Here is a 113561-nt window from a genome sequence, read left to right as displayed (position 1 = left end):
GGCCCTGCTGCTCGCCGACCTCGACCCGGTCGAGTCGCTCGTCTCCTTCGCGGCGATAGGCGCCGCCTCCGCCGAGCGCTTCGAGAGCCGCGGCTGGAGCGGCGCGCAGTGGTCGGCGGCGCGTGACCGCCTCGCCGCCCGGGGCCTGGTCGACGAGGACGACAGTACGGCGACGGAGGCGGGCCGCGCCCTGCGCGACCAGGTCGAGCGGGACACCGACCGACTCGCCGCCGCCCCCTGGCAGTCGCTCGGCCAGGCCGACACCGACCGCCTCGTGGAACTGCTCGGCGACTACTGGGTGGCAGTCCTCTCCTCCGGCCTGCTCCCCTCGGAGACCACGCTGGGCATCGGAAAGGTCTGAAGCCCGGGACGCGCCGGGGAGGGGAGGGGCGGATGTCCGACCTGCTGTGGGACGAGGTGAAGGAGTACTTCGACCCGTACGAGATGGGCTCGCTGCCGGACCTGCGCGTCCCGCACACCTCCGCCGACGGCTGGCAGGCGGTGCTCGACCTCGTCGTCGAACGCGGCTGGGACCACGAGTACGTGGAGGGCACAACCGTGCTCCCGCTGCCACGGGCCGCAGGCGTCCTGGCCCGACCCCGGGACGCGGAGTGCCCCCAACTGCGGGTCTGGCCGGCGGCGGGCATGCTCGCGGTCTTCCGCTTCCTCGGGGAGGAGGAGATCGACTTCGACATGGACCTGCGGGAGTTGCAGGGGCAGCAACGGCTGGACCTGCTCTGTGAGTTCCTGCGGACGATCGGCAGGCGGCTCGGCAAGCCGGTGTTCATGGATCCCGAGGGGGCCTACGGTCATCCGTTCCTGGCGTTCGACGCGGAGACGGACCGGGTCGTGTTCCTGGGGTGCGGTCCCGGCGGGAAACGCGAAGCCGTCCGCGGGAGTTGAGCCTGTGCGGACGGCCTCGGTCTCATGGTGGTTCAGGGGACCCCGGCCCGGGCGAGTTGCCCGGCAGGGATCTCGTGCGCCTCCGTGGGTCTGCTGGTCCTACGGCTGTTGGGGCCGGTCGCGGTCCATGCCCATCGCGCCTTCGATCTTCTGCTGCGCGTTGTCGACCTGGCCCTCGTGCTTGTTGCCCGTCCTGTCGTTGACCTTGCGTTCCGCCGCGTCGGACGCGCCCTTGGCCTTGTCCTGCGCCATGCGGTTGCTCTTGAACCTGTCGAGGATGCCCATCCAGAGCTCCTTCCGGAGGTGACTCAGCAAAGACGATACGCCCGACTTGAGAGGTACGCCCCTTTAGGCGCCGTAGGGGGTGGGCCCCTTGGCCAGTACGGTGAGAGCGGGCATGCGTGCCCGAGCGGGGTCCGGGCAGACGTGCCCGAGCGGGGGTGCAACCAGGAGAACAGGGGAGGGACGCACCGTGACGCGTCGGAGGGGTGGGGCGGCGGGCGCCGCGGCGATGCTCGGCATGGTCGTACTGCTCGCCGGTTGCGAGGGCGTGGAGCTGCCCGCGGACGGCGAGCCCTCCGGTGCCGGCCCGGTCGTCGGATCCGGCCGCGCGGTGAGCCCGCTGGACAACCCGGACGGCACCGGGCCGGGCCTCGCGGCCATCACCTCGGACGCCGACAGAGCGAAGGCGCGCGCCCTGATCGAGAAGGTGAAGACCAAGGGCCGCGGCCCCAAGACGGGTTACGACCGCGACGAGTTCGGCTACGCCTGGATGGACTCCGCCCCCGGCGGCATCCCCTTCTCCCGCAACGGCTGCGACACCCGCAACGACCTGCTCCAGCGCGACGGCGAAGAGGTACGCCTCCGTTCCGGCTCGGACTGTGTCGTCGTCTCCATGACGCTGGCCGACCCCTACACCGGCAAGGAGATCGACTGGGCCAAGTCCCGGGCCACGTCGGTGCAGATAGACCATGTGATGCCGCTGTCGTACGACTGGCAGATGGGCGCCTCGCGCTGGGATAAGGGCAAGCGTCAGGACATCGCCAACGACCCGCTCAACCTCATCCCGGTGGACGGCCCGACCAACGGCTCCAAGAGCGACTCGGGGCCCGCGTCCTGGCTGCCCCCGAACAAGCGGATCCGCTGCTCGTACGCGGTGCGGTTCGCCCAGGTCTCGCTGAAGTACGAGCTTCCCGTGACGACGGCCGACAAGGAGATCATGCTGCGGCAGTGCGGCGGCTGAAAACCGGTTCCCGGCCCCGGCGACGCCCGCCTACGGTGATCGCATGGAACTGAAGGTGTCGAGTCTCGCCGAACGCCCCGACGCCCATGACCGGGTGGCCGCCATGGACAACAGCTGGCCGGAGTTCGTCACCCACGACCTGGTGGGCGACCACCACTACGGCCGGATCGCCGCCGAGTTCCCCGAGTACGTGCTGTTCGCCGAGGACGAGCGGGGCGAGGTCGTCGCCACCGCGTTCAGCGTCCCCTTCGCCCTCGACACCGAGGACCGGGCCGAACTGCCCGTCCGGGGCTGGGACGAGGTGCTCCTGTGGGCCTTCGCCGACCTGCGCCGCGGGGTGCGGCCGGACACGGTCAGCGCGATCGCCGTCATCGTCCGCCCCGACCTCCAGGGCCGCGGTCTGTCCGGCCGCATGCTGTCGGCGATGCGCGACAACGCCCGCGCGCACGGCTTCAGCGAGGTCGTCGCCCCGGTCCGCCCCAACGCCAAACACCTCGAACCGCACACCCCCATCGAGGAGTACGCGCACCGCGTACGCCCCGACGGGCTCCCGCACGACCCGTGGCTGCGCGTCCACGCCCGGGCCGGCGCCACCGTCCACGCCGTGGCCCCGGCCTCCATGACCGTCGCCGCGTCGCTGGAGCAGTGGCGCCGCTGGACCGGGCTGCCCTTCGACACCCAGGGCGACGTCGAGGTCCCCGGGGCACTGGTGCCGGTGCGGTGCGAGCCGGAGCGGGGATACGCGGTGTACGTCGAGCCGAACGTGTGGATGCGGCATCCGCTGTAGCGGCACGGCACGGCACGGCACGGCACGGCACGGCGGTGCGGGGGCCCGGTGCGTGGCGTGGGGCGGGTCAGGCGCCCAGTGCGTCGAGGTCCAGGATCTCGCCGCTGGGCTTCTTCGCCGGCACGGGCTCGTCGTACGCGCCGAAGGTCAGGGTGCCCGGGTCGCTCGTGGAGGCGCTGTCCACCCGCAGGAGGTACGGCTTGCCCTCGGTGGCGACGTACAGCGTGTAGCGGTCCTTGCCGTCCCGCTCGTTCAGCGTGATCGCGGGCGTGCCGTCCACGGTGGTGGTCTTGCCGCGCGAGGCGTTCGAATCGGCGTCGTCGGCGTCGCCGAGGACCGTGTCCAGGTCGCAGAAGCCCGCGATCTCCTTCGCGTCCTCGCCCTTCGCGGACATCTTGGTCCACTTCCCCGCCAGCATGCCCACGGCCGCGTCGACGTCCGACTTCTTCTCGCCCTTGCTCTGGGCGCGCAGGAAGGCCTCGTCGTACTTCATGTAGACGGTGTCGCCGACCTTGATCAGATCGGCCTTGCCCTCGCCGCCCATGCTCATCGTGCCGGCACACTCGCCCTGCTTGTTCAGGGCCATGTCGACGGTGATGGACCCACCGGCGTCACCGTCGGGCACGTCGCCCTTCATGCGCAGCGAGGAGGCGCCGGTCGTGGCGTCGACGGCCCGGTCGGCGATCTCGCTGCCGGTCAGCCCGGCGAACGGCTCCTTGGCCTTGCTCGGCGTGCTGGACGCGCGGCCCTTGCCGTCCGTCTTGTCCTGGCCGGACTGGCAGCCGGTGAGGGCGAGGGTGGTCGCGGCGGTGAGGCAGAGAGCGGCGAGTGCGGTACGGCGCATGGGAGTTCCTCGGTGGTGTCGGGGTGTGGTGAGTGGTGAATGTGGTGCGGTGAGTTGTGGTGCGGCGGGGTGCGCCGAGGCGCCGGTGAGACGGAGACCGGGGGGCGCGGGGACGCGGGGACGCGGGGTGCGTAGGGACGCGCTGGCTGGCGCGGAAGGAGCGCGCGCGGGGTGGAAGGAGCGCGCGCGGGGTGGAAGGAGCGGTCCGGCGGGGTACTGCCGTGGGTCGGCCCCCACCGGACCGCCGTACGGGGCCGGCGTCAGCCGGTCTTCTTCCAGTCCGTGCAGCCGGACGTCTTGAAGTAGGTGTCGGAGGCGCTGATCGTGACGACGGCCGAACCGGACACGTTGTCGTTCGCGATGATCGAGTCGAGGCCGTGCTCGGCGTCCTTGGTGCGCTCCCAGTAGCACATGTCGTCCTTGTTGCCGGTGGACCCGTATGTGCCCGGCGCGATGTCGGAGTCGACTCTGAACATGCCGCCGTCGCCCGCCATTTTGGCGGCCGGGGAGCCCTTCGCCTTGGTGTCGACGGCCTCCCAGTCGTTGCAGTCGCTCGACTTGAAGAGCTTGTCGGAGGCCTTGACGGTCACGTAACTGGTGCCGGTGACATTGTCGTTGGCCAGCAGGGAGTCCATCTCGCCAGAGGCGTCCTTGGCGCGCTCCCAGTAGCACATGCCGTCGTCGTTGCCGGTGGTCCGGTAGGTGCCGGGTTTGATGTCGGAACCGACCTGGAAGTCGCCGTCCCCCTCGAAGGCGACCTTCTTCTCCTCGGCCGCCTTCGCGGCGTCCTTCTTCCCGCCACCGGAGCCGTCAGAGTTGCCGGACTTCGCCTGGGCGGACGCCGAAGAACTCTTGCCGCTGCTCGTGGTGTCGCCGCCGTTGTCGCCGGAGTTCGCCGACACGGCACCGATGACGACGATCCCCACGACGGCCCCCAGCGCGACCTTGCCCTTCATGCCCATGACTGTGTCCCCCTCCAACGCGGCGTGACAGCCGCTGTTCGGCTGCCGCTCGTTCGCTGGGTCAATAAGACCAGAGCCTGTGAACCGAGTCAACACGGTTCACGGTCTAGCTCGTGTACACGACTGTGAAGGGGTGGATCCTGTCGACGCCGCTATGCTCGGCGTCACACGCGAAGCGCACGGCAGGTGCAACAGGTGCAGCAGGTGCAGCAGGTGCAGCAGGTGCAATCAGGTGCGGGAGCGCGCGCGGGGTCACGCAGGACGACGAGGGGAGCCGGGCCCGTGCAGGACAACGCCACAGAGGTGACCGCCGCCGGAATCGCCCGGCTGGCCGGCGTCGGCCGCGCCGCCGTCAGCAACTGGCGCCGCCGCCACCCCGACTTCCCCAAGCCCGTCGGAGGCACCGAGACCAGCCCCTCCTTCGCCCTCGCCGAGGTCGAGGCCTGGCTGCGTGACCAGGGCAAACTCGCCGAGGTGCCGCTGCGCGAACGCGTCTGGCAACAGCTCTCCGGGCACCCCGACGGACCGGTCACCGCCCTCACCCACGCCGGCTGCGTCCTGCTGCTCATCCACGACCGCCCCACCGTCTGGCTGGACGCGAGCGCGGGCTCCGACGCACGGCTCGTGGCGGTGCTGACAGGAGCGCTCGCGGAGGTGCTGACACCACGGTTCGGCGCCGCGACGGCTGTGAACGCTCCGGACGCCGTGAACACCCCGGACGCCGTGAACAGCCCTGGTGCAGCGAACAGACCTGGCGCGCTGAACAACCCCGGCGCGCTGAGCAACCCCGGCGCGGCGAACCGCCCCGGTGCGGTGAACAACCCCGGCGCTGTGAACTCCGCGGCCCCTGTGAACCCCCGCCCCGCCGTTCACACCCCCACCGGCCCCCAACTCCTCCCCTCTGTCCCCCTCCTGCGCGGCGCCGCCGAACTCGCGGCCGAACTGGGCGCCCGCCAGACCTACGAGTTCCTGCTCGGCCGCCATCTCGACGCCAACCCGCGGCAGTACACGCTCACCCCCGCCGAACTCGCCGAACTCATGGCCGACCTCGCCGGCCCCGCCCGCACCGTCCTCGACCCGGCCTGCGGCACCGGCACCCTGCTGCGCGCCGTCTCCGCCCGCCCCGACCAGGAGCTGTACGCGCAGGACAGCGCCCCCGACCTCGCCGGTCTCACCGCGCTCCGGCTCGCCCTGCACGCCCGCGCCGGCGTGCACAGCGCCACCGGCGACACCCTGCGCGCCGACGCCTTCCCGGCGCTGCGCGCCGACGCCGTGCTGTGCCACCCGCCGTTCAACGAGCGCAACTGGGGGCACGACGAACTCGCCTACGACCCCCGCTGGGAGTACGGCTTCCCGGCCCGCACCGAGTCCGAGCTGGCCTGGGTCCAGCACGCGCTCGCCCGCCTCAAGGACGGCGGCACCGCCGTCCTGCTGATGCCGCCCGCCGCCGCCTCCCGCCGCTCCGGCCGCCGTATCCGCGCCGACCTGCTGCGCCGGGGCGCGCTGCGCGCGGTCGTCGCCCTGCCGGTCGGCGCGGCACCCCCGTACAACATCCCGCTCCACCTGTGGGTGCTGCGCCGCACCGAGAAGGCGCCGGCCCAGCCCGAGGTGCTGCTCGCCGACAGCGGCCGGTTCGCCGGCGAGGGGCGCGGCGGCCCCGACTGGCGTGCCGTACGCGACGCGGTGCTCGACGCCTGGCGCGCCTTCGACCGCGCGGGCACGCTTCAGGAACGCCCCGGCCTCGCGCGCTCCCTGCCCGTCATCGAACTCCTCGACGACGACGTGGACCTCGCCCCCGCCCGCCACCTCCCGCCCGCGGCGGCGGCCGAGGGCGCCGAGGCGCTCACGGCGGTACGCGAGCGCCTCGGCGAGACCCTGCGCCTGACCACCGACCTCACCCCGCCGCCCGTCGACACCGCGCAACGCGCGCGCTGGCCGCTCACCACCATCGGCGAACTCGCGCGCGGGGGAGCCCTGGTGCTGCGCACCGGCGGGAACGGCGGCCACGCGCGCGTACCCGTCCTCACCGACCACGACGTCCTCGCCGGCACCGCGCCCTCCGGCACGCTCCCCGAGAGCGACGACGAGGCCGTGCTGGTGGAGCCGGGTGACGTCGTCGTGCCCGTGCTCGGCGGCGGCTCGGTGGCGCGCGTGATCGACGACGCGAGCGGGGGCGCCGCCCTCGGGCGCAACCTCGTACTCCTGCGCCCCGATTCCGCGGCGCTCGACCCCTGGTTCCTCGCCGGGTTCCTGCGTGGCACCGCCAACAACCGCCAGGCCAGCAGCTACGCCTCCACCGCCACCCGTCTGGACGTGCGCCGCCTCCAACTGCCCCGGCTCCCGCTGGACGAACAGCGGCGCTACGGCGCGCGCTTCCGCGCACTCGACGAGTTCGAGCAGGCGCTCAGGCGCGCGAACCGGCTCGGGGACCAGCTCGTGCGCGGCATGTACGACGGCCTCACGGACGGCACGGTCGCCCCCGACTGACCCGCGCGTGACACCCCGTCGAAGCGGACGCCCGCCTTCCGTCCACCCCCGCGTGGCCACCCGTCGCCGTACGACGTGATCAGCACGACAACGGTTCGGTACAACCTTGGACCGCATGTCGTCGTCGGCCTATACGCTCGACGCGACAATCACAGGAACGGGGTTGCCGGGCGTCGGTCGCCCTCGTACGCCCACCTCAGGCACCAGGAGCAGTCATGCATGGCCACGGCTACACGCGGCCGGTGAAGCAGCCGCCCCCACCGGCGTTGCTGGTCTTCCTGCGCGTGCTGTTCGTGGTGATCTCGGTCTTCACCATCGGCCTGCTGTCCTGGGCGATGCTGCTGCGCCTGGCGCTCGTGACGCGCCGGGGGCTCGACTGGGTCCTGTTCGTGGCCTCGTTCGTCGCGATCGTCACCGGACTGGTGCTGCTCGGCACGGAGTCCGGCGAGGAGGTCCACACCGTGGGCGGCTGGACCGGCCTGTTCCTGCTCCTCGGCACGCTCGTGGCCGCGATCGCCTACTACCTCTCCGCGGACATCCGCCACTTCCACCAGCTCCGCTACGGCGACTACCCCCCGCAGCCCGCTCCGGCCCCGGCACCCGCGTACGGCTACCCGCAGGCCCAGCACCAGTCGCCGTACACCGCGGCCACCCTGCCCCAGACACCGGCGCCCGTCCCGCACAGCCCGCTGCCGCAGCCGCCCGCACCCCGCGACGCCACGCCCCACGCGCCCGTGCCCCCGGCCCGGCCGCAGCGCCCCGCGCCCGCCCGGATCGACCAGGTCCGCGCCGAACTCGACGAACTGAGCGACTACCTGCGCCGCCAGGACGGCGACCCGCGCGGCGGCCACGAGGGCGGAAGGTGAGCGTGACGACGGGACGTGTCGTCGCAGGCCGCTACGAACTGTCCACGCTCATCGGGCAGGGCGGCATGGGACAGGTCTGGACGGCGTACGACGAACGGCTCGACCGGCGCGTGGCGGTGAAGCTGCTGCGCCCCGACAAGGTGGCCGGCCAGGAGGCCGACGAACTGCGCCGGCGGTTCGTGCGCGAGTGCCGGGTGACCGCACAGGTCGACCACCCCGGGCTGGTCACCGTGCACGACGCGGGCAGCGAGGGCGAGGAGCTCTTCCTCGTCATGCAGTACGTCGACGGCGCGGACCTCTCCGACCACCTCGCCGAGCACGACCCGTACCCCTGGCAGTGGGCCGTCGCGGTCGCCGCGCAACTGTGCGCCGTGCTGAGCGCCGTGCACGCCGTGCCGATCGTCCACCGCGACCTCAAGCCCCGCAACGTCATGGTGAAGCAGGACGGCACCGTCACCGTCCTCGACCTCGGCGTCGCCTCCGTCATGGACGCCGACACCACCCGCCTCACCCACACCGGCACCCCCATCGGCTCGCCCGCCTACATGGCGCCGGAGCAGGCCATGGGCGGCGCGGTCGGCCCCTACACCGACCTGTACGCACTCGGCGTACTCCTGCACGAACTCCTCAGCGGTGACGTCCCGTTCTCCGGGTCCACGGCGCTCGGCGTCCTGCACCGGCACCTCTACGAGCCTCCGCTCCCGGTGCGGCGCCTGCGCCCCGAGGTGCCGGAGGCGCTGGAGGCACTCGTCCTGCGCCTGCTGGCCAAGGACCCGCAGCACCGCCCCGCCAGCGCGCAGGAGGTCTACGAGGATCTGGCGCTGCTCCTGCCCGCGCGCGGCACCCCCACCGGGGCGCCCCTGGACCCCACCCGCCCCTTCCTGCGCCCGCACGCCCCTTGGCCGGACCGCGCCCGCACCCCCGCGCCCCAGCCGGCGCCCGCCAGCCCGCTCGCGCCCCCCGCCGCGAAGCCCGACGTCGCGCGCGCCGTGGACGAGGTCAAGCGCCTCCTCGGCGAGGGCCGCATCACCCAGGCCGTCGACATCCTCGGCGCGATCCTGCCCGCCGCCGCCGAACAGCACGGCGAGCACTCCCCGGTCGTGCGCACCCTGCGCAAGCAGTACGCCGCCACGCTCATGGACGACGGCCAGTACCGGCGCGCGCTGCCCGAACTGCGCCGCCTCGCCGACGAACGCGCCGCCGAGGCCGGGCAGGCCGACCCCCAGTCCCTGCGCTTCCGCTACGACGTCGCCCAGTGCCTGGAACAGCTCGGCGAACCAGCGGCGGCGCTCGCCGAGTACCGCGCGCTCCTGCCGTACTACGAGAACCAGTACGTGGCCGGCGACCCCGAGCTCGCCCACGACGTCCGCCGCCGCATCGGCCACCTCCTGCTCGCCCTCGGCGACCGCGCCGCGGCCCACGACACCCTCGCGCGCCTCGTGCACGACGTCGAACGCCTGCACGGCCCCGGCCACCCGCTCGCCGTCGAGATCCGGCGCACACTGGAATGGCTGGGACAGGTGCGCGGATAGGTTTCGCCCCGTGCTTGAGCCCGTGAGCGCCACGGGTCCCGGACCGGGAGGGGGTGCCCGTCGCGTCGGGACCATGCCCCGGCCCCCCACGCGGGGCGCGGCGGTGCCCGAACTCCTGATGAATCGTTGGTCGAATGGGTTGGCCAGAGCTTGCCCACTGCCTACCATCGATCACCGCAAGACTTTGTGCACCGTCGCACAATCTCCTCGGGAGGCTTCCTTGCACCGCCGTCGTCGCACCGCGCTCCTCCTCTCCGCCGCGATCGCCGCGGCGCCCCTCCTCACCGCCTGCGGAAACGACGCGCACCCCGGCGCGGCGGCCGTCGTCGGCGGCCAGCGGATCAGCGTCGCCCAGCTGGAGACCAGGGTGGACGAGGTGCGTGACGCGCAGCGCGCGGCGGTGCCGGACGAGCAGCAGTACGCCCAGGCCATCGCCAAGACGGGCACCCTCAGCCGGGACACCCTGCACAGCATGGTCCTCGACCGCGTGCTGCACCGGGCCGCGCAGGACGCCGGGGTGACGGTCACCCGCAAGGAGATCCAGGACATGCGCGCCGGTCTGGAACAGCAGGCCGGCGGCGCCAAGGCCCTGGAGACGGCCTGGCTCCAGCGCTACGGCATCGCCCCCGAGCGCCTCGACGACAACCTCCGCCTCCAGCTGGAGGCCCAGAAACTCGCCGCCGCGCTCGGCACCGACACCAGCACGGCCGAGTTCTGGCAGGCCCTGGGCAAGGCGTCCGAGAAGCTCGACATCGACCTCAACCCCCGCTACGGCACCTGGGACGTCGCCAAGAGCAGCCGCGTCGACGCCAAGACCCCGTGGGTGCGTGAGGTCACGGCGAAGGGGACGCCGGAAACGGCGTAGCACCCTCACCGGTCATACGATCCGATCACCCCGCCCGGCCTGTGGATAACTGATCGGGTCCGTCGGCACCGTGCGTTAGCTTCGAACCGTGAACACCACCAGCCCCGAAGCCGCACCGGCCGCCGACCCCGGCCGTATCGTCCTGCTGACCACCAGCCACCGTGTCGCCCCCGGCCTGCTGTCCTGGCCCGCCTGGCAGGCCCTGCGCGCCGCGGACCGCGTGCTGTGCGCCGACGGCGGGCACCCGCAGCTGCCGTATCTGCGCGAGGCCGGGATACGGGTCGACGAGGACTCCCCGGCCGCCGAGGAACTGGTCGAGGCGTGCGCGGGCGGCCGCACCGTCGTCGTGGTCGCAACGGGCGAGGGCGAACCCCGGCTCACCGACGGCCTCGCCCGCCTCGCCGGCTCGGGCCGCGTGTCCATGCCCGAGCTGGAACTCCTTCCCGCCTCCTACGACCTGCCGGGCGCCCGCCTCCTGGACCTCGTACAGGTCATGGACCGCATCCGCGCCGAGTGCCCCTGGTCCTCGCGGCAGACCCACAAGGGCCTGGCGAAGTACGGCCTCGAGGAGGCCTACGAACTCGTGGAGGCCATCGAGGAGGGCGACCGCGACGAACTCCGCGAGGAACTCGGCGACGTCCTCCTCCAGGTCGTCTTCCACGCACGCATCGCCGAGGAGGACCCGGAGACCCCCTTCTCCATCGACGATGTCGCCGGCGGCATCGTCACCAAGCTCATCCACCGCCACCCGCACGTCTTCGGCGACGAGACCGCGACCACCCCGGAGGAGGTCAAGGAGCACTGGCTGCGCACCAAGGCGACGGAAAAACAGCGCGCGTCCCTCACCGACGGCATCCCCCTCGCCCAGCCCGCCCTCGCCCTCACCGCCAAACTGGCGTCCCGGGCACGGACGGCGGGCCTGGAGGTCCCCCTGCCGAACACCGAGGGCATCGGCTACGAACTCCTGGCCCTGGCCACCAGAGCCGAGGCGGAGGGCACCGACCCCGAGGCAGCGCTGCGCGCGGCGGCACGCGTGTACCGCGACACGATCCGGGAGCGGGAGGGCACCCCGGGCAAGCCCTGACCCCAGCGCCACCGCCCGCGGCCAGAGCCCGCGCCGAAACGCCCCCCGGCGCGACGCCGCCCCCGCCGACCCCGCACCTGGCCGCCGACCCCGGCTCCCACCGACCACGCGCGCAACGCCGCCCCCCGGACGGCCCGCCACCTGGCCGCCGACCCCGGACGTCCACGGCACCTGGCCGCTGCCCCGGCTCCCACCGAGCACGCGCGCGGCCCCGACCGCGGCCGGCCCCGCGAAGGGGCGCACCCCCGCGGACCGGCCACCGGTGCCACGGCGGGAAGGGGACGTACCGGGGGGTGCCCGCCCGCAGTGTCGGGCGTCCGACCGACAGCACAACTCGGTCCCACGGCTGCGCCCGACCGAGGACGGACACCCCCCGGTGCGGCCCCGACCCCCCACGCACCGCGGAGGCGCAACGCACACCCCCGCCGAACCCGGCCCCGGGTTCCCGAGACCGCCCGCAGGGAGGAGCCACCCCCGCCGCACAGAACGCGCCCCGCGAAGACCCCACCCCGCCGGATACCGTCAGGGAGTGACCGACCAGCCCACCCCCACGGCAGCCCCCGCCGCCCCCGCCCCCGCCCCGGCCCCGGCCCCGGAACTCTTCACCTGGGAGTTCGCGACCGACCCCTACCCCGCCTACGCCTGGCTCCGCGAGCACGCCCCCGTGCACCGGACCCGGCTCCCCAGCGGGGTGGAGGCCTGGCTGGTCACCCGGTACGGCGATGCCAAGCAGGCCCTCGCCGACCAGCGGCTCAGCAAGAACCCGGCGCACCACGACGAGCCCGCGCATGCCAAGGGCAAGACCGGCATCCCCGGTGAGCGCAAGGCGGAGTTGATGACGCATCTGCTGAACATCGACCCGCCGGACCACACCCGGCTGCGCAGACTGGTCAGCAAGGCCTTCACGCCCCGCCGGGTCGCCGAGTTCGCGCCGCGCGTGCGGGAACTCACCGACCACCTCATCGACCAGTTCACGGCGAAGGGTTCCGCCGACCTCATCCACGACTTCGCCTTCCCGCTCCCTATCTACGCCATCTGCGACCTGCTCGGCGTCCCGCGTGAGGACCAGGACGACTTCCGGGACTGGGCGGGCATGATGATCCGGCACGGGGGAGGGCCACGGGGTGGTGTCGCGCGGTCGGTCAAGAAGATGCGCGGGTACCTCCTGGAGCTCATCCACCGCAAGCGCGAAGGGCTTCCCGCCGAGCCCGCACCCGGCGAGGACCTCATCTCCGGACTGATCCGCGCCTCCGACCACGGCGAGCACCTCACCGAGAACGAGGCCGCGGCGATGGCCTTCATCCTGCTCTTCGCCGGGTTCGAGACCACGGTGAACCTGATCGGCAACGGCACGTACGCCCTCCTCACCCACCCCGAGCAGCGCACCCGGCTCCAGGACTCCCTCGCTGCCGGCCGAACCGACCTGCTGGAGACGGGGGTCGAGGAACTGCTCCGCTACGACGGCCCCGTGGAACTGGCCACCTGGCGGTTCGCCACCCAGCCGCTCACCATCGGCGGACAGGACATCGCCCCCGGGGACCCCGTCCTGGTCGTGCTCGCCGCGGCGGACCGGGATCCGCAGCGGTTCGCCGACCCCGACGTCCTCGACCTCTCCCGGCGGGACAACCAGCACCTCGGGTACGGCCACGGCATCCACTACTGCCTCGGCGCCCCGCTCGCCCGCCTCGAGGGCCAGACCGCGCTGGCCACGCTCCTCACCCGGCTCCCGGACCTCCGACTCGCGGTGGATCCGGCCGATCTGAGATGGCGTGGGGGTCTCATCATGCGTGGACTGCGCACACTGCCCGTCGAGTTCACGCCCGTTCGGTAGGCCGGCGGGCAACTCACCCCTGCCCCGCGGTCCTTGCGTCGGCCGACGCAAACATGACACACCCTCAAGTCTGTGATCTTCACGTGATCTGTGCGGCATTAACTTGTGACAAGTGATCGTCTGCCGATACGTTCTCGCATCAACGCGGCGACCCGATCCACCCGCCGCGCCCGCACTGTCGTCTCGCGAAAGGGCACCCCATGCTCACCGGGAACGGTCGTCACCGTCGCCCCCGTCAGGCTCCGGCACTTCTCGTCGCGGCCGGAGTGACCGGCTCCGCCATCGCGATCCCGCTGCTCGGTGCGGGCGCGGCGAGCGCGGCGGACGGGAACACCTGGGACCAGGTCGCCCAGTGCGAGACCGGCGGCTCCTGGAGCGCGAACGACGGCGACGGCCACTACGGCGGGCTCGACCTCTCCCAGAGGAACTGGGAGAAGTACGGAGGCCTCGACTACGCCACGAGTCCCGACCTCGCCAGCCGCAACCAGCAGATAGCCGTCGCCGAGAAGGTCCTCGCGGACCAGGGTGTCGGCGTCTGGGGCACCTGCGGTCTGCTGCACGGGCTCAGCGAGGACTCGGGCTCGGCCGATGTCGACACCGGCGTCGCCGGCGGTTCGCCGTCGGCATCGGCGAGCGACGACTCCGGCGACTCCTCCAGCGCCTCCGACGCGTCCGGTCAGCCCGAATCATCCGAATCATCCGGATCGGCGGGTCTGTCCAACTCATCCGACTCATCCGACTCGTCGGAATCGGCCGACACGGAGGACTCGTCCGGCAGCGCCTCCCCGTCGCCCGGCGCCGATGCGGACAAGTCCGCCAAGCCGGACAACTCCGGCCCCGCTTCGGGTGGTGCGCCGTCCTCCGACGGCTCGTCCGCCGCGCCGACCGAGAGTGACGAATCGGACAACTCCTGGCGAGAGGGCGGTTCTTCGAACCTGGTGGACACCGGCGCCCTCGTCGCCCCCTCCGAGGGCACCGGCCGGCACCGGGGTGCGAGCGCCGACGAGGGCTCGTACACCGTCCGGACCGGCGACACGCTCGCCTCCATCGCCGACTCCCTTGAGCTCGACGGTGGATGGCGCCGGCTCTACGCCGCGAACGAGCAGGTCATCGGTGCCGACCCGAGCGCGATCGAGCCCGGTCAGACCCTTGCTCTCGGTAGCGAATAGGGCGAAATCCCCAGCAGAAACCGCGAGTTCGCGTCCCCAATTAGCCGTAAATGTCCGGCTTGGTGAAAGTGTGGGATGAGTCTCAGAAGCCCTGATCGTCTTTGAAATCCCCCGGGTTCCGTGTCTACGGTCAACACCGCTCGTCACCGCGAGCCCCGGCTGCCGCAACGCCGAATCCTGCCAGCGGCCGTACGGGAACAGTCGTCGCGTCAAGCGCCGTAGGCAGGAGCGGGGGACCCAAGGTAAGTGCCGGGTCCGGAAGTTGAGGCCTCACGGGGTCTCATGGCCGAGAGGCCGCCGGAACCGGCTTGGGGTGGAGCCGCGCAGCGCGCCGAGAGGCGAGGTGTGCGGCCGGGCAACTCAACCGGCCCGAACCCGACAGCTCACCTCGCAGGCGTCGGTGAGGGGATCCACCATGCTGTTTTCCGCCAAGGGCAAGCACCGTCGTCCGTCCAAGGCCACCCGCGCCGCCGCGCTCGCCGGCGTCACCGGTGTCGCCATCGCCGCTCCGCTGATGGCGGCCGGCAACGCCTCCGCCGCCACCGCCTCCGAGTGGGACGCCGTCGCCCAGTGCGAGTCGGGCGGCAACTGGTCCATCAACACCGGCAACGGTTACTACGGCGGCCTGCAGTTCTCCGCCTCCACCTGGGCCGCGTACGGCGGCACGGCGTACGCCTCCACCGCCGACCAGGCCTCCAAGGCGCAGCAGATCGAGATCGCCGAGAAGGTCCTCGCGAGCCAGGGCAAGGGTGCCTGGCCGAGCTGTGGCGTGGGCCTGTCCGGCGCCGGCTACACCGGTGGCGGCTCCAGCTCGTCCTCGAACGACAGCGGCAGCAACAGCGGCAGCGACAGCACCAGCACCGGCACGCGTTCCTCCGAGCAGCAGGCCTCCCGCTCCTCCGAGCGTCCGGCCGCGAAGAAGACCGTCACCACCCCGACCGGCAAGAAGGTCAAGAAGGGCGACGGCGAGTACAAGGTCGTCACGGGTGACACCCTCAGCTCCATCGCCGCGGAGCACGACGTCAAGGGCGGCTGGCAGAAGGTGTTCAAGCTGAACAAGGACATCGTCAGCGACGCCGACTTCATCTACCCGGGCCAGCAGCTGCACCTCAAGTAAGAGGGACACAGCCGCGTCCCGGCCGAACCACAGCGCCCTCACGTGCGCGGTCCTCATGCCGAGGGCCTCGTGAGGGCCCCCCGTCCCCACGGGCTCCCCGCTCCGGTGCGTGTTCCCCCGTACGCACCGGGGCGGGGTTTCTTTCATGTGTGGCCGCCGGGACGCCGCTGTCAGTTTGTTCGGTTCAGAAACAATTTACTCTCGGTTCTGTCCACGGGGCGGTCCACGCGGTGGCCGATCGCCCGGAGGCGGTTAGGCTCGGTCTCGCAGAACCCACCGCGGTCCCGGCGGACCGTGTCACATCCCAAGAAGGAGATGCTCGTGCCGTCCATCGACGTCGTCGTAGCCCGGGAAATCCTGGACTCCCGAGGCAACCCCACGGTCGAGGTCGAGGTCGGCCTCGACGACGGCAGCACCGGTCGTGCCGCCGTCCCCTCCGGCGCCTCCACGGGCGCCTTCGAGGCCATCGAGCTGCGCGACGGTGACCCGAACCGCTACCAGGGCAAGGGTGTCGAGAAGGCCGTCCTCGCGGTCATCGAGCAGATCGGCCCGGAGCTGGTCGGCTACGACGCCACCGAGCAGCGCCTGATCGACCAGGCGATGTTCGACCTGGACGCCACCGACAACAAGGGCTCGCTCGGCGCCAACGCCATCCTCGGCGTCTCCCTCGCCGTCGCCCACGCCGCCTCCGAGGCCAGCGACCTCCCGCTCTTCCGCTACCTGGGCGGCCCGAACGCGCACCTGCTGCCCGTTCCGATGATGAACATCCTGAACGGCGGCTCGCACGCCGACTCCAACGTGGACATCCAGGAGTTCATGATCGCCCCGATCGGCGCGGAGTCCTTCTCCGAGGCGCTGCGCTGGGGCACCGAGGTCTACCACACCCTCAAGAAGGTCCTGAAGAACAAGGGCCTGTCCACCGGCCTCGGCGACGAGGGCGGCTTCGCCCCGAACCTCGGCTCCAACCGCGAGGCCCTCGACCTCATCCTCGAGGCCATCAACGAGGCCGGTTACACCCCCGGCGAGCAGATCGCCCTCGCGCTCGACGTCGCCGCCTCCGAGTTCTACAAGGACGGCGTCTACTCCTTCGAGGGCAAGGACCGCTCCGCCGCCGAGATGACGGAGTACTACGCCGAGCTCGTCGCGGCGTACCCGCTCGTCTCCATCGAGGACCCGCTGTTCGAGGACGACTGGGAGGGCTGGAAGACCATCACCGACCAGCTCGGTGACAAGGTCCAGCTCGTCGGCGACGACCTGTTCGTCACCAACCCCGAGCGCCTGGCGCGCGGTATCGAGGAGGGCGCCGCCAACGCGCTGCTCGTCAAGGTGAACCAGATCGGCTCGCTCACCGAGACCCTCGACGCCGTCGAGCTCGCCCAGCGCAGCGGCTTCAAGTGCATGATGTCGCACCGCTCCGGCGAGACCGAGGACGTCACCATCGCCGACCTCGCCGTCGCCACCAACTGCGGCCAGATCAAGACCGGCGCCCCGGCCCGCTCCGAGCGCGTCGCCAAGTACAACCAGCTCCTGCGCATCGAGGAGATCCTCGACGACGCCGCGGTGTACGCCGGCCGCTCGGCCTTCCCCCGCTTCAAGGGCTGAGGCACAGCCAAGTCGTACGTACGTCCCCGTACTCGGTCCCGTACCGTGTGCGGGGACGTACGCGCGTGTGAACGGGAGTGAGAGAGATGGCCGTCAAGGACCGTGACCGCTTCTCCACCGCCACCCGGATCCGGCTGCTCGGCGAGCAGACCGCTGCCCGCGTCTACCGCTCCCAGACCAAACGGCAGGCCCGCCGCTCCCGGCTGACCGGCCGCGCGGCGCTGCTCGCGCTGGTGCTGTGCTCGCTGGTGGTCGCGCTCGCCTATCCGATACGGCAGTACGTCTCCCAGCGCGCCGAGATCGCCGACCTGCAGCGGCAGCAGGAGCAGGCCCGGCAGCGGGTCGAGGAGCTGCGGGACGCCAAGGCGCGCTGGCAGGACGACGCGTACGCCGAGCAGCGGATCCGTGAGCGGCTGCACTATGTGATGCCGGGGGAGACGGGGTTCATCGTCGTCGACCCGGACGCGGCGCGGCAGTCGCGCGCCGATCTGGGGGCGGCCGACCGTCCCTGGTACGCGAACGTCTGGGACGGGGTCGACAAGTCCGACGCCTCCGACCAGTGAACCTGACCTAGAGAAAGACAGGCATGGAAACGCCCCCGCCGACCACTTTGCGCACCGAGCCGACCGACGCCGATGTCGAGGCCTTCAAGCAGCAGCTCGGGCGTCCGCCGCGCGGACTGCGCGCGATCGCGCACCGCTGCCCGTGCGGCCAGCCGGACGTGGTGGAGACGGCCCCGCGGCTGCCCGACGGCACGCCCTTCCCGACGACGTACTACCTGACGTGTCCGCGTGCCGCCTCGGCGATCGGCACGCTGGAGGCGAACGGCGTCATGAAGGAGATGACGGAACGGCTCCAGAGCGATCCGGAGCTGGCCGCCGCGTACCGCGCCGCGCACGAGGACTACCTCGCGCGCCGGGACGCCATCGAGGTCCTGGAGGGCTTCCCGAGCGCGGGCGGTATGCCGGACCGGGTGAAGTGCCTGCACGTACTGGTGGGGCATTCGCTGGCCGCGGGTCCGGGCGTCAACCCGCTGGGCGACGAGGCGATCGCGATGCTGCCGGAGTGGTGGCTCAAGGGCCCGTGCGTGCAGCCGCTCGCCGCGCCCGACCCGGCCGAGGAGCACCCGGGCGAGGAGGGTGCGGTGTCCGACCCCGCCGAGGCCCGTGGCGGTTCCTTCGCCGCCGTGCCGGCCGTCCCGGAGGGCTTCGGGCGGGTCGCCGCGGTCGACTGCGGTACGAACTCCATCCGGCTCCTGGTCGCGGACGTGAACCCGGCCACCGGCGAGCTGCGGGAGCTGGACCGGCGGATGACGATCGTGCGGCTCGGCCAGGACGTGGACCGGACCGGCCGGCTGGCGCCCGAGGCGCTGGAGCGGACGTTCGCGGCCTGCCGCGAGTACGCGCGGGTGATCCGTGAACTGGGCGCCGGGAAGGTGCGGTTCGTGGCCACGTCGGCCTCCCGGGACGCCTCCAACCGGGACGACTTCGTGCGCGGTGTCGTGGACATCCTCGGTGTCGAGCCCGAGGTGATCACCGGGGAGCAGGAGGCGGAGTTCTCCTTCACCGGGGCGACCAAGGAGCTGACCGGGCGGGACGATCTGGCCCGGCCCTACCTGGTGGTGGACATCGGCGGCGGTTCGACCGAGTTCGTGGTCGGCGACGACCGGGTGCGGGCGGCGCGTTCGGTGGACGTCGGCTGTGTGCGGCTGACCGAGCGGCACCTGGTGCGCGACGGCGAGGTGAGCGACCCGCCCTCCGAGGAGCGGATCGCCGCGATGCGGGCCGACATCGAGGCCGCGCTGGACCTCGCGGAGGAGAGCGTGCCGTTGCGCGAGGCGCGCACGCTGGTGGGGCTCGCGGGGTCGGTGACGACCGTGTCGGCGATCGCGCAGGAGCTGCCCGGCTACGACCCGGCGCGCATCCACCACTCCCGTGTCTCCCTGGAGCGGGTCCGTGAGATCACCGGGTGGCTGCTGGGCTCCACCCACGCCGAACGGGCGGCCGTGCCCTCGATGCACCCGGGGCGGGTGGACGTCATCGCCGCGGGGGCCCTCGTGCTGCTGTCGATCATGGAGCGGACCGGGGCCGAGGAGGTCGTGGTGAGCGAGCACGACATCCTCGACGGCATCGCGTGGTCGGTGGCCCGGCTCTCTTTTGTTACTGATCAGTAGTTCTCTGCTGAGCAGGTCGGATAGCGTATGAGCGTGTCTGAGGGGGCCCCGAGGCCCCCTCTCGCACGTGCCGCTCGGAAAGTTCGTGAAGTTCTTCACAAGGAATTCCGCCCTGTGGAACCGGGAAAGTGCCCCGGTTGGCCCTTCCGGGGGGCGAACGGCCTGTTGAACGTGTTCAGATGGGGTGCGTGACGGCCCGCCCGGACGCTCTCGCGCGAGGGTGTTTCCGGTGCCTCACACGAGCCTCCCCGGCCCAGAGAGGCAGCTCACGCGGCATTGACAACGGCCCGCACCACACGCGGGTTCCCGGTTCGCGCCATGACCTGGATCACGCGAGTCGCGGAGGATAACACACACCCTCGAAGAGCTTGTGAAGGGGCGCACGAGCGACCCCCCTGGAGCGGGTGGATACTCGATGGCATGAGCACCACGGAGCGTCCCAGGATCCTCGTAGTAGGCGGTGGGTACGTAGGCCTGTACGCAGCTCGGCGCATTCTCAAGAAGATGCGCTACGGCGAGGCGACCGTCACGGTCGTCGACCCCCGGTCGTACATGACCTACCAGCCCTTCCTCCCCGAAACCGCCGCCGGCAACATCTCGCCGCGCCATGTCGTCGTCCCGCTGCGACGCGTGCTGCCGAAGGCGGAGGTGCTGACCGGCCGGGTCACCACCATCGACCAGGACCGCAAGGTCGCCACGATCGCCCCCCTCGTGGGCGAGGCGTACGAGCTGCCCTTCGACTACCTGGTCATCGCGCTCGGCGCGGTCTCCCGCACCTTCCCGATCCCCGGCCTCGCCGAGCAGGGCATCGGCATGAAGGGCGTCGAGGAGGCCATCGGCCTGCGCAACCACGTCCTCGAGCAGCTGGACAAGGCCGACTCCACCACCGACGAGGAGATCCGCCGCAAGGCGCTCACCTTCGTCTTCGTCGGCGGCGGCTTCGCCGGTGCGGAGACCATCGGTGAGGTCGAGGACCTGGCCCGCGACGCGGCCAAGTACTACAAGACCGTCTCCCGCGAGGACATGCGCTTCATCCTCGTCGACGCCGCCGACAGGATCCTCCCCGAGGTCGGCCCGAAGCTGGGCACCTACGGCAAGGAGCACCTGGAGAGCCGCGGCGTGGAGATCTACCTCTCCACCTCGATGGACTCCTGCGTCGACGGCCACGTCGTGCTGAAGAACGGGTTGGAGGTCGACTCCAACACGATCGTGTGGACCGCCGGCGTCAAGCCCAACCCGGTCCTGTCCCGCTACGGCCTCCCGCTGGGCCCGCGCGGCCACGTCGACACCCAGGCCACCCTCCAGGTCCAGGGCACCGACTACATCTGGGCCGCCGGCGACAACGCCCAGGTCCCGGACCTGGCCGCCCGCAAGGCCGGCGTCGAGAACGCCTGGTGCCCGCCGAACGCCCAGCACGCGCTGCGCCAGGCCAAGGTCCTCGGCGACAACGTGATCTCCGGCATGCGGGGCTTCCCGCAGAAGGAGTACGCGCACGCCAACAAGGGCGCGGTGGCGGGCCTCGGCCTGCACAAGGGCGTCGCGATGATCGTCATGGGCAAGATGAAGATCAAGCTCAAGGGCCGTCTCGCCTGGTACATGCACCGTGGCTACCACGGCATGGCGATGCCGACCTGGAACCGCAAGATCCGCGTCTTCGCCGACTGGACCCTCGGCATGTTCCTCAAGCGCGAGGTCGTCGCGCTCGGCGCCCTGGAGACGCCGCGCGAGGAGTTCTACGAGGCCGCGAAGCCCGTACCGACCGCCGCGAAGCAGGAGCAGCGGACCGAGGCCAAGGCCTCCTGACCGGCTCCGGTCACCGTTCCACCCGAAGGACCTCCCGCCATCCGTGGTGCGGGAGGTCCTTCGGCGTGCGGGGGATGGCGTCCCGGCCTGTCGTTGTTTACCCGGGTGGACAAATCCGCGATCCTCGTCACGGAGGTGTGCGCCATGGCCGATGCCGCACCGCGGCTGAAGACCCTCTTGGAACGGCTGCTGGGAACCCCGCTCCCGGTCCGGATCCGTGCCTGGGACGGCTCGCAGGCGGGTCCGCCGGGCGCCCCCGCGATGATCGTGCGCAACCGCCGTGCCGTGCGCCGGCTGTTGTTCCGACCCGGTGAACTCGGCCTCGCCCGTGCCTGGGTCGCGGGCGACCTCGACGTCGACGGCGACCTCTACACCGCCCTCGGCCTCGTCGCGGGCCTGGTCTGGGAGCGCGACGAGGACAGCGGGAGCCTCGCCCGCGCGCTGCGCGACCCCGGCGTACGGTCCGCCGTCCGCGGCCTGGTGAGGCTCGGCGGGCTCCCGCTGCCGCCCGCCCCGCCACCCGAGGAGGTCCGCCGGCGCCGCGGCCACCTCCACACCCGACGCACCGACCGACGCGCCGTCAGCCACCACTACGACGTCGGCAACGACTTCTACGAGATCGTCCTCGGCCCGTCGATGGTCTACTCGTGCGCCTACTGGGAGTCCCCCGACGGCACCCTGGAGGACGCCCAGCGCGACAAGCTCGAACTCGTCTGCCGCAAGCTGGCCCTGACACCCGGTCAGCGACTGCTCGACGTGGGCTGCGGCTGGGGCTCGATGGCGATCCACGCCGCCCGCGAGCACGGCGTGCGCGTCGTCGGCGTCACCCTCTCCCAGGAACAGGCCACCTACGCCCGCAAGCGCGTCGCCGAGGAGGGGCTCACCGACCGGATCGAGATCCGCGTGCAGGACTACCGGGACGTCACCGACGGCCCCTACGACGCGATCTCCTCCATCGGGATGGCCGAACACGTCGGCGCGGACCGGTACCTGGAGTACGCCCGCGCCCTGTACGCGCTCCTCGCACCCGGCGGCCGGCTCCTCAACCACCAGATCGCCCGCCGCCCGCACCACGACGAATCCGCCTATCACCTCGACGAGTTCATCGACGCCTACGTCTTCCCCGACGGAGAGCTCGCCCCCCTCGGGACCACCGTCACCCAGCTGGAGCGCGCCGGGTTCGAGGTGCGCGACGTGGAGTCCCTCCGCGAGCACTACGCCCTCACCCTGCGCCGCTGGGTGGCGAACCTGGAGGCCGACTGGCCGCGCGCCCTGCACGGCACGAGCCCCGGCCGGGCCCGGGTCTGGCGCCTGTACATGGCGGCCAGCGCCCTGGCCTTCGAACGCAACCGCATCGGCGTCAACCAGGTCCTGGCGGTGCGCACTTCCGGTTCCGGCGCCTCCGGGACGGCGCTGCGGGCCCGCGAGTGGAGCGAACCCGGACGCCGTTGAGGCGGGCGCAGGCGAAAGGGCCGGGCCCCCTTGGCGGCGGACCCGGCCCTGCGGTGCGTGCGGACGCTACTCGGTCTTGATCGCGTTCAGCATGTTCAGCCGCGCGGCGTTGCGGGCCGGCCACATCGCGGCCAGCACGCCCACCAGACCGGCCAGCACCAGGAAGATCCCGATGCGGTCCCAGGGCAGGACCAGCGCGTAGCCCGGGATCTGGTCGGCGAAGGTCTCGCCGACCGCCCAGCCGAGGAACGAGCCGAGACCGACGCCGACCACCGCGCCGAACACCGAGATGACCACGGCCTCCAGCCGGACCATCTGCTTCACGCGGCGCCGGTCGAGACCGATCGCCCGCAGCATGCCGATCTCCTGCTGCCGCTCGAACACCGACATCGCGAGCGTGTTGACGACGCCCAGCACGGCGATGATCAGGGCCATCGCCAGCAGGCCGTACATGATGTTCAGCAGGGTGTTGATGGCGCCGCCGAACTCGTCGCGGATGTCCTGGCGGTCCATGACGGTGATCGCGGGGTTGTCGCCCAGCGCGTCGATGAGGACCTTCTCGTTCGCCGGGGACTGGCCGCCGTCGACCTTCACGAAGATCTGCCGGATGGAGGGCTTCGCCTCGTGCTCGTCGACCACCTTCGCGTCCACGAGGACGGGTGAGAGGAACTCGCTGTCCTTGTAGACGGCGCCGACCGTCAGCGTGGCCTTCTTCTCGTCGGCGAAGGTGAAGGGGATGCTGTCGCCGGGCTTCCAGCCCCTGCTCTTCGCCGTCTTCTCGGCGACCACGACCTGCCCCTTCGCGAGCGAGTCGACGTTGCCGCTGACGACGTCGACCTTCAGCACCTGCTGGATGTCGCCCGGTGTGACCGCGGAGGCGGACACGTAGTCGTCCTTGACCTGGAGGTAGGTGTCCTGCTGCGGTGAGACCGCGGAGACGCCCTTGGCCTTCGCCAGGGCCGTCAGCGCGGACCGGTCGAGGTCCCCGCCGTTCGCCATCGAGACCATGTAGTCGGCCTTGATGTTGTCGGTGGTCATCTTGTCGATGGCCGTGCCGACCGTGATGCCGAGCACCGACAGGCCGGTCACCAGCGTCAGTCCGATGGCGAGCGCCGAGGCGGTGGCTCCGGTACGGCGCGGGTTGCGGACCGCGTTCTGTCCGGCCAGCTTGCCGGCCACGCCGAAGGGGCCGACGAGCAGCGGGCGCACGAGGGCGATCACGGGCCGGGACAGCAGCGGGATCAGAATGATCACGCCGACCAGGGCGAAGAACGCGCCCGCCCCGATGTACATCCGGCCGTCGTCACCGCCCGTCGAGGCGCCCAGCACGATCCCGGCGGCGCCGAGGGCGGTGATGGCCGCGCCGATGGAGTTGCGCACCACCAGCGACTTGGTGGTGGCCACCGCGTGCAGGCTGCTCATGGCCGCCACCGGCGGGATCTTCGCGGCCCGGCGGCCGGGCAGCCAGGCGGCGAGCATGGTGATCAGCACACCGACCGCGAGGGCGGCGATCACCGGCGTGGCGGAGAGCACCAGCGGGCCGTCCGGCATCTTCATCTCGAACGCGGCCATGCCGGAGCGCAGCCCCACAGCGAGGCCGACGCCGAGGACGAAGCCGATCACCGAGGCGACCAGGCCGACCACCGCCGCCTCGGCGAGCACCGAGCGGGTGATCTGCCTGCGCGAGGCGCCGACCGCGCGCATCAGGGCGATCTCCCGGGTGCGCTGGGCGACCAGCATCGTGAAGGTGTTGGAGATCAGGAAGACCCCGACGAACAGGGCGATGCCGGCGAAGCCGAGCAGGACCTGCTTGAGGCTGCCCATGCCCTGCTCGATCTGTGCGGCCTGCTCGTCCGCGAGCGCCTTGCCGGTCTCGGCGTCCGCGGTGTCCGGCAGCAGCGGCTTGACCGCGGCCAGGATCTTCGCGTCGTCGGCGCCCGGGGCGGCGGTGACCGTGACGCTCTCGAAGTAGCCGGGTTTCAGGTACTGCTTCTGGGCGACGGCGGTGTCGAAGAGGACGAGGCTGCCGCCGGCGTTCACGGCACCGTCCTCGGTGGTGAACACGCCGCTGAGGGTGAACTCCCGCACCGGGCCGTTGGTGGCGACGCGCACCCGGTCGCCGACCCGGTACTCGCCCTTGGCGGCGGAGTCCTTGTCCAGCGCGATCTGATCGTCCTTCACCGGGCCGGAGCCGTCGGTGAAGGTGTAGGCGCTGTCCTTGCCGCCCTTGCCGGGGGCGAAGTTGGAGCCCTTGTTGGACCAGCCGACGCCGATCAGCTTCCCCTCGGGGTCGGCGACCCCGGCGAAGCCCTCGACGCGGCCGTACGCGCCATCGACGCCGTCGACGGCGGCGATCTCGTCGAGGGTCTTCCGGGAGAGGCCGGGCTCCTCCCCGGGGGCGTCCGGGTCGGCGTGCGAAGTGACGGAGACGGCGACGTCGTCGTAGCTCTTCGCCGACTGGTTGCGGAAGGCGTTGGAGAGCGTGTCGGCGAAGACCAGCGTCCCCGACACGAAGGCCACGCCGAGCATGACGGCGAGCACGGTCATGAGCAGCCGAGCCTTGTGCGCGAAGACGTTGCGCAGGGCGGTGCGGAACATCAGGAGGTACGGCCCTTCGCGTCGAACTGCTTCATGAAGTCGAGGACGGTCTCGGCCGTCGGCCGGTACATCTCGTCCACGATCCGCCCGTCCGCGAGGAAGACGACCCGGTCCGCGTAGGAGGCGGCGACCGGGTCGTGGGTCACCATGACCACGGTCTGCCCCAACTCCCGTACGGAGTTGCGCAGGAAGCCCAGCACCTCGGCGCCGGAGCGGGAGTCGAGGTTCCCGGTCGGCTCGTCGCCGAAGATGATCTCCGGCCTGGAGGCGAGCGCGCGGGCGACGGCCACCCGCTGCTGCTGGCCGCCGGAGAGCTGGGAGGGCCGGTGCGAGAGGCGGTCCTTCAGGCCCACCATCTGGATGACGTTCTCCAGCCACTGCTTGTCGGGCTTACGGCCCGCGATGTCCATCGGGAGCGTGATGTTCTCCAGCGCGGTCAGCGTCGGCAGCAGGTTGAACGCCTGGAAGATGAAACCGATCTTGTCCCGCCGCAACTTGGTGAGCTGCTTGTCCTTGAGCGACCCCAGCTCGGTCTCGCCGATCCGTGCGGAACCGGACGAGAACGTGTCCAGGCCGGCCACACAGTGCATCAAGGTGGACTTGCCGGAGCCGGACGGGCCCATGATCGCGGTGAACTCGGCCTGCCGGAACTCGACGGAGACCCGGTCGAGGGCGACCACCTGGGTCTCGCCCTGTCCGTAGATCTTCGACAGATCCGTGGCACGAGCGGCCACGGTGGTGGCCCGGCCGGCGATGGGAGTGGTGGTCACGGGTGGGTGCTCCTGACGGGACGACGACGTGTTCTCGCGGATGTGATCCATCGTCCCGGTGCCCCGCCGCGATGTAGTCACCCGCTGTTCCGGTTCCGGGGGGCGACTTCGGACTGACCGGGCCCGGCCGTGTCATACCTGGGGATGACGAGAGCCCCTGACGGATCCCCTGCCGTGGGGCCCTGGCACAAGGCCTGGTCGAGAACAGGTGGAGTGCCCTCGTTCGGGCGGTGAAATTCCGTCATTCCCCATGCGCGGGTGGGCGTCTCGCGTAAGGCTATTGGCAAGTGCGGATGGCCCGTTCCAGGGGCTGATGCACCCTCAGACGTCAATAAAATAAGACAACATCGGTCCGCCCGGCCCCTGTTCGGGGGATGCGTCCCGATAGGGTCGAAGCTCGACGCGGAGCCGATGGCCTGCCCGGATGGTGGAATGCAGACACGGCGAGCTTAAACCTCGCTGCCCCTCGCGGGCGTACCGGTTCAAGTCCGGTTCCGGGCACCTCCGACGTCTGACGATCGCTGCACCGTTCATTGACACCACGTGAACACGGGCGCAGACTCCTGTTCAGAACTTGGTGAAGAAAGTTTCACTTCACGAACAGAAGTGCAGCCAGCGTCGCACGCGAAGGAGCCTCGATGCGCACCACCGTCGGCATCATCGGAGCCGGCCCCGCCGGACTCCTCCTCGCCCGGCTGCTCCACGACGCCGGCATCGACTCGGTCGTGCTCGAGAGCCGCGACCGCGCCTACGTCGAGCAGCGGCAGCGGGCCGGGATCCTGGAGCAGGGGACCGTGGACGTGCTGCGGGCGGCCGGCGCCGGGGAGCGCATGGACCGCGAGGGCCTGCGGCACGACGGGATCGAGCTGCGCTACGAGCGCACCCGGCATCGCGTCGACTTCCCCGCCCTCACCGGCGGCCGGTCCGTGATGGTCTACGCCCAGACCGAGGTCTGCAAGGACCTCATCGCCCTCCAGCTGAAGGACGGCGGCCCGCTGCTCTTCGAGGCCGAGGCGCTGGCCGTCGAGGGCGCCGACACCGACAGCCCCCGGGTGCGCTTTCGCTACCAGGGGCGTGAGGACGTCCTGGAGTGCGACTACGTCGTGGGGTGCGACGGGTTCTGGGGCGTGGCGCGCAAGGCGATCCCCGCGGAACTCACCCAGGTCTTCGAGCGGACGTACCCCTTCGGCTGGCTCGGCATCCTCGCCGACGTCCCGCCCTCCCACGACGAGCTGGTCTACGCCCGCCACGACCGCGGCTTCGCCCTGTTGTCCATGCGCTCGCCGTCCGTCTCCCGGCTCTACCTCCAGGTGCCCGAGGGCACCGACGCGGACAGCTGGGGCGACACCAAGATCTGGGACGAGCTGGAGCGGCGCCTGGAGACCGACGACGACTGGACCCTCCAGCGGGGCCCGATCACCCAGAAGTCCGTCACGCCGATGCGCTCCTACGTCCACGAGCCCATGCGGCACGGGCGGCTCTTCCTCGCCGGGGACGCCGCCCACATCGTGCCGCCGACCGGCGCGAAGGGGCTGAACCTCGCCGTCGGGGACGTCGTCACCTTCGCCCGGGCGCTGACGCATCACCGGCGCACGGGCTCCGCCGAGCTGCTCGACGCCTACTCCGGGACCTGTCTGCGGCGCGTGTGGCAGGCCGAGCGGTTCTCGTACGACATGACGACGCTGCTGCACCGGGCCCCCGACGCCACCCCCTTCGAGGACCGGCTCCAGGTGGCGCGGCTGGAGCGGATCGCGGGGTCGGCGGCCGCCGAGGCCGATCTGGCCGAGGGGTACACCGGGTTTTCCTTCGGGTGACGGGGTTATACGTACGGCCGGCATAAGAAAGTGATCTCCGGGGGGTCGCGGCGATGTACCGGCTTGGTCATGAACCTGCCCCTCCGTGGCTGGGAATCGACGGGCCGCGTAGCGTGTTGCCCAGCACGACGAGGGAAAGATCCTCCCCAAGCACTAGGGTCAATCCTTTGCCTACCTATTACTCTTGAGCCAAGGCCCGGACAGTGGCCATGGAGGAGTGAAATGAGGAGCAGCAACCCGGTCTTCTCGCGACGGGGGTTCAGCCGCGACACCGGCTACGCGGGCTTCAACGCCCAGCCGCAGGCCGGGGGCGCCGCTGTAGGCACGCAGGGCCACCCCTACGCGCAGGGCAACCCGTATGCCCAGCCGCAGGCGGACAACCCCTACGCGCAGAACCCGTACGCCCAGACCGACCCGCAGTACGGCGCGCCGCCGCAGGCCCCGGCCGGCACCGGCCGGATGACGATGGACGACGTCGTCATGCGCACCGGCACCACCCTCGGCATCCTGGTCGTCACGGCCGCGGTCGCCTGGGCGGCCCTGCCGGTCGACGACGCCAACATCAGCCGGTCCTACGGCATCGCCATCGGCGCCGCCCTGATCGGCATGGTCCTGGCGCTGGTCCAGTCGTTCAAGCGCAAGGCCTCGCCCGCGCTGATCGTCTCGTACGCCGCGTTCGAGGGTGTCTTCCTCGGCGTGGTCTCCAGCGTCGTGGACAACCGCATCGCCAGCGGTGCGGCCATGCAGGCGGTGATCGGCACGCTCGCGGTCTTCGCCGCGGTGCTGGTCGCCTACAAGGCGGGCTGGATCCGCGTCAACCGGCGCTTCTACGGCTTCGTGATGGCGGCCGCGCTCGGCTTCGTCCTGCTGATGACGGTGAACCTGCTGTTCGCCGTCTTCGGTGGCGGTGACGGCCTCGGCTTCCGCAGCGGTGGCCTCGGCATCGCGTTCGGTGTCATCGGTGTCCTGCTCGGCGCGTGCTTCCTGGCGCTGGACTTCAAGCAGGTCGAGGACGGCATCGCCTACGGCGCCCCGAAGGAAGAGGCCTGGCTGGCGGCGTTCGGCCTGACGATGACGCTGGTCTGGATCTACCTCGAGTTCCTGAGGCTGATCTCGATCCTCAACAGCGACTGACGCACCCCGCATGCGTGCAAGGGCCCCGGGTTCTCCCGGGGCCCTTTGTCGTCGTGGGGAGGTACGGGCGCGGCTAGAGGAACTTGCGCGCGGCCCTTCTCAGGTCGTACTCGTGGATGAGGGCTTTCGCGTGGCCGTAGGCGAGGTTGTGTTCGTGGCGGAGCCAGCTGACCTTTTCCTCGAAGCGGAAGAGCGCCGGGCCATCTTCGACGGTGCGGAGCCAGTCGGACACTTCACGACCGGTGCAATGGGGGATGCGGGCGAGCAGGTTGCGGTGGGTCTCCTCGGAGAAGACTTGGGACATCGGCGCCTCCGGACGCATGGGATGTAAGCCGGTCCTTCAGGTCACCGTGCCCGAGCGTCGGCCTGTTGGCAACAGTGCCGGTGAGACGCGTTACGGTTGCGCCGTGGTGGATACGACGCGTCTGACCCAGGCTGTGGATCACTTCGCCGACCGCTTGCGGGCGGCCCCCCAAAGTCGCCTCCAGCGAGGGGCGGCCACCGAGGCCCTGGGCCTGGCCAGGGAGTTGGCGCGGCGGGCCCAGCTGATCGAGGAGCCCTCGGCGCGGCCCCGGGAGATGCCGGACGCGGGGATGTTCGCCGCGGCCGACCAGATCACCGTGGCCGTGCACGACTTGGCCCTCGTACTCACGGACGAGGGCCAGGTCGACGAAGCTGTTCGGTTGGTGGAGGAGGCTCAGAAGCGCGCGGGCGTCTGAGTCACAGCGATGCTATGACCCGGTCCGCCAGGATGTAGACGTTCTCCTCGCCGCACGCGAAGGTCAGGGTGTAGGCGCCGGAGATCCCCGAACCGCCCAGCAGTATCGGGCTCTCGCCCGCGGTGAGGGCCGCCGAGAGGCGCTCGGCCGTCTCCTTGTGGCCCGGCGTCATGCACAGGGTGGTGCCGTCGGCGAAGACGTAGACGTCGAGGGTGCCGAGCGGACCCGGGCGCACGTCGGCCAGCTCCACGCGGCCGGCGGCGAGTTCCTCCAGGGTGGCCACGGTGCGCTCATGGTCGTTCACCATCGGCGACTGCACCGGGACGAAGTCCGGGTGGGAGGGGTGCCGGCGGCGGGCCGCGGCCAGTTCCGGGGAGTCCCCGGCGAACTCGTCGACCTCGGACGTCGGCTCGGCGACCGGCTCCAGCGGCTCCAGGCCCACGAAATCGGCCTGCCGGGGCAGGAACAGCTCGCTGTCGGGCAGGCCGAGCAGGGTGGGCGCGTCGGAGGCGTCACGGGCCTCCTGGGCGGCCCAGAACGCGCGCGCCTCGGCGAGCTCCCGCTCCCTCTCCTCGGCGAGCGCCTCGGCCACCGCGGCGCGTATCTCAGCGGCGTCGGCGGAGTGGCGGGCGGCCGGGACGAGACCGCGCGCGGCGGCGGCGTTCGTCTCGGCGAGCTCGGTGTGCAGGGCCGCCACCTGCCGACGCAGCTGCATGAGGGTGCGCAGGACGGCGACGGCGACGCCGCCCGTGGCGGCCGTGGTGACCAGCAAGGCGATCGGCATGGCGCTCACTGACGTACTCCCGGTTCAAAGTCGACCCCCGACTTCCTACATCAGCTTGAAGGGCGGACTATCCCGCTGTCAGTGCGTAACGTCACGAAACGGACAGGACTTTGGGCCCGGGGTTTCGCATGAGATCGGCTCTGACCTGCGTAAATCCCTTCGCGAAGGGAGATAGGTCACATCCTGGGGGAGATTGGATCACAAAACGGCCCAGAACCCCGGTGGTTCAAGGGTTCTGGGCCGCGGCGTCACGGCGGGTGTGCGCGCGACTACGTTCGGCGTTGCGCCGAAGGGATCCCAACTGTCCTTAGCTGAGGCGCTCGATGACCATCGCCATGCCCTGGCCGCCGCCGACGCACATCGTCTCCAGGCCGAACTGCTTGTCGTGGAACTGGAGGGAGTTGATCAGCGTGCCGGTGATGCGGGCGCCGGTCATGCCGAAGGGGTGGCCGACGGCGATGGCACCGCCGTTGACGTTCAGCTTCTCCAGCGGGATGTTCAGATCGCGGTAGGAGGGGATCACCTGGGCCGCGAACGCCTCGTTGATCTCGACCAGGTCGATGTCGTCGATGGTGAGGCCGGCGCGGCGCAGCGCCTGCTGCGAGGCCTCCACCGGACCGAGGCCCATGATCTCGGGGGACAGGCCCGAGACGCCGGTGGAGACGATGCGGGCGAGCGGGGTGAGACCGAGCTCGCGGGCCTTGGTGTCGGACATGATCACGACCGCGGCGGCGCCGTCGTTCAGCGGGCAGCAGTTGCCGGCGGTGACGAGTCCGTCGGGGCGGAAGACCGGCTTCAGGCCGCCGACCGCGTCCAGGGTGACGCCGGCGCGCGGGCCGTCGTCCTTGGCGACGACCGTGCCGTCGGGCAGCGTGACCGGGGTGATCTCGCGCTCCCAGAAGCCGTTCTTGATGGCTTCCTCGGCGAGGTTCTGCGAGCGGACGCCGAACTCGTCCATGTCCTGGCGGGTGACGCCCTTCCAGCGGGCCAGGTTCTCGGCGGTCTGGCCCATCGCGATATAGGCGTCCGGCACCAGGCCGTCCTCGCGCGGGTCGTGCCAGGCCGTGCCCTCCTGCTGGGCGACCTCGGCGGTGCGCGCCTCGGCCTCGGCGAAGAACGGGTTGTGCGTGTCGGGCAGGCTGTCGGAGTTGCCCTTGGTGAAGCGGGAGACCATCTCGACGCCGGCCGAGATGAAGACGTCGCCCTCGCCGGCCTTGATGGCGTGCAGGGCCATGCGGCTCGTCTGCAGCGACGAGGAGCAGTAGCGGGTGACCGTACAGCCGGGGAGGTGGTCCATCCCCATCTGCACGGCGACGATCCGGCCGAGGTTGTTGCCCTGCTCGCCGCCGGGCAGACCACAGCCGAGCATCAGGTCGTCGATGTCGCGCGGGTCCAGCTCGGGGACCTTGGCGAGGGCCGCCTGGATGATCGTGGCGGTGAGGTCGTCCGGGCGGAGGTCCTTCAGGGAGCCCTTGAAGGCGCGGCCGATGGGAGAGCGGGCGGTCGAGACGATCACGGCTTCGGGCATCACGGCTCCATGGGCGGGGGTCTTCGGGCAGGGCTGGTTGGGAAGTTACCCGTACGTATGGGCGAGGTCACGGGTGCGGCGGTGTGACCCTGGCCGCAATTTTCTAAGCGCTTGCTTTTCTCGGTGTCCGCCGGGCACGCCCCCCGGGGGAGCGGCCTCGGCCTCAGACGCCCGTCTGGCTGCTCGGCGAAGGCACCGCCTCCGCTTCCTGCACCCTCCGCCGCCGCCTGCGCTTCAGCAGCGCCCACGGTCCCTTCGGACCGGTCGGCATCGCCGCCGCGACCTCCGTGCCGGGCTCCGCGACCGCCTCCGCGGCCGCCTGAGCCACCGGCAGGAAGCCCTCGCGACGGCTCACGTCCGGGCGCTCCTCGTCGGCCGGCCACAGACCGAGCGCCGCACAGACCGTCGGCAGCACCGCCATCGCCGCCGTGGCGTAGCCCTCCGCCGACGGGTGGTAGTTGTCGGGGCCGAACAGCTCACGGGGGTTCGCCGCGAACTCCGGGCCCAGCAGGTCGCCCAGCGACACCGTGCGGCCGCCCTGCTCGACCGTGCCGATCGTCTGGGCGGCCGCCAGCTGGCGGGAGGCCCGGCGGGCCAGCCAGCGCAACGGCTGCTGGACCTGCTCGACCGTGCCGAGGTCGGGACAGGTGCCCACCACCACCTCCGCACCCGCCGTACGCAGCCGGCGCACCGCCGCCGAGAGATGGCGCACCGACCGGGTGGGCGGCATGCGGTGGGTGACGTCGTTCGCCCCGATCATGATCACGCAGATGTCGGGCAGCCGTTCGGGGTCCGCGAGGACGAGGGCCACCTGGCGGTCCAGGTCGTCGGAGCAGGCACCCGGCAGAGCCACGTTGCGCAGGTCCACCGGGCGTTCCGCCACCGCCGCCAGCCCCGAGGCCAGCAGCGCGCCCGGGGTCTGGCCCGAGCGGCGCACACCCTGGCCCGCGGCCGTGGAGTCCCCCAGCATCGTGAACCGCAGGGGGGGCACCCCCGGGGTGGAGTAGGACAGGCCGTACAGGCCGTGCGCGTTGGGCACCCGCGGCGCGGCGCCGTGGCCGTTGCCCACCTGCCGTCTGGCCAGCCGCACCTCGGCCAGCACCAGGCCCACGGCCGCCGCGCCCACCAGACCGATCCCGCCGCCGCCGTATGCCGCGCCGGCCGCGATCCGTCGGGCCACCCTCGCCCTCGACATGCTCGTCATACGTCGCCGCCACCTCCGTGCTAGCCGTACACCCACTCCTTGCCCCGTACCGGCGGTCGTCCAATCTCGACGGGGAGTGAACGTCCGCTGCGGGCTTTAGGCTGGCGGAACCACTACGACCACATCTTTTGCGGCATCCGGAGACAACGGTGCAATTCCACGACTCGATGATCAGCCTCGTCGGCAACACCCCGCTGGTGAGGCTCAACAATGTCACCAAGGGCATCCAGGCCACCGTCCTCGCCAAGGTGGAGTACTTCAACCCCGGCGGTTCCGTGAAGGACCGCATCGCACTGCGCATGATCGAGGCGGCGGAGGAGAGCGGCGCGCTCAAGCCCGGGGGCACGATCGTGGAGCCGACCAGCGGCAACACCGGGGTCGGCCTCGCCATCGTGGCGCAGCAGAAGGGGTACAAGTGCATCTTCGTGTGCCCCGACAAGGTGAGCACCGACAAGATCAACGTGCTGCGGGCCTACGGGGCCGAGGTCGTGGTCTGCCCGACCGCCGTCGACCCGGAGCACCCGGACTCGTACTACAACGTCTCCGACCGGCTGGTGCGCGAGACGCCGGGCGCGTGGAAGCCCGACCAGTACTCCAACCCCAACAACCCGCTCTCCCACTACCACTCCACCGGCCCCGAGCTGTGGGAGCAGACGGAGGGGAAGATCACCCACTTCGTCACGGGTGTGGGCACCGGCGGCACCATCTCCGGCACCGGCCGCTACCTGAAGGACGCCAGCGACGGCAAGGTCAAGGTCATCGGCGCCGACCCCGAGGGGTCCGTGTACTCGGGCGGTTCGGGACGGCCGTACCTCGTCGAGGGCGTCGGTGAGGACTTCTGGCCGACCGCCTACGACCGGACCGTCGCCGACGAGATCGTCGCCGTCTCCGACAAGGACTCCTTCCAGATGACCCGCCGCCTGGCCAAGGAGGAGGGACTCCTGGTCGGCGGCTCCTGCGGCATGGCCGTCGTGGCGGCACTGCGCGTGGCCGAACGGCTCGGCCCCGACGACGTCGTGGTCGTGCTGCTGCCGGACAGCGGGCGCGGGTACCTGTCGAAGATCTTCAACGACGAGTGGCTGGCGTCCTACGGATTCCTGGAGGAGTCGGAGCCGACCGCGAGCGTCGCGGATGTCCTGAGGTACAAGGCGGGCGCCATTCCCAGCCTGGTCCACATGCACCCGGACGAGACGGTCGGTCAGGCCATCGAGGTGCTGCACGAGTACGGCGTCTCCCAGATGCCGGTGGTCAAGCCGGGGGCCGGGCACCCCGATGTCATGGCGGCGGAGGTGGTCGGCTCCATCGTCGAACGGGACCTCCTGGACGCCCTGTTCACCCAGCGCGCCTCCCTCACCGACCCGCTGGAGAAGCACATGTCGTCGCCTCTTCCGCAGGTGGGATCGGGTGAGCCGATCGAAGACCTGATGGCGGTCCTGGGCCGTGCGGACGCCGCGATCGTGCTGGTCGAGGGCAAGCCGACCGGAGTGGTGACGCGTCAGGACCTTCTCGCGTACATGGCGCGCCCCGCTCAGTGAGGCGGACGGGGGTGCCGTACTCGAGAACGACACCCCCGGAAGCCCTGCTGCTCAGCTCACGGGCGTGATCCGAAGGAGCCCGGGATCGAACGCGGCGCGACGCGGCCGACCGGGCGGAAGCGGCAGGACGGTGACCCACCGCAGAACGCTGCCGGCCGCCGCCCGCCGCTGTTCCAGGCTCATCACGGGCCAGTGCGACGAGTCCCAGCCGGTCAGGCTTTCCTGCCGGATGCGGTGGTGCTCCTCACGGGCCGTTTCCAACCCCGAGATCCGGGTCTGGAGATCGGCCGCCTGTTCCTGCCCGACGGAATCCCGTTTGCTGATCAGGGACTGGAGCAGGGGAGTTCCGGCCCACTCCGGTTGTTCCGGGCCGACGGCGGCGCGGTGCTCGTCGATCAGGGAGAGCACGGCTGCCTCGACGCAGCGATCCACGTCACGGACGTTGCGCGCGGTGCCCCCGCAGTCCAGGGCGGTACACACGTACACGGCGTTGTCGGGGTTGGCCGGCGTCGGCCGGGCGCAACCGCCCATCTTGGAGTTGCACGGAGTGCCGTCCTCTCGGACGGCGCCACAGCGCACGTACCCACTGAACAGGTACTTGCGGAGGCTCTGGGGCTCGCCTCCCGGCGGCGGACTGCTGTTCGTCAGGCGGGTGCCTCTTTTCGAACCGCGCTGTCGGGAGAGTTCCACCAGCGCCTCCCACTCCTCGACGGCCGCGGGGGCGTCCCACTGGCCGACAACCGGTGCGCCGGTGGCGGGGTCCCGGACGAGTGCGCCGTGGATGGCCCGGTAGCCGCACATCACAGGGTTGACCAAGGCCTGGCGCACCGTCGCTCCGCTCCATCGGTTCCCCGAAGCGGTCGGGATGCTCTGTGCATTGAGGTGCCTGGCGATGGCGTTCCAGCTCGTTCCCCGCAGCGCGGATTCGATCATTTCCCGGAGAACAGGCCATTCCTCGGGATCCTTGTACATGTTGATCTTGATCCCCGACCGGGGATCGGGCGGAAGCCAGCCAAAGCGTCTGCGTCCGCCCGGCGTCCCGCCGTCGATGGCCCGCCGCCGGATGTGGCGCTCGATGCGCTCCTTCGTCCTCCATACCTCACCATCACTGGTGACGGCGTCTTCGGGGCTGCGCTTCGAGTGAAGGTCGAAGACGGCCCGCCGCTCGATGAACAGCCCTTCCTCGGTCACGGTGACAGCCTGACGGACCCTGGCGAAGTCCGGGGCCAGCCGCCATACGCGTTCATGTTCCGTGGCGATGAGAGCCTGGACCGGGAAGCCCTCGGTCGTCCTCCGGCAGTGGAGCGCGTCGGTCATTTCCGTGAATGCCGGCCGCCCGATGGTCGGCTGCGCGGCCGTCAGCCCGTTGTCCTCGTAGAACTTGACGACGGCCACCCCGAACGCGTCGGCCGTCTCGCGGTTCTCCTCATGCTGGTGCCGAATGCCCGTTCCGGCCGCTCGGCCCTGGGCCAGAACGGCGGACCGCGTGCTCTGGTCGGCGCTGATCCGGGCGTAGTCCACTGCGGGTATCCGCCCGGCGAGCCACTCCTCGAAGGTGCGCCCGGTTTTCAGCGCCGAGACGAGCGAGGGGTTGAGGAAGCTCCTGGACCAGCCCGACATGCGAGTACCTCTTCGAGTGCGGATGACGTGTTCGGGACACCTCGGAATATGCGGGTGCGGGACGGGACTCGGGAGTGGATGGCCGACTGGTTCCGCAGATCGGGTGAAAGAAGGGGCGCTGATTGACGTCGTGGCCGGGTCGGAGCCAACCTTCCTCGCCAAGGGCGGGAAGTGACGGTGAACGTCCGGTGAACCGGCGGGGCGGCAGGCGGACTTCCGTTTGCCTACCGAAGTGGTGGACTTCGCGGAAGTGGTACGAGCGTGTCACGTCCGCGCAGCACACGCTTAACACGGGTCCGGCAGATTAGGGGATGTCGGCAGGGCGGGAGCGGCTCCCCGCCCAGGCCGGCACCGAAACGGCGTCACAGGACCTCCGGAGCGGCTCCCGGACCTCCACAGACGCCTCGGACGCGAGGCCCGGCCTGACCCGGTCAGCGTCCCTCGCGGGGACCGCCGTCGTCCCGCCCCCCGGCAACGGGGGTGCGGCGGTCCCCGCGAAAGTCTTTTCCGGGACCTTCAACGCACCTCGGCGGAAGCCCAACTCCCGAGCAGCGCCAGCCTCTCCGCCGTCTCCGACCCCGGCTCCGGCGTGTACACCAGCAGCGTCAGATCGCCTTCTCCCGGGAGCGTCAGCGTCTCGTACGGGAAGACCAGCCGGCCCGCGACCGGGTGCTGGACGCGCTTCACGCCATAGGCGCACTCCCTGACCTGGTGGTCGGCCCACAGGCGGCGGAAGTCCTCGCTCTTGAGGGAGAGTTCGCCGACGAGTGCGGTGAGTCCCGGGTCGTTCTGGTGGTGTCCCGCCTGGACCCGCAGATGGGCCACGCACTGGGCGGCCACCGCTTGCCACTCCGGGTAGAAGTCGTGGGCCGCGGGGTCGAGGAAGACCTGGCGGGGGATGCTGCGGGTCTCGGCCGTCGTATCGCTGTAGCCGAAGACGGCGTCGGCCAGGGCGTTCCAGGCCAGGACGGTCATACGGTGGTCCAGGACGAAGGCCGGGGTGCGGTCCACGCTGTCGAGCAGCAGCTGGATGCCCGCGCGGACCCGGGGCTCGGCCGGGCGTGCGCCCTGTCTGCGGGGGCGGGCCACCGCGTGCAGATAGGCGCGTTCCGTCTCGTCGAGGCGCAGTACGCGAGCGACGGCGTCCAGGACGGCATCGGAGACTCCCCCAGACTTCGTCCGGGAGGGGCCCCCAGGGCCTCTGCCCTGTTCCAGACGGATGTAGTAGTCGACGCTCACGCCCGCCAGCTGGGCGACCTCCTCCCGGCGCAGACCGGGTACGCGGCGCCGCCCGTGCGAGGGCAGTCCCACCTCCTCCGGCTGGATACGAGCACGGCGTGTGCGCAGAAAGTCTCCGAGGTCCCCGTCCATGAGTTCGATCGTAGGGGAGCGGCGGGAGGTGAACCTGGTACTGGCAGACCCAGGAAAAGCTCATCCCTGGGTACGGCGGACCGAGCGGCGCAGGGTGGTGGTCGTCGCCGGGGGTGCCCGGCGGACTTCCGACCACCGAGGAGCACCGCAATGTCGTACGAGAACCTGTCCGGCCGTACCGCCGTCGTCACCGGGGCCGCGAGCGGGATCGGTGAGGCCATCGCCGTACTCCTGGCCGCGCAGGGTGCGAAGGTCGCGCTGCTGGCGCGGCGTCAGGAGCGGCTGGACGCCGTCGTGGAGAAGATCCGGGCCGATGGCGGGCAGGCGCTCGCCGTGGTCGCCGATGTGACCGACGAGGGTGCGGTGGACGCGGCCGTCGAGCGGATCCATGCCGCCTACGGGGCTGTCGACCTGGTGGTGAACTCGGCGGGCGTCATGCTGCCGAACCCGGTCGACGACGGGCGCGCCGACGAGTGGCAGCGGATGATCGACACCAATGTCACCGGGGTGCTGCGGATGATCCGGGCCTTCACGGCGGATCTGGTGGGCACCGCCGCCGAGGGGCGGACCGCGGACCTCGTGAACATCTCGTCCATCGGCGCGCACATCACGTTCCCCAACTACGCGGTGTACGGGGCCACCAAGGCCGCGCTGACCTATCTCTCGCAGTCCCTGCGGGGTGAGTTCGGGCCGCGCGACGTGCGGGTCACCAACGTCGAGCCGGGGCTGACGCAGACCGAGCTCGCCTCGCACATCGACAGCGACGGGCTGCGGGAGCAGATCGGCGGGATGGTCGACGCGGTGGGCACGCTGTCGGCCGAGGAGGTCGCCGACGTCGTCGCGTACGTCACCAGCCGTCCCCGGCACGTCAACCTGCGGCAGATCATGGTGCTGCCGACCCGGCAGGCGTGACCCGTCCGGTCAGTCCTCCCAGGCGTCGTCGCCCTTGTGGTGACGACGGCCCCGGAACAGCTCCGGGTTGGAGCGCACCGCCTGGAAGGCGTTCACCCCCACGATGCCCGCCCAGGCGACCAGCAGACCCGGGAGGTGCGCCACCCCGCCGCCGATCGCGGACAGCGGGATCGCCAGGACCAGCGAGACGATGCCGAAGCCGAACCGCTCCCCCCAGGAGTCCGTGGGCTTCGGCGACCGGGAGCCCCGGGCCACCACCATCTGCTGCTCGGCCAGCTGCCGACGTACCCGGCGCTCCACCGCGCCGTCGATGCGCTGGTCGACCTTCTCGAGGAAGGAGTCGACCAGCGCGGACTCGTACTCCTCGCCCAGTTCCCTGCGTGCCTGCAAGGTGGCGTCGAGTTCCTTCTTCAGGTCGGCGTCCCGCGCGTCCATTCCGGTCATGGAACCCAAGGTAGGCAGCGCCCGCGCCCCCCGCACTGGGGATATCCCCCCTGTTCGTGGTCGGGGCCGCCGGGTCTGTCCCGGGGGGAGCGGGTCGCGCCGGATCATGAGATGCCCTTGCCCGGCTGTATAACGGCATGCAGAGTTCTTGGTAGCTGAATAGGTTGTCAACGGGTGGGTCCGGGTGCGGAGCGACGGATGACCGCGCGGCAGGATCGGATGCCCGCGGCGAGGGGAGTTCGGGCTTGATGTCGTCTCGGGTCGTGGAGGCGCCGGGTGCGGTGGACGCCGGCCCGGTCGTCCTCGACGGGATCGGACTCGGGGTCGAGGACGTCGTACGCCTCGCCGACGGCACGGCGCGGCCGGTGCCCGGGACGGATGCGATGAAGCGGGTGGCCGAGTCCTGGGACGCCGCCCGGCGGATCGCCGCGACCGGCCGCGTCTACGGCCGTTCCACCGGCGTCGGCGCGAAGTACGCCGCCGGTGCCGCCCTCGGTGATCTGCGGGCCTTCTCGGCGCCCGCGTCGCTCGGGCACGCTGTACTCTCCCGGGGCGTCGAGGAACAGGCCGGCTTCGCCTCCCTCGCCGCACGTCAGACGCTGCGCGCGTGCGGTGCGTACCGTCTGGTGGTGGGCTGCGCACTCGTCGCCGCCGTACGGGCGCTGCGCATGCGCGACCACGGTCCCGATCCGGACCTCCCGGTGGGCCGCGCGCTGGAGCTGGCCATGTCGGTGCTCGACGAGGACCAGGCCGACCGGCCGCTCACGCACGACGTGACGGTGGCGGCCGCACTGCTGGACCGGTTCACGGACATCTGGAGGGGGAGCGCGTCATGAGCGCGGAGGAGACGGCGGGGCAGGCAACGGTCACCGCCGACAGCCCGGCCGCACGGCTGCAGGCCCTCTTCGAGGGGCACCGGCTCACCCCGACCCAGCGCCGCATCGCGCACAGCATGGTGCGCCGGGCGGCCGACGTGCCGTTCCTGTCCAGCGTCGAGCTGGCCGAGCTGGCGGGGGTCAGCCAGCCGTCCGTGACCCGCTTCGCGGTCGCCCTCGGCTTCGACGGCTACCCCGCCCTGCGCAGGCACCTGCGCGAGGTCGCGCCCGCCGAGCAGAGCGCGGAGGCGGTGGCCCGCAACGAGTACCAGCAGGCCGTCGAGGCCGAGATCGAGAACCTCCGGCACCTCGCGGACCTGCTCGCCGACCCCCGGCCCGTGCGGAAGGCGGGACGGCTGCTGGCGGCGTCCCGGCCGCTGCCGGTGCTGGGGCTGCGGGCGGCGGCCTCGCAGGCGTACGGGTTCGCGTACTTCGCCGCCAAGGTCCACCCGGACGTCCGGCTGCTCCACGAGGGCGGCACGATGATCCACGACCGGATCGACGCCGCGGTACGGGCCGGTGCCTCGACGCTGCTGTGCTTCGCGCTGCCCCGGCACCCCCGCGAGGTCGTGGACACCCTCGGGTACGCCAAGGAGGCCGGGCTGAGCGTCGTGACCGTCGCCGACTCCGCGTTCGCGCCGGTCGCCAAGGTCTCCGACCTGCTGCTGCCGGCCGCCGTCGGCACCGGGCTCGCCTTCGACACCGCGTGCGCGCCGATGCTGCTCGGGCGGGTGCTGCTGGAGGCGATGTGCGACCACCTGCCCGAGGCGCAGGCCAGGCTGGAGGAGTTCGACGCGAAGGCGGCGGCGCGCGGGCTGTTCGTGGAGTGACGCCCGGGCGGGCTTTTCATGCTCGTCTCACGTTCGCCCGTTAGTCTGCCCGGTCATCAGGACTGTGCCAGGACGACGAGGAGGCTGGACGTGGCACGCGGAGGTCAAGGGCTCGCTCGGGTGGCCGTCGTGGTCCGCGCCGGGGCGGCGCCCCTGTGGTGGGCCGGAGTGTTCGCGGCGGGTGTCGGGCTGCTGGTGCCGGGACTGACCGGGCGCCGGATCGGGGTTCTGGCGGGGGCGGCGTTGTTCCTCGTCGCCGCCGCCCTCGTGGCGTACCGCGGGCGCGGGCGCTACACCGCTCTCTCGCGCGATGCCGCCCGGGCCGGCAAGCACGATGTGCTCCAGGACCGGGCCGTGACCGTGCGCAACTGGCGGCACGGGCACCGCTGGTGGGTGCTGCTCGCCTGGCTGGCGGCCCTCGGCGCCAACGTCGCCGTGCCGGTCGCGGGCGGCCTGCTGCTCGCCGGGACCGGTGTCGGGCTGTGGCTGAAGGCCGGGTGGATCGGGCGCCGTGAGCGGGACGGGGAGGCGCTGCTGTGGGTGCGGGTCGACTGGCTCGACGCGCGCGGCGGACGCCCGGCCGGCAAGGCGGTCCGGGCGTACCGCGGCACCGGCGTCGCGGCGGGCGACGCGGCCCCGGGCGGGGCCCGCCGTCGCACCGCGGCGCTGGTCTGAGCGTCGGGCCCTCAGACCTCCAGGTCCTCCTCGATCCGCTTCAGCTGATGGCGGGCCATCGCCAGGTTGGAGCGCTTGGCGTCGAGCACCAGGTGGAGGAACAGACCGTTGCCGCCGCGTCCGGCCATCAGCCGGATCAGGTGGTACTGGTCGGAGAGCGTGATCAGGATGTCCTCGATCTGGCCCTTGAGGCCCAGGTGCTCCATGGTGCGCAGCTTGGCGCGCACCACGTCGGTGTTGCCGGCGGCGGCGACGTTGAGGTCGAAGCTCTTGCTGCCGCCCATCGTGCCGAGCGCCATGCCGCTGGTGTAGTCCACGAGGGCGACTCCGGTCGCGCCCTCGATGGAGGCGAGTGCTTCCTTCAGGCAGGTTTCGGTGTTGGCCATGACGGTATGTCCCTCTTTCCGGGGTTGTTCGGTTTCAACTTTCCGTGGATGCGCGCGGGTTGGTCGTGCGTGGGGGGCGCGCCGTTCGGTTGCGTGCGGTGGCGGGTCTGGCGGGCTTCGCGGGTGCCTCGGCGGGCGGGCGGGCGTCGACGACCTCCCCGATCCGGGCGCCGGCGCGCCGGCCCTCCAGATGGAGGCGTCCGACGCTCACACCGTCCGGGGCGAGCAGGGTGAGGACCGCGGTACGGCCCGCGGCGTACGTCGACACATAGCCGTAGGACCCGCGCACCAGCAGCTCGCGGAAGTCGCCCTGGCCGGTGGCGTCCGCCAGCCGTACGGCGACGCCGAGCGCGGCCGCGGTCAGGGCGGCCATGCCCTCGGGCTCGACACCGGGGGTGTCCTGGGCGATCACGAGGCCGTCCACGCTCGCCGCCAGGGCGCCGGTGAGCTGCGGGACGCGGCTGCGCAGCCGGCGCAGCTCGTCGAGGATCTCGGGGTCGGTGGCCATCAGGTCTCTCCCCTCGGCGCGGGTCCGCTGCCGTTCAAAGGGACTCCAGCGCATCCCTGAGCCTCTTCAACAACGCGATGTCGGGGTCGGCGACCTCGGGTGGGGTTGCCGCGGGGTGCGGGGCGGGGCCGCGGACGGCCAGGGGGATCGGGGCGCCGCGGGCCGGGACGGCGGGGGGTCGGGGCGGGGGTGCCGGGGCCGGGGTCCGCGGGTCGCGGGTGACGACTCCGGCCGCCGCCATCCGCCGCAGGTCCACCAGGGTGTGAAAGGCCGGGCGGCCGAGCGCGCGGGCGATGTCCGGCCCGGTGCGGGAGCCGTCGATCAGGTCCAGCACCGCCCGCTGCCGGGCGCTGAGACCGGGGGCCGCGAGGGTGTCGGCGCGCAGCAGGGCCGCCTCGTCGGTCCCCGGGTCGGGCCAGATGCGGTGCAGCAGGTCCCGGCGGCGCAGCGTCTCGTGCTCCAGGGCGGTCACCGTGACCGGGTGGACGGCACCGAGGCGGCCCGCGCTGGTGTACCGGAAGTGGCCCGGGCTGCTGCTGGGCGCCAGGGCGAAGTAGGCCGCGTCGTACAGCGCCTCCAGGTGGCACAGCTCCAGCGCGCCCCGGGTGAGCTGGCCGCGCCCGGCCAGCAGCAGGCCGGCGCCGGGCGGGCCGTCGGCCTCGGCGACCGCCTGCCGCCAGGTGGCGCCGTCGAGGGTGCCGCGGGCGGTGAGGAGCACGTCGAGGCCCGGTGCCAGGGGGCTGTCGGCGTGCACCACCCGGCCCTCGGACAGATGCAGGGTGCCGCGCTCGCGGACCAGCACGCCGGTGGCCCGCTCGGCGGCGAGCCGGGTCAGCATCGGCGAGACGCCGCCCCACGCCCGGACCTGGGCCTCCGTCTTGTCGCGCACCGGCAGCCGGGGCGGCGGTGTCGTTCTCAGCGCGGTCATCCCAGCACCAGCCGTCCGGTCATCTCGCCGAGCCGGATGCGGGCCAGCGCGAGGTTGCCGTCCACGCGGGCCAGCCACAGGTGCAGAAAGACGCTGCTGTCGAAGGAGGTCCGTACGAAACGCAGGATGTGGTAGCTGTCCCGGTTGCTGATGATCACGTCCTCGACCGGGGGGTCGGCCAGGTCGTCGTCGGCGGCGAACGCCCGGTGTTCGGCGGCCAGTCGGGCCAGCTCGGCGGCTTCCGCTGCGGCCGCCTCCTGGTCACCGCCCGGTGACTCCCCGGCGGTGCCCAGGGCCAGCCCGCTCGTCCAGTCGACCAGGGCGACGCCCCGGGCACCGGGTAGTTGCATGGCTTCGAGCAGACACTCGTCGATTCCGGGCACCGCGTGTTCCCCTCCCGCATGGGGTTCGGCTGAGTGACGCCGAAGCTACGCAGTGTGTGCGCGAGAGGTGAGGGTTCTGGCATTTTCCGGTGGAACATGCGTGGGACGGCTAAGGTGGGTCAACTGAGCTCGTTTTCCGAACAGTTGATCCGTATGTCCACCGGCGTGCGTCAAGGGCGCGCGGTTGCTCAGAGGGCGGTGAGCGCGGAGGCGTGCGCCCCACCGGATTCGGCCACGATCTCGTCGAGCGTCTGCGGCGCCCGTACGGTCGCGAAGGCGACCCCGCCGCCCCCGTCGGGCGCGAAACCGTAGATCCCGGGCCGGGCGAGGGAGTTGTACGCGTAGTGGTGCGCGACGTAGTACGCCCCCGTGTCCAGCGCCGCCGCGTGGTCGCCCTGCTCCAGGAGCGGCAGCGCGCGCCCCTGGGCGAGGAGGTCGCCCGAGAAGCAGGCGGGCCCGGCGATGTCCTGCACCACCTCGGGCCCCTCCTTGGGCCGCCCCTTCGCGTCGTAGGCCGCGATCCTGAGCGGCCACGACGCCGGCGCGTAGACCGTCCGCGTCGCCACCTGCACGCCGGCGTGCGTCACCGCCACGTGACGGCCGCCCGCGCTCTTGGCGTACTCGACCCGGGCCACCACGGTCCCGTGCTTGGCCAGCAGCGACCGGCCGAACTCGGTCACCAGCCCGTACCGCCCGTCGAACAGCCCCGGCACCGCCTCGCTCAGCAGGCGCGCGTACTGCGCGTACGTCGGCGTCGTCGCGTCCGAGCCGAAGTTCACCGGCAGCCCGCCGCCGATGTCGAGCGTGTCGATCTGACGGCGCCCGAGGCGGCGGTTGATCTCCTCGGCGAGCGTGTACGCCTCGGCGACGCCCTGCGCCATCAGGGACAGCGGGATGCCCTGCGAGCCGGTGTGCGTGTGCAGCCGGGTGAGCCAGGGGCGGTCGGCGTAGGCGCGCACCAGCCACTCCCGGGCGCCCGCGTCCCGCAGGCCCACCCCGAACTTCGAGGTCGCCGTGGCCGTCGACGTCGCCCCGATGGAACCCCCGCCGACCTGCGGGTTGACCCGGATCCCGAGCGGTGAGCGGCTGGTCGCCGACCGCATGAGGGCGTCGATGCGGTCCAGCTCCTGCGGGTTGTCCGCGTTCACGGCGATCCCCAGCGCCAGCGCCTCCCGCAGCTCGGCCGGTGTCTTGGCGGGCGAGTCCAGGACGGTCGCCTCGGGACGCAGCCCGGCCGCCCGCGCCAGCGCCAGCTCGCCGGGGCTCGCCACCTCCGCCCCGATCCCGGCCTCCCGCAGCAGCCGCAGCACCGGCACCAGCGGGGTGGCCTTCACCGCGAAGGCGTGCAGCACCGGGGTGCCGGGCGCGGTGACCGCGTCGAACGCCGCCCGCAGCTCCGCCGCCGACTCCCGGATGCCCGGCACGTCCAGCAGGCCCACGATGGGGGAGTCCGGGCCCAACAGCCTCTGCTCCACCGCGGCCCGTACCGCCTCGTCCCGCCGCGCCGCGCGCGTCCTGCCCGTCCCGTTGCCGTCGTCCACGCCGTCCCCCGTGAGGTCGTTGTCCGCGCCCATGCGTCCAGCCAAACACCCGTTCCGCGTCCGCGCCGCGGGACCGCCCTATTGACTAGGTCTATTCAGAAAGTCAGGATGTGAATAACAGCCACACAATGCGCGGCCACACACTGCGCGGCTGGACCGTGCGCGGCCAGACGGTCCGCGACCGCGCGATCCCAGGCAACACATCCACGGCAGCCCGATCCGCCAGGAGGCAGACCATGTCAGGACCCCGCCCCGTCCGAGCGCCCCGCGGTACGGAACTGAGCGCCCTGGGATGGCAGCAGGAAGCCGCCCTGCGGATGCTCCAGAACAACCTCGACCCCGAGGTCGCCGAGCACCCCGACAAGCTCGTCGTCTACGGCGGCACCGGCAAGGCGGCCCGCGACTGGCGCTCCTTCGACGCCATGGTCCGCACCCTGCGGACGCTGAAGCAGGACGAGACGATGCTCGTCCAGTCCGGCCGCCCGGTCGGGGTCATGCAGACCCACGAGTGGGCCCCGCGCGTCCTCATCGCCAACTCCAACCTCGTCGGCGACTGGGCGAACTGGGAGGAGTTCCGCCGCCTGGAGGCCCTCGGCCTGACCATGTACGGCCAGATGACCGCCGGTTCCTGGATCTACATCGGCACCCAGGGCATCCTCCAGGGCACCTACGAGACGTTCTCCGCCGTCGCCGCCAAGAAGTTCGGCGGCACCCTCGCCGGGACCATCACCCTCACCGCCGGCCTCGGCGGCATGGGCGGCGCCCAGCCCCTCGCGGTCACCATGAACGACGGTGTCGCCATCTGCATCGACTGCGACCCGCGCGCCATCGACCGCCGCATCGAGCACCGCTACCTGGACGTGCGGGCCGACAGCCTGGAGCACGCCCTCCAGCTCGCCGTCGAGGCCCGTGACGCCCGCCGCCCGCTCTCCATCGGTCTGCTGGGCAACGCCGCCGAGCTGCTGCCGCGCATGCTCGCCGAAGGCGCCCCCATCGACATCGTCACCGACCAGACCTCGGCGCACGACCCGCTGGCCTACCTCCCGACCGGCATGGCCTTCGAGGACATGGCGGACGCGGCGGCCAAGGACCCGGCGGGCTTCACCACCCGCGCCCGCGAGTCGATGGCCCGGCACGTCGAGGCGATGGTCGGCTTCCTGGACGCCGGCGCGGAGGTCTTCGACTACGGCAACTCGATCCGGGGCGAGGCCCAACTCGCCGGGTACGAGCGGGCGTTCGCCTTCCCCGGCTTCGTCCCCGCCTACATCCGCCCGCTGTTCTGCGAGGGCAAGGGCCCCTTCCGCTGGGCGGCGCTCTCGGGCGAGGCGTCCGACATCGCCAAGACCGACAAGGCGATCCTGGAGCTGTTCCCCGAGAACGAGTCCCTCGCCCGCTGGATCAAGATGGCCGGCGAGCGGGTCCACTTCCAGGGGCTGCCCGCCCGGATCTGCTGGCTCGGCTACGGCGAGCGGGACAAGGCCGGCGAACGGTTCAACGACATGGTCGCGAGCGGCGAGCTGGCGGCGCCCCTGGCGATCGGGCGGGACCACCTGGACGCCGGGTCCGTCGCCTCCCCCTACCGGGAGACCGAGGCCATGCTCGACGGGTCCGACGCGATCGCCGACTGGCCGCTGCTGAACGCCATGGTCAACGTGGCCTCGGGGGCTTCCTGGGTGTCCATCCACCACGGTGGCGGCGTGGGCATGGGCCGGTCCATCCACGCCGGTCAGGTGACGGTGGCCGACGGCACGAAGCTGGGCGGCGAGAAGGTGCGCCGGGTCCTGACGAACGACCCCGGCATGGGCGTCATCCGGCACGTGGACGCCGGGTACGACATCGCGGAGTCGGTGGCGGACGAGCGCGGTGTGCGGGTGCCGATGCGTGAAGGTGACTCGGCGTGACGGAACGCGGCAAACCCCGGGTGGAGGCCGAGGTCCCGCCGGCGGGCGGGGACGCGGGCCCGCGAGCTGTGCGGCCCGGCGCCTCCTTCCACTCCATGTGGCGCGACCTCGCCCCCGTCGGCCGCCACCCCGACTCCCACGGCTACCGCCGCTACGCCTGGACCGGCGCCGACGCCGAATGCCGGGCCTGGTTCAAGGAGCAGGCCGACAGCCGCGGGCTGGCCTACGAGGTGGACCGCAACGGCAACCAGTGGGCCTGGCTCGGGGACCCCGCCGCCGGGGACGCCGTCGTCACCGGGTCGCACCTGGACTCGGTGCCGGACGGGGGCGCCTTCGACGGACCCCTCGGGGTGGTGTCCTCTTTCGCCGCGCTCGACGAACTCCGCTCCCGCGACGCCACGTTCACCAAGCCCCTCGCCCTGGTCAACTTCGGCGACGAGGAGGGCGCCCGCTTCGGGCTCGCCTGCGTCGGCTCGCGGCTCACCTCCGGGCAGCTCACCGCCGAGCAGGCGCACCGGCTGACCGACGGGGACGGGGTGACGCTCCCGAGGGCCATGGAGGCCGCCGGGTACGACCCCGACGCCCTCGGCGCCGACCCCGAGCGGCTGGCGCGCATCGGCGCCTTCGTCGAACTGCACGTCGAGCAGGGGCGGGCGCTGGACCTCTCCGGCGACCCGGTCGGGCTCGCCAGTGCCATCTGGCCGCACGGGCGGTGGCGGTTCGACTTCCGGGGCGAGGCCAACCACGCCGGCACCACCCGGCTGGCCGACCGGCGCGACCCGATGCTGTCGTACGCCGAGACCGTGCTCGCCGCCCGCCGCGAGGCCGAACTCGCCGGTGCCGTCGCCACCTTCGGCAAGATCTCCGTCGAGCCGAACGGCGTCAACGCGATCCCGTCCCTGGTGCGCGGGTGGCTCGACTCCCGCGCGCCGGAGCAGGAGACCCTCGATGGCGTGGTCGGCGGCATCGAGGAGGCGGCCCGCGCGTACGCCCGCAGGAACGGCATCGACCTCGACGTGGTCCGGGAGTCCTTCACCCCCGTCGTCGAGTTCGACCACGCGCTGCGCGACGAACTCGCCCGGATCCTCGGCACGGACACGCACCTCACCGTCCCGGTCCTCGGAACCGGCGCCGGACACGACGCCGGGATCCTCTCCGGACACATCCCGACCGCCATGCTGTTCGTACGCAACCCCACGGGCGTCTCGCACTCCCCGGCGGAGTTCGCCGCCGAGGACGACTGCGTGGCCGGGGTGCTCGCCCTCGCCGACGTACTGGAAGGACTGGCCTGCACGTGACCCAGCAGCGCACGCGGACGTACTGGCTCGAGCACGCCTGGCTCGGCACCCACGTCGAGCCGGGCGTCGCGGTCGACGTCGCGGACGGCCGCCTCACCGCCGTCCGCACCGACGCGCCCACCCCGCCCCCCGGCGCCGAGATCCTGCGCGGCCTGACCCTCCCGGGCCTGGCCAACGCCCACTCGCACGCCTTCCACCGCGCCCTGCGCTCCACCGTCCAGGTCGGCTCCGGCACCTTCTGGACCTGGCGCGAGGTCATGTACGCCACGGCCGACCGGCTGACCCCGGAGAGCTACCACGCCCTCGCCCGCGCGGTCTACGCCGAGATGGCGCTGGCCGGCGTGACGAGCGTCGGCGAGTTCCACTATGTGCACCACGCCCCCGGCGGCACCCCCTACGCCGACCCCAACGCCATGGGCGAGGCCCTCCTCGCGGCCGCGGCCGACGCCGGCGTCCGCATCACCCTCCTCGACACCGTCTACCTCTCCTCCGGCTTCGGGCAGCCCCCGAACACCCACCAGCTGCGCTTCTCCGACGGCAGCGCGGACGCCTGGGCCGAACGCTGTGCCGCGCTCAAGGACCGGGACCACGCGCGGATCGGTGCGGCCGTGCACTCCGTACGGGCCGTGCCCGCCGACCAGTTGGCGACCGTGGCCCGGTGGGCCGAGGAGCGTGGGGCCCCGCTCCATGTGCACCTGTCCGAGCAGACCGCCGAGAACGACGCCTGCCGCGAGGCCCACGGCTGCACGCCCACCCGGCTGCTCGCCGAGCACGGCGTCCTCGGCCCGCGCACCACCGGCGTCCACAACACCCACCTCACCGACGAGGACATCGCCCTGCTCGGCGGCTCGGGCACCGGCACCTGCATGTGCCCGACGACGGAACGGGACCTCGCGGACGGCATCGGACCCGCGCTCGCCCTGCAGAGGGCGGGCTCCCCGCTCTGCCTCGGCTCCGACAGCCACGCCGTCATCGACCTCCTCGAAGAGGCACGCGCGATGGAGCTGGACGAGCGGCTGCGCACCCGCACCCGGGGCCACTGGACGGCGGCCGCCCTCCTGCGCGCCGCCTCCGCCGACGGACACGCGGCCCTCGGCTGGGAGGAGGCGGGCACCATCGAGCCCGGCGCGCTCGCCGACCTGACGACGATCACGCTCGACTCGGTCAGGACCGCGGGACCGCTGCCCCGGCTCGGCGCCGAGACGGCCGTGTTCGCGGCGACGGCGGCGGACGTACGGCACACGATCGTGGGCGGACGGCACGTCGTGCGCGACGGGGCCCACACCCTCGTACCGGATGTGCCGCAAGCGCTGGCGCGGGCCGTCGAAGCCCTCCGCACCTGAAGACGACCGACAAGGACGCCATGAGCAGCACCGTCATCACCGACATCGCCACGCTGATCACCAACGACCCCTCCCTCGGTGACGGCTCCCCCCTGGGCCTGGTCCGGGACGCGGCCGTCGTCATCGAGGGCGACCGTGTCGTGTGGACCGGTGAGTCGGGCAAAGCACCCGCCACCGACAACCGGGTCGACGCGGGCGGCCGGGCGGTCCTGCCCGGGTTCGTCGACTCCCACTCCCACCTCGTCTTCGCGGGCGACCGGACCGCGGAGTTCAACGCCCGCATGTCCGGGCGCTCCTACACCGCGGGCGGCATCCGCACCACGGTCGCCGCGACCCGGGCGGCGAGCGACGAGGCCCTGGAGGCCAACCTCACCCGCTATCTCGCCGAGGCCCTGCGCCAGGGCACCACGACCTTCGAGACGAAGTCCGGCTACGGGCTGACCGTCGAGGACGAGTCCCGCGCCCTGCGCATCGCCGCCGCGCACACCGACGAGGTCACCTACCTGGGCGCGCACATCGTCCCGCCCGACCACGCCGAGGACCCCGCGGCCTACGTCGACCTCGTCACCGGGGAGATGCTGGACGCCTGTGCCCCGTACGCCCGCTGGATCGACGTGTTCTGCGAGAAGGGCGCCTTCGACGGCGACCAGGCCCGCGCCATCCTCACCGCGGGCCGGGCGAAGGGGCTGCACCCGCGCATCCACGCCAACCAGCTCTCCTACGGCCCCGGCGTCCAGCTGGCCGTGGAACTCGACGCCGCCAGCGCCGACCACTGCACCCACCTCACCGACGCGGACGTGGACGCCCTCGCGAGCGGCGACACCGTCGCCACCCTGCTCCCGGGCGCCGAGTTCTCCACCCGGGCCCAGTGGCCCGACGCCCGCCGTCTCCTGGACGCCGGCGTGACCGTGGCGCTGTCCACCGACTGCAACCCGGGCTCGTCCTTCACGTCCTCGGTGCCGTTCTGCGTCGCGCTCGCCGTACGGGACATGGGCATGACCCCGGACGAGGCGGTCTGGTCGGCCACGGCGGGCGGCGCGGCGGCCCTGCGCCGGGACGACATCGGCCGTCTCACGCCGGGCGCCCGCGCGGATCTGCTGCTGCTGGACGCCCCGAGCCATGTGCACCTGGCCTACCGGCCGGGCGTGCCGCTGGTCGCCGGGGTATGGCGACGGGGCGTGCGCGAGATCTGATCCGCACGCCCCGTTCCCGAGTTCGCTCGGGCGAGGTCACTCCTCCAGCGTCAGTCCCTTGCGCAGCCGCACCAGCGTGCGGGACAGCAGCCGGGACACGTGCATCTGGGAGATCCCGAGCTCGTCGCCGATCTCCGACTGGGTCATGCCCGCCACGAACCGCAGGGAGAGGATCTTGCGGTCCCGGGGCGGGAGGTCGGCGATCAGGGGCTTCAGGGACTCGACGTACTCGATGCCCTCGATGCCGTGGTCCTCGTAGCCGATCCGGTCGGCCAGGGCGCCCTCGGCGTCGTCGTCCTCGGGCTGGGCGTCCAGGGAGGAGGCCGTGTAGGCGTTGGAGGCGGCCATGCCCTCGACGACCTCGTCCTTGCTGAGGCCGAGGCGTGTCGCGAGCTCGCCGACGGTGGGGGCCCGGTCCAGCTGCTGGGCCAGCTCGTCACCGGCCTTGGCCAGGTCGAGCCGGAGCTCCTGGAGCCTGCGCGGCACCCGCACCGACCACGAGGTGTCGCGGAAGAAGCGCTTGATCTCCCCCACGATGGTTGGCATCGCGAAGGTGGGGAACTCCACACCACGGCTCAGTTCGAAGCGGTCGATCGCCTTGATCAGGCCGATGGTGCCGACCTGGATGATGTCCTCCATCGGCTCACTGCGGGAGCGGAAGCGGGAGGCGGCGAACTTGACCAGGGCGAGGTTCAGTTCGACGAGCGTGTTGCGGACGTACGAGTATTCGTGCGTGCCCTCCTCCAGCGACTCCAGCCGCGCGAAGAGGGTCTTGGAGAGGGCGCGCGCGTCCACGGCCCCCACCTCTTCGAAGGGCGGGATCTCCGGGAGACCGGCGAGCACATCGCCTTCGGCGTCCTGCTCGATGGGATTCAGATGTTCCGTGGGGGATGCCGACGTCGCTCGAGGGGTATGCGATGCGTCGAGCCGGGGTGACATGATGTCCTCCATCGTTCTCGGCATATGGCTGCCGAAGCCAGTTCGTGCACTGCGGTGTGCGGCGCCTCCAAAGCCGGCCGTGTCGAGTACGTGTCTCTACTAGCCCTACCCGGTTTCCTGACAGGACCGCAAGTGTGTTCTGTGCGGTTATGTCTGTTTGTGGGTGATTGTTCGGGTGTCGAAGGGTGTGGAGAAGGCGTAGTGTTCGTGGGCGTCAGTAGCAGCCACGGACGTCGGGAGAGAGAGACGGCATGGACCGCGGGACGGTCGGCAGCGCACAGTCTGGCCGGCTTCTGGTCGAGGTGCGGAAAGAGGGCGCCAGCGCCGTCGTGACTCCGGCGGGTGAGTTGGATCACCACACCGCCGATTTGTTGCGGGAGCCGCTCGAGGCTTGCCTCGAGGACGGCTTCAGTCGGCTGGTGGTGGATTGCTCGCGTCTGGAGTTCTGCGACTCCACCGGGCTCAACGTACTTCTCGGCGCACGACTGAAGGCGGAGGCAGCAGGCGGCGGGGTGCATCTCGCCGGCATGTTGCCTGTGGTGGCGCGTGTCTTCGAGATCACGGGGGCCGATGCGGTCTTCACGGTCCATGACACGCTTGAGGCGGCCTTGGCCGACGAGACCGGCTGAGCCGGTCGACGGGTCCGTGGCGCCCCGGACGCCCCAGCGCGGCCGGGGTTTCCCACGCGTCACGACCCGTGTCGGAGGACGTGTGCCGAAACAGGGGGTGTTCTGCCGGTTCGGTCGGGCAGGAGACATTCCAGGAGCAGGAGTCGGGCGCGGCCACGGATCCACCGTCGAGCCGCGCACTGCCCCCTGATCCAAATGATCTGACGATTGAATCGTGAACTGGTGAATCGGTGAGGTGAAGCGCTGATGAGCAGCACCCGGCCTTTCTCGCCGGGCGACCGCGGCCCGGAGGCCGACGGCGCTTCCGGGGTGTCCGAAGGGGGTGCGGCCGTGCCGCCCGAGTCGTCGGCGGGCCGGCAGGTCCGCAGGCTGAACTTCGACGACGCGAGCGGTGTCGTGCCACTCGCGCGCGACTTCGCCCGCCAGGCGCTGTACGCGTGGGGCTGGCTGCCCGCCGCCACCGCCGACCAGCGGGCCGCCGCCGAGGATGTGCTGCTCGTCGTCTCCGAGCTGGTCACCAACGCCTGTCTGCACGCCGAGGGCCCGGACGAGCTGTGGATCGCCCTCGACAACAAGGTGATCCGCGTCGAGGTCTCCGACAAGGGCGCCGGCCAGCCGGCCCCCCGCACCCCGCACCGCGCGGGTCGCCCCGGCGGACACGGCATGTTCATCGTCCAGCGCCTCTGCCTGGACTGGGGCGTGGTCCGCAGTCCCGGCACCGCGGGCAAGAAGGTCTGGGCGGAACTGGGCGCACCGGCCTGATCCGCACCGCCGTCGCATCCGCTCGCCCGTGAGGCCGGCGGCGCGGCGGACCCGTTCCCCGAACCTCCCCCTGAGAGTCACCCAGGGTTGCCCTCTACCCGGGCCCCCTTCCGCGCGCGCCGGATCGTCACAACTCCGGCGCGCCTCTTGTCTTCCCTCCTCGCGAGCCCGGGCGTACCTTGACGGCCGATCTGATGTGCCGTCAGGAACCAGTCAAGGGAACCCAGTAACGAGCAAGAGGGAGCGGAACCGTGTCGTACCGGAAACGAACCGCCGCGCTCGCGTCCACCGCGGCCCTGGCCGGCTCGGCGGTGCTGATGGCCGCCCCCGCCGCCCGGGCCGAGGTCGTCGACGTCACCTACCAGTGCAAGACGCCGATCGGCGACAAGAGCGCCGTCTCGCCCATCGACATCAAGGGCGTCAAGAGCGGCAGCGGTTGGACGATCACCATGTCCTGGCAGAAGGGCGTCTCCTCCAGCCCGGTCGACCTCGGCAAGGGCGCGATGAAACCGAGCGCGGTCATCCAGCTGGGCGGCGCGGAGAAGGGCACGCTGAAGGTGACCGGACCGGCGAACCAGGCCGTGCTGCCCGCCAACACCCCCATCAAGATCAATGATCTGAGCGGTACGTACACGCCGGCGAAGTCCGGCAAGGTCACCTTCACAGCGGGGGTGCTGACCATCATGGCCCTCGGTACGACGACCACGTGCACACCGACGAACAGCCCCGGGCCCTCGCTCACCCTCGACGTGACGGCGGCGGGCGGGTCCGCCGGGTCCGCCCCGAGCGGCTCCGACGCGGGGTCGGGGGCGTCGCTGCCGCAGACCGGGCCCGAGGGCTCGGCGATCGCGCTCGGGACGCTCGGGGGCACGGTGCTGCTCGCGGGGGCGGCGGGCACCTTGTGGCTCACCCGTAGGCATCGGCGTACCGCTGGTTGAGACGCGCCTCAGGGGCCGCCGCGCCGGGGCTGCTCACGGCTGCGGCCGGGGGCGCGCTGCTTGTCGTACGACGGCACAGGTGCCGCGGGGCCGGTGCGGGCGAACCGGGCTGCCGGGCGGACGAGTTGACGGGAGCGGTGTCGTGAAGGTGCGTGTGGCGGTGCTGACGGTGTTCCTGGCGCTGGTGTCGGTCATGGCCTCGCCGTCGGTCGCCCCGGCCGCCGAGCGGCCGACCGTCAGGCTCTCCACCTCGCAGGCCGGGACCGGCGGTTCGGTCACCGTCACCGGGAGCGGCTGGCGGGCGAAGACCCTGTTGACGGTGCTGATCTGCGGACAGGCCGTGCCGTCGCGGGGGGTGCCCGGGGGCACCAACTCCTGTGCCAACGCCGACGGTCGGGCCGTCACCACCGGCGCCGACGGCCGGTTCCGCAGGAGACTGCCGGTCGCCGAACCGCCCGTGCCCTGCCCGTGCGTGGTGCACGTGGCGGCGGTGACCGGGGCGAAGGCCGAGGCCGACGCCATCTTCCAGGTCGCCGGGCACGCCGTGGAACCGCTGCCCGCGGAGGCGTCCGGCGGACGTCTGTCGGTCCTCACCGACACCCGCCTGGACGGCTCCGACGGGCTGTTGACCTGGTTCGGGGCGCCGCCCGCCCGCACCCTCGTCCTCACCGTCGGCAATGTCGGCACCTCCGAGATCAAGAACCCCCTCTTCCAGATCGGCACCTCGCACGGCGTGTTCGCGCCCCAGTGGGAGGAGCAGCAGTGGCGGGGCACGATCGCCCCCGGCAAGAAGGCGCGCGTCGAACTGCCCGTCGAGCTCGCGGGCGGCGCGCACGGCGACTACACGGTGTCGCTGAAGTACGGCGGCAAGGTCCTCGCCGAACAGCCCTGGGGCGTGGGCCGGCCCTGGGGCGTGACCCTGTTCTGGGTCCTGGTCTGTCTGGTCGTGCCCGCCGCCCTGTTCCGGGTCGGGATGGCCGTGGTCGACCGGATACGGCCCCGCCGACCCCACCGGACCCGTCGACCGCACCGGCCGCACCGGCCGCACGGGACCGGCCACGGCCGGTCCCCGGCCCGGCTCCGGAGGCCCGAACTCACCCTGCGGCTCCCGGGGTTGCACACCCCGGACCAGGAGCCGCCCACCTCCTCGACCCTGCCGTGGTTCACCCCGGACTCCGATCCGGGCGCGGCCGGTCGGCTCTCCGCACCGCACGACGACACCCCGACGACCCCCACCAGAAAGGGATCCACGTGAGAGAGCGATGGAGAGCCGTACCGGTACTCGTCTGTGCCGGTGTCGTCCTGGCCGCCGCCGCGTCGCCCGCGCAGGCCGCCGAGGTGTCGTTCGCCACCAGGTGCGTGCCGCCCGCCGCCTCCGGGCTCGACCCCGTCGAGGGCACCAGCAAGGTGGAGATCACCGCCCCCGCCACCGCGAAGGTCGGTGACGAGGTCGAGGTGGTGTGGACGTTCGTCCAGGCCGCCTCCAAGAACCCCGACCTCATCGACCTGCCGGCCAACTCCGTGAAGCCGTCCGGCACGCTCGAGGCGGCCGGCGCCCAGACCGCCGCCATACCCATGGAGGGGCCGCAGGAGAACCCGCCCATTCCCAAGGGCGGCGCCATGGTGCTCTCCGCCATGAAGGGCAAGCTGAGGCTGACGACCGCCGGCGACGTGACGCTGACGCCGGACGCGTACAAGATCACCGCCTTCGGCACGGACACGAACTGCGCGCCCACGGAGACCGTGCGGCCGGCGGCGACCATCAAGGTCGAGGAGGGGGACGGGAGTTCGTCACCGACTCCGAGTCCGACCGGGAGCGGGAGCACGTCCCCCACGCCGACGGACAGTGCCACGGAGAGCCCTTCCGCCAGTCCGTCCGACACCGGCGGCGGCCAGACCGCGTTCACCGGGAAGGTCGTCGACATCCCCTACACCTGCGCCTCGCCCATCGGCACGCAGAAGGCGACCTCCACGATCCAGATCAACGCCGAGAAGGACGGCGGGAACTACGGGCTCACCGTCCAGTTCAAGAAGTCGCCGATGGACAGCCCGGCCAACCTCCCGAAGGACTCGATCAAGCCGTCGATGCAGGTGGTCCTGGGCGGCGACGACCAGGGTTCCGTGCGGGTGGAGGGCCCCACCAACGCCGAGGAGATCACGTCCGGCGACCCGATCGAGATCCCGGACATGACCGGCACCTACAAGCCGGGGGCGACGGGGGAGTCGACGCTGTCGCCGGGTGTGCTGACGATCGAGGCGCTCGGTACGACGACGACCTGCACGCCGGACAGCACGTCGGTGTCACTGACCCTGGACACGACCGAGCAGGCGGGCGGGGCGTCCGGCGGCTCGTCCGCCACCGGCGGTGGGTCCGCCATCGGCGGTTCCTCGTCCGGCGGTCTCGCCGATACCGGCGCCGAGGACCACGACGCGCTGAAGGCGCTGGGTCTGGTCGCCGGTACGGCCGTCCTGCTGGGCGCGGCGGTCTTCACCTTCCTGCCCGGACGGCGGCGGCTGCGGTAGCGCGCCCTCGGGGCCCCGGCAGGGTGGACGGCGGGATTCGCGCCGGTCGCCGGGCGCCACCCCTCGCCCCCTGCGGGCCCTCCGCGCCCAGGGGGACCGGTGAGGCGGGCCGGCCATCCGGCCCTCAGGCGTGCCCCCGCAGCCAGCGCAGGATCGTCTCTCGCGCCGCCGGCATCAGGGCGCCGCCGTGTGCCGAGCCCTGCCAGGTGCGGACGGTGATGTCACGGTGGCCCGACCGGCGTTCCGCCGCGGCGACGTCGGCGGAGTGGGCCGGGGGGACGAAGTCCCCGCGGGAGTGGATGAGGAGCATCGGCGCGTCGTCCGGGCCGGAGGCGTGGGTCCGGGCCGCGAGGTCGTTCCAGCGGGCGCGGCAGCGGGGGTCCGCGCGGTCGGGGGCGCAGCCCACCAGGCGGCGGGCCTCCTGGCGCAGCCGGCGCTGTGCCGCCGTGGCCCCGGGGCGGCCGCCGTCCACCCAGGCCCGGTACGGGGAGGCGACCGGGGACAGCGCGACCACCCCCCGGACCAGCGCCCCGCCCGCGCCGTAGGCCGCCGCGTCCAGGGCGAGCTGGCCGCCCGCGGAGGAGCCGAGGACCAGGGGGCGCCCCGGGGAGTCGGCGGCGATCCAGCGCAGCGCGGCGCGGACGTCCTCGCGCTGCGCGGGCCAACGGGCGTCGGTGTTGAGCCGGTAGTCCGTCTCGTAGACCCGGAAGCCCCGTGCCGCCAGCCACCGCGCGGTCCGGCTCCAGTCGGCGTCCTCGGCCCAGTACCCGCCGTGCAGGATCACCAGCGCGGGGGCGCCCCGCTCGCCGTACACGGTGACGGTCTGGCGGGCATGGCTGCCGTAGGGGAGCGTCTCGGGGGCCGCCTCCACGACGGCGCCGGACGACGAGAGCAGGAAGCCGAGGGCGGCCGCCACCGGGACGAGAGCACGACGCATGTCTGTGATGGTGCGCGGCCGCGCCGGAGTCCGAGCGGAAAACCCCGCAGGGCCACCGCACCGGGTGGTGCGGTGGCCCTGCGTTCGAGAGAAACGCCACGCGTTCCTACGAGGTCACGTCAGCGGACCGAGCCCATGAGCTCCTTGACGCGGTTGCGGTACATCCAGATCGCGACACCGGCGACCGCGGCGAGCGTGGCCTCCAGGGCGACGACGCCCGTCCTGTTCAGGTCGACGCCCGCGATGGAGAGCAGACCGGTCGTGGCGTCGCCGGCGGTGACGGCCAGGAACCAGACACCCATCATCTGGGAGGCGTACTTCGCCGGGGCCATCTTCGTCGTCACCGACAGGCCGACCGGGGAGAGCAGCAGCTCACCGACGGTCTGGACGAAATAGATCGCCACCAGCCACGCCGCGGCCGCCTTGTGACCGCCCTCGGCGATCGTCAGCGGGGCGAGGAACAGGAAGAACGACGCGCCGACCAGGACCAGACCGGAGGAGAACTTCACGATGGTGCTCGGCTCCTTGCCGCGCCGGTTCAGCGCGAGCCAGAACCAGGCGAAGACCGGGGCCAGGGCCATGATCAGGACCGGGTTGACCGACTGGTACCAGGAGACCGGGAACTCCCAGCCGAGGATGGTGTTGTCGGCGGAGGAGTCGGCGAAGATCGACAGGGTCGAGCCGCCCTGGTCGTAGATCATCCAGAAGACGGCCGCGGCGACGAAGAACCAGATGTACGCCGACATCGACTTCTGCTCGGTGCGGTCGAGCTGCTTGTCGCGCTTGATGCGGGCCAGCACCATCACCGGGATGATCAGGCCGAGCAGGGTCAGCGGGACCAGGATCCAGTTCAGGGTGTAGTGGCCGGAGAAGCCGACGATCGCGTAGAAGACCGCGGCGATGGCGGCCCAGACGGCGGCCTTGCGCAGCGTGGACTGCTTCTCCTCGGCCGACAGCGGCGTCGGGACGACGCTGGAGCGCTCGGCGAGGTGGCGGGAGCCGATCAGGAACTGGCCGAGGCCCAGCGCCATGCCGAGCGCGGCGAGCGCGAAGCCCAGGTGCCAGTCGACGTTCTCACCGATGGTGCCGATGATCAGCGGCGCGGCGAAGGCGCCGAGGTTGATGCCCATGTAGAAGACGGTGAAGCCACCGTCGCGACGCGGGTCGTCCGGGCCGTCGTAGAGGTGGCCGACCATCGTGGAGATGTTGGCCTTCAGCAGCCCGGAGCCGATCGCGACGAGGCCGAGACCGGCGTAGAAGGTGCCGGAGGACGGCAGGGCCAGGGTGAGGTGGCCGAGCATGATCACCGCACCGGCGACGGCGACGGTCTTGCGGGGACCCCAGACGCGGTCGCCGAACCAGCCGCCGGGCAGGGCGAGCAGGTACACGAGCGACACGTACACCGAGTAGATCGCGGTGGCGGTCGCGGCGCTGAGGTGGAGGCCGCCCGGGGCAACGAGGTACAGCGGGAGGAGAGCCCTCATGCCGTAGTAGGAGAAACGCTCCCACATCTCGGTCATGAAGAGTGTGGCCAGTCCGCGGGGGTGGCCGAAGAAGGTCTGCTCGGTGCCGGGGGTGCCCGGGCGGACCGAGTCCTTCGTCAGGCTGGACGCCATGGTCGTTCCTTGCTGGTCGGGACGCGTCGGCGCGATGAGCGGCCGGCGCGCCCGGTGGTCGCCGTCCCCTCCTGGGGGCCCGGCCACGGGTCATTCCTTCCAGGCCGGCGTGAGCCGGCCGCACACAAAGAGAGACCTTCGGCGTGAAGTAACCGCCAAAGGTCCCCGTTGGTGCTAAAGGCGTCTTTCACCATACGGCAGGACAGTGCCGGAAATGGAAGGACTTGAGAGATGGATCACAGGCGTCAGCGGAACCGTACACACCTTTTCTAAGGTCCTTACCCGATCCTCACCTCCGGTACAGAGGTTCGTGCCGGATCGCCCCATGGTAAGAATCACGCGCTCGCGATCACACCCCATGTTCTGTCAAACGCGGTCTACCATCAGCTCATGACCCGTGTACTGCTCGCCGAGGACGACGCGTCCATCTCGGAGCCGCTGGCCCGCGCACTGCGCCGGGAAGGGTACGAGGTCGAGGTGCGCGAGGACGGCCCCACCGCGCTCGACGCCGGCATCCAGGGCGGCATCGATCTGGTCGTGCTGGACCTCGGGCTCCCCGGCATGGACGGCCTCGAGGTGGCACGTCGGCTGCGTGCCGAGGGCCATGCCGTGCCCATCCTCATCCTGACCGCGCGCGCGGACGAGGTGGACACTGTCGTGGGCCTCGACGCCGGCGCCGACGACTACGTCACCAAGCCGTTCCGGCTCGCCGAGCTGCTTGCCCGGGTGCGGGCCCTGCTCCGGCGCGGCGCCGCGGAGCCGGCGCAGCCGCCGGCGACGCACGGGGTGCGCATCGACGTCGAGTCGCACCGTGCGTGGATGGGCGAGGAGGAGCTCCAGCTCACCGCCAAGGAGTTCGACCTGCTGCGGGTCCTGGTGCGCGACGCCGGCCGGGTCGTCACCCGCGACCAGCTGATGCGCGAGGTCTGGGACACCACCTGGTGGTCGTCGACCAAGACCCTCGACATGCACATCTCCTGGCTGCGCAAGAAGCTCGGCGACGACGCGGCCAACCCGCGCTACATCGCCACCGTGCGCGGAGTCGGCTTCCGGTTCGAGAAGAGCTAGCTTCCGCATGTCGTGTTGTCCCTGCGGGTGGACTGCGGCCGGCCGCGTAGTTCCCCGCGCCCCCAGGCGGGTGCCCCGCACCGGCCTGGGGAAGTGACCCGCCCGGAGGGGCCCCGTGCGTCGCCGTCTCATCCAGTCCACCCTCGCCGTGGTGCTGGTCGTCATCGCCGTCTTCGGCGTCTCCCTGGTCATCGTCGAGACCCGCACCATCAGCAACAGCGCCCAGGAGCGGGTCGACTCCGAGGCGGTCCGGCTGGCCAGCATCGTGGACAGCCGGCTGCTCGGCGAGCAGACCGTCGACGCGCGGGTGCTGAGGGAACAGGTCGCGGGGGAGCGGTACGCCGTCATCCACATCCCCGGCGAGCCGGCCATCGAGGTCGGCACCAAGCCGGTCGGCGACGTCATCAGCGCCACCGAGAAGGGCGAGGAGGGCGAGACGGTCACCGTCCTGGAGCCCCGCTCGTCCGTGACCCGCGAGGTCGGCCGCACCCTGCTGATCATCGGCGCGGTCGCGCTGCTCGCGGTGATCGCCGCCGTGCTGCTCGCCGTACGGCAGGCCAACAAGCTGGCCTCGCCCCTGACCGACCTCGCCGAGACCGCCGAACGCCTCGGCTCCGGGGACCCGCGCCCCCGGCACAAGCGGTACGGCGTCCCCGAGCTGGACCGGGTCGCCGACGTCCTGGACGGCTCCGCCGAGCGCATCGCCCGGATGCTCACCGCGGAGCGGCGCCTCGCCGCCGACGCCTCCCACCAGCTGCGGACGCCTCTGACGGCCCTGTCGATGCGCCTTGAGGAGATCACCCTCACCGACGACCCGGACACCGTGAAGGAAGAGGCCACCATCGCGCTCACGCAGGTGGAACGCCTGACGGACGTGGTGGAGCGGCTGCTCACCAACGCCCGCGACCCCCGCACCGGCTCCGCCGTCTCCTTCGACCTCGACGAGGTCATCCAGCAGCAGCTCGCCGAGTGGCGCCCCGCCTACCGCAGCGCGGGCCGCGCCATCGTGAGCTCCGGCAAGCGGCATCTGCGGGCGGTCGGCACCCCGGGCGCGGTGGCCCAGGTGCTGGCGGCGCTGATCGAGAACTCCCTCATGCACGGCGGCGGCACGGTGGCGCTGCGCACCCGCGTCACCGGCAACCAGGCCGTCATCGAGGTCACCGACGAGGGACCGGGCGTCCCCGCCGACCTGGGGGCGCGGATCTTCGAGCGGGCGATCAGCGGCCGGAACTCCACCGGCATCGGCCTCGCGGTGGCCCGGGACCTCGCGGAGGCCGACGGGGGGCGCCTGGAGATGCTCCAGGCCCAGCCCGCGGTGTTCGGCCTCTTCCTGTCGCGCACGCCGGCCCAGAAGCCGCCGGCGGACGCGGAGCCCACGGTCCGCTAGCCGGTCCGCCCGTCCGGCCCTACGGCACGCGCTGGGTGGGCCGGGGCCTCGTCACGGTCGCCTCTTCCAGGAAGGACTCGGCACTGGCCACGGCCTCCCTGACGGGCAGGGCCTTGAAGACCCAGCTGCGGTAGGACCAGAAGCGGAACAGGGTGGCGATGCCGATGCCGACGAACTTGAAGATGTTGCTCTGCAACGGGCTGTCCCAGCCGAAGCCGTAGGTCGCGGCGTAGAGCACGCCGTTCTCGATGACCAGACCGATCGCGCTGAACAGCAGGAACAGGGTCAGTTCCTTGGTGCGGCCGCTCTTGTCGCGGTCACGGTAGGTGAAGTAGCGGAAGCCCACGTAGTTGAAGGCGATCGCGACCACCGTGGCGATGACGCTGGCCCGGACCACCGGCAGCTCGGTGAGGTGCCGGACGAGGTTGAACACCAGGAGGTTGACCAGCAGGCCGGCACCGCCCACGGCGCCGAACTTGGCGACCTCTCGGAAGAACCTTCGCAGTCCTGAGGAACCTGGTCCCATGGTCTTGCAGGCCCCCAGTCGGTCGGTCAGCGGGTTTCGTCAACCCAGCCATGCTAACCATCCCCCTTCCCGGTTGCCCGTGGACCAGGCCACAGAGCGGGAAAGAGGCTCATAAGAGGAGCGGAATCCGGCCGCCGTGGCGCGGCCGATACCCTAGGTGTGTGACGTTCCCGGTAGTCGGCATGGTCGGCGGGGGGCAGCTCGCTCGTATGACACACGAGGCGGGCATCCCGCTCGGCATCAGGTTCAAGCTCCTCAGTGACACCCCTCAGGATTCCGCGGCGCAGGTCGTAGGCGATGTCGTCATCGGCGACTATCGCGATCTCGACACGCTGCGTGACTTCGCGAGGGGCTGCGACGTGATCACTTTCGATCACGAACATGTACCCACCGAGCACCTCAGGGCGCTGGAGGCGGACGGCATCCCCGTGCGCCCCGGGCCCGACGCTCTGGTGCACGCCCAGGACAAGGGCGTGATGCGGGCGAAACTCGTCGCGATCGGGGTGCCGTGCCCACGGCACCGGATCGTGAGCGACCCGCAGGACGTGGCGGCCTTCGCGGCGGAGGGCGACGGCTTCCCCGTCGTCCTCAAGACCGTCCGCGGCGGCTACGACGGCAAGGGCGTGTGGGTGGTCGACAGCGTCGAGGAGGCCGAGGACCCCTTCCGGGCCGGCGTCCCCGTGCTCGCCGAGGAGAAGGTCGACTTCGTCCGCGAGCTCGCCGCCAACGTCGTGCGCTCCCCGCACGGCCAGGCCGTCGCCTACCCGGTCGTGGAGTCCCAGCAGGTGAACGGCGTCTGCGACACCGTGATCGCCCCGGCCCCGGACCTCGCGGAGTCCCTCGCGCTCAGGGCCGAGGAGATGGCCCTGAACATCGCCAAGGAACTGGACGTCGTCGGCCACCTCGCCGTCGAGCTGTTCCAGACCCGCGACGGTCGCATCCTCGTCAACGAACTCGCGATGCGCCCGCACAACTCGGGGCACTGGACGATGGACGGCGCGATCACCTCCCAGTTCGCCAACCACGTCCGCGCGGTCCTCGACCTCCCCCTCGGCGACCCGCGCCCGCGCGCGACGTGGACGGTCATGGCCAACGTCCTCGGCGGGGACTACCCGGACATGTACTCCGCGTACCTGCACTGCATGGCCCGCGACCCCCAGCTGAAGATCCACATGTACGGCAAGGACGTGAAGCCCGGCCGCAAGGTCGGCCATGTCAACACCTACGGCGACGACCTGGACGACGTGCTGGAGCGCGCCCGTCACGCTGCCGGCTACCTGAGAGGCACGATCACCGAATGAGCCCCGTTGTTGGCATCGTCATGGGGTCGGACTCCGACTGGCCCGTCATGGAGGCCGCCGCCCAGGCGCTCGACGAGTTCGAGATCGCCTACGAGGTCGACGTCGTCTCCGCCCACCGCATGCCCCGCGAGATGATCGCGTACGGCGAGGAGGCGGCCGGCCGTGGCGTCAAGGTGATCATCGCGGGCGCGGGCGGCGCCGCCCACCTGCCCGGCATGCTCGCCTCGGTGACCCCGCTGCCGGTCATCGGCGTCCCGGTGCCGCTGAAGTACCTCGACGGCATGGACTCGCTGCTCTCCATCGTGCAGATGCCGGCCGGGGTCCCGGTCGCCACCGTCTCGGTCGCCGGCGCCCGTAACGCCGGCCTCCTCGCGGCCCGCATCCTCGCCGCCCACGACGAGGAACTCCTCGGGCGCATGAAGGAGTTCCAGCAGGAGCTGAACGACCAGGCCACCGAGAAGGGCAGGCGGCTGCGCGCCAAGGTCGAGGGCTCGGGCAACGGCGGCTTCGGCTTCGGGAAGTGACGGCCGTGAGCGCGAGGGAGACAGCCCGGGAACTCCTCGCCGAGTTCCCGGTCGTCGACGGCCACAACGACCTGCCCTGGGCGCTGCGCGAACAGGTCCGCTACGACCTCGACGCCCGGGACCTCGCCGCCGACCAGAGCGCCCACCTCCACACCGACCTCGCGCGCCTGCGGGCCGGCGGGGTCGGGGCGCAGTACTGGTCGGTGTACGTCCGCTCGGACCTGCCCGACGCGGTGCCGGCGACGCTGGAACAGATCGACTGCGTACGGCAGTTGATCGACCGGCACCCCGCGGACCTGCGGGCCGCGCTGACGGCGGCGGACATGGAGGCGGCGCGGGCGGAGGGCCGTATCGCCTCCCTGATGGGGGCCGAGGGCGGCCACTCCATCGCCAACTCCCTCGCCACGCTCCGCGCGTTGTACGCGCTCGGCGTGCGCTACATGACCCTCACCCACAACGACAACAACGACTGGGCGGACTCCGCGACGGACGAGCCCGGTGTCGGCGGGCTGTCGGCCTTCGGCCGGGCGGTGGTGCGGGAGATGAACCGCGAGGGCATGCTCGTCGACCTCTCGCACGTGGCGGCGACGACGATGCGGGACGCCCTGGACGCCACGCTCGCGCCGGTGATCTTCTCCCACTCCTCCTCGCGGGCCGTGTGCGACCACCCCCGCAACATCCCGGACGACGTCCTGGAGCGGCTGTCCGGCAACGGCGGCATGGCGATGGTGACGTTCGTGCCCAAGTTCGTTCTCCAGGCAGCGGTCGACTGGACCGCCGCCGCGGACGAGAACATGCGCGCCCACGGCTTCCACCACCTCGCCACCACCCCGGACGCGATGAAGGTGCACCGCGCCTTCGAGGAGCGCCACCCGCGCCCGATCGCCACCGTGTCCACGGTCGCCGACCACCTGGACCACATGCGTGAGGTGGCCGGCATCGACCACCTGGGCATCGGCGGCGACTACGACGGCACGGCCTTCACCCCGGACGGCCTGGACGACGTCTCCGGCTACCCGAACCTGATCGCCGAGCTGCTCGACCGCGGCTGGTCCAGGTCCGACCTCGCCAAGCTCACCTGGCAGAACGCGGTACGGGTGCTCGGCGCGGCGGAGGACGTGGCGCGCGACCTCCAGGCGACGCGCCCGCCGTCCAACGCCACCATCGAGTCGCTGGACGGCTGAACAGCCGCGTCGAGGGCGGGGCAGTCGGTGCGACCGGCGCCCCGCCCCCGTACGCCGGTCACCGCTCCCGCCGGTCTCCGGGTGCCGTCGGCGGCGGGTTCCTGCGGATTCGTCATGACCGTACGCTGGAAGCTGACATCAGTGTCAGATTCAGGACGGGGTGGCCATGCGGATCGGCGAACTGGCCCGGCGCACCGGTGTGAGCGAACGGTCGCTGCGCTACTACGAGACCCAGGGGCTGCTGCGGGCCGACCGCACCCCCGGCGGGCACCGGGACTACCCCGAGGCGGCCGTGGACCGGGTCATCCGGATCCAGGAGCTGTTCGCGGCCGGGCTGCACAGCAGCAAGATCGCGCAACTGCTGCCCTGCATGCGGGACGCGGACGGCGGACCCTCGGCCGTCGCGACGCCGAGGCTGGTCGACGACCTCGCACGCGAGCGTGACCGCATCGACCGCATGATCGCCGACCTGGTCCGCTCCCGCGACACGCTCGACGAGGTCATCCAGGTGGCCAGGGGCGGCTGAGTACCCCCGAACGCCCCACCCACCGAGAACCCCTCCCCGCCCCGTGCGACCGTGACCGTACTGCTGATCATGTCGACGATCACGACGTACGGAGCCCGCCATGGCAGACCTCCAGGACGAACTGCACACCACCAGCGAGGTCGGCGAGATCGACGCCCTGCCCGACCCGTTCGCCGCCCCGGAGCCCTACACGCCCGTCTCCGACCCGGACACCGCACCCCTGGAGCGGGCCCACGCGATCCTCGACGCACACCCCGTCGCCGACGGCTACAGCGGACTGCCCTGGGCCCTGCGCCACCTGCCCTGGTACGACCTGGAAATCGGCGAGAGCTCCGTCGACACGGACGTACCGCGCCTGCGCGAGGGCCATGTCGCCGCGCTGTTCTGGTCGCTGCACCTGCCCGAGAGCATCGGCGGCGACCGGGCCGTCGGCGCCACCCTGGAGCAGCTGGACCTGGTGAAGACCGTCGTACGGGCCCACCCCGAGGGCCTGCGGCTGGCCCGGACCGCCGGGGAGATCGCCGACGTACGGCACTGCGGCCGGGTCGCCGTGCTGCTCGGTCCGGCCGGCGCCGCCGCCGTCGGCGACTCGCTCGGCATCCTGCGCTCCCTGCACGCCCTCGGCCTGCGCGTGCTCACGCTGTCCGGGGTGAGCTGGGCGAGCGAGGCGGGACTGACCCGGTTCGGCGAGGAGATGCTGCGCGAGATGAACCGGCTCGGTGTCCTCGCCGACCTCTCCGGCGCCTCCGCCGACACCGTCCGCCGCGCCCTCGCCGTGTCCAAGGCGCCGCTCGTGTGCACCCGCTCCGCCGCCCGCGCCCTGCGGCCCCACCCCGCCAACCTCCCCGACGAGTTGCTCGTCGCGCTGGGCGCCGCCAAGGGCCTGTGCATGGTGCCGCTCACCGCCGAACAGACCGGCCCGTCCGTCCGGGACGTCGCCGACCACCTCGACCATGTGCGCACCCTCGCGGGGCCCGAGTGCGTGGGCCTGTCCGGCACCTACGACGCCGGCACCGCCCACCCCCAGGACCTCACCGACGCCTCCTGCTACCCGCACCTCATCGCCGAACTCCTGCGCCGCGACTGGTCCGAGTCCGACATCGCCCTGCTGACCTGGGGCAACGTCCAACGCGTCCTGCGCGGCGCCGACTTCACGGCCCGCGCGGTCCGGGACCGCCGCGAGCCGTCGACGGCGAAGATCTCCGACCTGGACGGCTAGAACCGACGGGCCTGCCGTCGCCCGCCGGGCCGCGAACCTACGGGTGCTCGATCCGGCAGAGACGGGAGAAGGAACGCTGCCCTACGGGTGCTCGATCCGGCAGAGCCGGAAGAGGCCGCGGCCCTACGGGTGCTCGATCCGGCACAGGCAGAACGGATGCCCCGCCGGATCGGCGTACACCCGGAAGTCCTCCTTGTCCGCCACGAGCAGGGGCAGCGCCCCGAGTTCGAGCACCCGCCGCTCGGCCGCGTCGACCTCGTCCCAGGTGGACCCGGCGTCGAGGTCGAGGTGGAACTGCTGCGAGTGCTCCGGGGACGGCCACTGCGGCGGGACGTACCCCGGTGCCGCCTGGAAGGCGAGCCGTGGCACTCCGGGCGCCTCCAGGACCACCCAGTCCTCCTCCTCCACGCGGGGCGTGCCGCCGACGATCGCCGCGTAGAACTGGGCGAGCAGCAGCGGTTCGGGACAGTCGATCACGACGGAACGGAAGCGTGCCACGGTCACTGCGGACCCTCCTCGGTCGGTGGCCCGGGGCTTCGGTGTTCCCCGGGGTTCAGCAGGCGCACAGGCAGAACGGGTGCCCAGCGGGGTCCGCGTACACACGCCAGGTGCGGGAGCGGTCGGCGGCGTCCAGGGTCGTCGCGCCGAGCGCCAGCACCTCCTTCTCGGTGGCGTCCAGGTCCTCGACCGTCAGGTCCAGGTGGAACTGCTGGGAGTGGTCGGGCGAGGGCCAACGCGGCGGGGTGTACCCGGGTGCCGCCTGGAAGGCGAGCGACTGGCCGCCGGGCACCTTCAGGTCGGCCCACTCACCGTCCCCCTCCACGGTGCCGCCCAGTACCTCGGCGTAGAAACCGGCCAGGGCGCGCGGGTCCGGACAGTCCAGGACGACCACGCCCAGCTTGGCGAGAGCCATGACTTCCTCCTCGAAGCATGCGGTCGGTTACCTGTATAGGCGGGTAACCGGTAACGGTTACTGCATGCTGCCGCATCAGGGGTAACGTCGCAAGCATGAGTGAGAGATCGGCCGCGCCGGGGGGCCTGGCTCTGGTGGAGTCCCTGGTCAACACCCTCGACATCGAGTCGGGCGCCGACGCGCTGGACACGGCCGAGGGCAGGGCCCGCCTCGGCGTCCCGGACGACGACCTCGAAGCCGCCCGTGAGCTGCGCGAATCACTCCGGGCCACCCTGCTCGCGCACGCCGGCCACCCCCCGCACCGCCGCACGGTGACCCCGCTGGGCGAGCTGCTCGCGGCGGCCCCGCTGGTCGTCACGGTCGACGAGGGCGACGGCTCCGCCGCGCTCACCGCCCCCGACGGGCGCCCGCTGCTCTCCCGGGTCGCCGCGGCCGTCGCCGAGGCGCTGGTCGCGGGCACCTGGCTGCGCCTGAAGGCCTGCGAGGCCGACGACTGCCACTGGGCCTACTACGACCGCAGCCCCGCGGGCCGGGGACGCTGGTGCTCCATGCAGGTCTGCGGGGCGCGCGCGAAGATGCGCCGCTACCGGGCCAAGTAGCCGCGCCCGGCACTCTCCCGCGACTTGCGAGGTCACACCTTCCCGCGGGGGGAAGTGGGGCAGAATGCGGAAAGACGCCGGTTCGGCCGACTGAGCCTCGGCCGAACCGACGTCACCTCCCAGCGGCGGCCACGCCGGCGCCGACCTGGACCGCGGCCGTGCCGTCGTCGCCCCGCTAGGCCCTCGGCCGGCCCATCGCGCGATACGTCCAGCCCGCCTTGCGCCACAGCTCCGGATCCAGGGCGTTGCGCCCGTCCAGGATCAGCCGGGTCGCCGCGACCGAACCCAGCGCCTCCGGGTCCAGCTCGCGGAACTCCCGCCACTCCGTGAGATGCAGGACGACGTCGGCGCCGCGCACCGCCTCCACGGCCGAGTCGGCGTAGCCGAGCGTCGGGAAGAGGCGGCGGGCGTTGTCCATGCCCTTGGGGTCGTAGACGGTGACCTGGCCGCCCTGGAGGTGGATCTGCCCGGAGACGTTCAGTGCGGGGGAGTCCCGCACGTCGTCGGAGTCCGGCTTGAAGGTGGCGCCGAGCACCGCGACCCGCTTGCCGAGGAAGGAGCCGCCGCCCAGCGCCTGGCGGGCCAGCTCCACCATCTGACCGCGCTGGCGCATGTTGATGGAGTCGATCTCGCGCAGGAACGTCAGCGCCTGGTCCGCGCCCAGCTCACCGGCGCGCGCCATGAAGGCCCGGATGTCCTTCGGCAGACAGCCGCCACCGAAGCCGATCCCGGCCCGCAGGAACTTCTTCCCGATCCGGTCGTCGTACCCGATGGCCTCCGCGAGCTTCGCGACATCGCCGTCGGCGGCCTCGCACACCTCCGCCATCGCGTTGATGAAGGAGATCTTCGTGGCCAGGAAGGAGTTCGCCGAGGTCTTCACCAGCTCGGCGGTCGGGAAGTCGGTCACCACGAACGGCGTGCCCTCGCCGGTCGGCGTCGCGTACACCTCCCGCAGCAGCTTCTCCGCCCGCTCGCTGCGGACCCCGACCACGATCCGGTCCGGGTGCAGGGTGTCGTCGACCGCGAAGCCCTCGCGCAGGAACTCCGGGTTCCAGGCCAGCTCGGCGTCCGCACCCGCGGGCGCGTGCTCGGCGAGGTAGGCCGCGAGCCGGTCCGCGGAGCCGACCGGGACGGTGGACTTGCCGACGACCAGGGCGGGCCCGGTCAGGTGCGGCGCCAGCGAGGCGAAGGCGGCGTCGACGTACGACATGTCACAGGCGTACTCGCCGTGCCGCTGCGGGGTGTTCACACAGACGAAGTGAACATCCCCGAACGCCCCCACCTCGGCGAAGTCCATCGTGAACCGCAGCCGCCCGGTCGACCCCTCGATCCCGGCGACATGCTTGCGCAGCAACTCCTCCAGGCCGGGCTCGTACATCGGGACCTCGCCCCGCTGGAGCATGGCGATCTTCTCGGGTACGACGTCCAGACCCAGCACCTCGAAACCGAGCTCGGCCATGGCCGCGGCGTGGGTCGCGCCGAGATAGCCGGTGCCGATCACGGTGATCTTGAGGGCCATGGATGCTCCAGGGGGTCTGCGTCGTTCGATGCGCTGACCGAGCATAGTCGGGGCGTGCGGGCGGGTTTTCCCGGGCAACTCTTCCCCTGTCGCCAAGCTCACGTATCACTCCCGTGAGCGGGCCCCTAAAATTTGAGTTACTTAACGGTAATTAGCGTCGGAACCGCAGCGCATTTGGAGCGTGAGACACCTTGGCCGGATCGGCTGACTTCGACCTGTACCGCCCGTCCGAGGAGCACGACATGCTCCGTGACGCCATCCGCTCGCTGGCCGAGGCGAAGATCGCGCCGCACGCCGCCGCGGTGGACGAGGAGGCCCGCTTCCCGCGCGAGGCCCTCGAGGCGCTGGTCGCGAACGACCTGCACGCCGTGCACGTACCCGAGGAGTACGGCGGCGCGGGCGCGGACGCCCTCGCCACGGTGATCGTGATCGAGGAGGTCGCGCGCGTCTGCGTCTCCTCCTCCCTGATCCCCGCGGTCAACAAGCTCGGCTCGCTGCCGGTGATCCTCTCCGGCTCCGAGGAGCTGAAGAAGCGGTACATGACCCCGCTCGCCAAGGGCGAGGGCATGTTCTCCTACTGCCTCTCCGAGCCCGACGCGGGCTCCGACGCGGCCGGCATGAAGACCAAGGCGGTCCGCGACGGCGACCACTGGATCCTCAACGGCGTGAAGCGCTGGATCACCAACGCGGGCGAGTCCGAGTACTACACGGTGATGGCCGTGACGGACCCCTCCAAGCGCTCGAAGGGCATCTCCGCCTTCGTCGTGGAGAAGTCCGACGAGGGCGTCTCCTTCGGCGCCCCCGAGAAGAAGCTCGGCATCAAGGGCTCCCCGACCCGCGAGGTCTACCTCGACAACGTCCGCATCCCCGCCGACCGCATGATCGGCGAGGAGGGCACGGGCTTCGCCACGGCGATGAAGACCCTGGACCACACCCGCATCACCATCGCCGCCCAGGCCCTCGGCGTCGCCCAGGGCGCCCTCGACTACGCCAAGGGCTATGTCCAGGAGCGCAAGCAGTTCGGCAAGGCGATCGCCGACTTCCAGGGCATCCAGTTCATGCTCGCCGACATGGCCATGAAGATCGCCGCCGCCCGCGCCCTGACCTACCAGGCCGCGGCCGCCTCCGAGCGCGGCGACTCCGACCTCACCTTCCAGGGCGCCGCCGCCAAGTGCTTCGCCTCGGACGTGGCGATGGAGGTCACCACGGACGCGGTCCAGCTGCTGGGCGGGTACGGGTACACGCGGGACTACCCGGTGGAGCGCATGATGCGCGACGCCAAGATCACGCAGATCTATGAGGGCACGAACCAGGTCCAGCGCATCGTCATGGCGCGCAACCTGCCGTAACGGCCCACGTCACAAGGGCGCCCGCGGAGCTCCGCGGGCGCCCTTGTGACGTCTGTCGGTCCTCTCAGTCCTCGAACCCCTCCGCCGCCCGCTTCTCCCGCAGCTCCATGATCGCGCGGCGCCGGGCCAGCCGGTGCGTGCGGCGGATCTGGGCCTCCTGGTAGCGGCGCTTGTCGCGCTCGGTCTCCGGCAGGACCGGCGGCACCATGCGGGGCTTGCCGTCGGCGTCGACCGCGGCGAAGACGAGGTAGGCGGAGCCGACCTGGGTGGCCGGGTCGGACTCGTTCCAGCGCTCGGCGAGCACCCGGACCCCGACCTCCATCGAGGTCCGCCCGGTCCAGTTGACCTGGGCCTTCACATGGACGAGGTCACCGACGCGGACCGGCTCCAGGAAGACCATCTCGTCCATGGACGCGGTGACGGCGGGCCCGCCGGAGTGGCGCCCGGCGACCGCGCCCGCCGCGTCGTCGACCAGCTTCATGATCACGCCGCCGTGCACCGTTCCCAACAGGTTGGTGTCGTTGTGGGTCATGATGTGGCTGAGCGTGGTGCGGGACGCCGACGTGGGCTTGCCGGGGAGGTCGGAGTCCGTGGAGGAGGCCTGGTCTGTCATGGCCTCCACCTTATGCCGAGGTCAGATCAGCGACTTTTGTGTTGGGTTCGCAACAGCAGTGCCCTGATTTTCCTACGACCCTTGTAAAGGGCACAGCCGTTCCCTGCACACTGGGCCCCATGAGTGATTGGCCCGAGGCAAGGTCCGACGAGAACCGCGGCAACCGGTACGGACGCGGCAGCGCGAGCGCACAGCCGGAAGGCGCGCGCGCGATGCGCCAGGTCCGCCGGTCCGCCTCGGGCGCGTACGGGGGCGGCCCCGGTCAGTCCGCGCCGCCGCACGCGGGCGGGGTGCCGCAGCAGCCGTCGTACGTCAACGGCGGCTACAGCGAGGAGCCCGCGGGCGGCTACGACAGCGGCTACAACACCGGCCAGGTCTACGGCGGCGGTGGACCCGGCGGTCCGGGCCGTACGCGTGAGCCGGGCTCCGCGCCGAACTGGCGTCGCCGTATCAAGTGGACGGCGATCACCGTCGTGACCGTCGTGGTGGTGACGACGATCGGCACGTACTTCTGGGCCGACTCCAAGCTCAACCGCGAGGTCGACCTCTCCAAGGTCATCGACCGGCCCGAGGGGGGCGAGGGCACGAACTACCTGATCGTCGGTTCCGACAGCCGCGCCGGCATGTCCGCCGAGGAGAAGAAGAAGCTGCACACCGGGTCCGCCGAGGGCAAGCGCACCGACTCGATGATGATCCTGCACACCGGCGGCAACGGCGACACGCTGATCTCCCTGCCGCGTGACTCGGACGTGGAGATCCCGTCGTTCGTCGGCTCCGAGTCCGGCAAGACGTACAAGGGCACGGGGCGGCACACCAAGCTCAACGCGGCGTACGCCGAGGACGGTCCCGAGCTGCTGGTCCGCACGGTCGAGTTCAACACCGGTCTGCGCATCGACCACTACGTCGAGATCGGCTTCGCGGGCTTCGCGAACATCGTGGACGCGGTCGGCGGCGTCGAGATCACCATCCCGAAGGGCGGCATGAAGGACACCAAGTCCGGCGCCGACTTCGAGGCGGGCAAGCAGACCCTGAACGGCGAGGAGGCCCTGGCCTTCGTCCGTACCCGGTACGCCCTCAAGGCCTCCGACCTGGACCGCACGAAGAACCAGCAGAAGTTCCTCGCCGCCCTCGCCAACCAGGTCGCCACCCCGGGCACGATCCTGAACCCCTTCAAGCTCTACCCGACCATGGGCGCCGGCCTCGACTCCCTCATCGTCGACAAGGACATGGGCCTGTTCGACCTCGCCGAGATGTTCTGGGCCATGAAGAGCGTCAACAGCGGCGACGGCAAGTCCATGAACATGCCGATCGCGGGCACCTCGGGCGGGAACCTGGTCTGGGACAAGACCAAGGTGAAGAAGCTGGTCGAGGAGCTCAAGAACGACGAGAAGGTCACCGTCTCGGGCAACTGAACCGGGTCCGGGAGCGAAGGCCTGGCGGTGCCGAGCGCACCACCAGGCATGGGGGCGGCCTGCCGCACCACGGCTCGGGGGCGCCCCGTGGGGTGCCCCCGAATCGGCCTGGGCCCATGGCCTGGGCCCGGTGTCACATGGTGGCGCCCGCCATCGTCCGGCACATCTCCGCGCAGCGACGACACGCCTCGGCGCAGCGCATCATCTGCTCGTCGTCCGGCATGGCCATACACGCCTCCGCGCACATCTCGCACGCCCTGGCGCACATCGCGCACATCTCGGCCGACATCGGCGAGCGGCGCATCATCATGTCCGCGCACATCCGGGTCATCTCGGAGCAGTCCATCAGCGCGCGCATGATCTGCATCTGCGCCTGGCCGCCCATCTGCAGGCAGGAGCTCATGGTCTCCTCGCACACGCTGTGGCAGGACATGCACGCCTCGACGCAGTCCTGCATCGCCTTGCTCATCGCGGTCATTCCGGGCTGGGTCATGGCTTCTCCTGGGGGTGAGGGAGCCCGGGGCGGGCCCCGTCGCCCTTCCGTCCTACGCCTGCCGGGCGCCGGGCGCCATCGGGCGGACGGCAACAATCCGCGACGTAACCGACGCACCGGCGCGGACCAGGGCATTTCGGCAGGAAGGGGTGGGAGGTTCGTGCGTGCCTACAGGCACCCCACCTCGTCCCCCGTCACCACCCCGAACTCCCCCTGGTACGGATCGTCCGCCCGTACCTTGCGCACCTTCTCGAAGTCCGCGCCGGCGATCACCTTCAGCACCGGCCCCTGCCCCTTCACCGGGCGCAGTTCGCTGCCCGGGAGGGCGGCGGCGAGGGACTTGGCGGAGCGGTCCCAGCGGGGGTCGTGGACGACGACCGTGCGCTTGAGAGTGCGGTCGGCCGCGTTCAGGGGCTGGTGGGTGGTGCGGAAGCCGGTCGCGGCCAGTTCCGCGTCCACGCGTCGGCCGAGGCCGCCGGTGGCGGTGCCGTTCTCGACCTGGACCCGGATCTGCTGCGGGGCGACCGCCACGCGTACGGCCTTGCTCTTCGGCCTGTGCGCGGCCAGCGGCCGGTCGTCGCGCAGGGCCTCGAAGAGGCGGCCGGACTTCTTCGGGTCCCATTTCAGGGTGGAGCCGACGCCCTGAACGGCGTAGCCCATCTGCCCGATGGGGACTGTCGTGAACTCCGAGGAGGAGGGGGAGAAGTTGCGCATCGCCCGGCCCAGGTCCAGCAGCTCGTCGGTGCCGAAGCCCTTGTCGGCGCGGACCGAGCCCAGTACGGCGCGGGTGATGTCCCGGAACTTCATCGGGTTGAGCAGGATCCCGGAGGAGGTGGCCCGGTCGATCAGCGCGGCCATGAACCGCTGCTGGCGCTTCATCCGGCCGAGGTCGGCGGCGCCGTCGATGTGCCGGGAGCGGACGTACTGGAGGGCCTCGCCGCCCATGAGGGTGTGGGTGCCGGCGGGGAGGTCCAGGCCGGTGTAGGAGTCCTTGAGCGGCTCCGCGGTGCAGATCTTCACGCCGCCGACGACGTCGACGGTCTTCATGAAGCTGGTGAAGTCGACCTCCAGATAGTGGTCGATCTTCACGTGGGTCATGTTCTCGACGGTGCGCACGGTGAGGTTCGGGCCGCCCTCGGCGTACGCCGCGTTGATCTTGATGGGGTGGCCGTGGTGCTCCTCGCCGGTGGTCTGGTCGGTGTGGGCGGGCGTCATGGCGTACGAGTCGCGCGGCAGGCTCACCACGCTGGCCCGCTCCCGGTCCTCCGAGATGTGCACGATCATGATCGTGTCGGTGCAGTGGCAGGGGGCGCCGCCGAGCCGGTACTTCTGCCGCTCTGCCTCGGTGATCTTGTCCCGGCCGTCGGTGCCGACGAGCAGGACGTTCATGCCGTGGCCGGCGCGGGGCCGGTTCTTCATGTCCTTGAAGGGGTCCACGCGCGTGATGTCATCGTCCAGGCTGGACAGCAGCCCGTGTCCGATCCCCGCCGAGGCGAGGATCACCACGGAGAGGGTGGTGATCGCCCGGGCGGCCCAACGCGGTTTCCGCCGTCGTACGGGCGGGCGCCTCGACCGGGTGGCGGCGGGGGAGCGGCGGGGCGGCGTGGACATGGGGGGCACCTCCGCTGGGGCCGTACGTGGGATCTTCAGCACCGTAGGCCCATACGATCTGCGACCACCGGCACCGCCCCGGGCGGGGCGCATCGGTGTCCCCCGTTCGCGGTAACGTGAGCCCCCTATGAACGCCAAGCCCGACGTGCAGCTCCCCGCCGTGTCTGTGATCATGCCGGTCCTCAACGAGGAGCGGCATCTGCGCGGAGCCGTCCAAGCGATCCTCGCGCAGGAGTACGCCGGCGAGATGGAGGTCGTGATCGCCCTCGGTCCGTCCACGGACCGTACGGACGAGATCGCCGCCGAGCTCGTCCGGGAGGACCCGCGCGTCCACACCGTCCCCAATCCGACCGGCCGCACGCCCGCCGCCCTGAACGCCGCGATCAAGGCCTCCCGCCATCCGATCGTCGTCCGGGTCGACGGCCACGGCATGCTCTCGCCGAACTACATCGCCACCGCCGTACGGCTCCTCGAGGAGACCGGTGCGCAGAACGTCGGCGGCATCATGCACGCCGAGGGCGAGAACGCCTGGGAGCAGGCGGTCGCCGCCGCGATGACCTCGAAGATCGGCGTCGGCAACGCGGCCTTCCACACAGGTGGCGCGGCCGCCCCCGCCGAGACGGTCTACCTGGGTGTCTTCCGTCGGCAGGCCCTGGAGCAACAGGGCGGCTACAACGAGGAGTTCATCCGCGCCCAGGACTGGGAGCTGAACTTCCGGATCAGGGAGGCCGGCGGGCTGATCTGGTTCTCGCCGGAGCTGAAGGTGTCCTACCGCCCGCGGCCGTCGGTGCGGGCGCTGGCCAAGCAGTACAAGGACTACGGCCGCTGGCGGCACGTCGTCGCCCGCTACCACGCCGGTTCCATCAACCTGCGCTACCTCGCCCCGCCGGTCGCGGTGTGCGCGATCGCGGCGGGCCTGGTGGTGGGCGCGACCCTGACCCCGCTCGGTTTCGTGATCCCCGGCGGTTACCTCGCGGCGATCGTCCTCGGCTCCCTCCCGGCCGGCAAGGGCCTGCCGCCGAAGGCGCGGCTCCAGATCCCCGTGGCCCTCGCCACCATGCACATGTCCTGGGGCTGGGGTTTCCTCACCAGCCCGAGGTCCCTGGCCCGCAAGGTCATCGCCTCGCGACGGCCGGCGGTGCTGACGGAGGCGTAGTGGCGGAGGACGACCGAAGGCCCCTTTCCCGGACACCGGGGAAGGGGCCTTCGCCATGGCTGGCGGCCGGTGGGGCTCAGCCGCAGTGGACGCCGTAGTCGATGCGCGTGTAGTTGGAGGCCGCGCGGCCGCCCCAGTCGATGCACTTGCCCGCGGCGGAGGCGTAGACCGGGCCCGCGTAGTACTTGAAGGTGCCGGAGTCCTCCTCGTTGTACTTCCACACGGTGTCGGTGCGGTGCAGCCGCAGGTTGGCGCCGAGGACCATGGGCGTCCCCTGCGTGTCGCTGACGGTGACGACGCAGTTCTTCCCGGTGGCGCCGCTGTAGGTGAGGAAGGCGGTGCCGTCGCCGACGTCCATGGAGTCGATCACGCTGTAGCCGGAACCGCAGGCACCGGTGTAGGAGGCCGCCGAGGCGGTGCCGGTGGCGGCGATCGTGCCGGCGGCGGTGAGACCGACGACGGCCGCTACGGCACCAAGACGCTTGCTGTTGAGCATGCTTGAGTCCCTGTCAGATCGCTGGTGGAACGGATGTGATCATTTCATATACGCCGAAGGCCCCCGCCGTCCGGTCGGGGCCCGGGGCATGCACGGGGGGCGACGCGGTTGCGGGGGCCGTCGTGGAAGAGGGAGGGCTCTACCAGGTGTAGTCGGGATTGACGTGCATGCAGGCCTTGGTGTCCGCGCCGTTGAAGGTGTCCTCCGACTCGGGCAGTGAGTCGTCCTTCTTCGCCGCCTTGTACGTCGTCCCCGAGCGCCAGTCCGCGCCGACGACCAGGGTGACCCCGGAGACGTCCGTCGACTTCTTCACCGAACTCATCGGCACACCAAGGGCCTTGGCGATGCGCTGGGCGTCGCCCTCCAGGTCGGCGCTCGGGTAGCGGACGACCGTGGTGGCCTGGCTGGGGGCCACCGAGGAGTCCGACGTGGCCGCGCCGAAACCCTTGCCGACGAGGAGCTCGGTCACGTCGCTCGCTCGTCCCGGCACCGCCGCCCGCGTGCTGGTGCGGGTGCCGTTCTGGACCTGTACGGCGATCTCCCCGTCGGCGGCGGCCGGGTCGTCGGAGGTCTCGTCCTTCTTCTTGTCCTTGCCGTCGAGCGCGATGTCCTCACGGACCAGCCGGAAGACCTTCTTGGCCTCCTCCGGCTTGGGCACCACCCGGTTGCCGTCCGAGGCGTACTGCCACGGCATCGTCGTCATGGTGATGCGCTCGGTGGGGACCTTGCGCAGCTCGTCGCTCAGGTCGTACAGCTTGGTGACACTGCCCAGCCCCTCGTCCACCGTCAGCGCCTCGGTGGCCGTCTCGGCGAGCTTGCGCAGTTTGTTCGGGCTGCTCAGGGTGGCGTTCTCGCGCAGTTGGCGGACCATCGAGTTCATGTACTGGTGCTGGGCCTTGGCCCGCGCGATGTCCGTGTTGTCCTCGAAGCCGTACCGGGTGCGCAGCCACTGGAGGGCCTGCTCGCCCTTGATGGGTGTGGTGCCCTTCTCCAGCTTCAGGCCGGAGCCGTGGCCGTTGGAGGTGTGGGAGCGGATGTTGGCGTCCACGCAGACCGGTACCCCGCCGATCGCGTCCGCCATCGACACCACGCCCGCGAAGTCGACCATGATGAAGTGGTCGATGTGGATGTCGGTGAGCTTCTCCCAGGTCGCCACCGTGCAGCCGGGACCGCCGCGGCCGAGCGAGTCGTTGGTCATCGCTGAGGTGAGCGCCGAGTAGACCTTGTCGTCGTCGGGGTCGGTGCACTCCGGGATGTCGACCAGGGTGTCGCGGGGCATGCTGACCACCGACATGTTGGTGCGGTCGGCCGAGAGGTGCAGCAGCATCTGGACGTCCGCGCGCGGCGCGGTGTTGTACGTGTCCTTGGCGCCGCCGAGCTTCTGGTTCTCGGCGTTGTTCCGGGCGTCCGAGCCGATCAGCAGGATGTTCAGCGGGGTCTGCCCGGCGGCGTTCGCCTCTGTCCTGGCCGCCCTGTCCTTCTCGTCACCGAGGTTCAGGTCGTCCTTCCTGAGGTTGTCGTTCAGGTGCCGGTAGTACAGGTACCCGGCGCCCGCGGTGCCGAGTACGACCACCGCCAGCACGATCGCCGTCCAGCGCAGCACCCGCCGTCCGCGCCGTCCTTTACCGCGCCGTCCTTTGCCGTGTGCGGCCGGCGGCTTGGGTTCCCGCGGTGTGAGGGACATCGTGTCCTCGACCGCGGGCACCTCTCCGCGCACGCTCTGCGCCAACTCCCTGCCTCCCCACCCTGCGCCTGACGGACTGCCGAGCCTCCCCAAGCCCGGCGGCCGGCTGTGTGCCTGGTCCGCCTCGTCGGAAGCGTACGCGAGAACCGTTGTCGAATGCGCTGTCGAGGCGCTGTCCGATGCCCGGGACGTGAGGAGGCCTCATCCTTCCGCGCACAGTTGGGAGTTGGCTGTGGGGAGCCCGGGCCACCCCCGGAGGATCACCAGCGGTACGGCGGGTACACGTCCATGCACTGACCGCTGTCCGCGCCGTTGATCTCGTCGGCGTCCTTCGGGAGGTCCCCGGCCTTCGGGGCGGACTCCTTCGGATAGGTCGTGCCCTCGCGCCAGTCGGCGCCCACCAGGAGGGTGACGCCGGAGACCTCGGTCGACTTCTTCACCGAACTCAGCGGAATCCCGAGGGACTTGGCGATGCGCTGGGCGTCGCCCTCCAGGTCCGCGCTCGGATAGCGCACCACGGTCCGGTCCTCGGCGAGCGTCGCCGAGGTGTCCGCCGACGCCCGGGCGAAGCCCTTCTCCAGGAGCAGCCCGCTGATCGTCCGCGCACGGCCGGAGACCGGGGCGAGGGTGCTGGACCTGGTGGCGTTCTGCACCACGACACCGATCTCGTCGTCGGCGGCCGCCGGGTCCTTGGACAGCTTCTCCTCGGTCTTCTTCTGCTTCTTGTCCTTGCCGTTGTCGTCGAAGGGCACGTCGTCGCGGAGCATCTGCCACATCTTCTCGGCGCCGCCGGGCGCCGGGAGCAGGTGGTTGCGGTCCGCCGTGTCCTCGACGCTCGGCATCGTCGTCATGGTGATCCGGTCCGTCGGCACCGACTTGAGCTGCTTGCCCAGGTTGTACAGCTTCTTCACGGAGCCGATCTCCTCGGAGACCTTCAGGGAGGTCGTGGCCGCCTCGGCGAGGTCCATCAGACGCCCGCTGTCGGTGAACACGTTCTGGCTCTTCAACGTGCGGATCATGGAGTTCATGTACATGTGCTGCGCCTTGGCGCGGCCCAGGTCGCTGTAGAAGGCGTGGCGGGTGCGCAGCCATTGCAGCGCCTGCTTGCCCTTGATCTCCTTGCGGCCGGCCTCCATCTTCAGACCGGAGCCGCCGGGCACACCGGGCAGCGGGCGGTCGTGGACGTTCTGGTTCACACAGACCTCGACGCCGCCGACCGCGTCCGCCATGCTCACCACGCCCGCGAAGTCGATGGTCATCCAGTGGTCGATGTAGACCCCGGTGAGGTTCTGCCAGGTGGCCAGGGTGCAGCCGGCACCGCCGCGCGCCAGTGACCGGTTGATGATGTCGTTGGTCGCCGGATAGGTCTCACCCGTGTCGGGGTCCGTGCACTTGGGAATCTCGACGCGGGTGTCCCGCGGGATGCTCACCACCGCGGCGCTCCTGCGGTCCGCGGCCAGGTGGATCAGCATCTGCACATCGCCCAGCGGCGGGTTGGAGCGGGTGTCCTTGCTCCCGCCGAGCTTCACGTTCTCGTCGGAGGCACGGCTGTCGGAGCCGATCAGCAGGATGTTCAGCGGGGTCTGCCCGGCGGAGTTGGGCGCGCTCTTCTCCGCCTTGGAGTCGCCGCTGCTGCGCTCGCCCTTGTCGATGTTGCCGTTCAGGTGCTGGTAGTAGAGGTACCCGGCGCCGGCGGTGCCGAGTATCAGCACCGCCAGTGTCGTCGCGGACCACCTCAGCACGCGATGCTTACGGCGCGGCCGTGCCCGGCGTCTGCCGGGTCTGTCCCCGCCGCCCTCCCCGGCCCCCGCCCGGGCCTGCGGAACGCCCCGTCGCGCTGCTTCCCCCTGCACACTGTTCTGGGTCATCTTTCCGTCCCCTCCCCACCCTCGCAGCACTGAACAGGCCTGCCGTACGCCCTGTTAGACGTACGACAGGCCTGTCAGGTCACACTTCACACGGTCAACTCGCGCTCAACTCGGCTCGCGCACGTGACCTCGTTCGCCTTCGACTCGGCTCGCGCACGTGACCTCGTCCGCGCTCAGCTCAGCTCGCGCACTTGACCTCGTTCGCCGTGGTCTTCGGAACGTCCGGAGTCTCCGCCGAGGAGGAGTTCATCTTCACCCCGGCCCCCTTGAAGTCCTCGCCCAACGTCAGCGTCATGGTCGGCAGACCCTGGGAGTTGGTGACGCTCTCGCCCGGCTTCAGCGCCGACCCCGACAGCCCCATGATCGCGGCCAGCCTGCGCGCCTGGTCCGCCTGGTCGGGGGCGTACTCCAGGGTCGTCTTCGCCTGCGCCGTGCCGGCGTTGCCCGCGTTCTCCGACTTGGTCACGCCCTCCTCGGTCTGGAGGTAGGTGAGCTCCTCCTGGGCACTGCCGCCCGCGGCACCGCCGTTGAGGATGCGCACCCGCACCTCGGAGGCGTCCGACTTGGTGCCCTTCAGACGGGCGGCGACCGCGGCCTTCTCCTTCTTCTCCTTGGCCTTGACCGCGGTGAAGGAGATGTCGTTCTTGATCATGTTGAAGACCTTCGGGCCCCGGGACTCGTCGACGATGACCGTCTTCTTGATGACACCGTCCGCGGGGTTGTCGGTCACTGGCACGGTGGTGAAGGTGAGGTTCTTCATCGGCACCTTCTTCAGCTCCAGCGCCACATCCTTGAGCGTGCTGGCCTTGCCGATGCCGGTGTCGACGGTGAGCGCCTTGGTGGCGGCGTTGGCCAGCTTGATGAGCTTGGTCGGGCTGGTGAGGGTGTCGCCGGCGGTCATCTTGCGCATGAGCGAACTCATGAACTGCTGCTGCACCTTGATGCGGTCCAGGTCACCCTGGTTGCCGAAGCTGTGCCGGGTGCGTACGAAGGCGAGCGCCTGCTCGCCCTCGATGGTGTGCTTGCCGGCGGACAGCTTGAGATGCGAGTCGGGGTCGTCGACGTCCTTGGCGAGGCAGACCTCCACGCCGCCCACGGCGGTCGTCAGCGTCTTCACCGCGTTGAAGTCGGCCATCGCGAAGTGGTTCACGTCGATGCCCGTCATCTCCTCGACCGTCTTCATGGTGCAACCGGGGTTGCGGCCGTCCTGCCCGAGGCTGGTGTTGAAGCGGACGTTCTGCGTGCCGGCGATGACCCCGTCCTCGCCCTCGCAGTCCGGCACGTCGACGATCAGGTCCCGGGGGATGCTCATCGCGGTCGCGTTCGTACGGTCCTTGGAGACGTGCAGCAGGATGTTGGTGTCGGCGTGCCCGACGCTGCCCTTGTCGCCGTAGCCCTCGTTGCCCGACCCGGTCCGCTTGTCGGTGCCGATGATCAGGATGTTGAAGGCCTCGTCCTTGCTGAAGCCGTCGTCCGCCACATTGCCGACATCCTCGGTGGTGACGTTCCCCTCAAGGTGCTTGAGGTACAGATAGGCGGCCCCGGCGGTGCCGACCAGGACGAAGGCCATGACGCCCCCGGTCCACAGCACGGCCGTCTTCGCCCTGGCCTTCTTCTTGACCGGCCGCCGGTTGCGGCGCCCCGGCGGCGGCTCCTCGGCCGGCGCGCCGCGGCGTCTGCGCGGTGGCGGCACGTCCCGGCCCGGCGCCTCGGCGGGCGCCGTACGCCCCGGTCCCGCCGACCGGCCACGGGCCGCCTTGGCGGGGGCGTCCGCGCTCCGGGAGCGGGGTGCGGATCTGCGGGGTCCCGGCACCGCTGACTGCGGTGCGGAAGGAGTCAGTCGCAGTTCGTATTCGCCAGTGCGCGGATTGAGCACCCACTGGTCTGCGGGGTCGATGTCGTCCGCCCGCCCACGGCCTTGCGCGTCCACGGTTGTCTGAGTCCTCCGTCGGGGCCACGCGGCGCCTTCCCCCTCAAAGGCGCTCGGGTCTCGGTCACACAGTGCCCGACCCGAGGAAGTCCTCGCAGTCGGATGCACAGGATCGCTCACACTATCCGCCCAGTTCAGCGTCAAGCGACGACGGTGACAAATTCCACGTGCCTACAACTGGTCAATCCGCCCCATTTCCTTGGACACCTGTACGTCGGCTTGGCCAGCGCTTTACTCGCAGGTGTCCTCGGCGGCGGTGTTCCCGCGGAATGTCGGCGCGGGCGAAACGGCCGCCACGGGCTCGTCGGGCCGCTTGGCGCCCGGCTTTCCGTCGTAGTAACGGCCGTGGTCGTCGTAGTAACTGTCGAAGTACTCCTCGTAGTCGCGGTCCTCGCCGTAGTCCTCGCCGTGGTCCTCGTCGTACGACTCGTCGGGGGCATCCGCTTCTTCTTGCGAAACATCGCTCGAATTGGGGCTTTTCGTCGCGGAATCCCGCGCAGCTTCCCCGCTGACCACCACCGGGGCGTCCCTGCGCAGCCGCTCGAACAGCGTCTCCGCCTCGGCCCGCACGAGTTGGTCGCGATTGGCGTCGTGGACGTACGGCTCCCGGGGGACGGTCAGGAACCGCACCCGGCGGGTGGGGATGTCCCGCAGCCCGCGCGCGAGGTCGTACAGACCGCGCAGGTTCGCCAGATCGGGGTCGGTGGTCAGCGACGAGGTCGCCGCGTCCAGCACCGGATAGAGCTTCACCGGATTGAGCAGGACGTGATTGCTCTGCACCTTGTTGACGAGCGCCGCGAGGAACCGCTGCTGCCGGTCCATCCGGTCGGTGTCGCTGCCGTCGCCGAGCGACTTCCGCGCCCGCACATAGCCGAGCGCCTGCTCGCCGTCGAGCGTCACCCTGCCCGCGGGCAGCCTCAGCTTGGCGGCCTGGTCGCGGATGGGCTCGGCCAGGCAGATCCGGACGCCGTCGACCGCGTCGACCATGTCCTTGAAGCCGTGGAAGTCGATGACCACGTGGTGGTCGACGCGCACTCCGGTCAGCCTCTCCACGGTCCGGATCGTGCAGGCCGAACCGCCCGCCTGGAAGGCGTGGTTGAACATCGTGAACATCGGCTCGGTCCGGCTGCCGTCCGGGCGTCGGCAGCCCGGCACGTCCACCATCAGGTCGCGCGGCAGCGAGACGGCGGTGGCACTGCGCCGGCCGGCGGAGAGGTGCAGCAGGATGGTCGTGTCCGACCGCTCGGTCCCCGAGTCCCGCCCGTAGCGCGCGTTGCCGTCCCCGGACCGCGAGTCCGACCCGATCAGCAGGATGTTCTGGGCGTCCTTGACGAGGGCGGTGGGCCGCTCCTTCTCGTACCGGGCGAGCTCCGCGGCCGCCGCGTCGTCCGCCCTGATGTTCCCGTCGAGCTTGGCGTACACCGCCCACCCGGCCCCCACGGAGGCGACCAGGACCAGACCCGCCCCGACCGCCCCGTACCGCAGCCACCGCCTGCGCCGCCGCCGGGTCAGCCCCCGCCCCGACGCGGACGCCCCCGCTCCCGGACCGAGGGTGCCTGGGGAGGGCGTACCTGCGGTGTCGGTCACGACGGAATCCACCCCTCCTGGCGTACGAGCGTGTGGTGCGGCTGCTCCTACGACCATGGCGCGGATGCCGGCTCCAAGGGGAGCGATGAGGGGCCGAACGGGGGAGGGGCGGCACCGGAGCCCTACGGAACCGCGCGAGCGACCCTCATGGCCGGACGGCACCCCGCGGCACCCGGATCCTCACCGAGCCGTGGCGGTCACCCGCTCGCTCTCGACCCGCTGCGCCAGCGACTCCTCACCCAACCGCTCCAGGTGCCGGCACAGCACCACGGACCCACCCGTGGCCAGCGGCGCGTACAACCCGGCGCGTAGCCCCTCCCAGGTGTCGTACGGCAGGCCCGACAGCAGCCGTGCCCCCGGGCCCGTCAGCCCGAGGCCCGCGGCCTCCGCGGTGGCCCGCTCGACGACCTCCGCCCCGCTGAACTCCCGCCCCGCCACGATCAGCGCGGGCTCGTCGGGGTCGACCGGCGCGAACGGGGCGAACCGGTCGCCCTGTCCCGGCACCTCGACGGCGTAGTCGGCGAAGCCGTCCGGGGCCTGCGGGAAGCGGCCCCCCAGCGGGCGCAGCGCGAGGGCGATCCGCGAACCGGAGCAGGCGCGTGCCGCGTCCAGTGTGTCGGGTCCGCTCACCACGAGGTCCGCGGCCTTCGGGTCGCCGCCCATGTCCGCGACCACGCCCACCGAGGAACAGGCCAGCAGCCACACCGCCGTCTGCCAGTGCGCGGGCAGCAGCAGCGCCACCCGGTCGCCGGGCTCCGCGGACAGCTCGCCCTGGAGCAGGTTGGCGGTCTTGGCCACCCAATTGGCGAAGGTCGCCACGGAGAGTTCGACGCGCTCGCCCGTGGCGTCGTCGTAGAAGGTCACCAGGGGGCGTCCGGCGTCCGCGGCGAGCGCGGAACGCAGCAGGTCGGCAGGGGTGCGGTCGGTGGTGGTCACCCGCGCAAGGGTACGCGGGGGCGGCGTCGCGCAGCGAGGGCCCGGGTCCCCGGTTCGGCGCAACGTCAGCCGACGACCCGTCAGTTCCCCGATGGCGGAAATGTCCCATCCTGTCCACGATCGTTGGCATGCGTGGATTTCTTGCTTCCTCGATCGGTGTCACGTGCGCGACCGCCCTCGCCCTTCCGCTGACCCCACCCGCCGCCGCGACCGTCGCGCGGCCGGTGCCGAACGCGGAGGCGCCCGTCGCCGGCGGTGCCCGCTCCCTGTCCGTCCCCGGCAGCACCCAGTCCCTGCCCCTCACCCCGCTCGCCGCCGACCGCGTCCTCGGCTCCGCCGCCGAACAGGGCCTGCCGGCCCGCGCGGTGCACCCCTTCTCGCTGCTCGGCGTCGTCTGGGACAACCCGGACACCGCCCTGCACGGCCGCGTCCAGGTACGCACGCGTGCCGTCGCGTCGGGCACCTGGTCCGGCTGGCAGGACGTCGAGACGCACTACGGCGAGGACGGCGCCGACCCCGACGCCGCCGAGCGCGCCTCGGGCCGGGTGCGGGGGGCGACGGCACCGCTGTGGGTAGGGGAATCGGACGGCGTGGAGGTACGCGTGCGTGCCGGCGCGGAACCGCACGAGGGGCACGAGGCGGTGGGGGAGGGAGCCGGTGAGGAGGCGCGCGGGGAGTCGCGCGCCGCCGGCGCCGCCGCCCTGCCGTCCGGGCTGCGCCTGGAACTCGTCGACCCCGGCCGGGCCGCGCCCGAACACCATGCGCCGGTGGGCGGCACCCGCGCCGTCGCGGTCGGTGGCCCCCTCGGCGGCGAGTCCACCGCGGCCTCCGCCGCGAACACCGCCTCCGCCGCCAACGCCGGGCTCGCCCCCCTCGGCGCCCTGGAGATCCCCGCGCTCGACCGCGCGCGGACCGAACGGGAGCTGTTGGTGCTGCGGGGCGGCGAACTGACGGAGCAGCAGCGGGCCAAGCCGTACATCGGGCCGCGTCCGAGTATCGTCACCCGGCGCGGCTGGGGCGCGGACGAGAAGCTGCGCGAGAAGACGTTCGTCTACACCAAGAAGGTCAAGGCGGCCTTCGTGCACCACACCGCCACCGGCAACGGCTACCGGTGTTCGCAGGCGCCCTCCGTCATCCGCGGTATCTACCGCTACCACGTCAGGAGCATGGGTTGGCGCGACATCGGCTACAACTTCGTCGTCGACAAGTGCGGGAAGATCTACGAGGGTCGTGCCGGTGGCGTGGCGAAGCCGGTCCTGGGCGCCCACACTCTCGGTTTCAACACCAACAGCATGGGGATCGCCGTCCTCGGCACCTTCGGCGCGAGCCGCCCGTCCGCCGCCGCCGTGAAGGCGGTCGCGCGGCTCACCGCCTGGAAGCTCGGTCTCTTCGGCGCCAACCCGCGCGGCAAGACGTACCTGAAGTCGGGCGGTGGCAATCTCTACCGAAAGGGTAAGAAAGTACGACTGAACGTCATCTCCGGCCACCGGGACGGCTTCTCCACCGCGTGCCCCGGCTGGGAGCTCTACCGCAAACTCGGCACCGCCCGCTCGACCGCGGCCCGCTACCAGGGACGTTGACGATCCGCGGGGCCACGCTCCGCCATCGCCACCGCCGTCCGGGGGCATGCGGCGGACGCACCGCACCGCCGTCGAAGGCGCCGCACCAGGGTCTGCATACACTGACCGGCCGAAAGACAGTTCGGCCGGTCACCGGCAGGAAGCGGAGACACAGGTGACAGAAGCGATCCTCCTGGTCGGCGGCAAGGGCACGAGACTGCGCCCGCTCACGGTCCACACGCCGAAACCCATGGTCCGCGCGGCCGGTGTCCCCTTCCTCACCCATCAGCTGGCCCGGGCGAGAGCGGCGGGCGTGGACCACATCGTCCTCGCCACCTCCTATCTGGCGGAGGTCTTCGAGCCGTACTTCGGCGACGGCTCCGCGCTCGGCCTGCACATCGAGTACGTCACCGAGGAGGAGCCGCTCGGCACCGGCGGCGCCATCCGCAACGTGGCCTCCCGTCTGCACTCGGCGCCCGACGACCCGATCCTGGTCTTCAACGGCGACATCCTCACCGGCCTCGACATCCGCGCCCTGGTGGCCACCCACGAGTCGACGGGCGCGGACGTCTCCCTGCACCTGACGAAGGTGACCGACCCCCGGGCGTACGGGCTGGTCCCCACGGACTCCACCGGCCGGGTCCTCGCCTTCCTGGAGAAGCCGCAGACCCCCGAGGAGATCGTCACCGACCAGATCAACGCCGGTGCCTACGTCTTCCGCCGCTCCCTGATCGACTCGATCCCGGCGGGCCGCCCGGTCTCGGTCGAGCGCGAGACGTTCCCGGACCTGCTGTCGGCCGGAGCCCACCTCCAGGGCATGGTCGACTCCACGTACTGGCTCGACCTGGGCACCCCCGCGGCCTTCGTGCGGGGCTCCGCGGACCTGGTCCTGGGCCGCGCCCCCTCCCCGGCGGTCCCCGGCCGCTGCGGCGACCGTCTCGTCCTCCCCACGGCCACGGTCGCCCCCGACGCCAAGCTGACCGGCGGCACGGTGGTCGGCGAGGGCGCCTTCGTCGCCGAGGGTGCCCGGGTCTTCGGCAGCACGATCCTGCCGGGCGCGGTCATCGAGCCGGGCGCGGTGATCACGGACTCCCTGATCGGCACCCGGGCCCGCGTCGGCGAGCGCTCGGTCCTGACCGGGACGGTCATCGGCGACGGCGCGGTCATCGGCGCCGACAACGAACTGCGCGAGGGCGCGCGGGTGTGGTGCGACGCGCGGATCCCGGCGGGGGCGGTGCGGTTCTCCTCGGACCAGTGAGGTCTCTCAGCCCGTCCGGCGTTTGAGGACGAGGCCCGTCCAGGGCCGAAGCGGGGGCCTGGGGGCGGCAGCCCCCAGGGTCGGGACGGGTAGGGGCGGCGGGGGCGAGAACAAACCGGCACAGCCGGCGCCGCCCGCCCTCACCACCGCCCGATGTCCACCCGCGGCATCTTCGGCGCCCGCCGCCCCGGCGTCCGCCCGCTCAGCAGGATCAGCCGCGCCGCCCGATGCCGCTGCCCGGCGTACGGCTCCAGCAGCGACAGCATCACGGCGTCGTCCGCGTCCCGGTCCCCGGCCAGCGCCCAGCCGACGATCCCCGGCAGATGCAGATCCCCCACGGTCACCGCGTCCGCCGCCCCGTGGCTGCGCTGCACGACCTCCGCGGACGTCCAGGGCCCGATCCCCGGCACGACCTCCAGCCGGGCCTGCGCCTCGGCCGGCGCCATCCCGACCGCCTGCTCCAGGCGCGCGGCGACCCGCACCGCCCGCAGGATCGTCGACGCGCGCTTGTTGTCGACGCCGGCGCGATGCCACTCCCAGGACGGGATCAGCGCCCAGGTCCGCGGGGCCGGCATCACCCACAGCCGCCCCCCGGCCGCGGGCCCCGGCGCCGGCTCGCCGAACTTGCGCACCAGCAGCCGCCAGGCCCGGTACGCCTCGTCGGTCGTCACCTTCTGCTCGAGGATCGACGGGATCAGCGACTCCAGGACCAGCCCCGTGCGCGTCAGCCGCAGCCCGGGCCGCCGGTGCTGCGTCGAGGCCAGCAGCCGGTGCCGCGGCGCGAACGCGGACGGGTCGTCGGCCGCGCCCAGCAGCTGGGGCAGCCCGTCGAGCAGCCACTCGGCCCCCGGCCCCCACGCCTCCCCGCGCACCTCGCCGCCGACCGCGGACACCCGCAGCGTCCCTGGACCGGCGGGCGTGAGGCTGGCCCGCCACACCGACCCGTCCGGCATCGCCTGGAAGGTGGGGTCGGCGGGTCCCCGCCGCAGCGGACCGAGCACCAGCCCGAGATCCAGGGGCCCGTCCAGCACGTACGTCCGCGTCCGGCCCGGGGCCCGCACCGGCCGCGGCACCCCGGACGGCACCCCGACATGCCCGCCGCGCACGGTCGTACGCGTGGGCCGGGGGGTGAAGCGTCCTGCCACGATGGAAGTCCCGGGTGAGGCGGAGCGGACCTACGAGGGCCCGGTGAGAGTCCTACGAGGGTAGAGGCACCAGGGGTGTGGATGTGCCGCTCTCACCGCACCTCGATGAACATCCCCGCGTCCCGGTCCGGCCGCGGCCGCGGCTCCTCGGCGGGATGGCCGACGGCCACCGCCCCCATCGGGTCCCAGTCCTGCGGCAGTTCGAGCACCTCGCGCACCACGTCCCGGCAGAACATCGTCGAGGACACCCACGCCGACCCCAGTCGCTCGGCGGCCAGCGCGACGAGGAAGTTCTGCACCCCGGCCCCGGTCGCGACGACGAACATCTCCCGCTCGGCCCCGTCGCGACGCGGATCGCCGTAGTCGTGCGAGCCGTCCATCACGAGACACGGCACCACCAGGTACGGCGCGTTGCGCAGCACGTCCCCGCGCCTGACCCGCTTGGCGATCGACTCCTCGGTCTTGCCGTCGCGCCGCAGGTCCGCGACCCAGGCGTCCCGCATCGCGTCCAGCAGCCGCGTCCGTGACTCCTCGGACTCCAGCAGCACGAAACGCCACGGTGTCGTGTGGTGCGGCGCCGGCGCGGTCACGGCGGCGGCGACCGCGCGGCGCACCGCACCGGGGTCGACCGGCTCGTTGGTGAACGCCCGCACGGTACGGCGCTGGGTCACCGCCTGCCGTATCGCCTCGGAGGTGCCGAGCCGGAACATGTCGTCGCGCGCGCCGCGCACCAGGGCGCCCGCCCCCTCGCCGTGCTCCTCGGCGACCACGTGCGCCAGACCGCGCACCACCGCCACGGGCAGCCCGGCGGCCTTGCCCTTCACCAGGTCGCCGGCCGCGGCGAGTTCGTCGGCGGTGGCGACGACGGTCGCGCTGAGCGGATTGCCGTGCGCGTCCGTGCCGCCGCGCAGGTCGTCCAGGACGTGTACACCGGCGGCACCGATGGCGACATCGGTGAGTCCCGCGCGCCAGGGGCGCCCGAAGGTGTCGGTGACGAGGACGCCGACGTCGACGCCGAGCAGTTCGCGCAGCCCCTCACGGATCGTCCGGGCGGAGGCGTCCGGGTCCTCTGGCAGCAACAGCACCGTACCGGCGGGGGTGTTGGAGGCGTCGACCCCGGCCGCGGCCATGATCAGGCCCTGCCGGTTCTCGACGATGCGCAGGGCGCCGCGCCTGGCCACCACCCGGACGGTCTCGGCGTCGATGGCCGCCTCCCGGTCGGCGGCCCGGACGATCCGGCCTTCCGCCTTGGAGACGATCTTCGAGGTGACGAGCAGGACGTCACCGTCGGCGAGCCCCGGCTCGGCCGCGGCGATCAGCTTGGCGAGATCGTCGCCCGCCGCTATCTCGGGCAGGCCGGGCACGGCCCACGCGCGGAAACCGTCCGTGCTCAAGAGACCCGCACCTCCTCGGCCAGCGCGAGTGCCGCCCGGGCCATCTCGGCGGTCGCGTCGAGGTCGCTCATCATCAGCGGTACGGCCCGGCAGCGGATCCCCGCCGACTCGACCCGCTCCACGGTGCCCGCGTCGACCGTGTCGACGAGCCAGCCGTCCAGCAGTCCCGAGCCGTAGTGCTCGGCCACCGCCGCGGCCGTGGACTCCACGCCCACCGCGGCGAGCACCTTGTCGGCCATGCCGCGCACCGGCGCGTCCCCGACGATGGGGGAGAGGCCCACCACGGGCACCCCGGCCTCGGCGATCGCCTCGCGGATGCCGGGCACGGCGAGGATGGTGCCGACCGAGACGACGGGGTTGGACGGCGGGAAGAGGATCACGTCGGCCTCGGCGATCGCCTCCAGGACGCCGGGGGCCGGCTTCGACTGCTCCGCGCCCACCGGCACGATCGCCTCCGCCGGGACCGAGGCCCGCAGCCGCACCCAGTACTCCTGGAAGTGGACCGCCTTGCGCTCGCCGTCGACCTCGACGGCCACATGGGTCTCCACGCGGTCGTCGGACATCGGGATCAGCCGGACGCCCGGCTGCCAGCGGTCGCAGAGCGCCTCGATGACCGCGCTCAGCGGATAGCCGGCGCCGAGCATCTGGGTGCGCACGATGTGCGTGGCGAAGTCCCGGTCACCGAGCCCGAACCACTCCGGGCCCACGCCGTACGCCGCGAGTTCCTCCTTGACGTGGAAGGTCTCGTCGGCCCTGCCCCAGCCCTGCTCCTCGTTGATGCCGCCGCCGAGCGTGTACATCACCGTGTCGAGGTCCGGGCAGACCTTCAGCCCGAAGAGGTGGATGTCGTCCCCGGTGTTGCCGATGACCGTGATGTCCGCGTCCGGCACGGCCCGCTTCAGGCCGCGCAGGAAACGGGCACCGCCGATGCCGCCTGCCAGAACCACGATTCGCATGGCCCAAGTCTCGCAGGCGGGTACGACAACGCGTCAGGCGGTCACCGGACGCGGCTCGGTGCGTGCCTCGCAGTGCGGGGCGGTGTGCATCGGCATCTCGGTGAGGCCCGGGTAGTAGACGTGCAGGCTTATGGCCGGCTCCAGGGTGTCGTTGACGACCTCGTGCACATAGCCGGGCGCGAAGACCCGCTGGGCGCCGGCCGACAACGCGCGCGTGCCCCGTTCGGTGCGCTCGGTCAGCTCGCCGTCCAGGACGGTCAGCACGCCGAAGGAGCGGCCGTGGTCGTGCGGCCCGCTGCCCTGACCGGGCACCCAGGTCAGCAGCCAGACCTCGTAGCCGGGGCCGGTGCGCAGCCGGTGGTACCAGCGCGTGGTGGCGTCGTAGCGGACCAGGTGCTCCCACTCGGAGCGGTCGGCGGCGATCGCGCGGGCCAGGCCGACGAACTCGGCGACGGTGGCCGGGTGCTCGCGCGGCGGCTGAAGGAGGTGCTGGACCTCGAGGAGGTCACCGGCGATCTGGAGGTCGTTGTCGCTGTTCATGGGTGCGTGGTTCCTCAGTGAAAGAAGGTCAGAGGGAACGAGGAGCCGGGTCACGCGCGGTGACGCGGCCTTCAGCCGGAGCGGGTGGGGCTCAACAGCTGGAACAGCGACAGCAACAGCTACAGCGAGCGCGGGCAGCACCGTGGGACCCGGCGGTGCGGGTCGAGGTGAGTGCCAAGTTCGCGAGCATGCCCACAAGGACAGCGGTTCACACCGGCACTGTCAACTCGACACCGGTAGGTGGGACCGGTTTCACCTCATCCGGTTCATCTGTGAGGTGAAAGGTTTGTTCAGAAGGGTTCGGGGACACAAGGCGCTTCACCGGGCGCGCGGAACGGGAACGAAGTCCTGGGCGTCCTCCTTGGTACAGGTCCTGCGGGGGCGACAGCCCTCCCGGGCCCCGTCTGCTTGTCAAGGTTTATGGCGATTTGAACACTTTCCGCTAGGCCTTGGTTCCGCAGAGTGAATAAGGGGCCCAATAGCAGATCTCGGCTTGACTCGCCCGGAGCAGCACACTTGTAATTTCACTCGTGTCGTTCAGCCGAAATCGGTGACGGCCACCGCACGGGGACGCGAAAGACAGACGAGGGGCGCACATGACCGAGACGGTGCAGCAACTGCTGGTCGACGACGCGGACGAGGAACTCGGCTGGCAGGAGCGCGCGCTGTGCGCCCAGACCGACCCCGAGTCCTTCTTTCCCGAGAAGGGCGGCTCCACCCGCGAGGCCAAGAAGGTCTGCCTGTCGTGCGAGGTCCGCTCCGAGTGCCTCGAGTACGCCCTCGCCAACGACGAGCGGTTCGGCATCTGGGGCGGCCTGTCGGAGCGGGAACGGCGCCGCCTGAAGAAGGCCGCCGTCTGAGACCGACGGCACGCGCGCGCCGACAGGACGTCGCGCGGGAAGCGCGGCGAGGCGTCGCACGTACATACGGGACTTACGGCCCGTCGCGGGTGGGTTGTCCACAGGCGGCGGGCCGTCGTCATGGGCAGCCGATAGTGTGGTCGCTCGTCCGAGACACCCCGCCACCCCCACACGGCACAGGTGTCCACCGCAGTCCACCGAACCGGGGCCCGTACCTCGATGTCCGTGCACAGCCACACGGCAGCCCACGACGCTGCCACTCCTGAGTTCCCGCGTCATGTGGTGACCGCGGTCCTCGTCTCCCACGACGGCGCCCGCTGGCTCCCCGAGGCGCTCGCCGGGCTGCTCGGCCAGGAGCGCCCCGTCCAGTTCGCCGTGGCCGCCGACACCGGCAGCGCCGACGACTCCGCGCGGCTGGTCACCGAGGCCCTCGGCGCCGACCGCGTCCTGCACCTCGCCCGCCGCACCGGCTTCGGCCAGGCCGTCGAGGAGGCCAACCGCAGCGCGCCCCTCCTGACCCCGGAGGAGCTGCCCTATCTGAAGCGGCCCAGCGGCTGGGACCCCGTCACGCGCACGTGGCGCGACGACGCCTACGACCTGCCGGAACTCCCGCACGGAGAGCCGGTGCAGTGGCTGTGGCTGCTGCACGACGACAGCGCCCCTGAACCCGACGCCCTGGCCCAGCTGCTGCGGGTCGTGGACAACGAGCTGGAGCTCGGCCGGGACGACGTCGCCGTCGTCGGCCCCAAGCTCCGCGGCTGGTACGACAAGCGGCAGCTGCTGGAGGTCGGCGTCACCATCGCCCACTCCGGCCGCCGCTGGACCGGCCTGGACCGCCGCGAACAGGACCAGGGCCAGCACGACCAGGTACGGCCCGTGCTCTCCGTCTCCACCGCCGGCATGCTCGTGCGCCGCGACGTCTTCGAGGAACTCGGCGGCTTCGACGGACGGCTGCCCCTGATGCGGGACGACGTCGACCTGTGCTGGCGCGCCCAGTCCGCCGGCCACCGCGTCCTCGTCGCCCCCGAGGCCGTCGTCCGGCACGCCGAGGCGGCCTCCCGCGAGCGCCGCGCCGTCGACTGCGTCGGCCGCACCGCCGCCTCCCCGCACAAGGTCGACAAGGCGGGCGCCGCCTACACCCTGCTCGTCAACAGCCGTGCCGCCCTGCTGCCCTGGATCCTGGTGCGGCTCGTCGTCGGCACCGTCCTCAGGACGGTCGCCTACCTCGTCGGCAAGGTCCCCGGACAGGCCCTCGACGAGATCCGCGGTCTGCTCGGCACCCTGCTGCGGCCCGAGCGGATCATCGCCGGGCGCCGCAGCCGCGGTACGCCGGTCGTCGACAAGGACGAGCTGCGGCAGCTGTTCCCGCCGCCCGGCGCGACCGTGCGGGCCACCGTCGAGCAGGTCGCGGGTGACCTCTTCGGCAGCTCCGACCCCGAGGCCACCTCGGGCGCGGGGCGGCACGGCGGCGCGGTCGAGTCGGGACCCGGCGGCGACGACGCCGACTTCCTGGAGATCGAGCAGTTCGCACGCGTCAAGCGCATCGCCCGCAAGCCGGGACCGGTGCTCTTCCTGGTGCTGCTGCTCGTCTCGCTGGCCGCCTGCCGCGCACTCCTCGGCGGCGGCGCGCTCGCGGGCGGCGCCCTGCTGCCCGCCCCGGCTGACTCCGGCGAGCTGTGGTCGCGCTACCTGGACTCCTGGCACGCGGTGGGCACCGGCGGCACCACCCCCGCGCCGCCGTACCTGGCGTTCGTCGCGATGCTCGCCTCCGTGCTGTTCGGCTCGACGGGCGTCGCGATCACCGTCCTCCTCGTCTGCTCGGTCCCCCTGGCCGGCGTCACCGCCTACTTCGCCTCCCGCCCGCTCGTCGCGTCCCGGCTCCTGCGCGCGTGGGCGGCCGTCGTCTACGCCTTCCTGCCCGCCGCCACCGGCGCGCTGGCCGGCGGCCGCCTCGGCACCGCCGTCCTCGCGATCCTGCTGCCGCTCATCGCCCGCGCGGGCGTCGCGGCCGCCGGCCTCACGAAGTCGGCCGACACGCGCGGCAGTTGGCGCGCCACCTGGGCCTACGCCCTGCTGCTGACGATCACCACCGCGTTCACGCCGATCGTGTGGCCCATCGCGCTGTTCCTCGGCCTCGGCGTCCTGGCCGTGCGCCGCGCCGGCATCACCGCCTACGGACCGCGCTTCCTGGCCCAGCTCGGCACGCCCCTGCTGATCCTCGCGCCCTGGTCGCTGACGCTGCTGCCGTTCGGCTTCTTCGACGAGGCGGGCCTGGAGTACGGCTCCTCGGCCGCCTCCGCGACCGATCTGCTCGGCGCCAGCCCCGGCGGCCCGGGCACGGTCAGCGGACTGATGCTGATCGGTGTCGTCCTGGCCGCGCTGGCCGCCCTGCTGCGCTCCGAGCGGCAGCCCGGCATCTGGGCGGCCTGGGCGGTCGCCCTGGTGGGCCTCGTCTTCGCGGTCCTGTCCAACGGCTCGACCTGGGCGGGCCCGGCGACCCTCGTCTACGGCCTCGCCCTGCTGTCCGCCGCCGTCCTGGGCGCGGACGGGGCACGCGCGCGGGTGGCCGAGCAGAGCTTCGGCTGGCGCCAGCCGGTCGCCGCGCTGATCGCCTTCGCCGCCGCCGCGGGCCCGCTGCTGATCGCCGCCGGCTGGATGCTGCGCGGCGCCGACGGCCCCCTGGAGCGGCGCGACCCGGTGCAGGTGCCCGCGTTCGTCGCCGAGGACGCGGGCAACAGCGACCGGGCCCGCACCCTCGTCCTCGACAGCGACTCCGCCGCCCACGTCGGCTACACCCTGGTCCGCGGCTCCGGCGTCCGCCTCGGCGACGCCGAACTCGCCACCTCCGACGGGAAGAACGGCCGCCTGGACAAGGTCGTCGCCAACCTGGTCGCCGGCTCCGGCGCCGACCAGTCCTACGAGCTCGGCAAGTTCGCGGTGCGCTACGTGCTGATCCACAAGGGCGCCCCGCGCGAGGTGACCCGCGTCCTGGACGCCACCCCTGGCCTGACCCGGCTCAGCCAGAGGCACGGCAGCGCGCTGTGGCGCGTCGACCAGAACGTCGCCCGCGCCACCATCGTCTCCGGCTCCGGAACCCCGACACCGGTCGCCGCGGGCCCCGTCGACATCCACACCACGATCCCGGCCGGCGCCGACGGCCGCACCCTGCGCCTCGCCGATACCGCGGACGAGGGCTGGACGGCCACACTGGACGGCAAGCCCCTCACCCCGACCACGGTCGACGGCTGGGCCCAGGGCTTCGAACTCCCCGCCTCCGGCGGCACCCTGGACGTCACCTACGACGACCCGATCACCCACACCGCCTGGCTGTGGGCCCAGGGCTTCCTCGCCCTCGTCCTCGTGGTGCTCGCCCTGCCGGGCCGCCGCCGCGACATCGACGACGACCTCCCCGAGGAGGAGCGCGCGATCCCCGCCCAGGCGACGGAGGGCGAGGGCCGCCGCGCCCGCCGCCTGCGCGCCCAGGCGGAGGCCGAAGAGACCCCCCAGGGCGACCGGCCCGACGCTCCCGACGCGCAGGAGACCCCGGTGCCGGTCCCGCAGCAGCAGTCCTACGGCGACTGGGAGCAGGCGAGTTACGCGAACGCCGAGTACACCTCCTACACCGGCGACCCGTACCAGCCCGCCCAGCAGTACCCGGCGGGCGGCTACGACCAGCAGGGCTACGCGGACCCGTACCAGGGCGGCCAGTACGACCCGTACGCCTACGGCGGCCAGGGGCAGCAGCCGTCGTACGACCAGTACGGGCAGCCGTACGAGCAGGGTTACGACGCCACGTACGACCCGGCGCAGCCGCAACAGCAGCACGGCGAGCGTCCCGACGGGAGCCAGCAGTGAACCGCACCACCGTGTCCCTGATCGCCTGCGCGACCGCTCTCGCCGCCGTCACCGGGTTCGCCACGCTCACCACGCCCGAGGCGTCCGGCCCGGACACCGCCAAGGCGGCCGCCGAGCTGCCCGTGGAGCGCACGAGCCTGCTCTGCCCGAGCCCGAGCATCTCTGACCTCGCCGAGACCTCGTACACGTCCTTCACGCCCGTCACCAAGGGCGCGGGGAGCGCCGGCAAGGCCGAACTCGCCGCCGCGGCACAGGGCTCCGGGGACAGCGGGGACGCGAAGGACAAGAGCGACGAGGAAGACAAGGGCGACAAAGACGAGAAGGGTGACAAGGGCGACAACAAGACCGCCAAGCCGGTCCTCACGCCCGAGAAGCCCGGCACCCCCGTCACCGGTGACACCTCCGGCGGTGACGCGCCCGCGCTCGTCGGCACCGCCACCGGACGTCTCGCCCCCGGCTGGACCGTGCAGGAGACCACCGAGGTCGCCGCGGGCACCGGACGCGGCCTCCAGGGCGTCGCCTGCACCCCGGCCGACACGGAGTTCTGGTTCCCCGGCGCCAGCACCGACGCGGACCGCACCGACTACGTCCACCTGACCAACCCCGACGACTCGGCGGCCGTCGTGGACATCGAGCTGTACGGCAAGGAGGGCGCCCTGGCGGCGCCGGCCGGCGAGGACATCACCGTCCCGCCGCACTCCAGCGAGCCGATCCTGCTGTCCACGCTCGTCAGCGACCGGCAGACCAACCTCACCGTGCACGTCAACGTGCGCAGCGGACGGGTCGGGGCCGCCGTCCAGGCGCTGGACGACAAGATCGGCGGCGACTGGCTGGCCGCGGCCACGGACCCGGCGCCCAGCCTGGTCCTGCCGGGCATCCCCAAGGACGCGACCGACGTACGCCTGGTCGCCTTCACGCCCGGGGACGCGGACGCGGACCTGAAGGTTCGGCTCGCCTCCCCGTCCGGGCTGATCACGCCGGCCGGGAACGAGACGCTGCACGTCAAGGCGGGCATGACGACCGCCGTCGACCTGGGTGACGTCATGCGCGGCGAGGCCGGCTCGCTGGTGCTGACGCCGACCGACCATTCCGTGCCGGTCGTCGCCGCGCTACGCGTCACCCGCGGCAAGGGCGACAAGCAGGAGACCGCGTTCATCCCCGCCACGCACGCGATCGGCCGGCGCGCCACGGCCGCCGACAACAGCGCCAAGGGCTCCACGCTCTCCCTCGTCGCCCCCGGCCGCTCCGCCCAGGTCAAGGTGACGGCGTCGGCGGGCAGCGACGGCGGTACGGCGGTCTCCAAGACGTACACGATCAAGGGCGGCACCACACAGGACGTCGAACTGCCGGTCCCGAGCGGGCTGAAGGGCACGTTCGCGCTGACCGTCGAGCCGGTGTCGGGCGGTCCGGTCCACGCGGCGCGGACGCTGGCGGCCACCGAGGACGGCGTCCCCGGCTTCACGGTGCAGACCCTGCCGGACGACCGCGGCATGGTTCGGGTGCCGGAGGCGGACCAGGACCTGTCGGTGCTGCAGAAGTAGCCGCTCAGTCCTCGCCGTAGCGCGGGTCGACCGTCTCCGGGGTCAGCCCCAGCAACTCGGCGACCTGCTCGACGACCACCTCGTGCACCAGGGCCGCGCGTTCCTCGCGGCCCTTGGTGCGGATCTCCACGGGGCGGCGGTAGACCACCACGCGCGCGGGGCGTCCCTCGCGCGCGGCGACGGCGCCGCCCAGGGGGACCGCCTCGTCGTTCCAGGTCCGGCCGTCGGGGTTGCCCAGGTGCGGGACCTCCAGGACCAGGAAATCGATGTCGGCGAGCTGCGGCCAGCGTCGTTCCAGGCGTTCCACGGAGTCCTGCACCAGGTCCGCGAACGCCTCGGCACGGCTCGCCGCGAGCGGGACCTGGGGCGGCGCGATCGGGCCGCGCATGCCCCGGCCGTGGCGATCACGTCGGCGGGGCCCGGGGCCGGCGGCACGGGGCGGTACGGGGTTGTCCATCACTGGTGAAGCGTAGTCCCCGGCGGGGCCGGGTGCCCGGGGTCCACGCGGTGTGCGGGCGGTCTTCGGCCACCGCGCACGGCATGTCGCAGGATGACCATTCCAGCCAAGGTTGAGCTCGATTCCATATCTCTCCGAGACCGTCGATCTCCAGCCAATTGACCTTGTTTGTACCGACTGGTGATCGGGCCGGAGGCCGCCCGACACCGTGGAACGCGGTGTCCACGCAGGTCAGAAGAGTGTGCCCAAGGGGGCGAGTGGGACGTTTCACGCCACGACACAGTGGAGTGACCTGAGGGAGAGTCGTCGCGGCCCGCTCAAGAGTGCGGTACCGTCCAACGTCGTGAGCCCTGTACGTCGCTGTTCGCGCACCGCTTGCGGCCGCCCCGCCGTCGCGACGCTGACGTACGTCTACGCCGACTCGACCGCGGTCCTCGGCCCGCTCGCCACCTACGCCGAACCCCACTGCTACGACCTGTGCGCCGAGCACTCCGAGCGCCTCACCGCCCCGCGCGGCTGGGAGGTCGTCCGGCTGCTCGACAGCTCGGCCCCCGCCCGTCCCAGCGGCGACGACCTCGAAGCGCTGGCCAACGCGGTCCGCGAGGCGGCCCGCCCGCAGGAGCGCGCCGCCCAGGCCGGCGGGCGCCGCTCGGCGGACCCGATGGAGGTCGCGCGCCGCGGCCATCTGCGGGTGCTGCGCTCACCGGACAACTGAGCCGGATCGACCGAGCGGGATCGACCCAGCGGGATCGACCGAGCCGGATCGACTGAGCCGGATCGACTGAGCCGGATCGACTGAGCGGGTTCGCCGGGGGTTCCTCCGACTTCCTGTGTTCTTGTGCATGCCGAGGTGCTGCCTTGACCTGCCGCCCCGCCCGGTGCCGGGGGACGGGCGCCCGGCACGGACTGTCGGTGGGGGCGGGTAGTTTGGGGCGACCGACAGGACGTTGAGAAGGGTTAGGCCGTGGCCGCTGATCTGTCACAGCTCGTGAAGGCGTACGACGTGCGCGGTGTCGTACCCGACCAGTGGGACGAGACGCTGGCTGAGCTCTTCGGGGTCGCCTTCGTCCAGGTGACCGGCGCGAGCGCGATCGTGGTCGGCCACGACATGCGGCCCTCCTCCCCGGGGCTGTCGCGGGCCTTCGCGCGCGGGGCGGCCGCCCAGGGCGTCGACGTCACCGAGATCGGCCTGTGCTCCACCGACCAGCTGTACTACGCCTCGGGCGCTCTGGACCTGCCCGGCGCGATGTTCACGGCCTCGCACAACCCGGCCCAGTACAACGGCATCAAGATGTGCCGCGCGGGCGCCGCCCCGGTCGGCCAGGACACCGGCCTCGCCCAGATCCGCGAGCTGGTGGAGGGCTGGAGCGAGTCGGGCGCCCCGGCCCCGGCGGCGACGCGGGGCACGATCACCCGCCGGGACACCCTGGACGACTACGCGGCCCACCTGCGCTCCCTGGTCGACCTCACCGCCATCCGCCCCCTGAAGGTCGTCGTCGACGCGGGCAACGGCATGGGCGGCCACACCGTCCCCACGGTCCTCGCGGGCCTGCCCCTGGACGTCGTGCCGATGTACTTCGAACTGGACGGCACCTTCCCGAACCACGAGGCCAACCCCCTCGACCCCGCCAACCTCGTGGACCTCCAGAAGCGCGTCCGCGAGGAGGGCGCCGACCTCGGCATCGCCTTCGACGGCGACGCCGACCGCTGCTTCGTCGTCGACGCGCAGGGCGAGCCGGTCTCCCCGTCCGCGATCACCGCGCTCGTCGCCGCGCGGGAGCTCGCCCGACACGGCGGCGAAGGCGTGATCATCCACAACCTGATCACCTCCTGGTCCGTGCCGGAGGTCGTCCGCGAGAAGGGCGGCACACCCGTGCGCACGCGCGTGGGCCACTCCTTCATCAAGGCCGAGATGGCCAGGACCGGCGCGATCTTCGGCGGCGAGCACTCCGCGCACTACTACTTCAAGAACTTCTGGAACGCCGACACCGGCATGCTCGCCGCCCTCCACGTCCTCGCCGCCCTCGGTGGCCAGGAGGGGCCTCTGTCCGCCCTCGTCGCCGAGTACGACCGCTACACCGGCTCCGGCGAGATCAACTCCACGGTCGCGGACCAGAGGGGCCGCCTGGCGGCGATCCGCTCCGCGTACGAGGGCCGGCAGGACATCACCCTCGACGAACTGGACGGCCTGACCGTCTCCGCCACCGACTGGTGGTTCAACGTCCGCCCGTCCAACACGGAACCCCTGCTGCGCCTGAACGCGGAGGCACGGGACGAGGCGACGATGGCGAAGGTGCGGGACGAGGTGCTGGGGATCATCAGGGCCTGACGCGACGCGACCGGCGTGCGCCTCGCCCCACCGCGCCCGCACGCCCCACCGCGCCCCGTTCTGCCCCACCGCGCCCCGACCGACCCCCCACGCCCCCCAACCCCCCGCGCCCACCCCCTCACCGGCGGTACCCTGACCAGGCACATCCGCACCCGCACGCACAAGGCATCCGCACCACCCCCGAAGGGACACCCCATGCCGCTCGAAGCCGGCCTCCTGGAGATCCTCGCCTGCCCGGCCTGTCACGCCCCCCTCAAGGAGCAGGACACCGAGCTGATCTGCACCAGCACGGACTGCGGCCTGGCCTACCCCGTCCGCGACGGCATCCCCGTCCTCCTCGTCGACGAGGCCCGCCGCCCCGCGTAAGCGGCACCGGCGACCCGGCTACGCACGACCCCGACGCCACGGCACCGCCGACCCGGCACCACCGCGCCCGGCGACCGCGCGACCCGCGTACCGACGACCCCGTCGAACCCAGGAGGCTTCCGCCCATGCTCGACGAATCGCTGCTCGACACCCCCGAGGCGCTCACGGAGGCCGACCGCCGAGGCCTGCTCCGCGGCGCCGCCGAGGCAGGCGCCCGCGTCCGCACCGCGCTCCGGCACGCCGCCGAGGCCGGCGTCAACGACCTCAAGCCCGACGGCCGCCCGCGCGCGGTCCTCATCGCGGGCCCCGGCGCCGCCGCCACCCACGTCGCCGCCCTCCTCGGCACCCTCGCCGGCGCCGGCAGCCCCGTGACCCGCCTCGCCCCCACCGGTGTCGCCCCCGCGGCCGGGGCCCTGCGCTGGGAGCTCCCGGGCTGGACCGGCTCGGTCGACCTGCTCCTGATCGCCACCCCCGACGGCACCGAACCCGGTCTGTCCCTGCTCGCCGACCAGGCCTACCGGCGCGGCTGCGCGGTCGTCGCCGTGGCCCCCGCCGGGACCCCGCTCAGCGAGGCCGTCCAAGGCGCCCACGGCCTCTTCGTACCGCTGGCGACGGCCCCGTACGAGCAGCGGGAAGCCCTCGCCGCGTCCGCCCCCGGCGTGCTGTGGGCGCTGCTCACCCCGCTGCTCGCGATCCTCGACCGCACCGGTCTGCTGGCCGCGCCGCCGGACGCCCTGGACAAGGTCGCCGACCGCCTGGACCACATCGCCGAACGCTGCGGGCCGGCCATCGCCACGTACAGCAACCCCGCGAAGACCCTGGCCGCCGAACTCGCCGACGCGCTCCCGGTGATCTGGACGGAGGGCGTCTCGGCGGGCCCCGCGGGCCGCCGTTTCGCCGCCGCCCTCGCCGAGCTCGCCGGCCGCCCCGCCCTCGTCGCCGAGCTGCCCGAGGCACTCGCCGCACACAGCGCCCTGCTCGCCGGACCGCTGGCCGCCAGCGCCGACCCGGACGACTTCTTCCGTGACCGCGTGGAGGAGACACCCGCGCTGCACGCGCGCGTGGTGCTGCTGCGCGACCGCCCCCTCGGCGGCCTCAGCGCCGCCCCCGCCGCCCGTGACCTGGCCCTGAGCCACGACACCCCCATCAGCGAGCTGGAACCGGAGGAGGGCGGCGAACTGGAGACCCTCGCGGAACTGATCGCCGTCACGGATTTCGCCGCGGTTTACCTGGCGCTCGCCTCCGGTGCCTGATCATGCTCGGGACGCTCTGACCGCCGTACAGAAAGAACCCCATGGACCGCCTCGACAACACGATCCGCCCCTATGCCTGGGGTTCCACCACGGCCATCCCCGAGCTGCTCGGCGTCGCCCCGAGTGGTGAGCCGCAGGCGGAGATGTGGATGGGCGCCCATCCCGGCGCCCCCTCGCGCACCAAGCGCGGGACGCTCGTCGAGGTCATCGAGGCCGATCCGGAAGGGGAGTTGGGCGCGCGGACCGTCGCCAGGTTCGGCCCCCGCCTGCCCTTCCTCCTCAAGGTCCTCGCCGCCGGGGCTCCCCTCTCCCTCCAGGTCCACCCCGACCTCGCCCAGGCGAAGGAGGGGTACGCGGACGAGGAGCGCCGCGGGATCCCGATCGACGCCGGGCACCGCAACTACAAGGACGCCAACCACAAGCCCGAACTCATCTGCGCGCTCACCGAGTTCGACGGCCTGTGCGGCTTCCGCGCCCCGGACCAGGCCGCCGACCTGCTCGCCGGCCTCGGCGTCGACTCCCTCAAGCCGTACGTCGATCTGCTGCACGCCCACCCCGAGGACGCGGCGCTGCGTGAGGTCCTGACGGCCGTACTCGGCGCGGACCGCGAGGAGATGGCCCGTACGGTCGGCGAGGCCGCGGCCGCCTGTGCCCGCCTCGGCGACGCGTACGCCCCGTACGCCGACATCGCCCACCACTACCCGGGCGACCCCGGCGTCATCGCCGCGATGCTCCTCAACCACGTCCGACTCCAGCCCGGCGAGGCCCTGTTCCTCGGCGCCGGCATCCCGCACGCCTACCTCAGCGGCCTCGGCGTCGAGATCATGGCCAACTCCGACAACGTCCTGCGCTGCGGTCTGACCCCCAAGCACGTCGACGTGCCCGAACTCCTGCGCGTCGTCCGCTTCGAGGCCGCCGACCCGGGTGTGCTGCGCCCCGAGGCGTCCCCGGACGGCGAGGAGGTCTACGAGACCCCCATCGACGAGTTCCGGCTGTCGCGGTACGTCCTGCCCGAGGGCGGCGCCGCCCACGACCTGACCCGCCCGACCCCGCAGATCCTGCTCTGCACGGCCGGTTCCGTCCGGGCCGGCGAGCACCGACTCGGCCCCGGTCAGTCGGTCTTCGTTCCCGCAGGTGAAAAGGCCGAAGTGACGGGTACCGGTACGGTCTTCCGCGCCGGCGTGATCGTATGACCGGAGCTGTGGACAGCTGACGCGGCGGAGGCGGCAAGGGCTGCAACAATGGCCCCCCGGCAAAGGCCGGGCAAAGCCCACGACGGGCACCGGGACAGCGTAGGGAAGGGACAACGCGAACTCATGAGCGCGTCAGGCGGAACCAAGGCGATCGTGGCGGCACTGGCCGCCAATCTCGCGATCGCGGCATCCAAGTTCGTGGCGTTCCTCTTCAGCGGCTCGTCGTCAATGCTCGCCGAGTCCGTCCACTCGCTCGCCGACTCCGGCAACCAGGGCCTGCTCCTGATCGGCGGCAAGAAGGCCCAGCGGGAGGCCACCCCGCAACACCCGTTCGGGTACGGCCGCGAGCGCTACATCTACGCCTTCCTCGTCTCCATCGTGCTCTTCTCGGTCGGCGGCATGTTCGCGATCTACGAGGGCTACGAGAAGATCAAGCACCCGCACGCGATCGAGCACTGGTACTGGCCGGTGGGCGTCCTCTTGTTCGCGATCATCGCCGAGAGCTTCTCCTTCCGGACGGCCATCAAGGAGTCCAACGGCCTGCGCGGCAAGCAGTCCTGGAAGGACTTCATCCGCCACGCCAAGGCGCCCGAGCTGCCCGTCGTGCTCCTGGAGGACTTCGGCGCGCTGGTCGGTCTGGTCCTCGCCCTCGGCGGCGTCGGCATCGCTCTCGCCACCGGTGACGGCGTCTGGGACGGCATCGGCACCCTCTGCATCGGCGTCCTGCTCATCGTCATCGCGATCGTCCTGGCCGCCGAGACCAAGTCCCTGCTGCTGGGCGAGGCCGCGGGCCTGGAGGCGGTCCAGAAGATCGAGGCCGCGATCGTCGACGGCGACACCGTCACCGGCGTCATCCACATGCGCACGCTCCACCTCGGCCCCGAGGAACTGCTGGTCGCCGCCAAGATCGCCGTCGAGCACGACGACACCGCGAGCGAGGTCGCGAACGCCATCAACGCCGCCGAGGCACGCATCCGCGAGGCCGTCCCGATCGCCCGCGTCATCTACCTCGAGCCCGACATCTACAGCCGGACCGAGGCCGCCAAGGGCCCGGACCGCGAGGCCACGCCCGGGGGACCGGCGCAGCACGACGCCGCCGGACACTGATCCGCACCCCACCGTCAGCTACGAAAGGGGCCCGCCGGAATCCCGGCGGGCCCCTTCGTCGTACGGGTCCGCGTCCCCGTCCCCTCCCGGAGCTCTGCGGCGTCGTTCAGCCCTGCAAGGCCCAGGGCGGCGGAGGCGGCACCGCGGCCCGCGCCTTCCGCCGTACGACCACGGCGGCGATCCCCAGCCCCGCGGCGACCAGCACCAGCACCACGCCGATCATCATCGCCGCCCCGAGCGCCGTCGGCACCGTGTAGTCGTCGAGCACCCGGCCCCGGACCGCGGACGCCGGAAGCGTGCCGCCGTGGTCCTCGGGGAAGGCCCGCGAGTCACGGGCGTTGGCACGGTGGTCGCCCAGCAGGAACAGCCGTCCCTCGGGGACCCGCACGTCGTAGGAGTCCGGGTAACCGCCATGGGCGTCCCCGTCCTGCACGTACGGCTCCCGCAGCGGCTTTTCGTTCACGGAGAGGCGGGTGTCCGCTCCCTGCCCCGTGCAGCACACGACGTGGTCGCCGCCGACGCCGACGACCCGTTCCATCACCAGCGCCCCGGAGCCGTACCGCTCGGGCTCCGAGAACACCACCACGTCCCCGCGCCGCACCTCGCCCGCGTCGATCCGCTCGTACACGATCCGGTCGCCCGGCCCGTACGTCGGCGTCATGCTCTCGCTCGACACGACCGTCCCGCCGAAGGCGTACCGCCCGTAACCGACCCCGCCCAGCACCGACAGCAGACCCACCAGTCCCACCACGACGGCCGCGATCCCCAGCCCCCGAGCCTTGCCCATCACCACTCCCTCGCCACGCGGACCACCCGCGGCGGAGAGAGTAACGGCCGCCCGTGAACGGACTGCGCGCGCGTCGGACCCTGCGGGCCTCGGACCCTGCGGGTATCGGATCCTGCGGGCCGCGCCCCGAAGAACACGGCCCCGCTCGATCCCGTCGGCCTACCGGATCTCGCCCAGCACCTCCAGGACCCCCCGCTCGTCCGAGGCCGCCGTCAGCCGCTCCCGGAACCCGGCGTCCATCAACTTCCGCGACAGCAGCGCCAGGATCCGCAGGTGCTCGTCACCCGCGGCCGCCTCCGGTACGGCGATCATGAACACCAGCCTGGCCCGGGTACCGTCCAGCGAGCCCCACTCGATGCCCTCGGCGGACCGCGCGAACCCCACGACCGGCGCGGTCACCGCGTCCGTCTTGGCGTGCGGGATCGCGATCTCCTCACCGAGCCCGGTCGTCCCCTGCTCCTCACGCCGCAGCGCGGTCGCCACCAACTCGTCCACATCCGCGACCTTGCCGCTGCGCGCCAGCAGCCCGGCCATCTCCCGGACGGCGGCCTCCTTGTCCCGCGCGTCGAGCCCGACCTTCACGGTCTCCTCGGTCAGATAACCGGAGAGGACCTCGGCCGGGCCGTCCTCGCCGCGGGCCGCCACGCCTTCGACGGGGGCTGCCGCAGGCTCTCGTACGCCCTGCTGCGCGACGGGGGCACCGGTACCCGACACCGGGCCCGTGCCTGCTCCGGTCGGCATCGCGCCCGTGCCTGCTCCGGTCGGCACCGGGCCCGTGCCTGCTCCGGTCGGTACCACGCCCGCCCCGGTCGGCGCCACGTCCGTGCCTGCTCCGGTCGGCACCGGGCCCGCGCCCGCCCCGGCCGGCACCACACCCGCGCCCGCCCCGGCCGGCACCGCCTCAGGTCCGGTCGACGGCAGGCCGGTGACCGCCTCCCCGCGTCGCTTGCGCTCGGCGAGGTCGACGAGGGCGACCGTCGTCAGCGCGGTGACCACCGAACCGATCACCACGGCCACGAAGAACATAGGCACGCCGCTCACCGCGCCCAGCACCGCCACGATCGGTCCGCCGTGCGGGACCGCGTCCTCGACCCCGGCGACACCGGCGATCGCACCGGCCACCGCGCCGCCCAGCATGTTGGCGGGGATGACCTGCGCGGGGCGCGCCGCCGCGAACGGGATCGCGCCCTCGGAGATGCCGAAGCAGCCCATGAAGAGCGAGGCGAGCCCGGTCTCGCGTTCCTGCTCGGTGTACAGCCGCTTCCGCACCAGCGTGGCGAGGCCCTGACCCAGTGGCATGACCGGGATCGCGGCCGCGCACATGCCCATGACCGTCTGGTTGCCGGTCGCGATGAGGCCGGCCCCGAACAGGAACGCCGTCTTGTTGACCGGCCCGCCCATGTCGAACGCGATCATCAGTCCGAGGATCGCGCCGAGCAGGATCGCGCTGGTGCCGGTCATCCCGCTCAGCCAGTCGGTCAGGTGCTCGAACACCCAGGAGATGGGCTTGCCGATGACGTAGATGAAGAACAGTCCCAGCGCCGTGGTCGCCACGATCGGGATCACGATGATCGGCATGATCGGCTGTACGAACCTCGGGACCTTGACCTTCTTGATCCACAACACCAGATACCCGGCGAGGAACCCGGTCACGATGGCGCCGATGAAGCCCGCGCCCGCCTCGGAGTCGTACAGCGCGCCGGTATTGGCTATCCAGCCACCGATCATGCCGGGCACGAGAGCGGGACGGTCTCCGATGGCGTACGCGATGTATCCGGACAGGATCGGCACCATCAGCGTGAAGCCGATGACACCGATGTTGTTCACGTCCATCCAGAAGGAGTCCTTCGGGATGACCAGACCGCCGGAGGGGTCCGTGTGCCCGCCGAGCGAGAGCGAGATCGCGATCAGCAACCCGCCGACCACCACGAACGGGATCATGTAACTGACACCGTTCATCAGCGCCTTGTAGGTGACGCCGCGTTCCTTGCCGGTGCCGGCCGACGGCCTCGGGGCCCCGCCGGACGCGTGCACGGGCGCCGACCGCACCCGCTCGATCAGCTGCTCGGGATGGTGGATCCCCTCCGCCACCCCGACAGTCAGGACCCGCTTGCCCACGAAACGGCTCAGGTCCACATCCTTGTCGGCGGCGATGATGATGCCGTCAGCGGTGCTGACATCGTTGTCATCGAGTATGTTTTCGGCCCCGATGGAACCCTGTGTCTCCACCTTCATGTCGATGCCGCGGCTCTCGGCCGCCTGCGCGAGTTTCTCCGCCGCCATGTACGTGTGCGCGATGCCGGTGGGGCAGGCGGTCACCGCGAGCAGCTTCAACCGCCGCTGCTCGCCACTGCCGTCGCCCGTGGGGGGAGGGCCGGCCGGACTGGTCACGTCGATCTCCTAACGCCGTTGTTCGCGCGGAACGCCGTCCCGGACGCTCCGCAAGACCGATCAGATGGTGCCGATTCATGGCGCCGATCCCCTGCATCCTGCAGCACGTATTGCCGCGCTCAAAGGTTCGGAAGTCCCGGATTGTCATGACCTGTTGGCTCCTGGGGCCGTGATCGTGGGTGTCCTGTTATCGATGTCATGCTCACAACGTCCTCCTCTCGTGACCGCCTCGTGCTCCGCTCGACGGGTTCGACGGTGGACTGGGGGTGCCCGGGCGTACCGGTGTAGCTTGGGACGGAGCCAGACGTCGCTGCTGATGGCGGTCGGGCGGTCCCAGTGCGGACCGGCCGAGGGAGAGAGGGCCTCCGACGGACTGCGCTGCGCGCACGCGGGCATGCTGTGTCCTCTTCTCGGGCACCCCTGTGTCCGCCGCCGCGCAGACCAGCCCTATCCACCTCGCCCCAACCCGGAGGAGCAGCTCCCCATGACGACTGTCGACAACCGACAGGACTTCAAGGTCGCCGACCTCTCCCTGGCCGAGTTCGGCCGCAAGGAGATCACGCTCGCCGAGCACGAGATGCCCGGCCTGATGGCGATCCGCAAGGAGTACGCGGAGGCGCAGCCGCTCGCCGGCGCCCGCGTCACCGGCTCCCTGCACATGACGGTGCAGACCGCCGTCCTCATCGAGACCCTGGTCGCCCTGGGCGCCGAGGTCCGCTGGGCCTCCTGCAACATCTTCTCCACCCAGGACCACGCGGCCGCCGCCATCGCCGTCGGCCCGAACGGCACGCCCGAGAACCCGCAGGGCGTCCCGGTCTTCGCCTGGAAGGGCGAGACCCTGGAGGAGTACTGGTGGTGCACGGAGCAGGCGCTGACCTGGCCGAACACCCCCACCGGCGGCCCGAACATGATCCTCGACGACGGCGGTGACGCCACTCTCCTCGTCCACAAGGGCGTCGAGTACGAGAAGGACGGCAAGGTCCCCTCGGTCGACACCGCGGAGAACGAGGAGCACCGCGTCATCCTCGAGCTCCTGAACCGCACCATCACCAACGGCTCGCAGAAGTGGACCCAGCTCGCCTCGGAGATCCGCGGTGTGACCGAGGAGACCACGACCGGCGTCCACCGCCTGTACGAGATGCAGCGCGACGGCGTTCTGCTGTTCCCGGCGATCAACGTGAACGACGCCGTGACCAAGTCGAAGTTCGACAACAAGTACGGCTGCCGGCACTCCCTGATCGACGGCATCAACCGCGCCACCGACGTCCTCATCGGCGGCAAGACCGCGGTCGTCTGCGGCTACGGCGATGTCGGCAAGGGGTGTGCGGAGTCGCTGCGCGGTCAGGGCGCCCGGGTCATCGTCACCGAGATCGACCCGATCTGCGCCCTCCAGGCCGCGATGGACGGCTACCAGGTCACGACCCTGGACGAGGTCGTCGACAAGGCCGACATCTTCATCACCACGACCGGCAACAAGGACATCATCATGGCCGGCGACATGGTCAAGATGAAGCACCAGGCGATCGTCGGGAACATCGGTCACTTCGACAACGAGATCGACATGGCCGGTCTCGCGCAGATCCCCGGCATCGTCAAGGACGAGGTCAAGCCGCAGGTCCACACCTGGAAGTTCCCTGACGGCAAGGTGATCATCGTGCTGTCGGAGGGCCGCCTGCTGAACCTGGGCAACGCCACCGGCCACCCGTCGTTCGTGATGTCCAACTCCTTCGCGGACCAGACGCTGGCCCAGATCGAGCTGTTCACCAAGCAGGCCGAGTACCCGATCGGCGTCTACACGCTGCCCAAGCACCTCGACGAGAAGGTCGCCCGGCTCCACCTCGACGCGCTCGGCGTGAAGCTCACGACGCTGCGCCCCGAGCAGGCCTCGTACATCGGTGTCGACGTCGACGGCCCGTACAAGCCGGACCACTACCGCTACTGAGCAGTCGGCTCGGCGACCGCTGAGTACCGATCCCGCTGAGTAGTCGTCCCGTGATGAGCGCGCCGGTGCGCTGACGCGCTCATCACCAGCAGGTCCTCCGAGGCAGGCCCCCGCACCCCCGTGCCGGGGGCCTGCCCCTTTGGCCGCTGCGGCCCGACCAGTCCGCGCCGTCACACCCGGACCAGCCCGTCAAGACCCAGGACCCCCATGCCCCGCGGCCGTTATTCGCTCCACGATCCGCACGATCACACCCCCCTCGCAGAAGAGCACTTCCACTGCGCCCCCGGACCTTCCGGCTGGCGCTACGTCGCCCAGCTGACCACTCCCGCGGGCGATCACTCCGGCTCCGTCGACCTCGCCCTCGACGAACTCGGCCGACCCATCCGCCTCGAACTGCACGCCGCGAGCTGGCAGGTCCGCGGCGCAGCCCTCGACGGGGTCACCTGGGTCCGCACGGACCCCACCGGGACTCATGCCACGGAAGGCAACGTCCGCGCCCACGCCTTCACCGGCACATCCCCCGCGTTCCTCATCGCCACCGCCCGTCTCCTACGCCTCACCCCTTCCGCGTCCGCCACCCGCGTACGACTCGTCGCCTTCACCGACCCGGTCCTCGCCCCGCGCACCGTGGACCAGTCCTGGGCACTGGTGAAAAGCGAAGCACACGCCACTGACAACGGCCCCCTGACCGTGGACGAATACCAGGTCACAGGCCTGGACACGGGCGAGCGGCACATCGTGCACATCGCCGGGGACGTGGTCCTCTCCGCCCCCGGCATCGAGCTGGAGGACCTTGAATCACCGCCGTCCGCGTTCGCGTGAGCGGAGGGGGAGTAGCCCGGCCGCTCCACGGGCTACGCGGGGGGCGCGAATCCGGTGCCAGGACGTTCGGACGGGGGCGTGCCCCGGGACTGTGCGGGCGCCGGGCCGGCGTCGGGAGCGGGCACCTGGGACACAGCGGCTGAGCCGTGGCCGTAGGGCTGAGCGGTCGAAGCCGTGACCGGCGCAACCGCCGGAATCGGCGCGACGGGTGGAACCGGCTGAGAGGGCCGTGTTCCGTAGACCCCCACCGCACCGACCCCAGGCTCCACGGCGGTAGTCGTCCCGCCCGCACCCGCCGAGCCACCGCTGAAGGCCCGCCTAGCTTCTCGGGCCTGGCGCTCCTGCATCACTGCCGCCAGATACGCCGCCGGCGGCACACCCTGCGGCGCCGGCGTGCCGGTACGCGCCGACAGATCAGAGGCGAGCCGCTCGGCCATCGCCCAGCCGACCTGCGGGTCGAGCTGCTGCATACGCCCGAGGTACTGCCGGATGGCGAGCCACAGACCATCCGGGACGGCCGACAGGTCCAGCGCGGAGAAGCGCCCGGCCAACCAGGGCGGCGGCGGAGGCAGGAACCCCGCGTGCGAGACCGGCACCCGTTCCCGTACGACCAGAGTTCCCGCGAACACGTCCCCGAGCCGCCGCCCTCGCGCGGACACAAGAGACGCGATACAGGCGATGACCCCGAACGTCAGCAGGATCTCGATGACACCGATCCCGCCCCGCACCAAGGCGTGCCGGAACCGAATGGGCCCGCCGTCGTCCCGCACCACGCGCAGCCCGCACGCCACCTTGCCGAGCGAACGACCGTGGCTGAGCGTCTCCACCGCGATGGGACCACCCACCAGGACCAGCACGAACGCCGCCAGAGACACCGCGAACTGCGCCGCCTCGTCCAGAGAAGCGGTGGAAGCCACCAGCGCGATGGTCACGAGCACATAGACGATCACACCCACCAGCAGATCGAGCAGCACGGCCAGCGCCCTGCTCGGCAGCCGCGCCGGACGCAGTTCCAGCGCCACCGCCTCGCCCGTCACCAGCTCACTCACGCCCGCCGCCCTTCCCTGACCCGCCCTGAGATGGGTCAGTCTGCCAAGCTGAGGACGCATCGCGTCGCAGTACGACAAGCTGACCACCACGACGAGTCGCCGACGAACAGCCGAGGAGCAGCCGAACCGATGGACCTCGACGTCTTCGTCTCCGCTCACCGAGCGGAGTGGGACCGCCTGGACGCCCTGATCCGACGCCAGCGAAGGCTCACCGGTGCCGAGGCCGACGAACTCGTCGCTCTCTATCAACGTACGGCCACCCACCTCTCACTGATCCAGTCCAGCGCCCCCGACCCTCAGCTGACGGGCCGGCTCAGTCAGCTCGTGGCACGCGCGCGTAGTGCCGTGACAGGCCCTCGCCGCGCCTCTTGGCGCGACGTCACCCACTTCCTCGCACACGGCTTCCCCGCGGCGGTCTACCGAGCGCGCCACTGGTGGGTCCCCACCGCGCTTCTCTCCACGGCGGTGGCGGTCGTCCTGGGCTGGTGGATCGGGACCCATCCGGAGGTACAGGCCACGATCGCGGCCCCCAGCGAGCTGCGCGAGCTCACGCGCCCCGGCGGTCAGTACGAGTCCTACTACTCCAGCCATCCCGCGGCCTCCTTCGCCGCGCAGGTCTGGACGAACAACGCTTGGGCCGCCGCGCAGTGCCTGATCCTCGGCGTCTTCCTGGGGCTCCCGGTGCTCTGGATCCTCTTCCAGAACATGCTCAACCTCGGCGTCGGCTTCGGCCTGATGTCCTCGGCCGGCCGCCTCGACACCTTCCTGGGCCTCGTCCTGCCCCATGGCCTGCTGGAGCTGACCGCGGTGTTCGTGGCCGCGGGAACAGGCATGCGCCTCGGCTGGACCGTCATAGACCCGGGGCCACGCACGCGACGAGCCGCCCTCGCCGAGGAAGGCCGAGCGGCGATCGGCATGGCGATCGGCCTCGCCCTGGTCCTCTTCGTGTCCGGCGCGATCGAAGGCTTCGTCACCCCTTCCGGCCTGCCCACCTGGGCGCGCATCGCCATCGGTGTCGTCGCCGAACTCGCCTTCCTCACCTACGTCTACGTCCTCGGCGGACGTGCCGTCCGCGCCGGGCACACGGGCGATCTGGAGGCAGCCGAACGCAGCGCGGCTGTCCCCATGGCCGCCTGATGTGCGTACGGGGCCGCTGAGCTGCTACTGTCCTCTTCGCCCCACAGGAGCCGTTGACACGGCGAGAGCGGGGAGGTAGATTCGAACAGTTGCCTGGAACTGGATCTGATCCGGTCGGCGACGGTGAGTGTCTGTCTGCTTCTCGAAACAACGATTTCGAAGAAGCCCCTCCCGATGAAATCGGAAATGAGTGGCCGGTCAGTCCGGTCCGGAACTTCTGATAAAGTCGGATCCGCCGGAAAGGGAAACGCGAGAGCGGGAACCTGGAAAGCACCGAGGAAATCGGAACCGGAAACGGTCTGATAGAGTCGGAAACGCAAGACCGAAGGGAAAAGCCCGGAGGAAAGCCCGAGAGGGTGAG

The 113561-nt window shown here is 71.7% G+C and carries 99 protein-coding genes, 1 tRNA gene, 2 pseudogenes and 1 riboswitch (1 of these 103 running past the window's edge); of the genes and pseudogenes, 61 read left to right on the top strand and 41 right to left on the bottom strand.

The features are described from left to right. Positions 1 to 361, top strand: the 3' end of a protein-coding gene (locus ACZ56U_RS16855) for an SCO6745 family protein (protein WP_469084759.1). It extends 545 nt beyond the left edge of the window; the window shows 361 of its 906 coding nt (coding positions 546-906); the start codon falls outside the window, past its left edge; it ends in the stop codon at positions 359 to 361. Between the two features lie 32 nt (positions 362 to 393). Continuing rightward, positions 394 to 903, top strand: coding sequence for a hypothetical protein (locus ACZ56U_RS16850; RefSeq protein ID WP_469084758.1), 510 nt, complete (start codon positions 394 to 396; stop codon positions 901 to 903). Positions 904 to 1002: 99 nt separating this feature from the next. On the opposite strand, the gene ACZ56U_RS16845 is transcribed toward ACZ56U_RS16850, so the two are convergent. Next, on the bottom strand, positions 1003 to 1188 hold the full coding sequence (locus tag ACZ56U_RS16845) for an antitoxin (RefSeq protein ID WP_469084757.1): 186 nt from the start codon (positions 1186 to 1188) through the stop codon (positions 1003 to 1005). Between the two features lie 226 nt (positions 1189 to 1414). Here ACZ56U_RS16845 and ACZ56U_RS16840 point away from each other — a divergent pair, with 226 nt between their 5' ends. Together ACZ56U_RS16840 and ACZ56U_RS16835 are read left to right on the top strand one after the other, a co-directional pair. Continuing rightward, a complete protein-coding gene (locus tag ACZ56U_RS16840) occupies positions 1415 to 2146 on the top strand; it encodes an HNH endonuclease family protein (protein WP_469085054.1) in 732 nt (243 codons plus the stop codon). 43 nt (positions 2147 to 2189) lie between these two features. Then, positions 2190 to 2933, top strand: coding sequence for a GNAT family N-acetyltransferase (locus tag ACZ56U_RS16835; RefSeq protein ID WP_469084756.1), 744 nt, complete (start codon positions 2190 to 2192; stop codon positions 2931 to 2933). A gap of 67 nt (positions 2934 to 3000) precedes the next feature. Here the strand turns inward: ACZ56U_RS16835 and ACZ56U_RS16830 are convergent, their stop codons facing one another. Together ACZ56U_RS16830 and ACZ56U_RS16825 are read right to left on the bottom strand one after the other, a co-directional pair. Beyond that, positions 3001 to 3777, bottom strand: a complete 777-nt coding sequence (locus ACZ56U_RS16830) for a hypothetical protein (protein WP_469084755.1) — start codon at positions 3775 to 3777, stop codon at positions 3001 to 3003. 260 nt (positions 3778 to 4037) lie between these two features. Beyond that, positions 4038 to 4739: a hypothetical protein gene (locus ACZ56U_RS16825; RefSeq protein ID WP_469084754.1), complete on the bottom strand. Its 702-nt coding sequence runs from the start codon at positions 4737 to 4739 to the stop codon at positions 4038 to 4040. Between the two features lie 282 nt (positions 4740 to 5021). Here ACZ56U_RS16825 and ACZ56U_RS16820 point away from each other — a divergent pair, with 282 nt between their 5' ends. The 14 genes and pseudogenes from ACZ56U_RS16820 to ACZ56U_RS16755 all read left to right on the top strand — a co-directional run bounded on the left by ACZ56U_RS16820 (position 5022) and on the right by ACZ56U_RS16755 (position 22720). Next, positions 5022 to 7226: an N-6 DNA methylase gene (locus tag ACZ56U_RS16820; protein ID WP_469084753.1), complete on the top strand. Its 2205-nt coding sequence runs from the start codon at positions 5022 to 5024 to the stop codon at positions 7224 to 7226. A 215-nt stretch (positions 7227 to 7441) separates the two neighbouring features. After that, the gene (locus ACZ56U_RS16815) at positions 7442 to 8092 is read left to right on the top strand and encodes a hypothetical protein (protein ID WP_469084752.1); all 651 of its coding nucleotides are present in this window, start codon (positions 7442 to 7444) and stop codon (positions 8090 to 8092) included. Between the two features lie 38 nt (positions 8093 to 8130). Next, positions 8131 to 9624, top strand: a complete 1494-nt coding sequence (locus ACZ56U_RS16810) for a protein kinase domain-containing protein (protein ID WP_469085053.1) — start codon at positions 8131 to 8133, stop codon at positions 9622 to 9624. 220 nt (positions 9625 to 9844) lie between these two features. After that, positions 9845 to 10489, top strand: coding sequence for a SurA N-terminal domain-containing protein (locus ACZ56U_RS16805; protein ID WP_469084751.1), 645 nt, complete (start codon positions 9845 to 9847; stop codon positions 10487 to 10489). Positions 10490 to 10577: 88 nt separating this feature from the next. Further along, complete coding sequence (locus ACZ56U_RS16800; protein WP_469084750.1) at positions 10578 to 11573, top strand: nucleoside triphosphate pyrophosphohydrolase; 996 nt, start codon at positions 10578 to 10580, stop codon at positions 11571 to 11573. A gap of 529 nt (positions 11574 to 12102) precedes the next feature. After that, on the top strand, positions 12103 to 13404 hold the full coding sequence (locus ACZ56U_RS16795) for a cytochrome P450 family protein (RefSeq protein ID WP_469084749.1): 1302 nt from the start codon (positions 12103 to 12105) through the stop codon (positions 13402 to 13404). A 200-nt stretch (positions 13405 to 13604) separates the two neighbouring features. Next, positions 13605 to 14573 carry a transglycosylase family protein gene (locus ACZ56U_RS16790; protein ID WP_469084748.1) on the top strand — a complete coding sequence of 323 codons (969 nt, stop codon included), beginning with the start codon at positions 13605 to 13607 and terminating at the stop codon, positions 14571 to 14573. Between the two features lie 204 nt (positions 14574 to 14777). Continuing rightward, positions 14778 to 14985, top strand: a riboswitch (cyclic di-AMP (ydaO/yuaA leader). 3 nt (positions 14986 to 14988) lie between these two features. Beyond that, positions 14989 to 15690, top strand: a complete 702-nt coding sequence (locus tag ACZ56U_RS16785) for a transglycosylase family protein (protein WP_469084747.1) — start codon at positions 14989 to 14991, stop codon at positions 15688 to 15690. A 321-nt stretch (positions 15691 to 16011) separates the two neighbouring features. Continuing rightward, entirely contained in the window at positions 16012 to 17292 is a 1281-nt protein-coding gene (gene eno, locus ACZ56U_RS16780; protein WP_391231655.1) for a phosphopyruvate hydratase, read from the top strand. 86 nt (positions 17293 to 17378) lie between these two features. Next, positions 17379 to 17855 (top strand): FtsB family cell division protein, encoded by a 477-nt coding sequence (locus ACZ56U_RS16775; protein WP_469084746.1) that lies wholly within the window; start codon positions 17379 to 17381, stop codon positions 17853 to 17855. A gap of 23 nt (positions 17856 to 17878) precedes the next feature. Next, positions 17879 to 18280, top strand: a pseudogene (locus ACZ56U_RS16770) (DUF501 domain-containing protein); the annotation flags it as partial. Between the two features lie 198 nt (positions 18281 to 18478). Next, positions 18479 to 19465 (top strand): Ppx/GppA phosphatase family protein, encoded by a 987-nt coding sequence (locus ACZ56U_RS16765; RefSeq protein ID WP_469085052.1) that lies wholly within the window; start codon positions 18479 to 18481, stop codon positions 19463 to 19465. A 420-nt stretch (positions 19466 to 19885) separates the two neighbouring features. Continuing rightward, a complete protein-coding gene (locus ACZ56U_RS16760; protein ID WP_391231653.1) occupies positions 19886 to 21268 on the top strand; it encodes an NAD(P)/FAD-dependent oxidoreductase in 1383 nt (460 codons plus the stop codon). Between the two features lie 144 nt (positions 21269 to 21412). Continuing rightward, positions 21413 to 22720: a class I SAM-dependent methyltransferase gene (locus ACZ56U_RS16755; protein WP_469084745.1), complete on the top strand. Its 1308-nt coding sequence runs from the start codon at positions 21413 to 21415 to the stop codon at positions 22718 to 22720. A 66-nt stretch (positions 22721 to 22786) separates the two neighbouring features. Here the strand turns inward: ACZ56U_RS16755 and ACZ56U_RS16750 are convergent, their stop codons facing one another. Both ACZ56U_RS16750 and ACZ56U_RS16745 read right to left on the bottom strand, forming a co-directional pair. Then, a complete protein-coding gene (locus tag ACZ56U_RS16750; protein WP_469084744.1) occupies positions 22787 to 25318 on the bottom strand; it encodes an ABC transporter permease in 2532 nt (843 codons plus the stop codon). Continuing rightward, on the bottom strand, positions 25318 to 26088 hold the full coding sequence (locus tag ACZ56U_RS16745) for an ABC transporter ATP-binding protein (protein WP_469084743.1): 771 nt from the start codon (positions 26086 to 26088) through the stop codon (positions 25318 to 25320). The genes ACZ56U_RS16750 and ACZ56U_RS16745 overlap by 1 nt, the downstream gene beginning before the upstream one ends. 418 nt (positions 26089 to 26506) lie before the next feature. Between ACZ56U_RS16745 and ACZ56U_RS16740 the strand changes: the two genes are divergently transcribed. The 3 genes from ACZ56U_RS16740 (at position 26507) to ACZ56U_RS16730 (ending at position 29036) form a co-directional block, all read left to right on the top strand. Then, positions 26507 to 26589, top strand: a tRNA-Leu gene (locus tag ACZ56U_RS16740). 137 nt (positions 26590 to 26726) lie between these two features. Next, on the top strand, positions 26727 to 27902 hold the full coding sequence (locus ACZ56U_RS16735; protein ID WP_469084742.1) for a 4-hydroxybenzoate 3-monooxygenase: 1176 nt from the start codon (positions 26727 to 26729) through the stop codon (positions 27900 to 27902). Between the two features lie 222 nt (positions 27903 to 28124). Beyond that, positions 28125 to 29036 (top strand): Bax inhibitor-1/YccA family protein, encoded by a 912-nt coding sequence (locus tag ACZ56U_RS16730; RefSeq protein WP_469084741.1) that lies wholly within the window; start codon positions 28125 to 28127, stop codon positions 29034 to 29036. Positions 29037 to 29109: 73 nt separating this feature from the next. Here ACZ56U_RS16730 and ACZ56U_RS16725 read toward each other — a convergent pair whose 3' ends face one another. Next, positions 29110 to 29340, bottom strand: coding sequence for a DUF4287 domain-containing protein (locus tag ACZ56U_RS16725; RefSeq protein ID WP_391231647.1), 231 nt, complete (start codon positions 29338 to 29340; stop codon positions 29110 to 29112). A gap of 133 nt (positions 29341 to 29473) precedes the next feature. Between ACZ56U_RS16725 and ACZ56U_RS16720 the strand changes: the two genes are divergently transcribed. After that, positions 29474 to 29755, top strand: coding sequence for a hypothetical protein (locus ACZ56U_RS16720; RefSeq protein ID WP_469085051.1), 282 nt, complete (start codon positions 29474 to 29476; stop codon positions 29753 to 29755). Between the two features lies 1 nt (position 29756). On the opposite strand, the gene ACZ56U_RS16715 is transcribed toward ACZ56U_RS16720, so the two are convergent. From ACZ56U_RS16715 to ACZ56U_RS16705, 3 genes are all read right to left on the bottom strand, one after another. Next, positions 29757 to 30539: a hypothetical protein gene (locus ACZ56U_RS16715; protein WP_469085050.1), complete on the bottom strand. Its 783-nt coding sequence runs from the start codon at positions 30537 to 30539 to the stop codon at positions 29757 to 29759. A gap of 307 nt (positions 30540 to 30846) precedes the next feature. Further along, a complete protein-coding gene (locus tag ACZ56U_RS16710; RefSeq protein WP_469084740.1) occupies positions 30847 to 32067 on the bottom strand; it encodes an acetyl-CoA C-acetyltransferase in 1221 nt (406 codons plus the stop codon). A gap of 163 nt (positions 32068 to 32230) precedes the next feature. After that, the gene (locus ACZ56U_RS16705) at positions 32231 to 33271 is read right to left on the bottom strand and encodes an SGNH/GDSL hydrolase family protein (protein WP_469084739.1); all 1041 of its coding nucleotides are present in this window, start codon (positions 33269 to 33271) and stop codon (positions 32231 to 32233) included. 149 nt (positions 33272 to 33420) lie between these two features. On the opposite strand from ACZ56U_RS16705, the gene ACZ56U_RS16700 reads away from it, so the two are divergent. Continuing rightward, on the top strand, positions 33421 to 34806 hold the full coding sequence (locus tag ACZ56U_RS16700) for a cystathionine beta-synthase (protein ID WP_469084738.1): 1386 nt from the start codon (positions 33421 to 33423) through the stop codon (positions 34804 to 34806). Between the two features lie 51 nt (positions 34807 to 34857). Here the strand turns inward: ACZ56U_RS16700 and ACZ56U_RS16695 are convergent, their stop codons facing one another. Continuing rightward, positions 34858 to 36327, bottom strand: a complete 1470-nt coding sequence (locus tag ACZ56U_RS16695; RefSeq protein ID WP_469084737.1) for a recombinase family protein — start codon at positions 36325 to 36327, stop codon at positions 34858 to 34860. Positions 36328 to 36942: 615 nt separating this feature from the next. After that, positions 36943 to 37797, bottom strand: a complete 855-nt coding sequence (locus ACZ56U_RS16690) for a helix-turn-helix transcriptional regulator (RefSeq protein WP_469084736.1) — start codon at positions 37795 to 37797, stop codon at positions 36943 to 36945. A 150-nt stretch (positions 37798 to 37947) separates the two neighbouring features. Here ACZ56U_RS16690 and ACZ56U_RS16685 point away from each other — a divergent pair, with 150 nt between their 5' ends. Next, positions 37948 to 38709 (top strand): SDR family oxidoreductase, encoded by a 762-nt coding sequence (locus ACZ56U_RS16685; protein WP_469084735.1) that lies wholly within the window; start codon positions 37948 to 37950, stop codon positions 38707 to 38709. 9 nt (positions 38710 to 38718) lie between these two features. Here the strand turns inward: ACZ56U_RS16685 and ACZ56U_RS16680 are convergent, their stop codons facing one another. Continuing rightward, positions 38719 to 39144, bottom strand: coding sequence for a hypothetical protein (locus ACZ56U_RS16680; protein ID WP_469085049.1), 426 nt, complete (start codon positions 39142 to 39144; stop codon positions 38719 to 38721). A 479-nt stretch (positions 39145 to 39623) separates the two neighbouring features. On the opposite strand from ACZ56U_RS16680, the pseudogene ACZ56U_RS16675 reads away from it, so the two are divergent. The 3 genes and pseudogenes from ACZ56U_RS16675 to ACZ56U_RS16665 form a co-directional block, all read left to right on the top strand. Beyond that, positions 39624 to 39989 (top strand): annotated as a pseudogene (locus ACZ56U_RS16675) (aromatic amino acid lyase); the annotation flags it as partial. After that, entirely contained in the window at positions 39986 to 40858 is an 873-nt protein-coding gene (locus tag ACZ56U_RS16670) for a MurR/RpiR family transcriptional regulator (RefSeq protein WP_469084734.1), read from the top strand. The pseudogene ACZ56U_RS16675 and the gene ACZ56U_RS16670, both read left to right, overlap by 4 nt. Before the next feature lie 90 nt (positions 40859 to 40948). Next, positions 40949 to 41533 carry a hypothetical protein gene (locus tag ACZ56U_RS16665; protein WP_469084733.1) on the top strand — a complete coding sequence of 195 codons (585 nt, stop codon included), beginning with the start codon at positions 40949 to 40951 and terminating at the stop codon, positions 41531 to 41533. An 11-nt stretch (positions 41534 to 41544) separates the two neighbouring features. On the opposite strand, the gene ACZ56U_RS16660 is transcribed toward ACZ56U_RS16665, so the two are convergent. The 5 genes from ACZ56U_RS16660 to ACZ56U_RS16640 all read right to left on the bottom strand — a co-directional run bounded on the left by ACZ56U_RS16660 (position 41545) and on the right by ACZ56U_RS16640 (position 45312). Continuing rightward, positions 41545 to 41919, bottom strand: a complete 375-nt coding sequence (locus ACZ56U_RS16660; RefSeq protein ID WP_469084732.1) for a roadblock/LC7 domain-containing protein — start codon at positions 41917 to 41919, stop codon at positions 41545 to 41547. A gap of 34 nt (positions 41920 to 41953) precedes the next feature. After that, positions 41954 to 42427 (bottom strand): roadblock/LC7 domain-containing protein, encoded by a 474-nt coding sequence (locus tag ACZ56U_RS16655; RefSeq protein ID WP_469084731.1) that lies wholly within the window; start codon positions 42425 to 42427, stop codon positions 41954 to 41956. 34 nt (positions 42428 to 42461) lie between these two features. After that, positions 42462 to 43355: a transcriptional regulator gene (locus ACZ56U_RS16650; RefSeq protein ID WP_469084730.1), complete on the bottom strand. Its 894-nt coding sequence runs from the start codon at positions 43353 to 43355 to the stop codon at positions 42462 to 42464. Further along, the gene (locus ACZ56U_RS16645; protein WP_469084729.1) at positions 43352 to 43738 is read right to left on the bottom strand and encodes a hypothetical protein; all 387 of its coding nucleotides are present in this window, start codon (positions 43736 to 43738) and stop codon (positions 43352 to 43354) included. The genes ACZ56U_RS16650 and ACZ56U_RS16645 overlap by 4 nt, the downstream gene beginning before the upstream one ends. 188 nt (positions 43739 to 43926) lie before the next feature. Beyond that, positions 43927 to 45312, bottom strand: a complete 1386-nt coding sequence (locus tag ACZ56U_RS16640; RefSeq protein ID WP_469084728.1) for a type III PLP-dependent enzyme domain-containing protein — start codon at positions 45310 to 45312, stop codon at positions 43927 to 43929. A gap of 203 nt (positions 45313 to 45515) precedes the next feature. Here ACZ56U_RS16640 and hutU point away from each other — a divergent pair, with 203 nt between their 5' ends. The 4 genes from hutU to hutI all read left to right on the top strand — a co-directional run bounded on the left by hutU (position 45516) and on the right by hutI (position 51014). Next, positions 45516 to 47180 carry a urocanate hydratase gene (gene hutU / locus ACZ56U_RS16635; protein ID WP_469084727.1) on the top strand — a complete coding sequence of 555 codons (1665 nt, stop codon included), beginning with the start codon at positions 45516 to 45518 and terminating at the stop codon, positions 47178 to 47180. A 95-nt stretch (positions 47181 to 47275) separates the two neighbouring features. Next, complete coding sequence (locus ACZ56U_RS16630) at positions 47276 to 48478, top strand: allantoate amidohydrolase (RefSeq protein ID WP_469085048.1); 1203 nt, start codon at positions 47276 to 47278, stop codon at positions 48476 to 48478. Beyond that, a complete protein-coding gene (locus tag ACZ56U_RS16625) occupies positions 48475 to 49821 on the top strand; it encodes a formimidoylglutamate deiminase (protein ID WP_469084726.1) in 1347 nt (448 codons plus the stop codon). The genes ACZ56U_RS16630 and ACZ56U_RS16625 overlap by 4 nt, the downstream gene beginning before the upstream one ends. Positions 49822 to 49841: 20 nt before the next feature. After that, positions 49842 to 51014, top strand: a complete 1173-nt coding sequence (hutI, locus tag ACZ56U_RS16620; protein WP_469084725.1) for an imidazolonepropionase — start codon at positions 49842 to 49844, stop codon at positions 51012 to 51014. Between the two features lie 36 nt (positions 51015 to 51050). Here the strand turns inward: hutI and ACZ56U_RS16615 are convergent, their stop codons facing one another. Continuing rightward, a complete protein-coding gene (locus ACZ56U_RS16615; protein ID WP_469084724.1) occupies positions 51051 to 51965 on the bottom strand; it encodes an RNA polymerase sigma factor SigF in 915 nt (304 codons plus the stop codon). A gap of 239 nt (positions 51966 to 52204) precedes the next feature. Between ACZ56U_RS16615 and ACZ56U_RS16610 the strand changes: the two genes are divergently transcribed. The 5 genes from ACZ56U_RS16610 to ACZ56U_RS16590 all read left to right on the top strand — a co-directional run bounded on the left by ACZ56U_RS16610 (position 52205) and on the right by ACZ56U_RS16590 (position 56805). Continuing rightward, positions 52205 to 52582, top strand: coding sequence for an STAS domain-containing protein (locus ACZ56U_RS16610; RefSeq protein ID WP_391231621.1), 378 nt, complete (start codon positions 52205 to 52207; stop codon positions 52580 to 52582). Positions 52583 to 52828: 246 nt separating this feature from the next. Continuing rightward, positions 52829 to 53344 (top strand): ATP-binding protein, encoded by a 516-nt coding sequence (locus ACZ56U_RS16605; RefSeq protein ID WP_469084723.1) that lies wholly within the window; start codon positions 52829 to 52831, stop codon positions 53342 to 53344. 251 nt (positions 53345 to 53595) lie between these two features. Then, positions 53596 to 54282: an LPXTG cell wall anchor domain-containing protein gene (locus tag ACZ56U_RS16600; RefSeq protein WP_469084722.1), complete on the top strand. Its 687-nt coding sequence runs from the start codon at positions 53596 to 53598 to the stop codon at positions 54280 to 54282. Positions 54283 to 54475: 193 nt separating this feature from the next. Beyond that, on the top strand, positions 54476 to 55537 hold the full coding sequence (locus ACZ56U_RS16595; RefSeq protein WP_469085047.1) for a hypothetical protein: 1062 nt from the start codon (positions 54476 to 54478) through the stop codon (positions 55535 to 55537). Then, positions 55534 to 56805, top strand: a complete 1272-nt coding sequence (locus ACZ56U_RS16590; RefSeq protein WP_469084721.1) for a hypothetical protein — start codon at positions 55534 to 55536, stop codon at positions 56803 to 56805. Before ACZ56U_RS16595 ends, ACZ56U_RS16590 begins: the two co-directional genes overlap by 4 nt. Before the next feature lie 124 nt (positions 56806 to 56929). On the opposite strand, the gene ACZ56U_RS16585 is transcribed toward ACZ56U_RS16590, so the two are convergent. Continuing rightward, positions 56930 to 57742, bottom strand: coding sequence for an alpha/beta hydrolase (locus tag ACZ56U_RS16585; protein ID WP_469084720.1), 813 nt, complete (start codon positions 57740 to 57742; stop codon positions 56930 to 56932). Positions 57743 to 57861: 119 nt separating this feature from the next. Beyond that, the gene (locus ACZ56U_RS16580) at positions 57862 to 59358 is read right to left on the bottom strand and encodes an oligopeptide:H+ symporter (protein WP_469084719.1); all 1497 of its coding nucleotides are present in this window, start codon (positions 59356 to 59358) and stop codon (positions 57862 to 57864) included. A gap of 390 nt (positions 59359 to 59748) precedes the next feature. Here ACZ56U_RS16580 and ACZ56U_RS16575 point away from each other — a divergent pair, with 390 nt between their 5' ends. Then, a complete protein-coding gene (locus tag ACZ56U_RS16575) occupies positions 59749 to 60426 on the top strand; it encodes a response regulator transcription factor (protein ID WP_030603615.1) in 678 nt (225 codons plus the stop codon). 115 nt (positions 60427 to 60541) lie between these two features. Continuing rightward, positions 60542 to 61813 carry an ATP-binding protein gene (locus ACZ56U_RS16570; protein WP_469084718.1) on the top strand — a complete coding sequence of 424 codons (1272 nt, stop codon included), beginning with the start codon at positions 60542 to 60544 and terminating at the stop codon, positions 61811 to 61813. A gap of 19 nt (positions 61814 to 61832) precedes the next feature. On the opposite strand, the gene ACZ56U_RS16565 is transcribed toward ACZ56U_RS16570, so the two are convergent. Next, positions 61833 to 62339, bottom strand: coding sequence for a GtrA family protein (locus tag ACZ56U_RS16565; RefSeq protein ID WP_469084717.1), 507 nt, complete (start codon positions 62337 to 62339; stop codon positions 61833 to 61835). A gap of 161 nt (positions 62340 to 62500) precedes the next feature. On the opposite strand from ACZ56U_RS16565, the gene ACZ56U_RS16560 reads away from it, so the two are divergent. The 5 genes from ACZ56U_RS16560 (at position 62501) to ACZ56U_RS16540 (ending at position 67093) form a co-directional block, all read left to right on the top strand. After that, entirely contained in the window at positions 62501 to 63640 is a 1140-nt protein-coding gene (locus tag ACZ56U_RS16560) for a 5-(carboxyamino)imidazole ribonucleotide synthase (protein WP_469084716.1), read from the top strand. Continuing rightward, positions 63637 to 64164: a 5-(carboxyamino)imidazole ribonucleotide mutase gene (purE, locus tag ACZ56U_RS16555; protein WP_391231612.1), complete on the top strand. Its 528-nt coding sequence runs from the start codon at positions 63637 to 63639 to the stop codon at positions 64162 to 64164. Before ACZ56U_RS16560 ends, purE begins: the two co-directional genes overlap by 4 nt. Before the next feature lie 5 nt (positions 64165 to 64169). Then, positions 64170 to 65348 carry a dipeptidase gene (locus ACZ56U_RS16550; protein ID WP_469084715.1) on the top strand — a complete coding sequence of 393 codons (1179 nt, stop codon included), beginning with the start codon at positions 64170 to 64172 and terminating at the stop codon, positions 65346 to 65348. Between the two features lie 166 nt (positions 65349 to 65514). Then, positions 65515 to 65874, top strand: coding sequence for a MerR family transcriptional regulator (locus ACZ56U_RS16545; protein ID WP_469084714.1), 360 nt, complete (start codon positions 65515 to 65517; stop codon positions 65872 to 65874). A gap of 100 nt (positions 65875 to 65974) precedes the next feature. Beyond that, on the top strand, positions 65975 to 67093 hold the full coding sequence (locus ACZ56U_RS16540; RefSeq protein ID WP_469084713.1) for a dipeptidase: 1119 nt from the start codon (positions 65975 to 65977) through the stop codon (positions 67091 to 67093). Between the two features lie 123 nt (positions 67094 to 67216). Here ACZ56U_RS16540 and ACZ56U_RS16535 read toward each other — a convergent pair whose 3' ends face one another. Together ACZ56U_RS16535 and ACZ56U_RS16530 are read right to left on the bottom strand one after the other, a co-directional pair. Then, a complete protein-coding gene (locus ACZ56U_RS16535; protein WP_391231607.1) occupies positions 67217 to 67597 on the bottom strand; it encodes a VOC family protein in 381 nt (126 codons plus the stop codon). 49 nt (positions 67598 to 67646) lie between these two features. Next, complete coding sequence (locus ACZ56U_RS16530; RefSeq protein WP_469084712.1) at positions 67647 to 68006, bottom strand: VOC family protein; 360 nt, start codon at positions 68004 to 68006, stop codon at positions 67647 to 67649. 95 nt (positions 68007 to 68101) lie between these two features. On the opposite strand from ACZ56U_RS16530, the gene ACZ56U_RS16525 reads away from it, so the two are divergent. Then, a complete protein-coding gene (locus ACZ56U_RS16525; protein WP_469084711.1) occupies positions 68102 to 68605 on the top strand; it encodes a CGNR zinc finger domain-containing protein in 504 nt (167 codons plus the stop codon). A gap of 175 nt (positions 68606 to 68780) precedes the next feature. Here ACZ56U_RS16525 and ACZ56U_RS16520 read toward each other — a convergent pair whose 3' ends face one another. Further along, a complete protein-coding gene (locus ACZ56U_RS16520) occupies positions 68781 to 70124 on the bottom strand; it encodes a UDP-glucose dehydrogenase family protein (protein WP_469084710.1) in 1344 nt (447 codons plus the stop codon). 191 nt (positions 70125 to 70315) lie between these two features. On the opposite strand from ACZ56U_RS16520, the gene ACZ56U_RS16515 reads away from it, so the two are divergent. Beyond that, positions 70316 to 71473: an acyl-CoA dehydrogenase gene (locus ACZ56U_RS16515; RefSeq protein WP_469084709.1), complete on the top strand. Its 1158-nt coding sequence runs from the start codon at positions 70316 to 70318 to the stop codon at positions 71471 to 71473. A gap of 64 nt (positions 71474 to 71537) precedes the next feature. Here ACZ56U_RS16515 and ACZ56U_RS16510 read toward each other — a convergent pair whose 3' ends face one another. Next, on the bottom strand, positions 71538 to 72086 hold the full coding sequence (locus tag ACZ56U_RS16510) for an acyl-CoA thioesterase (RefSeq protein WP_469084708.1): 549 nt from the start codon (positions 72084 to 72086) through the stop codon (positions 71538 to 71540). A gap of 119 nt (positions 72087 to 72205) precedes the next feature. On the opposite strand from ACZ56U_RS16510, the gene ACZ56U_RS16505 reads away from it, so the two are divergent. Continuing rightward, positions 72206 to 73498 carry an LCP family protein gene (locus ACZ56U_RS16505; RefSeq protein ID WP_469084707.1) on the top strand — a complete coding sequence of 431 codons (1293 nt, stop codon included), beginning with the start codon at positions 72206 to 72208 and terminating at the stop codon, positions 73496 to 73498. A 133-nt stretch (positions 73499 to 73631) separates the two neighbouring features. Here the strand turns inward: ACZ56U_RS16505 and ACZ56U_RS16500 are convergent, their stop codons facing one another. Further along, the gene (locus ACZ56U_RS16500; RefSeq protein WP_469084706.1) at positions 73632 to 73991 is read right to left on the bottom strand and encodes a four-helix bundle copper-binding protein; all 360 of its coding nucleotides are present in this window, start codon (positions 73989 to 73991) and stop codon (positions 73632 to 73634) included. A 168-nt stretch (positions 73992 to 74159) separates the two neighbouring features. After that, positions 74160 to 75602 (bottom strand): LCP family protein, encoded by a 1443-nt coding sequence (locus tag ACZ56U_RS16495; protein ID WP_469084705.1) that lies wholly within the window; start codon positions 75600 to 75602, stop codon positions 74160 to 74162. A 127-nt stretch (positions 75603 to 75729) separates the two neighbouring features. On the opposite strand from ACZ56U_RS16495, the gene ACZ56U_RS16490 reads away from it, so the two are divergent. Beyond that, the gene (locus tag ACZ56U_RS16490; protein ID WP_469084704.1) at positions 75730 to 76758 is read left to right on the top strand and encodes a glycosyltransferase family 2 protein; all 1029 of its coding nucleotides are present in this window, start codon (positions 75730 to 75732) and stop codon (positions 76756 to 76758) included. A gap of 76 nt (positions 76759 to 76834) precedes the next feature. Here ACZ56U_RS16490 and ACZ56U_RS16485 read toward each other — a convergent pair whose 3' ends face one another. From ACZ56U_RS16485 to ACZ56U_RS16460, 6 genes are all read right to left on the bottom strand, one after another. Beyond that, complete coding sequence (locus ACZ56U_RS16485; RefSeq protein ID WP_469084703.1) at positions 76835 to 77254, bottom strand: spore-associated protein A; 420 nt, start codon at positions 77252 to 77254, stop codon at positions 76835 to 76837. A gap of 139 nt (positions 77255 to 77393) precedes the next feature. Further along, a complete protein-coding gene (locus ACZ56U_RS16480; protein WP_469085046.1) occupies positions 77394 to 78938 on the bottom strand; it encodes an LCP family protein in 1545 nt (514 codons plus the stop codon). Positions 78939 to 79198: 260 nt separating this feature from the next. Next, on the bottom strand, positions 79199 to 80806 hold the full coding sequence (locus ACZ56U_RS16475; protein WP_469084702.1) for an LCP family protein: 1608 nt from the start codon (positions 80804 to 80806) through the stop codon (positions 79199 to 79201). Positions 80807 to 80984: 178 nt separating this feature from the next. Then, complete coding sequence (locus ACZ56U_RS16470; protein WP_469084701.1) at positions 80985 to 82736, bottom strand: LCP family protein; 1752 nt, start codon at positions 82734 to 82736, stop codon at positions 80985 to 80987. A gap of 231 nt (positions 82737 to 82967) precedes the next feature. Beyond that, positions 82968 to 84323: an LCP family protein gene (locus ACZ56U_RS16465; RefSeq protein WP_469084700.1), complete on the bottom strand. Its 1356-nt coding sequence runs from the start codon at positions 84321 to 84323 to the stop codon at positions 82968 to 82970. Between the two features lie 180 nt (positions 84324 to 84503). Continuing rightward, positions 84504 to 85259: a TIGR03089 family protein gene (locus ACZ56U_RS16460; protein WP_469084699.1), complete on the bottom strand. Its 756-nt coding sequence runs from the start codon at positions 85257 to 85259 to the stop codon at positions 84504 to 84506. A gap of 128 nt (positions 85260 to 85387) precedes the next feature. On the opposite strand from ACZ56U_RS16460, the gene ACZ56U_RS16455 reads away from it, so the two are divergent. Both ACZ56U_RS16455 and manB read left to right on the top strand, forming a co-directional pair. Further along, on the top strand, positions 85388 to 86839 hold the full coding sequence (locus tag ACZ56U_RS16455) for a peptidoglycan recognition protein family protein (RefSeq protein ID WP_469084698.1): 1452 nt from the start codon (positions 85388 to 85390) through the stop codon (positions 86837 to 86839). A gap of 154 nt (positions 86840 to 86993) precedes the next feature. Further along, positions 86994 to 88076 carry a mannose-1-phosphate guanylyltransferase gene (gene manB, locus ACZ56U_RS16450; protein WP_469084697.1) on the top strand — a complete coding sequence of 361 codons (1083 nt, stop codon included), beginning with the start codon at positions 86994 to 86996 and terminating at the stop codon, positions 88074 to 88076. Between the two features lie 140 nt (positions 88077 to 88216). Here the strand turns inward: manB and ACZ56U_RS16445 are convergent, their stop codons facing one another. From ACZ56U_RS16445 to ACZ56U_RS16430, 4 genes are all read right to left on the bottom strand, one after another. Then, the gene (locus ACZ56U_RS16445; protein ID WP_469084696.1) at positions 88217 to 89221 is read right to left on the bottom strand and encodes a DNA-3-methyladenine glycosylase family protein; all 1005 of its coding nucleotides are present in this window, start codon (positions 89219 to 89221) and stop codon (positions 88217 to 88219) included. A gap of 92 nt (positions 89222 to 89313) precedes the next feature. Then, the gene (locus ACZ56U_RS16440) at positions 89314 to 90615 is read right to left on the bottom strand and encodes a coenzyme F420-0:L-glutamate ligase (protein WP_469084695.1); all 1302 of its coding nucleotides are present in this window, start codon (positions 90613 to 90615) and stop codon (positions 89314 to 89316) included. After that, positions 90612 to 91571, bottom strand: a complete 960-nt coding sequence (gene cofD / locus ACZ56U_RS16435; protein ID WP_469084694.1) for a 2-phospho-L-lactate transferase — start codon at positions 91569 to 91571, stop codon at positions 90612 to 90614. Before cofD ends, ACZ56U_RS16440 begins: the two co-directional genes overlap by 4 nt. 33 nt (positions 91572 to 91604) lie before the next feature. Beyond that, positions 91605 to 92111, bottom strand: a complete 507-nt coding sequence (locus tag ACZ56U_RS16430; protein ID WP_391231581.1) for a cysteine dioxygenase — start codon at positions 92109 to 92111, stop codon at positions 91605 to 91607. A gap of 596 nt (positions 92112 to 92707) precedes the next feature. Here ACZ56U_RS16430 and ACZ56U_RS16425 point away from each other — a divergent pair. The 3 genes from ACZ56U_RS16425 to ACZ56U_RS16415 all read left to right on the top strand — a co-directional run bounded on the left by ACZ56U_RS16425 (position 92708) and on the right by ACZ56U_RS16415 (position 98367). Then, positions 92708 to 92971, top strand: a complete 264-nt coding sequence (locus ACZ56U_RS16425) for a WhiB family transcriptional regulator (protein ID WP_020137941.1) — start codon at positions 92708 to 92710, stop codon at positions 92969 to 92971. A 219-nt stretch (positions 92972 to 93190) separates the two neighbouring features. Further along, on the top strand, positions 93191 to 96826 hold the full coding sequence (locus ACZ56U_RS16420) for a glycosyltransferase (protein ID WP_469084693.1): 3636 nt from the start codon (positions 93191 to 93193) through the stop codon (positions 96824 to 96826). Beyond that, positions 96823 to 98367, top strand: coding sequence for a DUF5719 family protein (locus tag ACZ56U_RS16415; RefSeq protein WP_469084692.1), 1545 nt, complete (start codon positions 96823 to 96825; stop codon positions 98365 to 98367). Before ACZ56U_RS16420 ends, ACZ56U_RS16415 begins: the two co-directional genes overlap by 4 nt. Before the next feature lie 4 nt (positions 98368 to 98371). Here the strand turns inward: ACZ56U_RS16415 and ACZ56U_RS16410 are convergent, their stop codons facing one another. Beyond that, positions 98372 to 98824: a metallopeptidase family protein gene (locus tag ACZ56U_RS16410; protein WP_469084691.1), complete on the bottom strand. Its 453-nt coding sequence runs from the start codon at positions 98822 to 98824 to the stop codon at positions 98372 to 98374. 292 nt (positions 98825 to 99116) lie between these two features. Between ACZ56U_RS16410 and ACZ56U_RS16405 the strand changes: the two genes are divergently transcribed. The 6 genes from ACZ56U_RS16405 to ACZ56U_RS16380 all read left to right on the top strand — a co-directional run bounded on the left by ACZ56U_RS16405 (position 99117) and on the right by ACZ56U_RS16380 (position 105072). Next, complete coding sequence (locus tag ACZ56U_RS16405) at positions 99117 to 99539, top strand: DUF3499 domain-containing protein (RefSeq protein WP_391232324.1); 423 nt, start codon at positions 99117 to 99119, stop codon at positions 99537 to 99539. A gap of 249 nt (positions 99540 to 99788) precedes the next feature. Continuing rightward, the gene (locus ACZ56U_RS16400) at positions 99789 to 101153 is read left to right on the top strand and encodes a phosphomannomutase/phosphoglucomutase (RefSeq protein WP_469084690.1); all 1365 of its coding nucleotides are present in this window, start codon (positions 99789 to 99791) and stop codon (positions 101151 to 101153) included. 195 nt (positions 101154 to 101348) lie between these two features. Continuing rightward, complete coding sequence (locus ACZ56U_RS16395; protein ID WP_391231577.1) at positions 101349 to 101519, top strand: Trm112 family protein; 171 nt, start codon at positions 101349 to 101351, stop codon at positions 101517 to 101519. Between the two features lie 125 nt (positions 101520 to 101644). Continuing rightward, entirely contained in the window at positions 101645 to 102772 is a 1128-nt protein-coding gene (locus tag ACZ56U_RS16390) for an SIS domain-containing protein (protein WP_469084689.1), read from the top strand. Between the two features lie 41 nt (positions 102773 to 102813). Beyond that, positions 102814 to 103965, top strand: coding sequence for a mannose-6-phosphate isomerase, class I (gene manA, locus ACZ56U_RS16385; RefSeq protein WP_469084688.1), 1152 nt, complete (start codon positions 102814 to 102816; stop codon positions 103963 to 103965). Between the two features lie 123 nt (positions 103966 to 104088). Next, positions 104089 to 105072: a cation diffusion facilitator family transporter gene (locus ACZ56U_RS16380; RefSeq protein ID WP_469084687.1), complete on the top strand. Its 984-nt coding sequence runs from the start codon at positions 104089 to 104091 to the stop codon at positions 105070 to 105072. A 106-nt stretch (positions 105073 to 105178) separates the two neighbouring features. Here the strand turns inward: ACZ56U_RS16380 and lepB are convergent, their stop codons facing one another. Both lepB and ACZ56U_RS16370 read right to left on the bottom strand, forming a co-directional pair. Next, the gene (gene lepB / locus ACZ56U_RS16375; RefSeq protein WP_469084686.1) at positions 105179 to 105859 is read right to left on the bottom strand and encodes a signal peptidase I; all 681 of its coding nucleotides are present in this window, start codon (positions 105857 to 105859) and stop codon (positions 105179 to 105181) included. Positions 105860 to 106018: 159 nt separating this feature from the next. Continuing rightward, the gene (locus tag ACZ56U_RS16370; protein WP_469084685.1) at positions 106019 to 108250 is read right to left on the bottom strand and encodes a fructose-specific PTS transporter subunit EIIC; all 2232 of its coding nucleotides are present in this window, start codon (positions 108248 to 108250) and stop codon (positions 106019 to 106021) included. Positions 108251 to 108734: 484 nt separating this feature from the next. Here ACZ56U_RS16370 and ahcY point away from each other — a divergent pair, with 484 nt between their 5' ends. Next, complete coding sequence (gene ahcY, locus ACZ56U_RS16365) at positions 108735 to 110192, top strand: adenosylhomocysteinase (protein ID WP_469084684.1); 1458 nt, start codon at positions 108735 to 108737, stop codon at positions 110190 to 110192. Between the two features lie 207 nt (positions 110193 to 110399). After that, positions 110400 to 111014, top strand: coding sequence for a hypothetical protein (locus ACZ56U_RS16360; protein ID WP_469084683.1), 615 nt, complete (start codon positions 110400 to 110402; stop codon positions 111012 to 111014). Between the two features lie 32 nt (positions 111015 to 111046). Here ACZ56U_RS16360 and ACZ56U_RS16355 read toward each other — a convergent pair whose 3' ends face one another. Continuing rightward, positions 111047 to 112063 carry an RDD family protein gene (locus ACZ56U_RS16355; protein ID WP_469084682.1) on the bottom strand — a complete coding sequence of 339 codons (1017 nt, stop codon included), beginning with the start codon at positions 112061 to 112063 and terminating at the stop codon, positions 111047 to 111049. A 129-nt stretch (positions 112064 to 112192) separates the two neighbouring features. Between ACZ56U_RS16355 and ACZ56U_RS16350 the strand changes: the two genes are divergently transcribed. Beyond that, positions 112193 to 113200, top strand: coding sequence for a stage II sporulation protein M (locus tag ACZ56U_RS16350; protein WP_469084681.1), 1008 nt, complete (start codon positions 112193 to 112195; stop codon positions 113198 to 113200). Positions 113201 to 113561: the final 361 nt, after the last annotated feature.

This window comes from Streptomyces sp. NPDC034103, assembly GCF_055575395.1.
Note: the sequence above shows the minus strand (reverse complement) of the source record. Positions and strands in the feature narration are given on the sequence as shown.

Coding starts and splice junctions, on each gene's coding strand:
- ACZ56U_RS16785 (WP_469084747.1), top strand. CDS start 14,989: ATGCTGTTTTCCGCCAAGGGCAAGCACCGTCGTCCGTCCAAGGCCACC.
- ACZ56U_RS16380 (WP_469084687.1), top strand. CDS start 104,089: ATGAGCGCGTCAGGCGGAACCAAGGCGATCGTGGCGGCACTGGCCGCC.
- ACZ56U_RS16815 (WP_469084752.1), top strand. CDS start 7,442: ATGCATGGCCACGGCTACACGCGGCCGGTGAAGCAGCCGCCCCCACCG.
- manA (WP_469084688.1), top strand. CDS start 102,814: ATGGACCGCCTCGACAACACGATCCGCCCCTATGCCTGGGGTTCCACC.
- ACZ56U_RS16840 (WP_469085054.1), top strand. CDS start 1,415: ATGCTCGGCATGGTCGTACTGCTCGCCGGTTGCGAGGGCGTGGAGCTG.
- ACZ56U_RS16585 (WP_469084720.1), bottom strand. CDS start 57,742: ATGCGTCGTGCTCTCGTCCCGGTGGCGGCCGCCCTCGGCTTCCTGCTC.
- ACZ56U_RS16775 (WP_469084746.1), top strand. CDS start 17,379: ATGGCCGTCAAGGACCGTGACCGCTTCTCCACCGCCACCCGGATCCGG.
- ACZ56U_RS16575 (WP_030603615.1), top strand. CDS start 59,749: ATGACCCGTGTACTGCTCGCCGAGGACGACGCGTCCATCTCGGAGCCG.
- ACZ56U_RS16705 (WP_469084739.1), bottom strand. CDS start 33,271: ATGACGAGCATGTCGAGGGCGAGGGTGGCCCGACGGATCGCGGCCGGC.
- ACZ56U_RS16565 (WP_469084717.1), bottom strand. CDS start 62,339: ATGGGACCAGGTTCCTCAGGACTGCGAAGGTTCTTCCGAGAGGTCGCC.
- ACZ56U_RS16790 (WP_469084748.1), top strand. CDS start 13,605: ATGCTCACCGGGAACGGTCGTCACCGTCGCCCCCGTCAGGCTCCGGCA.
- ahcY (WP_469084684.1), top strand. CDS start 108,735: ATGACGACTGTCGACAACCGACAGGACTTCAAGGTCGCCGACCTCTCC.
- ACZ56U_RS16525 (WP_469084711.1), top strand. CDS start 68,102: ATGAGTGAGAGATCGGCCGCGCCGGGGGGCCTGGCTCTGGTGGAGTCC.
- ACZ56U_RS16735 (WP_469084742.1), top strand. CDS start 26,727: ATGCGCACCACCGTCGGCATCATCGGAGCCGGCCCCGCCGGACTCCTC.
- ACZ56U_RS16420 (WP_469084693.1), top strand. CDS start 93,191: ATGTCCGTGCACAGCCACACGGCAGCCCACGACGCTGCCACTCCTGAG.
- ACZ56U_RS16595 (WP_469085047.1), top strand. CDS start 54,476: ATGGCCTCGCCGTCGGTCGCCCCGGCCGCCGAGCGGCCGACCGTCAGG.
- ACZ56U_RS16755 (WP_469084745.1), top strand. CDS start 21,413: ATGGCCGATGCCGCACCGCGGCTGAAGACCCTCTTGGAACGGCTGCTG.
- ACZ56U_RS16485 (WP_469084703.1), bottom strand. CDS start 77,254: ATGCTCAACAGCAAGCGTCTTGGTGCCGTAGCGGCCGTCGTCGGTCTC.
- ACZ56U_RS16510 (WP_469084708.1), bottom strand. CDS start 72,086: ATGACAGACCAGGCCTCCTCCACGGACTCCGACCTCCCCGGCAAGCCC.
- ACZ56U_RS16750 (WP_469084744.1), bottom strand. CDS start 25,318: ATGTTCCGCACCGCCCTGCGCAACGTCTTCGCGCACAAGGCTCGGCTG.
- ACZ56U_RS16540 (WP_469084713.1), top strand. CDS start 65,975: ATGGCAGACCTCCAGGACGAACTGCACACCACCAGCGAGGTCGGCGAG.
- ACZ56U_RS16630 (WP_469085048.1), top strand. CDS start 47,276: ATGTGGCGCGACCTCGCCCCCGTCGGCCGCCACCCCGACTCCCACGGC.
- ACZ56U_RS16430 (WP_391231581.1), bottom strand. CDS start 92,111: ATGAACAGCGACAACGACCTCCAGATCGCCGGTGACCTCCTCGAGGTC.
- ACZ56U_RS16390 (WP_469084689.1), top strand. CDS start 101,645: ATGCTCGACGAATCGCTGCTCGACACCCCCGAGGCGCTCACGGAGGCC.
- ACZ56U_RS16580 (WP_469084719.1), bottom strand. CDS start 59,358: ATGGCGTCCAGCCTGACGAAGGACTCGGTCCGCCCGGGCACCCCCGGC.
- ACZ56U_RS16680 (WP_469085049.1), bottom strand. CDS start 39,144: ATGGACGCGCGGGACGCCGACCTGAAGAAGGAACTCGACGCCACCTTG.
- ACZ56U_RS16710 (WP_469084740.1), bottom strand. CDS start 32,067: ATGCCCGAAGCCGTGATCGTCTCGACCGCCCGCTCTCCCATCGGCCGC.
- ACZ56U_RS16760 (WP_391231653.1), top strand. CDS start 19,886: ATGAGCACCACGGAGCGTCCCAGGATCCTCGTAGTAGGCGGTGGGTAC.
- ACZ56U_RS16650 (WP_469084730.1), bottom strand. CDS start 43,355: ATGACCGCGCTGAGAACGACACCGCCGCCCCGGCTGCCGGTGCGCGAC.
- ACZ56U_RS16610 (WP_391231621.1), top strand. CDS start 52,205: ATGGACCGCGGGACGGTCGGCAGCGCACAGTCTGGCCGGCTTCTGGTC.
- ACZ56U_RS16545 (WP_469084714.1), top strand. CDS start 65,515: ATGCGGATCGGCGAACTGGCCCGGCGCACCGGTGTGAGCGAACGGTCG.
- cofD (WP_469084694.1), bottom strand. CDS start 91,571: ATGCGAATCGTGGTTCTGGCAGGCGGCATCGGCGGTGCCCGTTTCCTG.
- ACZ56U_RS16830 (WP_469084755.1), bottom strand. CDS start 3,777: ATGCGCCGTACCGCACTCGCCGCTCTCTGCCTCACCGCCGCGACCACC.
- ACZ56U_RS16850 (WP_469084758.1), top strand. CDS start 394: ATGTCCGACCTGCTGTGGGACGAGGTGAAGGAGTACTTCGACCCGTAC.
- ACZ56U_RS16350 (WP_469084681.1), top strand. CDS start 112,193: ATGGACCTCGACGTCTTCGTCTCCGCTCACCGAGCGGAGTGGGACCGC.
- ACZ56U_RS16640 (WP_469084728.1), bottom strand. CDS start 45,312: ATGGGCGCGGACAACGACCTCACGGGGGACGGCGTGGACGACGGCAAC.
- ACZ56U_RS16410 (WP_469084691.1), bottom strand. CDS start 98,824: ATGGACAACCCCGTACCGCCCCGTGCCGCCGGCCCCGGGCCCCGCCGA.
- ACZ56U_RS16845 (WP_469084757.1), bottom strand. CDS start 1,188: ATGGGCATCCTCGACAGGTTCAAGAGCAACCGCATGGCGCAGGACAAG.
- ACZ56U_RS16670 (WP_469084734.1), top strand. CDS start 39,986: ATGAGCGCGGAGGAGACGGCGGGGCAGGCAACGGTCACCGCCGACAGC.
- ACZ56U_RS16490 (WP_469084704.1), top strand. CDS start 75,730: ATGAACGCCAAGCCCGACGTGCAGCTCCCCGCCGTGTCTGTGATCATG.
- lepB (WP_469084686.1), bottom strand. CDS start 105,859: ATGGGCAAGGCTCGGGGGCTGGGGATCGCGGCCGTCGTGGTGGGACTG.
- ACZ56U_RS16690 (WP_469084736.1), bottom strand. CDS start 37,797: ATGGACGGGGACCTCGGAGACTTTCTGCGCACACGCCGTGCTCGTATC.
- ACZ56U_RS16685 (WP_469084735.1), top strand. CDS start 37,948: ATGTCGTACGAGAACCTGTCCGGCCGTACCGCCGTCGTCACCGGGGCC.
- ACZ56U_RS16520 (WP_469084710.1), bottom strand. CDS start 70,124: ATGGCCCTCAAGATCACCGTGATCGGCACCGGCTATCTCGGCGCGACC.
- purE (WP_391231612.1), top strand. CDS start 63,637: ATGAGCCCCGTTGTTGGCATCGTCATGGGGTCGGACTCCGACTGGCCC.
- ACZ56U_RS16495 (WP_469084705.1), bottom strand. CDS start 75,602: ATGTCCACGCCGCCCCGCCGCTCCCCCGCCGCCACCCGGTCGAGGCGC.
- ACZ56U_RS16655 (WP_469084731.1), bottom strand. CDS start 42,427: ATGGCCACCGACCCCGAGATCCTCGACGAGCTGCGCCGGCTGCGCAGC.
- hutU (WP_469084727.1), top strand. CDS start 45,516: ATGTCAGGACCCCGCCCCGTCCGAGCGCCCCGCGGTACGGAACTGAGC.
- hutI (WP_469084725.1), top strand. CDS start 49,842: ATGAGCAGCACCGTCATCACCGACATCGCCACGCTGATCACCAACGAC.
- ACZ56U_RS16455 (WP_469084698.1), top strand. CDS start 85,388: ATGCGTGGATTTCTTGCTTCCTCGATCGGTGTCACGTGCGCGACCGCC.
- ACZ56U_RS16530 (WP_469084712.1), bottom strand. CDS start 68,006: ATGGCTCTCGCCAAGCTGGGCGTGGTCGTCCTGGACTGTCCGGACCCG.
- ACZ56U_RS16825 (WP_469084754.1), bottom strand. CDS start 4,739: ATGGGCATGAAGGGCAAGGTCGCGCTGGGGGCCGTCGTGGGGATCGTC.
- ACZ56U_RS16605 (WP_469084723.1), top strand. CDS start 52,829: ATGAGCAGCACCCGGCCTTTCTCGCCGGGCGACCGCGGCCCGGAGGCC.
- ACZ56U_RS16660 (WP_469084732.1), bottom strand. CDS start 41,919: ATGGCCAACACCGAAACCTGCCTGAAGGAAGCACTCGCCTCCATCGAG.
- ACZ56U_RS16835 (WP_469084756.1), top strand. CDS start 2,190: ATGGAACTGAAGGTGTCGAGTCTCGCCGAACGCCCCGACGCCCATGAC.
- ACZ56U_RS16395 (WP_391231577.1), top strand. CDS start 101,349: ATGCCGCTCGAAGCCGGCCTCCTGGAGATCCTCGCCTGCCCGGCCTGT.
- ACZ56U_RS16500 (WP_469084706.1), bottom strand. CDS start 73,991: ATGACCCAGCCCGGAATGACCGCGATGAGCAAGGCGATGCAGGACTGC.
- ACZ56U_RS16505 (WP_469084707.1), top strand. CDS start 72,206: ATGAGTGATTGGCCCGAGGCAAGGTCCGACGAGAACCGCGGCAACCGG.
- ACZ56U_RS16360 (WP_469084683.1), top strand. CDS start 110,400: ATGCCCCGCGGCCGTTATTCGCTCCACGATCCGCACGATCACACCCCC.
- ACZ56U_RS16425 (WP_020137941.1), top strand. CDS start 92,708: ATGACCGAGACGGTGCAGCAACTGCTGGTCGACGACGCGGACGAGGAA.
- ACZ56U_RS16615 (WP_469084724.1), bottom strand. CDS start 51,965: ATGGAGGACATCATGTCACCCCGGCTCGACGCATCGCATACCCCTCGA.
- ACZ56U_RS16475 (WP_469084702.1), bottom strand. CDS start 80,806: ATGACCCAGAACAGTGTGCAGGGGGAAGCAGCGCGACGGGGCGTTCCG.
- ACZ56U_RS16715 (WP_469085050.1), bottom strand. CDS start 30,539: ATGCCGATCGCCTTGCTGGTCACCACGGCCGCCACGGGCGGCGTCGCC.
- ACZ56U_RS16730 (WP_469084741.1), top strand. CDS start 28,125: ATGAGGAGCAGCAACCCGGTCTTCTCGCGACGGGGGTTCAGCCGCGAC.
- ACZ56U_RS16725 (WP_391231647.1), bottom strand. CDS start 29,340: ATGTCCCAAGTCTTCTCCGAGGAGACCCACCGCAACCTGCTCGCCCGC.
- ACZ56U_RS16480 (WP_469085046.1), bottom strand. CDS start 78,938: ATGTCCCTCACACCGCGGGAACCCAAGCCGCCGGCCGCACACGGCAAA.